This is a genomic window from Ensifer adhaerens (assembly GCF_002940685.1).
Lineage (GTDB): Bacteria > Pseudomonadota > Alphaproteobacteria > Rhizobiales > Rhizobiaceae > Ensifer > Ensifer adhaerens_E.
Genome location: NZ_PNFP01000010.1, coordinates 113,111 through 228,453, shown reverse-complemented (window position 1 = coordinate 228,453; position 115,343 = coordinate 113,111). Strand labels below are relative to the sequence as shown.

At 64.1% G+C, this 115,343-nt stretch carries 92 protein-coding genes (2 of these 92 running past the window's edge); 46 read left to right on the top strand and 46 right to left on the bottom strand.

Features of this window, described 5'->3' with window-relative positions; translation table 11 throughout:
* A protein-coding gene (locus C1A35_RS20535) for a DUF930 domain-containing protein (protein WP_104666185.1) crosses the window boundary here: on the bottom strand, window positions 1-185 show its beginning. It extends 928 nt beyond the left edge of the window; 185 of the gene's 1,113 nt are visible here — the first part of the coding sequence; its start codon is at window positions 183-185; its stop codon lies off the left edge, out of view.
* A 346-nt stretch (window positions 186-531) separates the two neighbouring features.
* On the opposite strand from C1A35_RS20535, the gene C1A35_RS20530 reads away from it, so the two are divergent.
* From C1A35_RS20530 to C1A35_RS20515, 4 genes are all read left to right on the top strand, one after another.
* Window positions 532-1,575 (top strand): amino acid ABC transporter substrate-binding protein, encoded by a 1,044-nt coding sequence (locus tag C1A35_RS20530; protein ID WP_104666091.1) that lies wholly within the window; start codon window positions 532-534, stop codon window positions 1,573-1,575.
* A gap of 20 nt (window positions 1,576-1,595) precedes the next feature.
* Window positions 1,596-2,786 (top strand): amino acid ABC transporter permease, encoded by a 1,191-nt coding sequence (locus tag C1A35_RS20525; protein WP_104666184.1) that lies wholly within the window; start codon window positions 1,596-1,598, stop codon window positions 2,784-2,786.
* Window positions 2,783-3,856 (top strand): amino acid ABC transporter permease, encoded by a 1,074-nt coding sequence (locus C1A35_RS20520; RefSeq protein ID WP_104666090.1) that lies wholly within the window; start codon window positions 2,783-2,785, stop codon window positions 3,854-3,856. The genes C1A35_RS20525 and C1A35_RS20520 overlap by 4 nt, the downstream gene beginning before the upstream one ends.
* A 77-nt stretch (window positions 3,857-3,933) precedes the next feature.
* Window positions 3,934-5,148: a TIGR03862 family flavoprotein gene (locus tag C1A35_RS20515; protein WP_104666089.1), complete on the top strand. Its 1,215-nt coding sequence runs from the start codon at window positions 3,934-3,936 to the stop codon at window positions 5,146-5,148.
* Between the two features lie 59 nt (window positions 5,149-5,207).
* Here the strand turns inward: C1A35_RS20515 and C1A35_RS20510 are convergent, their stop codons facing one another.
* Window positions 5,208-7,022 carry an ABC transporter ATP-binding protein gene (locus tag C1A35_RS20510; RefSeq protein ID WP_104666088.1) on the bottom strand — a complete coding sequence of 605 codons (1,815 nt, stop codon included), beginning with the start codon at window positions 7,020-7,022 and terminating at the stop codon, window positions 5,208-5,210.
* Between the two features lie 513 nt (window positions 7,023-7,535).
* Here C1A35_RS20510 and C1A35_RS20505 point away from each other — a divergent pair.
* The 7 genes from C1A35_RS20505 to C1A35_RS20475 all read left to right on the top strand — a co-directional run bounded on the left by C1A35_RS20505 (window position 7,536) and on the right by C1A35_RS20475 (window position 17,287).
* On the top strand, window positions 7,536-8,891 hold the full coding sequence (locus tag C1A35_RS20505; protein ID WP_158665109.1) for an ABC transporter substrate-binding protein: 1,356 nt from the start codon (window positions 7,536-7,538) through the stop codon (window positions 8,889-8,891).
* Window positions 8,888-10,795, top strand: a complete 1,908-nt coding sequence (locus C1A35_RS20500) for an ATP-binding protein (RefSeq protein WP_234822923.1) — start codon at window positions 8,888-8,890, stop codon at window positions 10,793-10,795. The genes C1A35_RS20505 and C1A35_RS20500 overlap by 4 nt, the downstream gene beginning before the upstream one ends.
* Entirely contained in the window at window positions 10,792-12,132 is a 1,341-nt protein-coding gene (locus tag C1A35_RS20495; protein ID WP_104666085.1) for a sigma-54-dependent transcriptional regulator, read from the top strand. Before C1A35_RS20500 ends, C1A35_RS20495 begins: the two co-directional genes overlap by 4 nt.
* A 158-nt stretch (window positions 12,133-12,290) precedes the next feature.
* Entirely contained in the window at window positions 12,291-13,610 is a 1,320-nt protein-coding gene (locus C1A35_RS20490) for an ABC transporter substrate-binding protein (protein ID WP_104666084.1), read from the top strand.
* A 120-nt stretch (window positions 13,611-13,730) separates the two neighbouring features.
* On the top strand, window positions 13,731-15,440 hold the full coding sequence (locus tag C1A35_RS20485) for an ABC transporter permease (protein WP_104666083.1): 1,710 nt from the start codon (window positions 13,731-13,733) through the stop codon (window positions 15,438-15,440).
* Between the two features lie 14 nt (window positions 15,441-15,454).
* Window positions 15,455-16,555, top strand: coding sequence for an ABC transporter ATP-binding protein (locus tag C1A35_RS20480; RefSeq protein WP_104666082.1), 1,101 nt, complete (start codon window positions 15,455-15,457; stop codon window positions 16,553-16,555).
* Window positions 16,556-16,627: 72 nt separating this feature from the next.
* Window positions 16,628-17,287, top strand: coding sequence for a histidine phosphatase family protein (locus C1A35_RS20475; protein ID WP_104666081.1), 660 nt, complete (start codon window positions 16,628-16,630; stop codon window positions 17,285-17,287).
* A gap of 103 nt (window positions 17,288-17,390) precedes the next feature.
* Here C1A35_RS20475 and C1A35_RS20470 read toward each other — a convergent pair whose 3' ends face one another.
* On the bottom strand, window positions 17,391-20,690 hold the full coding sequence (locus tag C1A35_RS20470; RefSeq protein WP_104666080.1) for an autotransporter domain-containing protein: 3,300 nt from the start codon (window positions 20,688-20,690) through the stop codon (window positions 17,391-17,393).
* Between the two features lie 236 nt (window positions 20,691-20,926).
* Here C1A35_RS20470 and C1A35_RS20465 point away from each other — a divergent pair, with 236 nt between their 5' ends.
* Window positions 20,927-21,721: a DeoR/GlpR family DNA-binding transcription regulator gene (locus C1A35_RS20465; RefSeq protein WP_440271546.1), complete on the top strand. Its 795-nt coding sequence runs from the start codon at window positions 20,927-20,929 to the stop codon at window positions 21,719-21,721.
* A 243-nt stretch (window positions 21,722-21,964) separates the two neighbouring features.
* Here the strand turns inward: C1A35_RS20465 and C1A35_RS20460 are convergent, their stop codons facing one another.
* Together C1A35_RS20460 and C1A35_RS20455 are read right to left on the bottom strand one after the other, a co-directional pair.
* The gene (locus C1A35_RS20460; protein WP_104666078.1) at window positions 21,965-22,603 is read right to left on the bottom strand and encodes an NrsF family protein; all 639 of its coding nucleotides are present in this window, start codon (window positions 22,601-22,603) and stop codon (window positions 21,965-21,967) included.
* Window position 22,604: 1 nt separating this feature from the next.
* Window positions 22,605-23,141, bottom strand: a complete 537-nt coding sequence (locus tag C1A35_RS20455; RefSeq protein WP_104666077.1) for a sigma-70 family RNA polymerase sigma factor — start codon at window positions 23,139-23,141, stop codon at window positions 22,605-22,607.
* Between the two features lie 208 nt (window positions 23,142-23,349).
* Between C1A35_RS20455 and C1A35_RS20450 the strand changes: the two genes are divergently transcribed.
* The 4 genes from C1A35_RS20450 to C1A35_RS20435 all read left to right on the top strand — a co-directional run bounded on the left by C1A35_RS20450 (window position 23,350) and on the right by C1A35_RS20435 (window position 26,027).
* Entirely contained in the window at window positions 23,350-23,673 is a 324-nt protein-coding gene (locus tag C1A35_RS20450) for a BufA1 family periplasmic bufferin-type metallophore (protein WP_104666183.1), read from the top strand.
* 123 nt (window positions 23,674-23,796) lie between these two features.
* Complete coding sequence (gene bufB, locus C1A35_RS20445; protein WP_104666076.1) at window positions 23,797-24,723, top strand: MNIO family bufferin maturase; 927 nt, start codon at window positions 23,797-23,799, stop codon at window positions 24,721-24,723.
* A gap of 13 nt (window positions 24,724-24,736) precedes the next feature.
* A complete protein-coding gene (locus C1A35_RS20440) occupies window positions 24,737-25,513 on the top strand; it encodes an HvfC/BufC family peptide modification chaperone (protein WP_440271547.1) in 777 nt (258 codons plus the stop codon).
* Between the two features lie 7 nt (window positions 25,514-25,520).
* Window positions 25,521-26,027, top strand: coding sequence for a DoxX family protein (locus C1A35_RS20435; RefSeq protein WP_104666182.1), 507 nt, complete (start codon window positions 25,521-25,523; stop codon window positions 26,025-26,027).
* Window positions 26,028-26,071: 44 nt separating this feature from the next.
* Here C1A35_RS20435 and C1A35_RS20430 read toward each other — a convergent pair whose 3' ends face one another.
* From C1A35_RS20430 to C1A35_RS20420, 3 genes are read right to left on the bottom strand one after another with little or no spacing between them, the layout of a single operon-like run.
* Window positions 26,072-27,178: an ABC transporter substrate-binding protein gene (locus tag C1A35_RS20430; RefSeq protein WP_234822922.1), complete on the bottom strand. Its 1,107-nt coding sequence runs from the start codon at window positions 27,176-27,178 to the stop codon at window positions 26,072-26,074.
* On the bottom strand, window positions 27,175-28,560 hold the full coding sequence (locus C1A35_RS20425) for a sensor histidine kinase (protein ID WP_104666073.1): 1,386 nt from the start codon (window positions 28,558-28,560) through the stop codon (window positions 27,175-27,177). The genes C1A35_RS20430 and C1A35_RS20425 overlap by 4 nt, the downstream gene beginning before the upstream one ends.
* Window positions 28,547-29,221 carry a response regulator transcription factor gene (locus C1A35_RS20420; protein ID WP_104666072.1) on the bottom strand — a complete coding sequence of 225 codons (675 nt, stop codon included), beginning with the start codon at window positions 29,219-29,221 and terminating at the stop codon, window positions 28,547-28,549. The genes C1A35_RS20425 and C1A35_RS20420 overlap by 14 nt, the downstream gene beginning before the upstream one ends.
* Window positions 29,222-29,499: 278 nt before the next feature.
* Between C1A35_RS20420 and C1A35_RS20415 the strand changes: the two genes are divergently transcribed.
* The 6 genes from C1A35_RS20415 (at window position 29,500) to C1A35_RS20390 (ending at window position 35,294) form a co-directional block, all read left to right on the top strand.
* Window positions 29,500-30,471, top strand: coding sequence for a Bug family tripartite tricarboxylate transporter substrate binding protein (locus C1A35_RS20415; RefSeq protein ID WP_104666071.1), 972 nt, complete (start codon window positions 29,500-29,502; stop codon window positions 30,469-30,471).
* A 129-nt stretch (window positions 30,472-30,600) separates the two neighbouring features.
* Window positions 30,601-31,059, top strand: coding sequence for a tripartite tricarboxylate transporter TctB family protein (locus tag C1A35_RS20410; protein WP_104666070.1), 459 nt, complete (start codon window positions 30,601-30,603; stop codon window positions 31,057-31,059).
* A 21-nt stretch (window positions 31,060-31,080) separates the two neighbouring features.
* Window positions 31,081-32,586 carry a tripartite tricarboxylate transporter permease gene (locus tag C1A35_RS20405; RefSeq protein ID WP_104666069.1) on the top strand — a complete coding sequence of 502 codons (1,506 nt, stop codon included), beginning with the start codon at window positions 31,081-31,083 and terminating at the stop codon, window positions 32,584-32,586.
* Window positions 32,587-32,749: 163 nt separating this feature from the next.
* Complete coding sequence (locus tag C1A35_RS20400; RefSeq protein WP_234822921.1) at window positions 32,750-33,361, top strand: helix-turn-helix transcriptional regulator; 612 nt, start codon at window positions 32,750-32,752, stop codon at window positions 33,359-33,361.
* Complete coding sequence (locus C1A35_RS20395) at window positions 33,358-34,335, top strand: ornithine cyclodeaminase family protein (RefSeq protein ID WP_104666067.1); 978 nt, start codon at window positions 33,358-33,360, stop codon at window positions 34,333-34,335. Before C1A35_RS20400 ends, C1A35_RS20395 begins: the two co-directional genes overlap by 4 nt.
* The gene (locus C1A35_RS20390) at window positions 34,332-35,294 is read left to right on the top strand and encodes a pyridoxal-phosphate dependent enzyme (RefSeq protein WP_104666066.1); all 963 of its coding nucleotides are present in this window, start codon (window positions 34,332-34,334) and stop codon (window positions 35,292-35,294) included. The genes C1A35_RS20395 and C1A35_RS20390 overlap by 4 nt, the downstream gene beginning before the upstream one ends.
* 40 nt (window positions 35,295-35,334) lie before the next feature.
* On the opposite strand, the gene C1A35_RS20385 is transcribed toward C1A35_RS20390, so the two are convergent.
* Window positions 35,335-36,276: a LysR family transcriptional regulator gene (locus tag C1A35_RS20385; protein ID WP_104666065.1), complete on the bottom strand. Its 942-nt coding sequence runs from the start codon at window positions 36,274-36,276 to the stop codon at window positions 35,335-35,337.
* 111 nt (window positions 36,277-36,387) lie between these two features.
* Between C1A35_RS20385 and C1A35_RS20380 the strand changes: the two genes are divergently transcribed.
* From C1A35_RS20380 to C1A35_RS20330, 11 genes are all read left to right on the top strand, one after another.
* Window positions 36,388-38,187 (top strand): adenine deaminase, encoded by a 1,800-nt coding sequence (locus C1A35_RS20380; protein ID WP_104666064.1) that lies wholly within the window; start codon window positions 36,388-36,390, stop codon window positions 38,185-38,187.
* Between the two features lie 60 nt (window positions 38,188-38,247).
* Entirely contained in the window at window positions 38,248-39,648 is a 1,401-nt protein-coding gene (locus C1A35_RS20375) for an NCS2 family permease (protein WP_104666063.1), read from the top strand.
* Window positions 39,649-39,715: 67 nt separating this feature from the next.
* Window positions 39,716-41,518, top strand: a complete 1,803-nt coding sequence (ade, locus tag C1A35_RS20370; protein WP_104666062.1) for an adenine deaminase — start codon at window positions 39,716-39,718, stop codon at window positions 41,516-41,518.
* A 523-nt stretch (window positions 41,519-42,041) separates the two neighbouring features.
* Entirely contained in the window at window positions 42,042-43,715 is a 1,674-nt protein-coding gene (locus C1A35_RS20365) for a putative bifunctional diguanylate cyclase/phosphodiesterase (RefSeq protein ID WP_104666061.1), read from the top strand.
* A 147-nt stretch (window positions 43,716-43,862) separates the two neighbouring features.
* A complete protein-coding gene (locus tag C1A35_RS20360; RefSeq protein WP_104666060.1) occupies window positions 43,863-44,381 on the top strand; it encodes a ubiquinone biosynthesis methyltransferase UbiE in 519 nt (172 codons plus the stop codon).
* The gene (locus tag C1A35_RS20355; protein WP_104666059.1) at window positions 44,378-45,553 is read left to right on the top strand and encodes a class I SAM-dependent methyltransferase; all 1,176 of its coding nucleotides are present in this window, start codon (window positions 44,378-44,380) and stop codon (window positions 45,551-45,553) included. The genes C1A35_RS20360 and C1A35_RS20355 overlap by 4 nt, the downstream gene beginning before the upstream one ends.
* Window positions 45,550-47,910, top strand: coding sequence for a SpoIIE family protein phosphatase (locus tag C1A35_RS20350; protein WP_104666058.1), 2,361 nt, complete (start codon window positions 45,550-45,552; stop codon window positions 47,908-47,910). Before C1A35_RS20355 ends, C1A35_RS20350 begins: the two co-directional genes overlap by 4 nt.
* 4 nt (window positions 47,911-47,914) lie before the next feature.
* The gene (locus tag C1A35_RS20345; protein WP_104666057.1) at window positions 47,915-48,475 is read left to right on the top strand and encodes a slr1658 superfamily regulator; all 561 of its coding nucleotides are present in this window, start codon (window positions 47,915-47,917) and stop codon (window positions 48,473-48,475) included.
* Window positions 48,476-48,488: 13 nt separating this feature from the next.
* Window positions 48,489-48,830, top strand: coding sequence for a slr1659 superfamily regulator (locus C1A35_RS20340; RefSeq protein WP_077963808.1), 342 nt, complete (start codon window positions 48,489-48,491; stop codon window positions 48,828-48,830).
* 341 nt (window positions 48,831-49,171) lie between these two features.
* The gene (locus C1A35_RS20335) at window positions 49,172-49,849 is read left to right on the top strand and encodes a FadR/GntR family transcriptional regulator (RefSeq protein ID WP_104666181.1); all 678 of its coding nucleotides are present in this window, start codon (window positions 49,172-49,174) and stop codon (window positions 49,847-49,849) included.
* Window positions 49,846-51,150 carry a CynX/NimT family MFS transporter gene (locus C1A35_RS20330; RefSeq protein WP_104666056.1) on the top strand — a complete coding sequence of 435 codons (1,305 nt, stop codon included), beginning with the start codon at window positions 49,846-49,848 and terminating at the stop codon, window positions 51,148-51,150. Before C1A35_RS20335 ends, C1A35_RS20330 begins: the two co-directional genes overlap by 4 nt.
* An 89-nt stretch (window positions 51,151-51,239) precedes the next feature.
* Here the strand turns inward: C1A35_RS20330 and C1A35_RS20325 are convergent, their stop codons facing one another.
* The gene (locus tag C1A35_RS20325) at window positions 51,240-52,454 is read right to left on the bottom strand and encodes an MFS transporter (RefSeq protein ID WP_104666055.1); all 1,215 of its coding nucleotides are present in this window, start codon (window positions 52,452-52,454) and stop codon (window positions 51,240-51,242) included.
* Window positions 52,455-52,773: 319 nt separating this feature from the next.
* On the opposite strand from C1A35_RS20325, the gene C1A35_RS20320 reads away from it, so the two are divergent.
* Both C1A35_RS20320 and C1A35_RS20315 read left to right on the top strand, forming a co-directional pair.
* Window positions 52,774-53,994, top strand: a complete 1,221-nt coding sequence (locus tag C1A35_RS20320; RefSeq protein ID WP_104666054.1) for a helix-turn-helix domain-containing protein — start codon at window positions 52,774-52,776, stop codon at window positions 53,992-53,994.
* A gap of 10 nt (window positions 53,995-54,004) precedes the next feature.
* Window positions 54,005-54,646, top strand: coding sequence for a Vgb family protein (locus C1A35_RS20315; RefSeq protein WP_104666053.1), 642 nt, complete (start codon window positions 54,005-54,007; stop codon window positions 54,644-54,646).
* 225 nt (window positions 54,647-54,871) lie between these two features.
* On the opposite strand, the gene C1A35_RS20310 is transcribed toward C1A35_RS20315, so the two are convergent.
* The 10 genes from C1A35_RS20310 to C1A35_RS20265 form a co-directional block, all read right to left on the bottom strand.
* Window positions 54,872-55,702 (bottom strand): alpha/beta fold hydrolase, encoded by an 831-nt coding sequence (locus C1A35_RS20310; protein WP_104666052.1) that lies wholly within the window; start codon window positions 55,700-55,702, stop codon window positions 54,872-54,874.
* Window positions 55,703-55,787: 85 nt separating this feature from the next.
* The gene (locus tag C1A35_RS20305) at window positions 55,788-57,389 is read right to left on the bottom strand and encodes an MFS transporter (protein ID WP_104666051.1); all 1,602 of its coding nucleotides are present in this window, start codon (window positions 57,387-57,389) and stop codon (window positions 55,788-55,790) included.
* A complete protein-coding gene (locus C1A35_RS20300; protein ID WP_104666180.1) occupies window positions 57,386-57,772 on the bottom strand; it encodes a DoxX family protein in 387 nt (128 codons plus the stop codon). Before C1A35_RS20300 ends, C1A35_RS20305 begins: the two co-directional genes overlap by 4 nt.
* 258 nt (window positions 57,773-58,030) lie before the next feature.
* On the bottom strand, window positions 58,031-60,004 hold the full coding sequence (locus C1A35_RS20295) for an amidohydrolase (protein ID WP_104666050.1): 1,974 nt from the start codon (window positions 60,002-60,004) through the stop codon (window positions 58,031-58,033).
* Window positions 60,005-60,006: 2 nt separating this feature from the next.
* The gene (locus C1A35_RS20290; protein ID WP_104666049.1) at window positions 60,007-60,285 is read right to left on the bottom strand and encodes a XapX domain-containing protein; all 279 of its coding nucleotides are present in this window, start codon (window positions 60,283-60,285) and stop codon (window positions 60,007-60,009) included.
* An 84-nt stretch (window positions 60,286-60,369) separates the two neighbouring features.
* Window positions 60,370-61,020, bottom strand: a complete 651-nt coding sequence (locus C1A35_RS20285; RefSeq protein WP_104666048.1) for a hydrolase — start codon at window positions 61,018-61,020, stop codon at window positions 60,370-60,372.
* A gap of 175 nt (window positions 61,021-61,195) precedes the next feature.
* Window positions 61,196-62,101, bottom strand: a complete 906-nt coding sequence (locus C1A35_RS20280) for an AraC family transcriptional regulator (protein ID WP_104666047.1) — start codon at window positions 62,099-62,101, stop codon at window positions 61,196-61,198.
* A gap of 239 nt (window positions 62,102-62,340) precedes the next feature.
* Window positions 62,341-63,249 (bottom strand): helix-turn-helix domain-containing protein, encoded by a 909-nt coding sequence (locus C1A35_RS20275; RefSeq protein WP_104666046.1) that lies wholly within the window; start codon window positions 63,247-63,249, stop codon window positions 62,341-62,343.
* Window positions 63,250-63,369: 120 nt separating this feature from the next.
* Window positions 63,370-64,260, bottom strand: coding sequence for a helix-turn-helix domain-containing protein (locus tag C1A35_RS20270; RefSeq protein ID WP_104666045.1), 891 nt, complete (start codon window positions 64,258-64,260; stop codon window positions 63,370-63,372).
* 254 nt (window positions 64,261-64,514) lie between these two features.
* Window positions 64,515-66,821 carry a hypothetical protein gene (locus C1A35_RS20265; protein WP_104666044.1) on the bottom strand — a complete coding sequence of 769 codons (2,307 nt, stop codon included), beginning with the start codon at window positions 66,819-66,821 and terminating at the stop codon, window positions 64,515-64,517.
* Window positions 66,822-67,259: 438 nt separating this feature from the next.
* On the opposite strand from C1A35_RS20265, the gene katG reads away from it, so the two are divergent.
* From katG to C1A35_RS20250, 3 genes are all read left to right on the top strand, one after another.
* Window positions 67,260-69,467 carry a catalase/peroxidase HPI gene (gene katG / locus C1A35_RS20260; protein WP_104666043.1) on the top strand — a complete coding sequence of 736 codons (2,208 nt, stop codon included), beginning with the start codon at window positions 67,260-67,262 and terminating at the stop codon, window positions 69,465-69,467.
* 404 nt (window positions 69,468-69,871) lie between these two features.
* Window positions 69,872-70,981, top strand: coding sequence for an efflux RND transporter periplasmic adaptor subunit (locus tag C1A35_RS20255; protein WP_104666042.1), 1,110 nt, complete (start codon window positions 69,872-69,874; stop codon window positions 70,979-70,981).
* Window positions 70,982-70,984: 3 nt separating this feature from the next.
* Complete coding sequence (locus tag C1A35_RS20250; protein WP_104666041.1) at window positions 70,985-74,173, top strand: efflux RND transporter permease subunit; 3,189 nt, start codon at window positions 70,985-70,987, stop codon at window positions 74,171-74,173.
* A gap of 104 nt (window positions 74,174-74,277) precedes the next feature.
* Here C1A35_RS20250 and C1A35_RS20245 read toward each other — a convergent pair whose 3' ends face one another.
* The 7 genes from C1A35_RS20245 to C1A35_RS20215 all read right to left on the bottom strand — a co-directional run bounded on the left by C1A35_RS20245 (window position 74,278) and on the right by C1A35_RS20215 (window position 82,388).
* On the bottom strand, window positions 74,278-75,807 hold the full coding sequence (locus C1A35_RS20245; protein WP_104666040.1) for an FAD-dependent monooxygenase: 1,530 nt from the start codon (window positions 75,805-75,807) through the stop codon (window positions 74,278-74,280).
* Window positions 75,808-75,930: 123 nt separating this feature from the next.
* Window positions 75,931-76,659 (bottom strand): FadR/GntR family transcriptional regulator, encoded by a 729-nt coding sequence (locus C1A35_RS20240; RefSeq protein WP_104666039.1) that lies wholly within the window; start codon window positions 76,657-76,659, stop codon window positions 75,931-75,933.
* A gap of 15 nt (window positions 76,660-76,674) precedes the next feature.
* A complete protein-coding gene (yjfF, locus tag C1A35_RS20235; RefSeq protein ID WP_104666038.1) occupies window positions 76,675-77,643 on the bottom strand; it encodes a galactofuranose ABC transporter, permease protein YjfF in 969 nt (322 codons plus the stop codon).
* Entirely contained in the window at window positions 77,640-78,665 is a 1,026-nt protein-coding gene (locus C1A35_RS20230) for an ABC transporter permease (RefSeq protein WP_234822920.1), read from the bottom strand. Before C1A35_RS20230 ends, yjfF begins: the two co-directional genes overlap by 4 nt.
* Window positions 78,662-80,176 carry a galactofuranose ABC transporter, ATP-binding protein YtfR gene (gene ytfR / locus C1A35_RS20225; RefSeq protein ID WP_104666037.1) on the bottom strand — a complete coding sequence of 505 codons (1,515 nt, stop codon included), beginning with the start codon at window positions 80,174-80,176 and terminating at the stop codon, window positions 78,662-78,664. Before ytfR ends, C1A35_RS20230 begins: the two co-directional genes overlap by 4 nt.
* Window positions 80,177-80,309: 133 nt before the next feature.
* Window positions 80,310-81,272, bottom strand: a complete 963-nt coding sequence (gene ytfQ / locus C1A35_RS20220; RefSeq protein WP_104666036.1) for a galactofuranose ABC transporter, galactofuranose-binding protein YtfQ — start codon at window positions 81,270-81,272, stop codon at window positions 80,310-80,312.
* A gap of 216 nt (window positions 81,273-81,488) precedes the next feature.
* Window positions 81,489-82,388, bottom strand: a complete 900-nt coding sequence (locus C1A35_RS20215; protein ID WP_104666035.1) for an EamA family transporter — start codon at window positions 82,386-82,388, stop codon at window positions 81,489-81,491.
* A gap of 91 nt (window positions 82,389-82,479) precedes the next feature.
* On the opposite strand from C1A35_RS20215, the gene C1A35_RS20210 reads away from it, so the two are divergent.
* The 7 genes from C1A35_RS20210 (at window position 82,480) to C1A35_RS20180 (ending at window position 91,055) form a co-directional block, all read left to right on the top strand.
* Complete coding sequence (locus C1A35_RS20210) at window positions 82,480-83,367, top strand: LysR family transcriptional regulator (RefSeq protein WP_158665108.1); 888 nt, start codon at window positions 82,480-82,482, stop codon at window positions 83,365-83,367.
* A gap of 136 nt (window positions 83,368-83,503) precedes the next feature.
* Window positions 83,504-84,532 carry a LacI family DNA-binding transcriptional regulator gene (locus tag C1A35_RS20205; protein WP_104666033.1) on the top strand — a complete coding sequence of 343 codons (1,029 nt, stop codon included), beginning with the start codon at window positions 83,504-83,506 and terminating at the stop codon, window positions 84,530-84,532.
* 122 nt (window positions 84,533-84,654) lie between these two features.
* Window positions 84,655-85,923 (top strand): ABC transporter substrate-binding protein, encoded by a 1,269-nt coding sequence (locus tag C1A35_RS20200; RefSeq protein ID WP_104666032.1) that lies wholly within the window; start codon window positions 84,655-84,657, stop codon window positions 85,921-85,923.
* Between the two features lie 77 nt (window positions 85,924-86,000).
* Window positions 86,001-86,900, top strand: a complete 900-nt coding sequence (locus C1A35_RS20195; RefSeq protein WP_104666031.1) for a carbohydrate ABC transporter permease — start codon at window positions 86,001-86,003, stop codon at window positions 86,898-86,900.
* The gene (locus C1A35_RS20190; RefSeq protein ID WP_104666030.1) at window positions 86,897-87,718 is read left to right on the top strand and encodes a carbohydrate ABC transporter permease; all 822 of its coding nucleotides are present in this window, start codon (window positions 86,897-86,899) and stop codon (window positions 87,716-87,718) included. The genes C1A35_RS20195 and C1A35_RS20190 overlap by 4 nt, the downstream gene beginning before the upstream one ends.
* 8 nt (window positions 87,719-87,726) lie before the next feature.
* Complete coding sequence (locus C1A35_RS20185; protein WP_104666178.1) at window positions 87,727-89,991, top strand: glycoside hydrolase family 2 protein; 2,265 nt, start codon at window positions 87,727-87,729, stop codon at window positions 89,989-89,991.
* The gene (locus C1A35_RS20180) at window positions 89,988-91,055 is read left to right on the top strand and encodes an ABC transporter ATP-binding protein (RefSeq protein ID WP_104666029.1); all 1,068 of its coding nucleotides are present in this window, start codon (window positions 89,988-89,990) and stop codon (window positions 91,053-91,055) included. Before C1A35_RS20185 ends, C1A35_RS20180 begins: the two co-directional genes overlap by 4 nt.
* Window positions 91,056-91,109: 54 nt before the next feature.
* On the opposite strand, the gene C1A35_RS20175 is transcribed toward C1A35_RS20180, so the two are convergent.
* The 18 genes from C1A35_RS20175 to C1A35_RS20095 form a co-directional block, all read right to left on the bottom strand.
* Window positions 91,110-91,973, bottom strand: a complete 864-nt coding sequence (locus tag C1A35_RS20175; RefSeq protein WP_104666028.1) for an alpha/beta fold hydrolase — start codon at window positions 91,971-91,973, stop codon at window positions 91,110-91,112.
* Between the two features lie 235 nt (window positions 91,974-92,208).
* The gene (locus C1A35_RS20170; RefSeq protein WP_104666027.1) at window positions 92,209-92,559 is read right to left on the bottom strand and encodes a DUF488 domain-containing protein; all 351 of its coding nucleotides are present in this window, start codon (window positions 92,557-92,559) and stop codon (window positions 92,209-92,211) included.
* Between the two features lie 89 nt (window positions 92,560-92,648).
* Window positions 92,649-93,386 carry a 7-carboxy-7-deazaguanine synthase QueE gene (gene queE / locus C1A35_RS20165; RefSeq protein ID WP_104666026.1) on the bottom strand — a complete coding sequence of 246 codons (738 nt, stop codon included), beginning with the start codon at window positions 93,384-93,386 and terminating at the stop codon, window positions 92,649-92,651.
* Entirely contained in the window at window positions 93,383-93,739 is a 357-nt protein-coding gene (gene queD / locus C1A35_RS20160; protein ID WP_104666025.1) for a 6-carboxytetrahydropterin synthase QueD, read from the bottom strand. Before queD ends, queE begins: the two co-directional genes overlap by 4 nt.
* Window positions 93,739-94,449: a 7-cyano-7-deazaguanine synthase QueC gene (queC, locus tag C1A35_RS20155; protein ID WP_104666024.1), complete on the bottom strand. Its 711-nt coding sequence runs from the start codon at window positions 94,447-94,449 to the stop codon at window positions 93,739-93,741. The genes queD and queC overlap by 1 nt, the downstream gene beginning before the upstream one ends.
* Before the next feature lie 233 nt (window positions 94,450-94,682).
* Window positions 94,683-95,819: a YdcF family protein gene (locus tag C1A35_RS20150; RefSeq protein WP_104666023.1), complete on the bottom strand. Its 1,137-nt coding sequence runs from the start codon at window positions 95,817-95,819 to the stop codon at window positions 94,683-94,685.
* A gap of 647 nt (window positions 95,820-96,466) precedes the next feature.
* Window positions 96,467-96,823 carry an SPW repeat protein gene (locus tag C1A35_RS20145; protein WP_104666022.1) on the bottom strand — a complete coding sequence of 119 codons (357 nt, stop codon included), beginning with the start codon at window positions 96,821-96,823 and terminating at the stop codon, window positions 96,467-96,469.
* 207 nt (window positions 96,824-97,030) lie between these two features.
* Window positions 97,031-98,773 (bottom strand): gamma-glutamyltransferase, encoded by a 1,743-nt coding sequence (gene ggt, locus C1A35_RS20140; RefSeq protein WP_104666021.1) that lies wholly within the window; start codon window positions 98,771-98,773, stop codon window positions 97,031-97,033.
* 257 nt (window positions 98,774-99,030) lie between these two features.
* A complete protein-coding gene (locus C1A35_RS20135; protein WP_104666177.1) occupies window positions 99,031-100,644 on the bottom strand; it encodes a GMC family oxidoreductase in 1,614 nt (537 codons plus the stop codon).
* Window positions 100,645-100,666: 22 nt separating this feature from the next.
* A complete protein-coding gene (locus tag C1A35_RS20130) occupies window positions 100,667-101,884 on the bottom strand; it encodes a mandelate racemase/muconate lactonizing enzyme family protein (protein WP_104666020.1) in 1,218 nt (405 codons plus the stop codon).
* Window positions 101,885-101,889: 5 nt separating this feature from the next.
* The gene (locus tag C1A35_RS20125) at window positions 101,890-103,167 is read right to left on the bottom strand and encodes an MFS transporter (RefSeq protein WP_199772983.1); all 1,278 of its coding nucleotides are present in this window, start codon (window positions 103,165-103,167) and stop codon (window positions 101,890-101,892) included.
* Between the two features lie 107 nt (window positions 103,168-103,274).
* The gene (gene aldA, locus C1A35_RS20120) at window positions 103,275-104,699 is read right to left on the bottom strand and encodes an aldehyde dehydrogenase (RefSeq protein WP_104666018.1); all 1,425 of its coding nucleotides are present in this window, start codon (window positions 104,697-104,699) and stop codon (window positions 103,275-103,277) included.
* Window positions 104,700-104,893: 194 nt separating this feature from the next.
* Entirely contained in the window at window positions 104,894-105,772 is an 879-nt protein-coding gene (locus C1A35_RS20115; protein ID WP_104666017.1) for a LysR substrate-binding domain-containing protein, read from the bottom strand.
* Window positions 105,773-106,023: 251 nt separating this feature from the next.
* Entirely contained in the window at window positions 106,024-108,048 is a 2,025-nt protein-coding gene (locus C1A35_RS20110) for a beta-N-acetylhexosaminidase (RefSeq protein ID WP_104666016.1), read from the bottom strand.
* Between the two features lie 86 nt (window positions 108,049-108,134).
* Window positions 108,135-108,278 (bottom strand): hypothetical protein, encoded by a 144-nt coding sequence (locus C1A35_RS36010; protein ID WP_158665107.1) that lies wholly within the window; start codon window positions 108,276-108,278, stop codon window positions 108,135-108,137.
* A 317-nt stretch (window positions 108,279-108,595) separates the two neighbouring features.
* Window positions 108,596-110,593 (bottom strand): glycosyltransferase, encoded by a 1,998-nt coding sequence (locus C1A35_RS20105; protein WP_104666015.1) that lies wholly within the window; start codon window positions 110,591-110,593, stop codon window positions 108,596-108,598.
* On the bottom strand, window positions 110,575-111,807 hold the full coding sequence (locus C1A35_RS20100) for an HlyD family secretion protein (protein ID WP_104666014.1): 1,233 nt from the start codon (window positions 111,805-111,807) through the stop codon (window positions 110,575-110,577). Before C1A35_RS20100 ends, C1A35_RS20105 begins: the two co-directional genes overlap by 19 nt.
* A gap of 553 nt (window positions 111,808-112,360) precedes the next feature.
* Complete coding sequence (locus C1A35_RS20095) at window positions 112,361-113,290, bottom strand: sugar ABC transporter substrate-binding protein (protein ID WP_104666013.1); 930 nt, start codon at window positions 113,288-113,290, stop codon at window positions 112,361-112,363.
* A gap of 148 nt (window positions 113,291-113,438) precedes the next feature.
* Between C1A35_RS20095 and C1A35_RS20090 the strand changes: the two genes are divergently transcribed.
* Window positions 113,439-113,669, top strand: coding sequence for a hypothetical protein (locus C1A35_RS20090; protein WP_104666012.1), 231 nt, complete (start codon window positions 113,439-113,441; stop codon window positions 113,667-113,669).
* 53 nt (window positions 113,670-113,722) lie between these two features.
* Here C1A35_RS20090 and C1A35_RS20085 read toward each other — a convergent pair whose 3' ends face one another.
* Window positions 113,723-115,343, bottom strand: the 3' portion of a protein-coding gene (locus tag C1A35_RS20085) for an efflux RND transporter permease subunit (RefSeq protein ID WP_104666011.1). The gene runs 1,535 nt beyond the window's last position; only the last 1,621 of its 3,156 coding nucleotides appear in the window; its start codon lies beyond the right edge, outside the window; it ends in the stop codon at window positions 113,723-113,725.

Sequence of the window (115,343 nt, the reverse complement as noted above, 5' to 3'; positions counted from 1 at the left end):
TTCGGCTCCTTCGCTTCGGCTGGCGGCGGAACGAGCTCGACGTTGACCGTCTGCTCCTTCGGCGGCTTCGGAAGTTCCAGCGGCAGATCGAACAGCAGGAAGAAGGCAACGACGAGGTGCAGCGCGACCGACACCGGCGCGCCCCATCCCAACCGTTCCCGCCATTTTCCCGCAAAGAGCTGCATCGCCAAGGAGATAAACCAACAGACGGCCGGAACCTAGGAACTTCCGCCGAACTCAACAAGAGACAAGTCGTCAAGCGCGAACGGCTCTCGCAGAACCACCTGTGGCTTTTCGGTCAGGACCATAGCAACGCGGCGGGCCGTTGGGTCGCCGTGCGTCGGACCAACCACCTGCTTGTCAAAAACGTTCCCGGCAAAAACGAGGCGGCGAAATCTGTTTCGGGCCGCGCGCCAATTTCGCACAAAAATACCTATTATATAATTTCTATAGATTTAATTATTCCAACACGCCTCGAACGGCTCTGCCGGTGATGCGCAATGACATTCTTTCTTGGCTTTGGGGGCCTTCATGCAGCGAAATTCCAATCACCGAAAATTCTTCACAAGGGCCTTTGCCGCAACGGCGGCGCTGGCGGCGAGCCTGATTGCAACCTCGGCGCTTGCCGGCGAAACGCTCGACAAGATCAAGGCGCGCGGCGTCATCAAGGTTGGTGTCGGCACCACGCCGGGCTTCTTCTCGCCCGACAGCAACGGCCGCTGGCAGGGCTTCTTCGTCGATTTCGGTCGCGCCATCGCCATCACCGTCTTCAACGACGCCGAAAAGGTCGAGTTCACCAACTCCTCGCCGCAGCAGCGCCTGCCTGCACTGCAATCGGGCGAGTTCGATATCCTGCTTTCCGGCGTCACGCAGACGGTGAGCCGCGCCTTCAAGCTCGGCTTCCACTTCGGTCCCGTGGTCTTCTATGACGGCCAGGGCCTCCTGGTGCGCAAGGATCTCGGCGTCACCAAGGGCGAGGAGCTGGACGGCGCGACGATCGGCGTCCAGAGCGGCACCACTGGCGAGCTCAACATCGCCGACTTCTTCCGCAAGACCGGCAAGGCCTTCACGCCCGTCACCATCGAGGAGACCGGCGAGTTCCTGAAGGCGCTCGACTCAGGCCGTGTCGATGCGCTGACGCAGGACGCGACCGACCTTGCCGCCAAGCGTACCCAGCTTTCGAAACCCGACGACTATGTGCTCTTGCCGGAGCGGCTGTCGAAGGAGCCGTTGGCGCCGGCAATTCGCGCCGGTGACGACCAGTGGCTCGAAATCGTCAACTGGACCGTCTATGCGACGATCCAGGCCGAAGAGTTCGGCATCACCAAGGAGAACGTCGACACCTTCTTGAAAAGCGAGGATCCGGCGATCAAGCGCTTCCTCGGCGTCGATCCGTCGCTCGGGGAAGCGATCGGCCTTGATCCGAAGTTCGCCTACAACATCGTCAAGGTCGTCGGCAATTATGGCGAGATCTTCGAGCGCAACGTCGGCAAGGGCACGCCGCTCAACTTCGAACGCGGCTACAACCAGCCCTGGACCGCGGGCGGCCTGCTCTATTCGCCGCCGTTCCGTTGAGCCGGTTCATGGTCTTTCCCATGACACGCCAACGCCAACCGGGCCCTTCGGGGCCCGGACCTGTCTCGCGCCTCAGGTCGTGGATCGGGCCGCTGCCTTTGCAGCAGGGCCTGCTTTTTATCGGCGTGCTCCTGCTCTTTGCCTTCCTCGGCCAAAACACCGCCGAGAGCATGCACCGCATGGGACTGACGCCCGGCTTCGCCTTCCTCTCTCATCAGGCAAACTTCGAGATCGGCGAGAGCGTGCTTTCCTATTCCGCCGGTGACAGCTACGCCCGGGCGCTCGGCGCCGGCATCGCCAACACCGTCAAGGTGGCGGTCGTCGGCTGCCTGCTTGCAACCGTGCTCGGCGTCGCGCTCGGCATCATCAGGCTCTCAGGCAACCTGCTACTGGCAAGTTTCGTCCACGGCTATGTCGAGCTTCTGCGCAACACGCCGCTGTTGCTGCAACTGTTCCTCTGGAGCGCGATCATTCACGCGCTGCCGCCGCCACGCGGCGCTTACACGTTGCTGGGCAGCGTCTATCTCAGCAACCGCGGCGTCTTTCTCCCCTCGCTCTCGATCGAGGGATTGCCGGCAATCGTCTGGCTTTCGGCGGTGGTGCTGGTTGTCCTTGCCGCGCTGTTCCTCGCCCGCCGGCTCTTTACAGGCTCTGCCTTCTATCTGCCGAAGTCGGCAGCTGCTGCCGTCGGTGCCCTTGCCCTCTGCTACCTCACCCTCACATCTCTTGGCTTCGCGGCCTCTGTCGAGATACCGGCCAAGGGCGGCTTCAACATTCGCGGCGGCCTGTCGCTGACGCCGGAATTCGCGGCATTGCTGATCGGCCTCGTCGTCAACGCCTCCGCCTCGATCTCCGAGATCGTGCGCAGCGGCATCCAGTCGGTGAAATCTGGCCAATGGGAAGCGGCCCGGGCGCTGGGCTTGAAGCCTGCGCAGATCATGCGTCTCGTTGTGTTGCCGCAGGCGCTCAGGGTGATCACGCCGCTGATGATCTCCAGCTTTCTCGATCTGACCAAGAATTCGAGCCTCGCCGTCGCGATCGGCTATCCCGATCTCGTCAGCGTCGCCAACACCACGGCCAACACCACGGGCCAGGCGCTGGAGGCGATCATCATCATCGGCGCCGTCTACCTGACGATCAGCCTTGCGGTTTCGGCCCTCATGAACCTCTACAACCGACGCGTGGTTCTGCGCGGAGAAGGAAAGCGATGAGCCAGATCGAACTTGCGCCGCCGGTAGCACCCGACTGGCATCGCTGGCGCGAGGGCCTCTTCAGCAGCTGGGCGAATGGTCTCGTCACGCTTGTCACGCTTGCGGCGATCCTCTGGCTCGCACTTCCCTTTTTTCGCTGGGCTTTCATCGATGCCGTCTGGACCGGCACGGCGGCCGATTGCGCCGGGGAGACGGCCGGCGCCTGCTGGGCCTTCGTCGGCGCCAAATTTCGGTTCATGCTCTTCGCCTTCTTCCCGCCGCAGCTGCAATGGCGCCCGGCGCTGGTTCTCGCCCTCATTGCAGCGCTGCTGACGATCTCCGCCCTTCCCCGCTTCTGGAGTTTCCGCCTGGTGCCCGTCTGGCTGCTGGCGCTGGTCGGCATCTGGCTGCTGATGGCGGGGACATCGGGCCTGGAACCGGTGTCGACCAATCACTGGGGCGGGCTGCCGATCACCCTCACCGTGTCGATCGCCGGCCTCGCCTTCGCCTTCCCGATCGCGCTCGCCTTGGCGCTTGCCCGCCAATCCGACATGGGCATCGTGCGGTACCTGGCGGTCGCCTTCATCGAGGTGCTGCGCGGCGTGCCGATGATCGCCGTTCTCTATGTGGCCATGCTGATCGTGCCGATGGCGCTGCCGAGCGGGGCTGCGATCGACAAGCTGCTGCGCGCCCAGATCGGCGTCACCCTGTTCTTTTCCGCCTATCTCGCCGAAGTCATCCGCGCCGGTCTGCAGGTGATCCCGGCTGGCCAGAAGGAGGCAGCGCTGTCGCTTGGCCTCAGCCGTATCCAAATGCTGAGGCTGGTCGTGCTGCCGCAGGCGCTCACCGCCGTCATCCCGGCAATCGTCAATCTGTCGATCGGCATCGTGCTCAACACCTCACTGCTCGCCGTCATCGGCATCCACGATCTCCTGAATGCCGCCAAGACGTCCGCGACCGACCCGACCTGGCTGGGCTTCTACAGCGAGGCCTATATCTTCGCGGCCCTGGTCTATTTTGCCATCTGCTTTACCGGCTCGCGCTACAGCCTGTGGCTGGAGAGAAAACTCAAGGCCTCCGATCGGCACTAGCGCACCGGGCGGGGTTGCGCGCCGCTCGTCGCCGGGCCAAGAGTGCGGCGACGTGAAAACTGTGACCGGGCAAACGCATGGGACAAAACAACATCGCCATCATCGGCGGCGGGCCAAGCGGCCTGATGGCGGCCGAAGTCCTGTCGGAGCGCGGCCACGCCGTCACCGTCTATGACGGCATGCCGACGGTCGCGCGCAAATTCCTGCTCGCCGGCAAATCGGGCCTGAACATCACCCATTCCGAAGACTACGCCGCCTTTGCCGAGCGCTTCGGCGACGCCTCTCCGCGACTGCGTGCGGCCCTCGACGCCTTCACGCCCGAGGATGTCAGGCAATGGGCGGCGGCTCTCGGCACCGAAACCTTCGTCGGCTCGTCGGGCCGCGTCTTTCCCAAGGCGATGAAGGCGTCGCCGCTGCTGCGCGCCTGGTTGAAATCGCTGGAAGGCCGCGGCGTCAAGATCCTGACCCGGCACCGCTGGACAGGGTTTCAGGGCAAGGAACTCGTCTTCGATACACCCGATGGCCAAATGCGGATCAGCGCCGATGCGGCCCTGCTCGCGCTCGGCGGGGCCAGTTATCCGCGCCTCGGCTCCGATGCGGCCTGGGCCCCCTGGCTGGACGAGAAGGGCGTCGCCGTCACGGGCCTTGAGCCCGCCAATTGCGGCTTCGACGTCGACTGGAGCGAAACGTTTCGCGAGCGCTTCGCCGGCGCCGCACTCAAGGCCGTTACCGCGGCCTCAGAGACCGGCATCGTCCCGGGCGAATTCGTCGTCAGCAAGAGCGGTATCGAAGGCAGCCTGGTCTACGCCCATACGAGCGTGCTCAGGGACCGGCTTTTGCGCGGCGAGCGGGCCGACCTGCTGATCGACCTCGCCCCCGCGCGAACCGTTGAAAAGCTGGCAAGGGATCTTGGCCGCTTCGACAGCAAGACCAGCTTTTCCAATCGTCTGCGCAAGGGGGCCGGGCTCGAAGGGGTGAAGGCTGCCGTGCTACGCGAGGTTTCGCCTGGTGCTGCGCGCATGCCGCCCCGGGAACTTGCCGCCTTGATCAAGGCTCTGCCGATCCCGCTCAAGCGCCCCCGCCCTATCGCCGAGGCCATATCGTCTGCCGGCGGCGTCGACTGGGACGCGATCGATGATGACTACATGTTGAGGGCGCTACCGGGCACCTTCGTTGCCGGCGAGATGATCGACTGGGAGGCGCCGACCGGCGGCTATCTGCTGACCGCCTGCTTTGCCACCGGCCGTGCGGCCGCACGCGGCATCGATCGCTGGCTTACGCGACGAGCATAAGAACCGTCGCGCCCCGTGTCGGGGCGCGACGACTGGTTTTAGAAGGTGCGCCTCGGCGCTCACTGGTCGTTCAGCACCAGCCCCTTGGTCAGTTCCAGCGCCTGGCGCTCGAAGAGGCCGCGGTAGATGCCGCCGTCGAGGCGGATCAGCGCGTCGTGCGTGCCCTCCTCGGCGATCCGGCCGTGGTCGAACACCAGCAGCCGGTCGAGTGCCCTGACGGTCGAGAGCCGATGCGCAATCACCAGCGTCGTGCGCCCGAGCATCAGCCGCTCCATCGCCTGCTGGATCAACACCTCCGATTCCGAATCGAGGCTGGATGTCGCCTCGTCGAGGATCAGGATCGGCGCGTCCGCAAGGAAGGCGCGCGCGATCGCGATGCGCTGGCGCTCGCCGCCGGAAAGCTTGACACCGCGTTCGCCAACCAGCGTGCCGTAGCCTTTCGGCAGCGCCGTGATGAAGTCGTGGGCGCTCGCAAGCTTTGCCGCCTTTTCGATCTCGCTCTGCGTCGCATCCGGCCGCGCATAGGCGATATTTTCCGAAAGCGACCGATGGAACAGGATCGGCTCCTGCTGGACGATCGCGATCTGCTGGCGCAGGGACGTCTGCCCCACCGAGGCGATGTCCTGCCCGTCGATCCGGATCTCGCCGGCCTTCAGGTCGTGCAGGCGCTGGATCAGCTTGACGAAGGTCGTCTTGCCCGAGCCGGAATGTCCGACGAGACCGACGCGTTCTCCCTCGCGGATCGTCACCGAGAACCGGTCATAGAGCGGCTTGCGGTGCGCACCGTAGTGGAAGGTCACGTCCTTGAACTCGATGCGGCCGTCGGTGATCCGGATCGGCTTGGCATCCGCCCTGTCCTCGATGCCGAGCGACTGGCCATGGATGTCGACGAGCTCTTCCATGTCGTTGATCGAACGCTGCAGGTTGCGGATGTGCTGTCCGACTTCGCGCAGGTAACCCTGCAGGATGAAGAACGAGGTGAGCACGAAGGTGATGTCACCCGCCGTGGCCTGGCCGCGCGCCCAAAGCAGCAGTGCAAAGCCGATCACCGCCGCCCTGAGGACGAGCAGCATCGCGCCCTGCGTCGTGCCGTTGGTCGTGCCGCGGATCCAGGTGCGACGCGTGCGGTCGCGCCACTTGCCAAGAACCTTGGCAAGCCGCGCATCCTCGCGCCTCTCCGCACCGAAGCCCTTGACCACGATGTTGCAGCTCACCGCATCGGCAAGCGCGCCGCCGAGCTTGGTGTCCCAACGGTTGGCAAGGCTCGCCATCGGCGCGACGTATCCGAGCGACAGGAGGATCGTCACCACAATGAAGACGATCGAACCGATACCGATGATGACACCCATCATCGGCCAGTAGAGCGCCATCAGCACTGTGGAACCGACGAGCATCACAACGGACGGAAACAGCGCCACGAGCAGCGTGTCGTTCAACAGGTCGAGCGCCCACATGCCGCGCGTCACCTTGCGCACTGTCGAACCGGCAAAGCTGTTGGCGTGCCAGTCGGTCGAGAAGCGCTGGATGCGGTAGAAGGCGGCCGACGCGATGTCAGCCATCATCTTGAGCGTCAGGTCGGTGACCCCCAGGAAGGTGAAGTGCCGCAAGATGATCGCGCCGAGCGAGAGCGCCATCAGCATCCAGAAGGCGGCAATCGCCGCATCCCAGGCAAGCTGATCGGCGGCCGCGCCGGAGACGACGGCATCGACCAGCCGGCCGGAGTAGAGCGGCGTCAAAACGTCGGCCAGCGTCGACACGAGGACCATGCCGAGGATGACGCTGATCCGGAGCGGCTGCGCTTTCCAATGGGACCAAGTAAAACCGAGGACGCTGCGGAAAGCCCCGCCGCGCAGGTCGATACGAGTAAAAGCCATAATATCTGCCCGATGCGCGTGCATCGGCCTCAAAACGATTTCAGAACGGATTATGCCGAAAAAAGGAACCCAGCTTCCGATGCGGCATCATGGATTTGGCAGCATCCTGCGAAGAGGACGGGCCAAGGTCAGCGAGAAGAACCCCGACCTGGAAAAGACGGAAAGGCGAAAACGCCCTTCTGCGTCCAGCTCAGAACTGTACGCCGCCCCGTAGGGAGAAAGAAAAAGCTGGCATCTTTTGAAACCTCCCTGATTGGTTGCCGGAAGACGACCTATAGGCGAATCGCGCGCAACCGCCAAGTGCAGAAATCTTGCCATGGCGCCAATCGTCGCGGCTGCGACCTGTTTGCAACAGTCACGGCAAGCACCTCCCGGGGTTTACGGCAGCCTCCTGTTCGTAGCAGAGTGCGCATCGATCGCCGACCGTGCCATGGCACAAAACGGCGGCATCTGGGGAGGTCCGCGGCAACCGGCACCGGCAATGACCGGGCGGCGATGCGCGGTGGGAGTGAATTGACAAGATTCCGATTCGAAATCGCCGCGGCCCTGCTGCCGCTGATCACGCTTTGCCTCCTGGCGCTCGCCGGCCCGGCGCGCGCCGCCGAAAAGCAGGACCTCGTGGTGGTCACCTCCTATCCACCGTCGTTCTTCGAACCGTTCCGCGCGGCCTTCGAACGCGCCAATGCCGACGTTCGCGTATCGATCGTCCAGCGCAACACGGCAAGCGCCAGTCGCTTTGTCATCGAAAAGGCCGATGTGCCGGCCGACATCTTCTGGGCATCGGCGGCGGACGCCTTCGAACTCTTGAAACGCAACGGCAGCCTGCGGCCGATCGCTCCACGCGACACCGGCGCAGCCGACAGGGTTTTCGGTTATCCGGTCAACGACCCGGAAGGTTATTACCTCGGCTTCGCACTGTCGGGCTATGGCTTCGTCTACAACCCCGCCCACCTCGCGAAAAACAACCTGCCGGCGCCGCGCAACTGGCAGGATCTGCTGAACCCCGTCTACTCCGGCCAGATCGGCATCACCACGCCGTCGCGTTCCGGCACGACGCATCTGATCGTCGAAGCCCTGTTGCAGACCTATGGCTGGGAAGAAGGCTGGGCGATGCTGTCGAAGCTTGGCGGCAATCTCTCGACGGTCACCGCCCGCAGCTTCGGCGTTGCCTCCGGGGTGGCGCAGCGCCGCTTCAGCATCGGCATCACCATCGATTTCCTCGCCACCACGCCGGATTTTGCCGGTGCCGGCAATGTCTTCGTACTGCCGCCCGACACCGTGTTCGTGCCGGCAAGCATCGCCATCCTGTCGCGGGCGCGCAACGTCCCGGCCGCGGAGCGCTTCGTCGATTTCGTGCTTTCACAGGCCGGTCAAAAACTCCTGCTGTCGCCGGCGATCGCCCGGATCCCCGTCGACCCGACACTCAACAGCAACCTTTTGCCGCGTGAAGACGGCGAACCTCTGCTGAAATCCGGTGGCTTCGATGCAGCGCTGTCCGCCCGCCGATATGGCCTCGTCAATCTGATCTTCGACGACTACATCGTGCGCCGCCGCGCCACGCTCGCCCGGCTGTGGAAGAGGGTCGCCGAGCTGGAGATAGTGGAGATAGACGGCGCGCAGCGGCTGAGCATGCTCGCAAGGGCCCGGCGCCTGTTGGCAACACCGCCTCTTTCCGCAAGCGAAATCGCGCGTGTTGCCGCGCCGCTCCAGGGCGAATGGCCGCGCGGCGTGGCCCGCTCGCCGGCCCACGCGGAACTGGCGAGCCGGCTGCGCGCAAGGATCGAGCAGAACCTCGCGGAAGCGGAAGGGCTTCTCTCCTCCGCCTCCCGCCCCGGCGGCAGCATCAACCTTCACCCGTGGCGGCAATGATGGACAGGACGCTGGAAACGACGGGATCGTCGCCGCGCTGGCGGTTCGGCATCGGCGCCCGCCTCGTGCTCGCCTTCGTCGCGATCGTCGGCTTTGCGGTCGTCGCCTGTATCGTCGGCTGGCTTTCCTACAAGCGGCTGTCCGGCGAATTGTCGCGCATGACGGACGAGCAGATGCCGCAACTCGCCTTCGCCTCGCGCCTGTCGAAGGCCGGCGCCGATATCGGCGCCGTGACAGCCGTTCTTGCCGGCGCCGAGAGCCGCACCGAGTACACCGAGATCCGCAACACCTACACCATGCGGCTCGCGACGCTGCGGGCGCTGCTCGAAGAGAACGCCGCCCAGTCCGGCACCACGGCGCTGCTGCCGCTTTCCGAGGCGATCGCGGCGAACCTGAACAGAATGGACCTTGCGGCCGGCAAGCGTTTCACGCTGCGCGAGGCGATGCGCTCCGACATCGACGAGTTGCGCTGGGTGCAGGCCGACCTTCTCGAGGAGGCTGACCCGCTCGTCGACGATATCCGCTTCAACATCGAAACGGAAACACGCAACGGACAGGGCTCGGCCGCCCTTGCCGAACAGCAGAAAAGCGAGGCGCTCCTGACGGTCGTGTCCCAGGCGAACCTAGCGACGGGACTGATCGGCCGGCTCGTCAACGCCACGACCGAGGAGGAAATGCAGGAGACCAACGCCTTCCTCGGCGACAGCGCCGACGAACTGGCAAGCCGTATCCACTCTCTCGACGGATGGCCCGACAGCATCACCGTCCGGCAACTCGCCCGGCGCATTCTCGACCAGTCGAGCGCCGCAACCGGCATACCCAACCGCAAACGCTCGGAAATGCTGCAGGCTGGAACGCTTGGCCAGCTCGCCGGCGAAAACGCCCGGCTGGTCGAAGAGCTTGGCCGCAGGATCGAAGCGGAGGTGGTCGCGATCGAGGCGAGCGCCGGCGAGGCGGCGCGGCGCGCTGCCGCGGCAATCGAAACCGGGCGCAGCCTGCTGGTGGCGATCGCCGTCCTCTCGGTGCTTGTCGCAACCGCGATCGGCTACTTCTACGTCCAGCGGAACCTCGTTGCCCGCATCCGTCTGCTGGCTTCCGCCGCCGGCGCCATCAGCGGCGGCCGCCCGGCCGCCCCGATCCCGCCGGCACAGGCCGACGAACTCGGCGACCTCTCCCGCGCGCTCACCCTCTTCCGCCAGACCCGCGACGAGTTGGTGCAGTCCGCCAAGCTTGCCGCACTCGGCCAGATGGCGGCCGGCATCGGTCACGAACTCAACCAGCCGCTGGCAGCCCTTCGCGCCCATATCCACAGCGCTGCCACCCTGATCGGCCGCGGCAAGGGCGACCAGGCCGCCAACAACCTCGACAAGATGAAGGGGCTGACGGGGCGCATGGCCGACCAGATCAGCCATATCCGCCGCTTTGCCCGGCGCCCGGACGCGCAATTGCGACCGGTCGATCTCGTTGCCGCCGTCAGCGACGCGCTCAGCCTGCTCGAACACCGTTTCGAGGAAGAGGCCGTCGAACTCGAACTCAGCCTGCCACAGAACAGTCCGGTGATGGTGATGGCCGAGCCGGTGCGGCTCGAGCAGGTCGCCGTCAACCTGATCGGCAATGCGCTCGATGCCGTCACCGAGCGCGCCGAGCGCCGTGTCAGCGTTGCGGTCGATGCGACGGACCGCAAAGCGCAGCTGGTCGTCGGTGACACCGGGCATGGCATCGCCTCGGCGAACCTGAGCAGCGTGTTCGACCCGTTCTTCACCACCAAGCCTGTGGGTTCCGGCCTCGGTCTGGGCCTGTCGATCTCCTACAACATCGTCAAGGACTTCGGCGGCGACATCGCGATCCTCGACACCGGCCCGACCGGCACACGATTCCTCATATCCCTGAAAGGACCGGAATGAGACCGGAAGCGGACATCATCCTGATCGACGACGACGCCAGCGTGCTTGAGGCCTGCTGCCAGGTGCTCGAACTGGAGGACTTCGGCGTGGCCCCGCACGGCTCCGTCGCCTCGGCGCTGGCAAACCTTCGCGCCGACAGCGGGACGGTCATCGTTTCGGACGTGCGCATGCCCGATCACGACGGCTTCGATCTGGTCGCCGCCGTCCGCAGGATCGATCCGGAGATCCCCATCATCCTGATGTCCGGTCACGGCGACATCCCGATGGCGCTCAGGGCCATGCGCGAGGGCGCCTGGGATTTTCTCGAAAAGCCGGCCGATCCGGTGCACCTGATCGAGACGGTTCGCCGCGCCCGCGAACACCGGCGCCTGCTGCTCGAAAATCGCCGCCTGCGGCTCTCCGTCGACAAGGACGGCTGGGAGACGCGGCTGATCGGACACTCGGCGCCGATGGTGGCACTGCGCGAGAAGCTGCAGCGCATCGCCACCGCCTCCGCCGACGTGCTCATCATCGGCGATACCGGCACCGGCAAGGAAGTCACCGCAAGGGCGCTGCACGATTTCAGCGGCCGCAAGGGTCGCTTCGTCGCCGTCAACTGCGGCGCCATTCCCGAGACCATGCTCGAATCCGAACTGTTCGGCCACGAGGCCGGCGCCTTTACCGGCGCGCGCGAAAAGCGCATCGGCAAGATAGAATATGCCGATGGCGGCACGCTGTTTCTCGACGAGATCGAATCGATGCCGCTTGCGGCACAGGTGCGACTGCTGCGCGTCCTGCAGGAGCGCGTCATCGAACGGCTCGGCTCGAACGTCGAATTGCCGGTCAACATCTGCGTCGTGGCAGCAACGAAGGCCGACCTGCACGACGCCGCACGGCGGGGCGAGTTCCGCGAGGACCTCGCCTATCGCCTCGACATCGCCCGGGTCGAACTGCCGCCGCTCGCGCGCCGCAAGGGCGATGTCGGCCTCTTGTTCCAGCATTTCCTCGGTCTTGCCGCCAAGCGCCAGGGACGAACCCCGCCGCCGGTCGACGCGGATCATCTCGCCGACCTCAACGCCCGCCTCTGGCCCGGCAACGTGCGCGAGCTGCGCAACGTCGCCGAGCGCTTCGTGCTCGGGCTCGAAGAGCGCGTCGGCACTGATCCCGCAACCACGGATGACGAGACACTGGAAGCGCAGATGGACCGACTGGAACGGACCATCCTCGTCAACAGCCTTGCCAGGTATGACGGTCGCGTCGGGGCCACCGCCGACGCGCTCGGCATCTCCAGAAAGACGCTTTATCTGAAGATGCGCAAGTTCGACATCGACGCCCGCAGCGACGGCGACGAGGGGTGATGTTACCCTTTTGACCCCACGCCGCCGGCCCCGATGTTACCTTTCTTTCCCATCCCGGCGCGAAAACGCCCGGTTTTACGGGATTTCAGATCTGGCACGGGCCTTGCTCTCCATAGGTCAGCCGCCAAGCACCGGCGGCCTATTGGGAGGAGATACCTATGTTGAAAACCATCGCGGCAGCGATGCTGATGTCGGCTGCGTTCATCGTGACGGCCCATGCCCAGGACGGCGGCAAGGTGACGATCGTCACCTCGTTCTCCAAGGACGTGACCGATCCGTTCAAGGCGGGCTTCGAAGCCGCCAATCCCGGCTTCACCCTCGACGTCCAGAACAAGAGCACAAGCTCGGGCGTGAAGTATATCGACGAGACCAAGGTCAACAACCAGGTCGATCTGTTCTGGGCGTCGGCCCCTGACGCCTTCGACAGCCTGAAGAGCAGGGAGCTTCTGGCGAAGTTCACCCCGTCGGTGACGGGCCTGCCGGAAAAGGTCGGCTCCTATCCGGTCAACGATCCGGACGGCTTCTATTTCGGCTTTGCGGCGTCGGGCTACGGCATCATGTCGAACGACCGTTATCTCGAGGCCAACAACCTGCCGAAGCCGGCCGAGTGGGGCGACCTCGCCAAGCCGGAATACTATGACCACGTGGCCATCGCCGCGCCCTCGCGTTCCGGCACCACCCACCTGACGATCGAAACGATCCTGCAGGGCGAGGGCTGGGACAAGGGCTGGGGGACGCTGAAGGGTATCGGGGGCAACCTGCAACAGGTGACCGAGCGCTCGTTCGGCGTTCCGGATGCTGTCAATTCCGGCCAGACCGGTATCGGTATCGTCATCGACTTCTTTGCCTTCTCGGCCCAGGCAAGCGGCTTCCCGGTCAGCTTCGCCTATCCGTCGGTCACCACGGTCGTGCCGGCCAATATCGGCATCGTCGCCAATGCGCCGAACCAGGCGGGCGCCGAGGCCTTCGTCAATTACATCCTGTCGGAGAAAGGCCAGGAAGTCCTGCTCGAGCCGGCGATCCGTCGCCTGCCGATCAACCCGGCGCTCTACGCCAAGGCACCGGAAGGTTTCCCGAACCCCTTCAAGGATCCGCGCTTCCAGTCGATGATCACCTTTGACAGCGACGTTTCAAAGAAGCGCACCGACGTCGTCGACACGCTGTTCGACCAACTGATTTCCTTCCAGCTCGAAAACCTCAAGGGCGCCACCCAGGCGGTTCACGCGGCAGAAAAGGCGCTTGCCGCCAACGAACAGCCAGCTGCACGCGCCCTGCTCGACGAAGCCAAGGCCCTGATCGCCGCCATGCCGATCACGTCAGAGGAAGCGGCGAGCAAGGAGACCCGCGACGCCTTTACAGGCGGCGAGGAGAAGACCGCGCGCCAGGCGGAACTGGAGCAGAAGTGGGCCGCCTTCGCGACGGAAAAATATGCCGCTGCCAAGGCCAAGGCTGAAGAAGCCCTGAACCTCGTCGACTAACCGGCGACAGCGACCGCCCGCCCTGCCGGCGGGCGGTCAAGCTCCCCAAACATTCAAGCTTCGCCGACCGTGGCGCGCCTTTCGCGCCGGGCTGGCCGAACTCACTCCGGAGTCTGCCCCATGGCGCTCGTCGCTTCCGTTCCCATCAGGCCCGCCGCGGCCAGGCCAGGCCAGATCCTGGCGGTCTCGGTCATCGCCCTGTTCCTCGCGATTTTCCTGGTCATCCCCGCCGGCACGGTGATCTACACCGCCTTCACCGAGAAGGGCACCGGTGCGCTGACCATCGTCAACTTCATCGACTTCTTCAACACCGACCTCTTCCGCCGGTCGTTCTTCAACTCGGTCTACGTCTCCGGCATGTCGGTCGTCTGGGCGAGCGCCATCGCGCTGCCGCTCGCGGTGCTCACCACCCGCTTCGATTTCCGCGGTTCGCTCATCATCCAGACGCTCGGCTTCGTACCGCTGATCATGCCGCCCTTCGTCGGCGCGGTTGCGATGCAGCTTCTGTTCGGCCGCAACGGCACGGTGAACCTGCTTCTGAACGACTGGTTCGGCATCCGCGTCCCGTTCATGGAGGGGCTGAACGGCGTCATCTTCGTGCAGTCGCTGCACTACTTCCCCTTCATTCTCATCAACCTGTCGACCAGCCTTCGCAACATCGACCGGTCGATGGAGGAAGCCGCTCAGAACCTCGGCTCCTCCGGCTTTCGCCTGTTCCGTCGCATCGTCTTTCCGCTTGCCATGCCCGGCTATCTCGCCGGAGCCTCACTGGTCTTCGTCAAGGTCTTCGACGACCTGGCGACGCCGCTGCTGCTCAACGTCAAGGACATGCTGGCGCCGCAGGCCTATCTGCGCGTCACCTCGGTCGGCCTCACCGATCCGATGGGCTATGTCATCTCGGTCATCCTGATCGCCGTCTCGATCTTTGCCATGTGGCTCTCGGCGGTCGCCATGCGCGGCAAGGACTATTCGACCGTCCAGCGCGGCGGTGGCGGTCTCTCCAGGCGCAAGCTCAGCCGCGGCGAGAGCGTCATTGCCTATGGCGTGGTGGCACTGATCCTGCTGCTCGTGCTGTCACCGCATATCGGCCTGCTGCTGCTCTCCTTCGCAACCGTCTGGTCGTTCAGCCCGCTGCCCGATGCCTACACGGTCGCCCATTACGGCCGCGTCTTCGGCGAGAGCTCGCTCTACATCAAGAACACGCTGATCTATGCGAGCCTTGCCGGCCTGATCGACGTGGTCATCGGCGGCGCCATCGCCTACCTGGTGCTGCGCACCAAGGTCGTCGGCCGTCGCTGGCTCGACTGGGCGGCGACGGCAGCGCTCGCCATCCCCGGCGTCGTGCTCGGCATCGGCTATCTCAGAACCTTCTACGGCATCACGCTGCCCGACGGCACGCCGCTGGCCACGCTCTGGGTGACGGTGGTTCTGGCGCTTGCCATCCGCCGCCTGCCCTATGCGCTGCGCGCCTGCTACGCAGCCCTGCAGCAGGTCTCCGAATCGCTCGAAGAGGCGGCCGAAAACCTCGGTGCGACCAAGCAGCGGACCATCCGCCGCATCGTCCTGCCACTGATGACCGGCGGCCTGCTCGCCGGCTTCGTCACCAGCTTCTCGACCGCCGCCGTCGAACTCTCGGCGACGCTGATGCTGATCCAGAGCAATTCGGACGCGCCGATCGCCTACGGTCTCTACGTCTTCATGCAATCGCCGGCCGGTCGCGGTCCGGGTGCGGCTCTCGGCGTCATCGCCGTGATCATGGTCGCGCTCTGCACGCTTCTGTCCCACTACGTCATCGAGCGCCGCCAGAAGGCGCTTGGGACGGCAAAATAATTCGGGAGGAAACAATGACAGTGAACATCAACAGCGCCGCACTCGCCGCCGGCCCCGCCAAGGCGATCAGCATCAGCGACGTCAATCTCTACTACGGCGCGCTGCACGTGCTGAAGGACATCAACCTTGAAATCCAGCCGGGCGAGTTCTTCGCCTTCCTCGGTCCGTCGGGCTGCGGCAAGACCACGCTGCTCAGGCTGATCGCCGGCTTCAACAATGCCCGCCAGGGCAAGGTGGTGATCGGCGGCCAGGACGTGCTCGACATGCCGCCGTGGAAACGCGACATCGGCATGGTCTTCCAGTCCTACGCGCTCTGGCCGCACATGACGGTCGCCGCCAATGTCGCCTTCGGCCTCGAAGAACGGCGCCTGCCGCGCGCCGAGGTCGAACGCCGGGTCAAGGCTGCACTGGAACTCGTCGGGCTCAAGCACCTCGCCGACCGCCGGCCGTCGCAGCTTTCCGGCGGCCAGCAGCAGCGCGTGGCGCTCGCCCGCACCATCGCCATCGAACCGAAGGTGCTCCTGCTCGACGAGCCGCTTTCCAACCTCGACGCCAAGATGCGGGTCGACGTCAGGCGCGAACTGCGCGAACTGCAGCAGCGGCTGCAGCTGACGACGATCTTCGTCACCCATGACCAGGAGGAGGCAAACACCGTCTGCGACCGGATCGCCGTCTTCAACGAGGGCAGCATCCAGCAGGTGGGAACGCCGATGGGGCTCTACGAGAAGCCGGCCAATCTGTTCGTCGCCAACTTCCTCGGCACGGCCAACATCCTCGGCGGCAAGATCGCAGGATCGGGCGCTAACAGAAGCTTCGAGGTGGTAGGCGGCGGCTCGATCCCGATCCCCTCGGGAACCGACGTGCCCGCCGGCGCCAAGCTCGTCTTCCGGCCGCAATATGCGACGATCGGCAGCCTCGAGCCTGGCGCCGTCGCGCTCGAAGGCATCATTGCGCACCGCGAATTCCTCGGCGCGACGGTGCGCTACGGGGTGAGGATCGGAGCGTCGACGGTGCTGATCGACGCACCCTTCCATTCCGGCGACGCGCTTCTCGAACCCGGCGCGGCAACGACGCTCGGTCTCAAGCCGTCATCGGCGCAATGGCTCGCCCATTGAGGACACAACGCGTCCGCCGGCTTTGCCGGCGGACGTCAATTTTCCCCCTTCAAGCTGCCTTTCGAGTTCCGCATGACAAAAAATCTTCCCAGCCTCATCCTCATCCGCCATGGCGAAACCCAATGGAACGTCGCCGGCCGCCTGCAGGGCCGCAGGGACACGCCGCTCACCGCCAATGGCGTGCGCCAGGCGCTCGCCGTCGGCCTGAGGCTTGCCGACCGGATTGCCGAAGACGAAACGCTTGACTTCTGGGTGAGCCCGCTCGGCCGGGCCCGCCAGACCGCATCGATCCTCGCCGACACCTGGTCCGTCCCGTTCGATCGCTTTACCGAGGCGCCCCTTCTCGCCGAGCGCGCCTATGGCGCCTGGGAGGGCCTTGCCCATGACGAGATCGAACGCGACCATGCCGCTCAGTACGTGGCGCACAGCGCGGACCCCTTCGACTATTCGATACCCGGAGGCGAAAGCCGGACGGCGCTTTCAGCGCGCCTTGAAGTCTGGCTCGAAACGCTCGACCGGAACCGGACCCATGTGGTCGTTACCCATAGCGGCTGCCTCAGGGCGCTGCGCGGCATCTACACCGACGCCTCGCGTGATGAGATCCTCGCCTATCGCGAACCGCAGACGGCCTCGTTTCTTCTGACCGCAGGCCGCGAAACCATGCTCGACGTTCCCCTCAATATCCTGCGCGCGCTCGGCTGCGACGGCGCGGGCCGGACCGTCTGGATCTGATCGACCGGGCGGCAGCAACCGCCCGCAAGAGAACGCCGCGCATGGAAGCCATGCGCGGCGTTCGATCTTTCGAACAAGGGCGTTGCCGCCCATGCTCCTGGCTTTAGAAGCTCACCTTCAGCTTGGCATTGACGCCGTGCTCGGAAACACCGGAGGCGATCTGGCCGGTATAGTTGACGCCGAAGGTGGCGGTCGGGGCGATCTTGAAGTCGATGCCCGCTTCCACAAGCGCTGCATCCCTTGCGATCGGGGCACCTGCGACCGTGAAGTCCTGACCGCCGGCAAAGGCAAGCGTCGAGGTCGGAACCACATCGCCGAAGGCATGGCGCCAGCCGACGGTGCCGCTGAGCACCGCCGCGGTTTCTCCGAAGGAAACGTCGGTCGACGTCCGCACGCCGATCGTCGTGAACGTCGTGTCGGTATTGCCCGAGCGACCCGAGAGGGCCGCCGCCCCGCCTTTTTCACGGAAGCCGTCGGTGTCGAGGTTGAGATAGGCAAGGTTGGCGAAGCCTTCGAAGTCGAAACGACTGGCGCTCGTGGCATAGCTCGCCTCGCCGAAGATCTGGGCGGTGCGGGCATCATAGGCCGCCGTCAGGCTGTCGTCGAACCCGCCGAACGCGACGCTCCGCGACGTCTCGATGCGGTGCCAGCTATAGGTGGCGCCCGCCGTCAGAGACAGCGCGCCGAGCCCGGTCCCGGCATAGGCGCCGATGTGGTAGTTGTCGCTGTCACCGGACGAGCGGCGGTCGACGACATCGAAGGACGAACGGCTGTAGCCGCCGAGGATACCGACACGCCAGGCGTCGCCGACAAGACCGTCGCCGCCCATGAGGAACCCGCCGGTGTTGCGCTGGAACCCGGCTGCATTGCCGTTACCGTCGGTATCGCCCCAAGTGCCGAAGGCCTGGCTCCAGAAGGCGAAGCGGTCGGTATCGGCCGCAACGCTTTCGATGCCGCCCTCGCCATAGGCAAGCACCGGCACCGCCTTGGTGCTGGCGTCGCCGAAGGCAGCGCGGATGCGGTTTGTTGCCGCGGCGTTCAAAAGCAGCCCATCCTGCAGCAGCATGCCCTTGGTCGAGGCGTGGATTTCGCCGGAGAGCTGATCGAAGGCAAAGCGCGCCTGATCGCGATCGAGGTTGGTGAGCGCGGCATAGGCGGCATTGGAGAAGCCGAGGTTTTCGGCTCCGATCGCCGCGGCCCGCTGGTTGGCGGTCGCCGTGACATCAGCGAAGCGGATGTTATTGCGGCTGAGCGTCAACGTCACGCTGTTGGGGTCGTAGCCAAGTGTCGGGTCGAGGAAAACGAGGCTCGACGTAACGTCGCCAAAGGTGCCGGTCACGCCGCCGGCAGCCGTCAGGATCGTGTAGCGGGTCTGCGGCGCGTAGCTGCCATTGGCGGCCAGCGCCAGGACCGAACCGCCGTTGAGCGTCGCCTTGCCTGACGCGACGATCTTGTCGCTCTCGCCCTTGTCGTTGACTTCGACCTCATAGGTCGAACCAGCCGCAAGATTGATATCGCCGGCGACGTTGAGGGTTCCGATCGAATTGCCGGGCGCAACCACGCCGCCGTCGGCGATCGTGATGCTGCCAAAGGTACCGATGCCGCCGATGGCGCCATCCTTTTCGATTGACAGCCCCGAGGACGAGGCAATCGAGCCCTGGACCGAAAGCAGGCCGGACTTGACGACGGTCGCGCCGGTATAGGTGTTCTGGCCGTTGAGCACCAGGGCGCCGGCGCCGAGCTTGGTGAGCCCACCGCTGCCGCTGATCACCTTGTTGACGGCGACGATGTTGCCGACATCGGCCACGTCGAGCGCACCACCGCCCGCCTCAAGCACGATGTCGCGGTTGATCTGGTGCATGTCACGACCGGCGATCCTGAGCGCGCCGCCGTCGAGGCGGAGCTTTGCCGCAGCGCTGCCGAGCGCCGCGTCCTCTTCGACCACCACCGTGCCGCCATCGGTCACCAGCGTTTCGCCGATGAAGGAGTGATCGTCGATGCAATAGTCGCGGATGGCCTGCTGGAAGCGGCCGTCCGTGCTCTTGCAGTCGAGCAGCGTCTTCTTCTCCTGGTCCGTGAGGCCGGAAAGGATCGGCAGACCGTTCTCGTCGGCGATCTGGCCGAGATAGACGTCATTGCGCATGTTGTTGCGGCTGAGATTGAACACCCCGCCCTTCTCGGCGAAGGTCGATGCCTCGTCGCCCCAGACGACCCTGGTCTTGGCAGCCGCCGTCGCCGGATCGGTATAGTTCTGCAGCACCGGACCGACCCAGCGCACCGTGTGGGCAACCGGCTCGTGGTCCGAAAGCGGTGTCTTCGATCCATCCGGATTGGTCACGTAGCCGGCATCGGCGATCACGCCGGAATAGGGATCCTTCGGATCGTCGGCGAGCGTCCACCACTTGCCGAAGGGGCGCGACGCCAGGAAATGGTCGATCTTCACCCGGTGCCAGCTCGCCCAGGTGTTGGTGGCGTCCTCGCCATGCGACGGCCAGGTGACGCTGCCGTCGTTCAAGCCATGCGGCGAGAACTGCTCGCGCTCGCTCGGAAGCTGCAGGAGCTGGAACTGCTTCTTCAGGATGTTCATCGTCTGCGGCAGGTTGCCGGCAACCGGGTACATCTCGTCGGCAAAGAGGCCCGAAGGCACCGTCGAGGCGTTGATCGCCGAAGCACTCTTGCCCTTCCACTCGGCGATGTAGGCGTCCAGCTTCTGCTGGTCCTTCGCATAATCGCGCAACAGGCTCATGTAGAAGCTGTTGGTCGGGTTCTTGACGTAGGTTTTCAGCAGCAGTTCCTGCTGGCTGACCGAATGCAGGCCGCGCTCCGAAACGTCGCCGGCGTTGAAGTCACCGGTGAGGATGATCGGCCGCATCTCCGACTTCGCCCATTGATTGATGCCCTTGGCCTCGCTGATGCGGGTCGTCGGCGGGTCGTAGTAGTTGAGGTGGGTGGTTCCGACGACCACCTGCGGCTTGCTGACGGTCGGGTCGACCACCGTATAGGTCACGATATCGCCGAGCGTGCTGGCGCCGAAGGTGCCGGGCAGGCGCGAGAACACGCCGGTATCACCATCCTGACGCGTGCCATAGGTCCCAAGACCGGCATTTTGAAGAATGCCCGGAATATCGCGCGCGTAGGTGCTGTTGGCGCGGAACTCCTGGAAGGTCAGGATGTCGTAGTTCCCCTTGATGAAGAAGTCCGACATGACGCTCGGGTTGGCCTTGAAGCGGTCGAGCCAGGTGTTGAGCGTCAGGATCTTCATGCTGTCGTCGGCGGCGCGCGCCTCAGCCGCCGAGAGCGTCAGGCTCGTTCCGCACAGAAGGATCGCCGTCGCCAGCCGCAACGGTTGCTTGAGGCGCGCAAAGCTCCGCACCCCGCGGAGGTCGTGTCCACGTTGTTTCATTATCTGCTCCAATGTCGCGATGCGAACACGCTCCGTCACAAGACCTTCACGGCGATGGTGTTGATGAGCGGAAGAGTTCGATGAAATGTACGATTACGGACATTAGGCGAGTCAAATGTCAGTTTTACAACATTTGATCGGACATCATAAAATTTCGCGCGGCGGATCGGTGCGACGGCGATTTCCTTGGAGATTGGCCGAAGCCCTGTGTTAGCAAGGCGTGCCTGGGGGATGAGATGAGGGCAATGGACGGCGATCGGGATGCTGCAACGGGAGACAAGAAGGCGCGCCGGCAGGCGCAGCTTCTGCGCCATCTCGAAAAGAACCACTATATCTCGATCGAGGAGATTACCGGCCTGTTCGGCGTCACGACGCAGACAGCGCGGCGCGATATCATGGCGCTTGAACAGGAGGGCAAGGTAAGGCGTCTGCATGGCGGCGCGACGATTGCGACCCCGGTGGATCCCAACATCTATCGCCAGCGGCGTATCGACAACGCAGCGCTGAAGGAGCGCATCGGACAGTTGACGGCCGATCTCGTGACCGATGGCGCAGCCGTATTTCTCGACACCGGCACGACCTGCGAGGCGGTGGCGCGCGGTCTCTTGAAGCGCCGCGACCTGCGCGTCGTCACCTACAGCCTGCGCGTGGCGACGACGCTCAGCGAAAGCAGCAGCTTTGCCGTTGCCGTCCCCGGCGGCTTCGTGCGGCAGGTGGATGCAGGCGTCTTCCGCGAGGAGACCGCCGACTATATCCGCAAGTTCAAGTTCGACGTTGCCGTCATCTCCGTCAGCGGCATCGACCAGGACGGCGATATCGGCGACGACGACCATGCCGAAGTTGCCGCCGTCTCGGCGGCGATGCGTCAGGCCGAACGGGTGATCCTCGCCGTCGACAGCAGCAAGTTCGGCCGGCGCGCCCTTGTACGTCTGGCCTCGCTCGCCGATATCGACGCACTGGTCACCGACCGGCTGCCCGACGAGAACATTGTCGCCCTTCTGCGCGAACACGGCGTCAGCATTCATTGCTAGCGCAAGGGTCAGTATCGCCGGTGGCGATCTCTGACGCGGGCTTGAAATCCCTGACGTGGCACCACACATAGGCATCAACGAATTGCCCGTGGAGCCCGCCGGATCTGATCAACCGAAGGCTCCGGGCGTAGTTCGCGCGCAGACGCTGACCACGGATGTACTGGCAGTGTGACGCAGCGAGCGGGAAAAGGTCGGCATTGCCGGCCTTTTTTGTTTTCAGTGCCGGCAATCGCTATCGCCAGCCTACCAGCGAATGGCCCAGCGGCCGCCCAACGCCCCAAGCACCGTTAGGATGAGGACCGCGATCGTGTACCAGGTCGCGACGAAGAGCGGCGAATCGTCCGGGCAGTGCGCCGCATAGAAGGTCGCAGCGATGCCGCCGGCAGCAAGCCCTGCAAACGCGCCGGAGAGTTCCGGACGGGACGGCGCGCCATGGCGCAACGCCAGCAGGAACAGCGCCAGCGGCGCGAGCCCGATCAGCGGTATGAACGTCAGGCAGACGAGGCTGTTCGTGCCGATCAACCTCGTTGCCCATGTATCGGAAGGCGCGACGAAGAGTTCGAGCACGACGCTTGCCGCCACCATGACCGGCGCAGTGGCGAGATAGGGCAGCAGCCTGCGCAGGTCCGCCTCGGGCCTGGCCGCGGCGCGTACGGCCGCAAAGGCGGTCGCCGCCAGCGCAATGGCGACCACGAACTTGAACAGGAAGCGCAGCGTTTCGGCGGCGGCGGCAATGTCCGGCCGCGGCCCGAGAAGAACCGAGAATACGAACCCGGCGAGAACGAGCGCGCCGATGCCGGCCCCCGCCCAGGCAGCAGACATCGACAATCCGGGACGCCTTGTATCGGCGGCAAGTGCCTTGATGAGGTCGTTCGTGTCCATCTCAGTTTCGTCCAAATCGCCGTGCGATTGCGGCCAGGCCACGGTGAAGCGCCACGCGAACCGCCGTTTCGTTCATGTCCAGTCTTTGCGCCGTTTCAGCCACCGTGCATCCCTCGATCGAAATCGCATTGACGACGGAACGCTGGCCCGGAGCGAGCCCGTCCAGCGCCCGGCCGATCTCCCAGTCGCGGACCTTTTCGGTTTCCGCGCTCGCAAGTGTTTCCTCGAACTCCTCGATGCCCACCGTCGGGCGGCGGGCCTGACGACGCACGGCATCGACGTATTTGTGCCTGGCGATCGCATGCAGCCAGGGAATGACAGGCGCGTCCTCCCGCCAGGTATGGCGCTTGACGTGCGCCGCGAGCAGCGCCTCCTGCACGACATCCTCCGCATCGACACCGCCGCTGACAGTCCAGCGGCGAGCCCAGCCACGGATCACCAGTGCTGCGTCCCGCAGGAAGTCGGCATAGGCCTTTTCGTCACCGGCCACGGCAGCGCGAAGGAGCCTTGCAAGATGTTCGTCGTCCGCGCCGCTCACCCGGGCCCTTCCTCCCCATTCGCCGATTCCCGGCTTTTGTTACACGGCTATCCCAAATTCGCGGCCGCTGTCTGCTTGGACAGACCTCGCGAACCCATCACGAAAGCGTGTTGCCGACGTTATGTAACGCCCGACACCTCCGCGGCGAAAGACCCGATGTGCGCCTCAGACAGGCCGCACGGGAACAGTTCAACACGGAGATAGAATGATGTCCATGAAGTCCACCATCAGCAGCGCCATGCTGGCAAGTGCAGTGGCCGCCGCCCTGTCGTCGCTCGCCGTAGCGGCCCCGCTCACCGAAGCGCAGGTCAAGACCGCGATGGATGCGGGCAAGGAAAAATGCTTCGGCGTTGCGCTGAAGGGCCAGAACGATTGCGCAGCCGGACCGGGCACGACCTGCCAGGCGACCTCGACGGTCGACTACCAGGGCAATGCCTGGAAATTCGTCGATGGCGGCACCTGCACCACGATGAAGCTGCCCGATGGTCGCATGGGTTCGCCCGAGCCGCTGTCCCGCGACATGCCGTCCTGATCCGTCGCAGGCGGAATGGGGCGCGGGCAATCGCGTCCCGTTCCGCATCCAGATCTCGCGAAACGGTGGCGGGCGGAGGATCGTTCGCCACCGACACCACACGAATGGAAACGGGATTGGGCGATGAGCGCTTCAGCAGATAACGGCAGCCGGCTTGCATTGGTCAGCCAGTGCTTCGCGAAACATGAGATCGCCGGCCTTGCCGGCACCAGCTTCAAGCACCAGCATTTGTCGGCTATCCTTGCCGACGATAGACCCGGCGGTTTCTTCGAGGTTCACGCGGAAAACTATATGGGCGCCGGCGGACCGCCGCATGCCGCGCTCTCCCGGATCCGCGAGGATTTTCCGGTCTCCCTGCATGGCGTGTGCATGTCGATCGGCGGGCCGCAGCCGCTCGACAAGGGGCATCTCGCCCGGTTCAAGGATCTGGTCGAGCGCTACGAACCGGCGCTCGTCTCCGAGCATCTTGCCTGGTCGACCCACGAGACCACCTTTTACAACGACCTCTTGCCGCTGCCCTATACCGAGGCCACACTTGCCCGTGTCGCCGCGCATATCGACGAGGTCCAGGAAACGATCAGCCGCCGGCTGCTGCTCGAAAATCCCTCGACCTATGTCGCCTTCATCGAATCTACGATGAGCGAGACGGCGTTCATTCGCGAATTGGCGAGACGCACCGGCTGCGGGCTGCTGCTCGACATCAACAATGTCTTCGTTTCCGCCACCAACCAGGGCTATTCGGCACTTGCCTATCTCGCCGACTTCCCGCTGGAACATGTCGGAGAAATCCACCTTGCCGGGCACGCCGAGCAGGAGGACGACGAGGGTGACCTGCTCCTGATCGACAGCCATGACGGCCCGGTCGGCGACGCCGTCTGGAAACTCTATGAGATCGTCATCGGCAGGATCGGCGCCATCCCGACGCTGATCGAATGGGACAGCGCCATTCCGGATTGGCCGGTGCTGAAGCGTGAGGCCACGGCGGCGCAGGCAATCCTCGATGCTCACGGACAGCGCACGTCGCGGGAGAAGATCCGTGTCCGCGCCTGACGGGATGCTCCCCATGCCGGCCGGCGGCACGGGCAGCTACGCCGCCGGTTTCGTGCCGCCATTGCTTGCGCCCGACCAGCCGACGCCGGCACTGGTCACCGGCCCGAACGGCAAGGCGGCGGTCAAACGCTTCAACGTCTACCGCAACAACGTCACCGTCAGCCTGATCGAAGCGCTGGCAGCGACCTTCCCGGCGACGGAGCGCATCACCGGCGAGACCTTCTTTCGCGCGATGGCGCGCTTTCATGTGCGCGAAACGCCGCCGGTCTCGCCGCTGCTCTTCGAATATGGCCGCGACTTTCCCGATTTCATCGCTCGCTACGAGTACGCCCGAGCCATGCCCTGGCTTGCCGACGTGGCCAGGATCGAGCGGGCCTGGCTCGACGCCTATCACGCCGCCGATGCCGCCGCGCTTCCACCTGCTGCACTTTCGCTGATTGCGCCCGAGCGGCTCGGCGACGTGGTCTTCGAAGCGCATCCGGCAGCCAGGCTCGTCCGGTCCGCCTATCCGGCCGCGACGATCTTTGCCGTCAACCGCGCGCGTGGGCCGGTCGGGCGCATCGAAACGTCCGCGCCGGAGAGCGCGCTGATCACCCGGCCCGACCTGGAGGTCATGCTTCGCATGCTTACTCCCGGTGCCGATCTCCTGCTTTTGCGGCTGCTTGCGGGCGTTCCCCTCGCCGCGGCTGCCGCGGAAGCTGCAATACAATCGCCCACGCTTGATCTCGCCGCCGCCATTGCCACCGCGCTCGAGGCCGGTGCCTTTACGGCCATTCATCTCGGAGGATGAAACCATGATGTCCGCTTCCAGATTTTCACGGAACGGCGATCCCGCCGACCTGTCGCAATGGGGCCGCCGGGCGAACCGCGTCGTCGGCGCGCTCGCGCCGCTCTGGCTCTCCCAGCTTGTCCTGCGCTTCGGCCTTGCCGTTCCGTTCTTCCGGTCCGGAATGAGCAAGTGGGACGGCTTCCTGCAATTGAACGACGTGGCGGTGCTGCTCTTCAGTTCGGAGTTCCGGCTGCATCTGCCGGGCGGTCCCTATCCCTACCCCGCTCCCGCCGTGATGGCTTTTGCAGCCGGTTCGGCGGAAATCGTTCTGCCCATGCTGCTTGTCTTCGGCCTGGGAACGCGCTTTGCCGCCCTCGGCCTGCTCGTCATGACGATCGTCGTGCAACTGACCGTACCTGACGGCTGGCCGATCCACATTACCTGGGCCGCCATGGCGCTCGCGCTGATGGCCTCCGGCCCGGGCAGGCTGTCGCTCGACCACATGCTGTGCGCCTGGCGCAGCGGCGGGCGATAGGGTCGCCCGATCCCGGCGCCTGCATTGACCGCGGGCGCCGTCTCTCAATTCGGGCGCAGCCGGACCGGGGTATCGACGATCAGCTTGGTCCAGTCGTCGATGAACCGGGAGCGCTGCAGCCGATCCTGCGCGGCAAGCAGCGCCGGGCCGATCCGGATCGGCCGGCCGATGCCCGATTCCACCAGTTTCGCCGGCCCGTCGACCTCGGCCGGCAAGGCGCCGCTGCGCGAAAAGAAGAAGGCCTCCCGCCGTGCCGCGTCCTGACCTCGTTCCGACAGCAGATAATCGAGAAAACGGCCGGCAAGATCGCGGCGTTTCGCGCCGACCGGGACCAGCGCGCCGCGGCTGAGGATCAGCGTGTAGTCGCGCGGCAGCACGATCCTGAGCTTGTCGTTGCGCCGCGCCGCGGCATAGGCGTAGGAGCCGAGGATGTTGTAGCCGATATAGACATTGCCACTGTCGAGTTCCGACAGTACGGCATTGTTGCAGCAGCGCAGCACGGCTTCAGCGCGGCTGAGACTTTCGAGCAGGCGGCCATAGGTGGTCGAGGCCTGCTGCGCATCGAGAAAGGCGAGCAGATACCCGATGCCGGACTGGCGCAGATCATAGGTGCCGATGCGGCCGCGATAGTAATCCGGCTTGAAGCGCAAGAGATCGGTCAGCTCGCCGTGGGTGTGCGGCACGTCCTCGGGCGGGACGAAATCCTTGTGGTAGACTAGGACAGAGGGCTCGAAGGTGAAGCCGAAGACCTCGTCGCGCCAGTTCGCCCAGGCCGGCACGTCGCGGGTTTCCGCCGAGACATGCGACAAGGCACAGCCGTCGTTCGCAAGCTTGACCAGCTGGTCGACAGAGGAGGACAGCAGCAGATCGCCGAACGGTTGGCTTAGTCGGCAGGCGATGTCGGCGTCCCGATAGAGATCGTTGGTCACGTAGTCCGTATAATCGATGGCGACATCCCGCGCCGTCTCCTGAAAATCGCGGATCAGCGGCTCCATCGCCTCGATATCGGTCGCGCCGTTGATGACGAGCCGGCCGCGCTCGGCCTCGAGCGCCGGAAAGAAGGCCCGCGTTCCCTCCACCGCACCGGCCGGGCTGGCAAGGCCAAGGGCCGCGCCGAGCGCCAGTGACCCGAATTGCCGCCACATGCTCATGTCCCCTCCTGATAGAGCGGAATATCGAGAATGACGGTGAAGTCGCGCTCGCCTTTTTCCAGAAACCGGACCGTGCCGCGATGCGCCAACGCCACTTCGGCCGCGATTGCAAAACCGAGCCCCATGCTTCCCTCCCCCGTCTTGGAACTGACGAACCGCGCCGTGACCGCGGACCATTCGTCCGGTGGAATGCCCGGGCCGTCGTCGGCGACCTCCACCAGGCCCCGGTCGTCCTCGCGTCTCACCCGGACCGCCAGCCGTTGCTCGACACCGTGCTGAAGCGCGTTGTCGATGATGTTGGCGATCGCCTCGCGCAGGCTCACCGCATCGCCGCGCACGAAGACGGGCTCGGCACTGTCCTCGAAGGAAACGACGACATCCGGGTCGACGGTGATCGGCACCGTCGAGCGGAACGCCTTCCTTGCGATATCGCCAAGGTCGACCCGCTTGAAGCGTACGGAATCGGACCGGTGGATGACCATGGCATGGCTGAGCAGCTGGTTGGTCAGGCGTGCCAACTGGCTGACGCGGTCCCGCACACGCCCAAGATGCCGTTTGCGGTTGGCGTCGAGGTCGTCGTCGTCGAGCATGTCGACCTGCGCCGAAAGAGCCGTGAGCGGCGTGCGGATCTGGTGTGCCGCATCGGCGATGAAACGCTGAAGCAGGGTGACGCGCTCATCGAGACGGCCCATGAAATGGTTGATCGACCCGACGAAGGGTTTGAGTTCCCGGGGCATGTCGGCATCGACGGGCGTCAGATCCTGAGGATCGCGGGCACGCAGCGCCGCGGCAAGCGCGTCGACGGGCAGCAGCGAATATCGGATGGCAAGCACGGTGCCGGCAAGCGCAAGCAGGCTCATGATGCCGACCAGGATCATGGCGCGGCTCGTCAGTTCGCCTGCAAGCGCGCGCCGCGCCTCGGTCGTCTGCGCCATGACCACATAGGCCCAGCCGGAAAAGGACGGATCCGAAAGCGCCCGCGAGACCACGGCCACGCGGACCGGAACGTTGCGGTACTCCGTTGTCAGGAACACCGGACCCGCCCGCGCCGCGGTAACGTCGACGCCGATGTCGAGATCGTCGTAGCCGGTCAAGGTTCCACCATCCGGGCCGACCACGCGATAGAAAATGCGGTCGCGCTCGGCAAGGCCAAGCAGTTCGAAGGCCGACGACGGCAGCGTCACGCCCAGATTGCCGGCGTCCACGGTCATGTTCGCGGTGATCTGGATCGCCGCGCCGAGCAGCAGCCGGTCATAGGCATCGTCGGCGGCGGCACGGGCGTAGTACCAGGCGGCAGCGGAAAGCAGCGCCGCACCACCGCACAGCACCAGCGCCACGCGTAGCACGAGCCGCCAGAAGAGGGACGTTTCACGCCGCTTCATCGGCCACCAGTTGATAGCCGAGACCACGGATGGTGACGATGCGCACCGACGAGCCCTCGATCTTCTTGCGCAGCCTTCCGACATAGAGTTCGACGGCGTTGGGGTTGACGTTCTCGTCGAAGCCGAAGAGCCGGTCGAGCAGCTCGTCCTTGCTGAAGACCCGGCCAGGCCGCGCAGCCAGCACTTCGAGAAGCGTGATCTCGCGACGCTTGAGCTGGACCTCGCGGTTGCCGACCCGCACCGAGCGGCTGTTGCGGTCAAGAACCAGATCGCCGCACTCGATCACATTGGTCGGATCGCCCTGGCGACGGCGCAGGAGCACGCGCGTGCGGGCTTCGAGTTCCCGGAAATCAAACGGTTTGACGAGATAGTCGTCGGCGCCGAGATCGAGCGCGCCGACCCGATCCTCGATCTCCGAGCGCGCCGTCAGCACCAGCACCGGCGTCGTCTTTTTCCGGGCGCGCAGATGGCGCAGGATCTCGAACCCGTCGAGCCCCGGCAACATGACGTCGAGGATCACGAGATCATAGTCGGTAAATTCGAGTATGTCGGCGGCGGCTTGACCGTCCGTCTGCCAATCGACGGTGTGCCCGACCTTTTCCAGTCGACGGCTGATGGCCTCCCCGACATCCCTCGTGTCCTCCACCAGAAAGATGCGCATGGGCAAGCAGTGACACGGAAGATTTCACCGATCAACCCGGCGGATCTGACCGCTTTCGTGACAGCGTGGTGACAGGTTCGGGGAGGAAAGAAGGCTGCCTGATCGCGACAACGGGAGATGCGGCCAGGGTCTGGAGGACAATCATCGCCGAGGCATTTTCAGGCGGCCGCCACGCGGTCCGTCGATGCCGCTCGATGCCATCAGGATCCTGGATGTCACGCTCGGGCAGAAGCGCGAAAGCGCCTTCAAGAGAACAACTCATGGATGGGAGAGAGACCATGACCCGAACCTTTGTGAAGACCCTTCTGGCGGCCGGCCTTTTCGCCGCCGTGGCATCGCCGGCCGGTGCCGAACCTTCCAAGCCCGAGTGCCTCGCCGGCGCCAAGCCCGGCGGCGGCTTCGACCTGACTTGCCGGCTTGCCGCCAATGCGCTGCTCGAAGCCAAGATCATCGGCAAGCCGATGGCCGTCACCTACATGGAAGGGGGCGTCGGTGCGGTTGCCTACAACCATGTCATCGGCAAGCGCGGCTCAGACGGCAACCTGATCACCGCCGCCTCGTCCGGCTCGGCGCTTTTGATCGCCCAGGGCAAGTTCGGCCAATATGACGAGACCGCCGTGCGCTGGCTCGGCGCGCTCGGCGCCGACTATGGCGTGCTCGTCGTTGCCGCCGATTCGCCCTACAAGAGCCTCAGCGAACTGATCGCCGCCTACAAGGCAAGTCCGACCGACTTCTCGGTCGCCGGCGGCGGCGCCGTCGGCTCGCAGGACTGGATGAAGGGCTCGCTGCTCGCAAAGGCGGCCGGACAGGAGCCGAAGGAGATGCGCTATGTCGCGCTCGAAGGCGGAGGTGCTGTGCTGACGGCGCTCGAAGGCGGCCACGTCAAGGTCGGCGCCGGCGATGCGGCGGAAATGTCCAAGCACCATGCGGCCGGCAAGGTCCGGGTGCTCGCGGTCATGGCGCCCGAACGCCTGCCGGGTGAACTCGCCGAAGTGCCGACCGCCAAGGAACAGGGCGTCGACATCGAATGGCCGGTCTGGCGCGGCTACTATGTCGGCAAGGATGTCTCCGACGCCGACTACAAATGGTGGGCCGATGCCTTCACCAAGCTCGTCGCAACGCCGGAATTCGTGAAGGAGCGCGAGGCGCGCGGTCTCTACGAATATACCCAAGTGGGCGATGCCTTCGACCAGCAGGTCAAGGCCGATGTGGCACGCTTCAAGATCATCGCCAAGGAAGCCGGCATGTAACATACCGGCCGGAGCGGGACGAAGCGCCCGCTCCGCTTGTTTGCCACCACTCTACGGGCTCCCCTGCCGGTCGTCTTATCCGGCCGGATTGAAGACCCGTTCCCTGACGTAAACATCGGGAACCGAACCATGTCAGACACCACATTCTCATCCTCCCGCATCGGCAGGATCGGCGGGCTCTTGATGCTCGCGCTGGCAATTGCCTATGGCATCGGCGGCAGCCAGATCGACTATGCCTTCGCGTCCGATCCGCTCGGCCCACGCGTCGTGCCGGTGCTGCTCGCCATCATCCTTGCCGTGCTCTGCCTCTTCTACCTGAAAAACCCCGGGACGGCCGAAGCCTTCCCGACGGGCCAGCTTCTGGTGAAGATCGTTGCGGTACCGCTCCTGCTTCTCGCATCGGCGTTGCTTCTGGAGCCCGCCGGCTTCGCCGCCTCGATCTTTCTGCTGACGTTTGGCGTCGGCTGGATCTTCGGGGCGCCGCTGCGTCTCGCGCTGATTGGCGGCGTCGGACAGGCGGCCCTCTGGTGGTTCGTCTTTTCCTACCTGCTCGACGTCTATCTGCCCGTCGGCCAGCTGTTCGGCTGACCCGGTTATGGAGTGACCTCAATGAATCTCGATTATCTCTGGAACGGTTTTACCGTCGCCCTGACGATGCAGAACCTGCTGATCGGTCTTGCGGGCTGCTTCATCGGCACCCTGGTCGGCGCGCTCCCGGCAATCGGACCGATCAACGGCATCGCGCTGCTGATCCCGATCGCCTATACGATGGGGCTGCCGGCTGAAAGCACCATGATCCTGCTCGCCGCCGTTTATTGCGGGGCCGAATATGGTGGCCGCATTTCGTCGATCCTTCTGAACGTGCCGGGCGATGCCGGCGCCGTGATGACGGCGCTCGACGGCAACCCGATGGCCCGCCAGGGCCGCGCCGGCGAAGCGTTGATGCTCTCCGGCCTCTCCTCCTTCGTCGGCGGCGTCTTCGGCGCCGTCGGGCTGGCGCTGTTCGCGCCGCTGCTTGCCGGCCTCGCCATCGGCTTCGGCCCGGCCGAATACTTCGTGCTGATGGTGTTCGCCTTCGCAACGCTCGGCTCGATGGTCGGTAGCCAGCCGGTAAAGACGTTGATCGGCTGCACGCTCGGCCTGATGCTTGCGACCGTCGGCCTCGATGCGACCTCGGGCGCCTATCGCTTCACCTTTAACGAGCCGGAACTCGGCGACGGCATCGAATTCGTCGTGCTGGTCATCGGCCTGTTCTCGGTGTCCGAGGCACTGCTGATCCTTGAACACCAGGCAAGCGGCGTCACGGTCATCCGCGAACTCGGCCGCATGACCGCCCGTCTCGACGACATCCGCAAGTCGATCGGCGCGACGCTGCGCGGCTCCGTCATCGGCTTCATCGTCGGCGTGTTGCCTGGCACCGGCGCATCGGTTTCGAGCGCGGTTTCCTATACGACGGAAAAGCGCATCTCCGACACCGAAGGCACCTTCGGCAAGGGCGACGTACGGGGCCTCACGGCCCCCGAGGCTGCCAACAACGCCACCGCCTGCGGCGCCTTCGTGCCGATGCTGACGCTCGGCGTGCCCGGCTCCGGCACGACCGCCGTCATGCTCGGCGCACTGATGCTCTACAACATTCAGCCGGGCCCGATGCTGATCACCGAGCGGCCGGAAGTTGTCGGCGGCCTCGTCGCCTCGCTGTTCATCGGCAACGTGCTCTTGCTTCTCCTCAACCTACCGCTCGTCAACATCTTCGCCCGCGTCTTGACGGTGCCGAACTGGCTGCTGGTTCCGGGCATCCTCGTGCTCTCGGTCGTCGGCGTCTATTCCACCCACGCCTCGGTGTTCTCGATCCTGCTGATGCTCGGCATCGGCATCATCGGCTGGCTGCTTCGAAAGGCCGGCTTCGACATGGCGCCGATCATCCTCGGCTTCGTGCTCGGCCATGTCATGGAGGTGAATCTGCGCAATGCGCTGGCGATCAGCGGCGGCGATATCTCGATCCTGTTCCAGAGCAAGATCTCGATCATTCTCTGGATCCTCGCGGGCGCCATGGCAGTGATGCCGCTCATTGCCGGCTGGAGGAAGGCGAAGCGCATGAAGACCGCCACGAGCTAGCTGATCCCCTCCCTATCGGCTGCTTGGACAGCGGCGTGCGGGTTCATCGCGCGCCGCTGTTGTTGTTTTGGATGCTATAAAGAGAAACGAGATTTAAAATCCATAATAGACTTTTCAGTCCACGCATGATCTAAGGATGGTAATCCAAAGGAAGAGGAAGGTCGTGAACTCGGAACTCCACCCCTATCGCCTGGTCTGCGACGCGATCGCCCTCTTGTTCCAGCCCTATGCCGAAGTCGTGCTGCACGACCTCGGCACCGAAACCGTTGTCCATATTGCCGGCAACTTCTCCAAGCGCGAGATCGGCGAACCCTCGCTGCTCAGCGAAATCGGTTTCGACGAAGGCGACGCGATCATCGGTCCCTACGAGAAGGTCAACTGGGACGGCCGCTCGATCAAGGCGATCAGCGCCGTGCTGCGAAACGAGGCCGGCAAGGCGGTCGGCGTGCTCTGCATCAATGCCGACGTCTCGGACTTTCAAGCGGCGCTGAGGACGCTCAACGCGCTCGTCCGCGTGCCGACCGCCGGCGACAAGCCCGAAAGCCTGTTCAAGGAGGACTGGCATGAGCGCGTCAACGAATATGTCCAGCAATGGACAACGGTGCGCGGGCTGACGATCTCGACCATGAGCCGCACCGACAAGCAGGCGCTGGTGATCGCCCTTTCCGCTGATGGCGCCTTCGGCGGCAAGAACGCCGCTTCCTACATCTCGCGCATCCTCGGCATGGGCCGGGCGACCGTCTACAAATATCTGAGCCAGACGGGCGCACCATGATTGTCGTCAGCCGCGAACAGCTTGCAGCCCTGCCTCTGCTGACGCTCGCAGCACCTGCCGTCCGCGACGCCTATGTCGCCCTCACCGACGGCCGCGCCAGCCTGCCGCCGGTCGGTTACCTGCCGCTTCCCGGCCGCAACGCCGATTGCCACATCAAGTATGGCTATATCGAGGGCGACCCGATCTTCGTGGTAAAGATCGCTTCCGGCTTCTACGACAATCCGGCCAAGGGACTGCCGTCGAGCAACGGCATGATGGTCGCCGTCTCGGCCGAAACCGGAGGCGTTGTCGCGGTGCTCGACGACAAGGGCTTGCTGACCGATCTGCGCACCGGCATCGGCGGCGCGATTGCGACCATGCCGCTCTGGCGCAAGGACGCCCGCAAGATCGGGATCGTCGGTACAGGCACGCAGGCTCGCGTTCAGATCCGCGCCCTTGCCTCTCTCTCGGATCGTCCGTTGCGGTTCACGGTCTGGGGGCGGTCCCTGGAAAGGGCGAATGCCGTGCTTGCGGACCTTGCAGACCTCGATCTTCCCGTCGCGGCAACAACCGATCTCGAAACGTTGTGCCGCCAGTCCGACGCAATCGTGACGACGACGCCCTCGAAAGAGCCGCTGATCCGGTCGGACTGGATCGCACCCGGCACCCACATCACCGCCATGGGCGCGGACGCGCCCGGCAAGCAGGAACTCGACACCGCCCTCGTTGCCCGCGCCGACCGCCTCGTCGTCGATCTTGCCGAGCAATGCCTCGACCATGGCGAATTCTCCGTTGCCGCGCGCGCCGGGCTGATCGATGAGAACCGCTGCATTGCCCTCGGGGCTGTCCTCTCCGGCGCCACCGAGGGTCGGCGTTCGGATCGGGACATTACCATCGCCGATCTGACGGGGATCGCGACGCAGGATATCGCCATCGCCCGCACGGCGCTTGACGAACTCGGCCTGCTTCACGGCACGCAAGGAACAACGTCATGATCAAAGACGTCCTCGAAACCGCCGCGCGCTCCGTCAGGGCACGCCAGCGCATCCGCCCCTTCATCTACGAGACGCCGCTGATCCCGTCGCGCACGATCGGGCGGCAGACATCCTCGACGGTGCTGTTCAAGGCGGAGAACCTGCAGCTGACCGGCTCCTTCAAGATCCGGGGCGCTGCCAGCAAGATGACGTCGTTGCCGCGGGACCAGCAGGTGATCACCGCCTCTTCGGGCAATCACGGCATTGGCGCTGCCCATGCGGCAAGCGCGATCGGCCAGAGATTGACGGTCGTGCTGCCGGAGATCGTCAAGCCGGCGAAACTCGATCGCATCCGCGCCTACGGCGTCGACGTCGTTCTCCACGGCTCCGAGACCGGGCTTGCCGAACAGCACGCGCAAAAACTGGCCGAAATGGAAAAGCGCGTTTACGTCTCGCCCTACAACGACCCTGATATCATCGCCGGACAGGGCACGATCGCGCTCGAACTTCTGGAGCAGGCCGAACGCATTGACAATGTCTTCATCGCCATGGGCGGCGGCGGACTGATCAGCGGCATCGGCTCGGTGCTGAAGAGTTTCAGCCCCCATACCCGCATCGTCGGCGTTTCCGCCGCAAACTCGGCAGCACTGGCCGCTTCGATGAAAGCCGGCCGGGTGGTCGAGACCGAACACCTGGACACGCTCGCCGAGGCCGTCGCCGGCGGTCTGGGCGAAGGCAGCGTGACGCTCGGGCTTTCGACGGCCGTGATCGATGAGGTCGTGACCTGCACGGAAGCGGAGATCGCGGCCTCGATGCGCGACCTGCTTCTCGACGAGCACATGCTGGTGGAGGGTGCGGCGGCGCTGGCGCTTGCCGGCTTCCGGCAGATGGCGGAAAAATGTGCCGGCCAGACCAACGTTATCCTGCTTTGCGGCGGCAATGTCGACGGTACGAGCGTGCTGCCTTCGTTGCTTGGCTAGAGACGCCGAGATACAGCGCAAGGGCAACAGCGCTTCACGTTCAAAGACTGACGCGCTCGACGTAGTAACGCGGGATCTTCACCCGATCCCGGTCGCGGTAGAAGTCGATGCAGAAATCGACGAAGGCCTTGAAGCGCTTCGAGACGTGCCGGCGACGGGAATAGATGAGGTTGATCGCCGTCTGCGGCGAGCGCCAGTCCGATAGCACCGGTTCCAGCAGTCCCGCCTGCCGCTCGGTCTCGACGAAGAAATCCGGCAGATAGGCGATGCCTTCGCCCGCGACCGCGAAATACTTGATCGTCCAGTAGTCGTTGGTGGTGCAGGTCGCCGCCGGCAGCAGGTCCACCTCGTCCTCGCCTGACTGCGTCAGATACCAGGATTGCAGCCGTGTCGGCTGGCGAAAGACGAGGCCGCGATGACCGGCAAGCGCGTCCGGGTTTTCCGGTTGCCCGTGGCGCGCGATGTATTGGGGGCTGGCGAAGAGGCCGTAGGACGAGACCGAAAGCCTGCGGCTGATATAGTCGACATCCGACGGCTCGCCCCAATGGAAGATGCCGTCGAGCGCCTGCTCGGTGACATCGGAAAAAGGCTGGCGCGAGGTGAGAAAGACGACGTCGAGATTGACCTGCGGATATTGCTGGCGAAAGGCGTAAAGCAGTTCGGAGGTGATCGTCGTGCCGAACTCACCTGTGGACCCGACCCTCAGCGTGCCCGCCACCTCCTGGCGCATCTCCGCCATCGCCGTTGCCGCATCGTCGCAGTTCGACTGGATAAGCCGTGCATAGCGCAGGAATTCCGCGCCCGCATCGGTGACGTGCAGCTGATGCCCCTCGCGCACGAAGAGCTCGATGCCGAACTCGTCCTCCAATTGCCGGATCTTGTGGCTGAGCGTCGACTTCGGCAGCCGATGGCGACGCGAAGCCGCTGAAATCGAACGGGAATCGGCGACTTTTACGAAGCAGTCGATAAGGGAGAGATCCATCTTTCGTCCAAAATCTTGCACGATATGTCCATGGATTAGCCTGTTTCGGCCCATTGTGCAAACAGTCGGGAATTGGGAATATTCACTGGAGCTAAGGGAGAAGAGGTTCCAGTGAGCGATATCAGAGACTTCATTCGCGCCGCATCGGGCACCGGCGGCAAGGCAACACTGGCGATCCGCGGCGGTCGCCTGGTCAATGTGGTCTCCGAAGAGATCTATCAGGCCGACGTCGCCATCTATGGCGAACGCATCATCGCCGTCGGCGATATCGCCGACTATATCGGCCCTGAGACCAGGATCGTCGACGCCACCGGCAAGTATCTGGCTCCGGGCATGATCGACGGGCACCTGCATGTCGAATGCTCGAAGATGTCGCTCACGAGCTTCGCCAAGGCCGTCGTGCCGCTCGGCACGACCTCGATCGTCACCGGCCTCGACCAGATCATCGTCGTCGGCGGCCCGGCTGCGGCGCGCGAGTTCCTCGATGAAGCCAAACAGACGCCGCTCAAGGTCTTCTGGGGCGCGCCGTGCAAGACGCCCTACACCATGCCGCGCTCGACCGTCGGCCACTATTTCAGCCCGGCCGACCACGAGGCGACGCACCACTGGCCGGAATGCGTCGGTATCTGGGAAACCGTGCGCGAATTCATCCAGGAGGAAGACGCCGACGTGCTGGCGGCGCTGGAACTTGCCGAAAAGAGCCGCCTGCCGGTGCTCGGCTGCTGCCCGATGACGCGCGGCGCGCGGCTCAACGGCTACCAGCAGTCGGGCGTGCGCGCCGACCATGAGAGCTACACGCCGGAGGAAATGCTCGAAAAGCTGCGGGCCGGCATGCATGTGGTCGTGCGTGAATCCTCGATCTCGCACTTCCTTTCCGACAACCTGCGCATCGTCACGGAAATGGGCGCCAAGGCGCTGCGCCGCATCAGCTTCTGCACCGACGACGTGGTGGCGAGCGACATCCTGAAGCGGGGGCATCTCGACAACATGGTGCGCATGGCGATCGCCATGGGCGTCTCGCCGATGGCGGCGATCCAGATGGCGACGATCAACGGAGCCGATGCACTGCGCATCGACGACAAGGTGGGCTCGATCTCGCCCGGCCGTGCCGCCGACATCCTGCTCGTTGACGACCTGCGCAACTTCAGCATCGAAACCGTCGTCGCCAAGGGCGAAGTCGTCGCCCGTGACGGCCGGATGGCAATCGAGCTGATCCCGCCGCAGCGCAGCGTCGCCCTTCTCAATTCAGTGAAGGTCGAGCCGCTTCAGCCCGGCGATCTCAAGGTCGCCTATGCCGGCGCCGGCGACACGGCAGAAGCAATGGCGATCGCCGTCACCCCGGAGAAGATCTTCGTGCGCACCCGCCGCGACGTGACGCTTGCGGTCAAGGACGGCCAGGTGCTCGCCGATCCCGCCAAGGACGTGCAGTACGTCACCGTCGTCGAGCGCTACGGCAAGACAAGCAACCGCCCGGTCGCCTTCACCTCCGGCTTCGGCCTCAAGGAAGGCGCGATCGCCAGCTCCACCGCACCCGACGATAACAACATCATCTGCATCGGCGCCGATCTCGAGGACATGCGCATCGCCATCAACCACCTGATCGCCAACAATGGCGGCCAGGTGGTGGTCAGGAACGGCAAGATCGAAGCCTTCCTGCACCTGCCGATCGGCGGCATCGTCTCGGACATCGAACCGGCCGAGATGGCGGCGCTGGAGGATCAGCTCGACGATGCGGCCCGCGCGCTCGGCTGCCCGCTGCCCTGGCCCTTCATGTACATGTTCGTGTTGCAGATCACCGCGATCCCGGAATATGCGATCACCGATCTCGGTGTCGTCGACTGCGTGGGCTTGAAGGTGATCTCGCCGTTCTCGCCCGCAGGCGGAAACGAGCGCGCCGAAGCTGCGGAATAGCACTCAAGGAGGGGGCCGGTCATGCCGGCCCCCTCTGCCGTTTCAAAAAAGGGGAACAAAATGAACATCCAGAACAAGACCGTGGAGGCGGCATCGGGCCCGGAGAGATCCTGGTTCGCAGCGCTGCTTGACCGCTACTTCCAGATTTCGCGGCTCGGCTCGACCGTCCGCACCGAGATCCTCGCAGGCCTCACCACCTTTCTCGCCGCCTCCTATGTCATCGTCGTCAATCCCTCGATCCTTTCGCATGCGGGTATTCCGTTTTCGGCGGGCGTGACGGCGACGGTGCTCGTCAGCTTCATCGGCAGCTGCGCCATGGGGCTCTATGCGCGCAGCCCCATCCTGGTCGCGCCCGGCATGGGCATCAACGCGCTCTTTGCCTATACGATGGTGGTCGGCGCCAAGGTGCCGCTCGAAGTCGCGCTCGGCTGCGTCTTCTGGGCCGGCGTGCTCTTCACCATCATGGCGTTCTTCAACCTGCGCCAGACGATCATCGAGGCGATTCCGGTCGATCTGCGCTACGGCATCGCCAGCGGCATCGGCCTCTTCATCGCGCTGATCGGCCTGGAAAACGCCAAGTTCATCGTCGCCAACCCCGACACGATCGTCGGTCTCACGCAGTTCAACCCGGTCACCCTCACCTTCATCGCCGGCTTCATACTGACGGTCGCTCTCGTGGTGCGCCGCGTTCCCGGCGCGATGATGGCCGGCATGATCCTGACGACGATCCTTGCGGTCCCGATCGGCCGCTGGTGGGGCGACGGCAGCGCCTTCTGGCCGGAAACGCCTGATGTACACACGCTCGTCAACTGGAGCGGTTTTACCGCTGCACCGGACTTCAGCTTCGTCGGCCAGATCGATCTCCTGGGCGCGCTGAACCTGATCTACCTGCCCTTCATTTTCGTCTTCCTGTTCACCAACTTCATCGAGGCGCTCTCGACCTTCCTCGGCCTTGCGGAAGCGGCCGACCTCAAAGACGAGACCGGCATGCCGCGCAACATTCGCGAATCCATGCATGTCGATGCGATCGCCGCGCTGATCTCGGCCCCGCTCGGCACCAGCCCGGCGACCGTCTATCTCGAATCCGGCGCCGGCATCCAGCAGGGCGGCCGCACCGGCCTCGTCGCGCTCATTGCGGGTCTTCTGTTCGTGCCCTTCCTGTTCCTGTCGCCGCTGCTTTCGCTGGTGCCGGCGATTGCGACGGCACCCGTCCTGATCCTCACCGGCCTCTTCATATCCGAGCCGATCAGCAACATCCGCTGGAACGCGCTTGACGAGGCGATCCCGGCGTTCCTCGCGATCGTCTTGATCCCGCTCACCTTCTCGATCACGCTCGGCCTGTCGCTTGCGATCATCGCCTATGTGCTGATCAAGCTGGTCTGCGGCCGCGCCGGCGATGTAAGACCGGTCATGTGGTTCGTGGCCCTGCTTGCCGCAGCGCTCGTCGCCCAGACCCAGTAACCGCCAGAAAATCCGACGGCGCCCTTAATGCAAGGGCGTCGACATCGCCCATCCGAAGGAAACCGTCATGCTTCAATCCTGGTCGAAGACCGCACCCGAACTGGTCGACGTCGCCATGGGCCGCAAGCCCGCCGATCTCGTGATCCGCAACGGCAAATGGGTCAACGTCTATTCCGGCGAGATCATTCCCGGCACCGATATCGCCGTCAAAGCCGGCCGCTTCGCCTATGTCGGCCCGAATGCCAGCCACACCATCGGCGAAGGCACCAGGGTCGTCGACGCTGGCGGCCGCTATCTCGTGCCCGGTCTCTGCGACGCCCACATGCATGTCGAAAGCGGCCTCGTCACCGTTACCGAATTTGCCCGCGCCGTCATCCCGCACGGCACCACCACCATGTTCATCGACCCGCACGAGATCGCAAACGTGCTCGGCCTTGCCGGCGTCCGGCTGATGAACGAGGAGGCCCAGAGCCTGCCGGTCAACGTGCTCGTCCAGGTGCCGAGCTGCGTGCCGAGCGCACCGGGGCTCGAGACCGCGGGCGCCGAGCTTTCGGCTGAGGACGTTGCCGAGGCGCTCGCCTGGCCGAACGTCATCGGCCTTGGCGAAATGATGAATTTCCCGGGTGTTGCCGGAAACGATCCGAAGATGATGGCCGAGATCGCCGCCACCCAGGACGCGCGGCTGACCGTCGGCGGGCACTATGCCTCACCGCATCTCGGCCGCGAGTTCCACGCCTATGCCGCCGGCGGTCCGGCCGACGACCACGAAGGCACGACGGTCGACGACGCAATTGCCCGCGTGCGTCAGGGCATGCGCGCCATGCTGCGCCTCGGCTCCGCCTGGTACGATGTCGCGGCACAGATCAAGGCCGTCACCGAATCCGGCCTCGATCCGCGCAACTTCCTGCTCTGCACCGACGACAGCCATTCCGGCACGCTGGTTCACGACGGACACATGAACCGCGTCGTGCGCCATGCCATCGCACAAGGCCTGAAGCCCGTGACCGCGATCCAGATGGCGACGCTCAACACCGCCCAGCATTTCGGCCTGGAGCGCGAAATCGGCTCGATCGCACCGGGTCGCCGCGCAGACCTGATCGTCACCTCGGACCTCGCCGCGCTGCCGATCGAGATGGTCTTTGCCCGCGGCGAGTTGATGGCCGAGAACGGCACACTCGCGCGCGATATCCCGGCCTATGTCTACCCGGAAAGCGCCCGCAACACCGTCCACCTTGGCCGGTTACTGGCCGCCGCGGATTTCGACATCCCATCCAACGCACGGGCGACGCGCGCGCGGGTCAATGTCATCGGCGTCGTCGAGAACCAGGCGCCGACGCGGGCGCTTCAGGCCGAGGTCGCAATCGAGAACGGCCTTGTGCAGATGGACCGGGCCAACGACGTCTGCCAGATCGCGCTCGTCGAGCGCCACCGCGGCACCGGCGACGTGGTCAATGCCTTCGTCTCCGGCTTCGGGTATGACAGCGATTGCGCCATGGCGAGCACGGTCGCCCATGACAGCCACCATATGATCGTCGTCGGCACGAACAAGGCGGACATGGCCAAGGCTGCCAACCGCCTGCATGAGGTCGGCGGCGGCATCGTCGTCATAAAGGAAGGCCGCGAACTGGCCCTGGTCGAGCTGCCCGTCGCCGGCCTGATGTCGGATCAGCGCGCGGAGATCGTCGCCGAGAAAGCGGCCGCCATCGTCGAGGCCATGCGCGCCTGTGGCTGCCGGCTGAACAACGCCTATATGCAGCACTCGCTGCTGGCGCTCGTCGTCATTCCGGAACTGCGGATTTCCGACAAGGGCCTGATCGACGTCCGGACCTTCCAGAAGACCGACGTGATTCTGAGCACGCACTCAGCATAACAGCGATTGGCCACCGGCAACCCGGTGGCCAACTCGCCCGTGGTTCTTAATTCCGGGTGATCGCGGGATGGGTGGAGCCACATAATCCCCTGAAAACTTCCTTTATGGTTAACCGATACTTAAACGGAGCCCAAGGGCCCGTTGCCCGGGCGTACCTGCCGTTTGCTTAACCGCGAGCGGCCGCAGTGGACGCCCGAAACCCCTGCTGATATGGCGTCCCACAATGGGACATGCGTGCAGGCGGAGCGGAAACGCCTACAGCTGTTCCGCCCCAAATTGCATGCAATGATGGCAAATGATACAAGAGGAAGCTTATATACAACCGTGTGGAGCAAAGGATATCGAGCAGCGCTCGCCATGCTCCGAAGCGAGGTTTCCACAGGTAAGATCGCAGGCAGCCTATTGGCATTGACCCGGGCGGGCGACGCGGTAGCTTTGCAGAAGGACGAGCCGAACCGGAGCGCCGTTGGAGCGGGCTTTTAGATTCTTCCGGCGCGTTCGAAACAGAAAGGGAAAGGCAAGCATGCCGGACACTGATGCAACCTTGTCTGCTTCAGCTTCAGTGCAGGACGTTGCGGCTCATATGGACGAAGTTCTGTCGTTCTATGACGAGGCCTTTCATCTGACCAGCGCCTCGCCGGCGCTGCAGGAAACCTACGAAGTCGGCACGCTTGTCGACGCCACCCTGTGGCATCTCTATCCCGAATTGCTTGCGCCCGTTTCCAAGGCGGCGGTGGAATCCGTCATAGCCTATGGCGTGCCGCGCAGCATTGAGGTGGTCGACGCCGCCACCAAGTCACGGCGCACGCTGCTCGTCTTTCGCGCCATGCGCGGCATCGGCGTGCTCGAAACGAGCGGCCGCGCGACCCGCCGCGAGATCGGCAGCCATGGCGAAAGCGAACGCGCGCTGCTGTTGCACCAGGCGACCCACGACGTGCTGACGGGCCTGCCCAACCGGCGGCAGTTCAGCGACGACCTGCAGAGCATCCTGCCGACATCCGGCGAGAAGCTGGCGCTGATGCAGATCGACCTCGACGATTTCAAGCCGGTCAACGACACGCTGGGCCACGGCGCCGGCGACGCCGTCCTCAAGATGGCGGCCGAGCGCATTCGCGGCGCCCTTCGCGACGGCGAAGTCGCGTATCGCCTGGCAGGCGACGAATTCGCCGTCATCCAGCGTCAAAGCGACCAGCCGGCGGACGCCGAGTATCTCGCCGAGGCACTGATCGAGGCGTTCAGCGAACCTTTCACCATCGACGGCATCTCCGTCTTCGTCGGCGCCAGCATCGGCATTGCCATTGCGCCGAATGACGGAAACGACATCGAGCAACTGATGAAGGCGGCGGACATTGCGCTTTATGCTGCCAAGAAGGACGGACGGGGTCGGGCAAAGACCTTCAGCCGTTCCATGCTGATCGTGCTCGAGCAGCGCGAAATGCTGCGCCGCAGCCTGCGCACGGCACTGCAGGACAACCAGTTTTCGATCGAATACCAGCCGCTGGTCGAGCCACCGTTCTCGATCGTCGGCTTCGAGGCGCTGGTGCGCTGGCACCACCCGCTCGTTGGAAGCATCCCACCCAATGTCTTCATTCCGATGGCGGAAGCCGACGGCCTGATGAACGAGATCGGCCAATGGGTGCTGGAGGAGGCCTGCCGCCAGGCGGCCACCTGGCCGTCGCATTTCACCGTCGCCGTCAACCTGTCGCCGGCGGAGTTCCTGCGCGAGGGCCTGACGGACCGGATCGCCCAGGCGATCGACATGGCCGGCCTCAGAGCCGACCGGCTGGAGCTCGAAGTCACGGAATCGGTCCTGCTCGAACGCACGACCAACAATCTCGACACGTTGAACACGCTCAACGTGCTCGGCATCCAGATCTCGCTCGACGATTTCGGCACCTTCTATTCGTCGCTCAGCTACCTCAAGAACTTCCCCTTCGATACGATCAAGATCGACCGCTACTTCATCAAGGATCTGGAGAGCGACGAAAAGAGCCAGACGATCGTCCGGTCGATCATCGGCCTTGCCCACGGTCTTGGCATGCGCGTAACCGCCGAAGGGGTCGAGACGATCGGGCAGGCCATCTGGCTTCGAAAAGAGGGTTGCGACCGTCTGCAGGGTTATTTCCTGGGCATGCCCATGCCTGCGGACGCGATTGGCGCCTACCTTCGCCGCTCATCGGCAATGGCGACGCTGTAGCCCTCGCATCTGTGCGTTGCACCACATGCGGCGCGGGGTAAAACCTGGGTTGTTTTCTTGCAAGATCCGGTGGGTGCGTGGTTAGAAATCATTATAGAAAGTGGTTTATGGCCGTGGCAGAGTTCGGGGCGCGGAGGACATTGCTGCATGGGTGCTAGTGTCGACAAGACCACGGAGACGGCTTTCGAGCCCTTGCTTCAGTTCGATATGGAGATGGAAGATTTTCTCTCGGACTGGCACCATTGCGATCATGTTTCGAGTTACCTCGCCCGCATGATCAGCCACAACCGGACCGATCCGGTACGGCATTCGAACTTCTTTTCCTCCGCGCTCAACGAGCTTCTCGAGGTTTCATTTCGCGGCGGCACCACCGACGGCAAGATCGGGTTGTCGATCTATCGCCAGGGCACCACGGAGCGGGTTCAGCTGAGCTTCCCCTGCCCGCCTGGCCAGGCGCGCTTCTATCGTGAAGCGGTATCGAAAACCCGTGACAGCGATGCCCAGGCCCGCTATCTCGACGCCATTTCGAACGACCTTGCCCCCAGCCGGGAATCGGTGCTTCTGGACCTCGCTGTCAACTATGACGCCCGCCTGCGGCTTGACGAGGATGCGGCTCCGGCCATCACCCTGATCGTGGATCTTCCTCTCGAAGGAATGGTGAGTTGATCGCGGCGGGCCTTCCTCAGCGTTTCAAGGTCGACTTCGATCCGAACAGCCAGATCTTCTCGCTTGCCGGGACGATACGGCCGCGGTCGATCGACGAGATCGCCGAGAGCATTCACGCGCTGAGGGAAGCGATCAATGCGGTGCGCGGCGTTCTCTATATCGATGTGAAGCGCCTCATCCAGATTAACAACACTGCCTTCCAGGCCTTCATCCGGGTCGCCCTCGACGCCTGCCGGGAGCGGTCGGACCTGCGCCTGATCGTCGTCACGTCAAGCGTCGTCAGTTGGACGACGCGTATGTTCCGGCACCTGAGCACCATCGAGCCGCAGATCTCCGTAGAGGTCTATGATTCGATGTTCTATCCCGGCCAGGACTACTTCGAGGATACGAGCTTCATTCCAATTCTGCGCGCGCAGACGAAATTGACCTGGCGCCACGAGCGCACCCTCCTGCCGCGCCACGGCATGCGGCCCGGCATCGCCGTGGCCGACATCTGCTGCGGCATCGGCGATTTTGCCGTGCTCGCGCAGAAGGAGTTCCAGCCGTCGCGGATCGTCGCCCTCGACCACTCCAAGCCGAGCCTCGCCTATGCCCGAAAGGTGGCCGCCGAGTTCGGCGTGACGGGTATCGAATACACCTACGGCGACGCGTCGGAGATGCTGCTCGAGGACAACCAGTTCGACTTCGTGAGCTGCCGCCACTCGCTGCAGGTCTTCAATCAGCCGGAGCTTCTTCTCAAGGAACTCTATCGGATCGTGAAGCCGGGCGGCCGCGTCTACATCACCAACGAGAAGAACTCGCACTGCCTCGGCGAGCCGCGGGCGCAAAGCATCCAGTGGACCTACAATGAGCTCGCGCGGCTTTTGAGCAGTTTCGAGATAGATGTGGAGTTCGGGCCGAAGAGCCGGCGCTATCTTGCCGACACGGGCTTCGACGACATCCTGGTCGAATCCTTCATGGTCACCAATCTCGACGGTGACCCACAGGATTTCGCCGATATCATCGCCGGCTGGGAGAAGATGTTCGCGGACATGGCGGTGAGACACGGCGAAGCACCCGAATTCATCGAACGGTTCCGCCAGGGCTTCCAGGATCACATCTTCGCTGCACTGCATCCGAAAGGCTATGCGGGCTGGCCAATCTGGGCAGCGTCCGGGCGCAAACCACTATGACCGCAAGCAATATCCAACGTCCCCGGTTCGGTTTGAGATCCTTTCGCGCCAAGTTCGTGCTGGTCGTCGGCGGCGCCGTGCTCTTCGACCTCCTGCTAACAGGCGGGCTGGCGCTCTGGAACGTGCAAAGACTGTCGCGCGATGCGACGACGGAGGTCGGACAGGGCCTGCAAAGGGCCAACGAAGACTACATGCTCACCTACGCGGAATCGACGGCCGCGCGGGTCAATCTTCTGCTCGGCCAGGTTCACGCCGACGTCGCCACGCTCGCGGGCGTGCTCCAGGCGCAGATCGACCGCCCCGTGCGCCGCTCCGATGTCGGTGAGGCACTTGCGCGGCACGCACCGGAATCCGTTACCGTCACCTACGATGCCAGGGGTGGGTGGGCGCAGAACCTTCCAGGATCGCTGTCGAGCGTAAGCGTCTGGAGCTACCTCCTTGGCCCCGACCACCGGCCGCTGCCCGAGGTGCAGGCCGATATCGAGAACAGCGCCGTTCTCGATCTGGTTGCTCCCGCTCTGCTTGCGCACGGTCGCTCCAAACTGCAGATGTACTACGTCGGCCCAAAAGAGCGGCCGATCTTGCGCATGGCGCCCTATGCCGATCAGGCGCAGACGTTCGACCGTCTCTACCCCGGTCACAACGAGGCCAACTTCTGGAACTTCTTCTTCCCCGGCCTCTACGAGTCCTGGGAGGAGTGGGCGAAGCAACCGAGCCTCAGGCCCGTTGCGGCCGATACCACGCAAACCGCACCTTACACCGATGCCGCCTCGGGCAAACTGATCGTCAGCTTCTTCCAGCCGCTCTGGACGCCCGACCGAAAAGGTGTCGCCGGAGCGACCGGAACCGATATCACGCTCGACCAGCTGGCCGAGGTTGTCGAAAGCGTCAAGGTCGGCGCCAGCGGCTTCGGATTTCTGGTGACGTCCGACGGCAACGTGCTTGCCATCAATCCAGTCGGCGAAAAGGTGATCGGCCTCAGGCGGTCGAGCGACACCGGTGGACAAGGCGTCACCGGATTGGAGCGCTCACTGCTCCGCAGCGCGCAGCCCGCGATCGCAGAGCTGCCGCTTGGCACCGATGGCGCCATTCAGCGGGTGCTGCTCGACGAGAGTGGTGAGAAGGTCCCCTATCTCATTCTCCTGAAGCAGCTCGAGCCGGAGAACCTCTGGGTGTCCGGCCCGGTGCGCCGCGAGACCATGTCGATTGGCATCGTCGTGCCGGAGCGGGAAATCTACGCCTCACTGTTTGCAGCACAGGCGAGTATCTCCAACGCGACGAACCGCATCCTCATCTATCAGATCCTGGCCCTGCTCGCTTCGCTGCTGTTCGTCACGCTTGCCGTCTTCGGCATTTCCAAGCGGGTCACCCGTGGCATCAGCGCGCTTGCTGGGGCGGCCACGCGCATCGAGGCGAAGGACTATTCGGTCCGCGTGCCGATTTCGACGCGCGACGAGGTGGGCGAGGCGGGCATCGCCTTCAACCGCATGGCCGAAGAGATCAGCTACCACACCGAAAACCTCGAAAACCTGGTGACCGAGCGCACCAAGCAGCTCGAAGACGCCAACCACCAGATCTCGACGCTGAACACGCAACTGCGCAGCGAGAACCTCAGGCTTGGTGCCGAACTTGCTGTTGCCAAGCAGATCCAGATGATGGTCCTGCCCAAAGCAGGCGAGCTCGCAGAAATCGCCGATCTCGAAATCGCCGCCTATATGCGACCGGCCGACGAGGTGGGAGGCGACTACTACGACGTGCTGCGCGACGGCGAGCGGCTTAAGATCGGCATCGGCGACGTGACCGGGCATGGCCTTGAAAGCGGTGTGCTGATGCTGATGGTGCAGTCGGTCGCCCGCGCCCTGCAGGAAGCCGGCGACATGGACCCGGAGCAGTTCCTCAACCGCCTCAACCGCGCCATCTACAAGAACATCGTGCGCACCAACACCGACAAGCATCTGTCGCTGGCCTTCCTCGACTATGACCACGGCCGCCTGACGCTGTCGGGGCAGCACGAGGAACTGATCGTGGTGCGCAAGGGTGCCGAAATCGAGCGGATTGACACGCTGGACCTCGGCCTGCCGATCGGTCTCGAATCGGATATTTCGCGCTTCGTCGCCACCCGCGAGATATCCTTCGGCCGCGGCGACATGATCGTGCTACACACGGACGGCGTGACCGAGGCGGCGAACGCCAAGGGCGAACTGTTCGGCATCGAGCGGCTGTGCGCAAGCGCCGGAAAGTTTTACGGACAAAGCGCCGAGGACGTCAAAGCGGGCATCATCGACGACCTGATGGCGCATATCGGCAAGCAGAAGATATATGACGACATCACGCTCGTCGTCATGAGACACAGGTGATCAGATGACCACGCTCTACGGACTGGCGGACCTGACGATCGGTGCCCACCAGAAGATGACCCGGCTGCGTCTATACGACGGGCCGCTGGATCTCAGCTGGAAGCATTGCGCCATGGCGTCGGATTTCGTCGCCGAACTGGCGGCGCTACGTTACCGCGCTTCCCGCAACACCTATCGCGAAGTGCGCCACAATATCGGCTACCTGACCAACGAGCTGGTCGAGAATGCCGTGAAGTTCCGCGCCTCCGGTTCTGTCGTCGTCGAGGCTGTCCTCGAAGCCCACAGCTTCCGCACGAAGGTGTCAAACGTGATCGACAACGAAGCGGCCGCCCGCTTCCAGGAACTGCTCTCCGAGATCGCCGACGGCGACCCCGGCGACCTGCTCATCGAGCGCATCGAGGCCAACGCAACCGGGCTCGGCAAGAGCGGCTCGGGGCTTGGTCTTTTGACGCTGATGAGCGATTATGGTGTTCGTTTCGCCTGGGTTTTTGGCGCCCAGGGCGACGACGGAGAAACCTCCTTGGAGACCTATGCCTCCATTGCGGTCCCAGACCTCTCGAACTGATGAGCCGGTGAACATGGAAAATAAGGACGAAGAAGAGTATCGCGTTTGGTCCGAAGGCAACGATATTCATTTCGAAGGCACCATGCGGCTGCCGGGTACGGAAGCCTATGCCCCGATCTTCTCGACGGTCATGGGCGTACTGGAAACCGAGCCTGAGCACGTCACGATCGACCTGACCGAACTGCAGTTCCTGAATTCGTCCGGGATCAACCTGCTCGCCAAGCTGACGATCGAGGCGCGCAACCGCCCGAACGTGCAATTGACGGTGCGCGGGACCTCGGAAATTCCGTGGCAGTCGAAATCGCTGCCAAATCTCAAGAAGCTGCACCCCGGACTCGATCTCAAGCTGAACTGAGTTCGACCCGGCTCGGGCAACCAATCCCTCGGTGAAATCCTGAAGACCTTGCGCGCCGCTGGCCGGCGCGCTGGCTGTCGCAGCTTGCACCAGGCATGCCCGCGCTCCGGCGCTAAAGCGCATCGCGATTTTTAAGTTCGCTCCGTGCGCGTTACGTTTTTGATTTGGCGCATGTCGTTATCGCCAAACCGCTGCGCACTTTTGTACAACATGCTCTGCGCCAGCCTCCAAGGGGATGCGTTTCGGGGGGCGTGGTTCGCTTCGGCAAGTCATGTGCCGGCTTGACTTCCGCATCGCGCACGCCTATCCATCAAATCATCTGATGACTTGATGAGCAGATGATGCAGCCAATCAATCGCACCAATCTCACCGAGAGCGCAGCCGAAAGCCTCAGGGCGGAAATCTTAAGCGGCCGCTGGGCCATCGGCGAACGCATCCCCAACGAAACGGCGCTGACCGAGCTTTTGGCCGTGAGCCGCGGCACTGTGCGCGAGGCCGTCCGGGTGCTGATCTCGAAAGGATTGCTCGACGCCCGTCAGGGCTCAGGCACCTATGTCCGCTCGACGGTCGATACCTCGGGCGCGCTCGACCGCGTCAAGCGATCGGGCTTGCGCGACCAGTGGGAGGCGCGCGCGGCCCTTGACGTCGAAGCCGCACGCCTGGCGGCGCTGCGGCACACGCCCGGGGATCTTGACCGCATGCGCGGCCTTCTCAAGGCCCGTGGCACGGTTGCCGATGACGGACGCGAAGCCTTCGGCCGGCGCGACATCGCCTTCCACCGGTCAATCGTCGAGGCCTCCGGCAACAGGGCCATCGTCGAGCTCTATGATTTCTTCACCTCAGCCATCCTCGAAACCATCCACTCGACGCTCAATGGCGACCTGCCCGAGCCCGACGACCGGGCGCATGCGGCGATCGTCGACGCCATCGCGACCGGCGATGCCGACAAGGCCGCAGCCGCCGTCCGATCCTTCATGGCCCCTGTCCTAAGAGAACTCGAACGGCTTCTTTCCCAATGAACCAGAGCTTCCGTGAACCGCACAAGGCCGAGGCCGCCGAAGGGCTAGAGCTTGAAAACCAGCTCATCGACGCCGAGGCCGACAGCCTGCCAGCGCCGCAGCCGCCGGCCTTGAGCCGCAGCGCCCGCATCCTGCTCGGCGTCAGCCTCGTCCTCATCGCCTTCAACCTCAGGCCGCTGTTTTCCAGCCTCTCGGTGCTGCTGCCCGAGGTGATGCAGGCGACGGGCCTCTCCACTGCCAGCGCCAGCGTGCTCACCACGCTACCGGTGCTTTGCCTCGGGCTCTTCGCCCCGCTTGCGCCAAAGCTTGCCCAGCGTTTCGGCGCCGAGCGAACCCTCCTCGGCGTGCTCGTCCTCCTGACGCTCGGCACGGGCCTGCGCGGCGTGCAGTCCGTGCCGCTTCTCTTCCTTTCGACATTTGCGGCGGGCGCCGCGATCGCGATCGGCAACGTGCTGCTCCCCGGCCTCGTCAAGCGCGACTTCCCCGACCGGGCGGCGATGATGACGGGCCTCTACACCATGGCGCTCTGCGCCGGTGCCGCCAGCGCCGCCGGCCTGACGCTGACGATCGAACACCATGTCGTCGGCTCCTGGTCCGCAGCGCTCGCGGCCTGGGCGGTACCCGCACTCATTGTGCTGATGATCTGGGCACCGCAGGCGCTGCGCGGCAAGGCGCAGGCCCGCCACAGCGGCTTCCGCGTCGTCGGCCTCTGGCGCGATCGGCTCGCCTGGCAGGTGACGCTGTTCATGGGTCTGCAATCCGCACTCGCCTATTGCGTCTTCGGCTGGATGGCGCCGATCCTAAGGGAGCGCGGTCTCGATGCCGCCACCGCCGGCGCGGTCGTCTCGGCCTCGATCATGATGCAGGTCGTCACCTGCCTTGCCGTGCCCTCCTTCGCCGTTCGCCGCCGGGATCAACGCGCCGTCTGCGTGGCGCTGGTGGCAGCCGCTGTCATCGCGCTGATCGGCATCCTCTTTGCGCCACTATCGACGGTGCTCGTCTGGGCCGTGCTGCAAGGGATCGGCCAGGGCGGCCTGATCGCCGCAGCAATGACGCTGATCGTGCTGCGCTCGCCCGATTCCCACGTGGCGGCCCACCTCTCCGGCATGGCCCAAGGCGTCGGCTACGTGCTCGCCGCCATCGGCCCGCTGCTCGTCGGCTTCATCCGCAGCTGGACCGGCAGCTTTTCTGCCAGCGCCGTTCTCTTCGTCGCCCTTGGGATCGGCGTGGCGATCATGGGCCTCGGTGCCGGCCGGGCGCTGCATGTCGGCGCACGGACGATCCGGATCGACGACCGCTAGCCGACCGCAGGTGTCCAAGCGAACATTCAACTCGAAAGGGCTCCACGCCTCCGGTGGAGCCCTTTGCTCTCGTGCTCGGCGTGATCGCCTCACGCGGCGGCAACCGCCGGCTGGTAGCGCGGCGCCGGCCGGAACATCAGCGCGATCAGGAACGCACCGAGGCCGATGCCCCAGGAGCCGACATAGAGCCAGGTGTAGCTCGCCAGCGCATCGTAGATCAGACCGCCGGCAACCGGCCCCGTCGCCATGCCGAGGCTGCCGGCCATGGCCGTTCCACCGATCACCGTCCCCATCATCCGCAAGGGGAAATTCTCGCGGGCAAGCACCGCGTAAAGCGGCATGACGCCCGCATAGATGAAGCCGAACAGGGCAGCGACCGCGTAGAACGAGCCGAGCCCGGCGGCAAAGACATAGGCGAGTGCCCCGAAGGCCTGGGCGAGCAGTCCGAGAACCAGAACGCGCTTGGCCCCGAAGCGGTCCCCGAGCAGGCCGAAGACGACACGGCCGCCCATGCCGGCGAGCCCCTCGACGCTGTAGATCGAGACCGCCGCCATCACAGGGATGCCGCAGGTGATCGCATAGCTCACCGTGTGGAAGATCGGACCCGAGTGGGTCGCACAGCAGAAAAAGTTGGTGAGAAGCAGGATGATGAAGAGCGGCGATTTCAGCACCTGGCTGGTCGTCATCGACGAATGCGGCTCGTCCTCGGCAACGGCCGCGGCAGCGCCGCCGGCAAGCGCCGGCGCCTGTCGGACAAGAAACGAGACCGGGATCATGACGACGGCGACGACGAGCGCGATGATCTGCAGCGCAGTTCTCCAGTCATAGCCCGAAACCAGCCAGGCGGCGAAAGGCGACATCGTCATCGGCGCCATGCCCATGCCGGCCGAGACGAGGGAAACGGCGAGACTGCGATGCGTGTCGAACCAGCCGGTGACGCAGGCCATCATCGGCGCGAAGATCGCCGCCGTTGCTGTGCCGACGACGACACCGAAGAGGATCTGGAAGGCGATCAGCGAGGTCGCCCAGCTTGCCGCCATCAGGCTGACGGCCAAGAGCACCGATCCGATAAGCACGATCGGGCGCGCGCCCCAACGGTCGGAAAGACTGCCCCAGGCGATGCTGGCAAACGCCATGGCCAGGAAGCCGATGGTCATGGCGCTCGATACGCCTGTCACCGACCACCCGGTGTCGCGCGAGATTGGCAGCAGGAACACCGGAAGCGAAAACATGGCGCCGATCGCCAGGCAGCCGAGCAGACCGCCCGCCGCCACGATGACCCAACGGTATTGCGAATTGGTCATTGCAATCTCCTTTAAGCCGCCCGGCCGGACGTCCGGCCACGCCGATAAATGTGCAACCTGATCGCGGCGGAGTGCGTCAGGGATCTCTAGCCTTATCCGCCCGATTGAAAGACGCTCGCGCCGTCGCCAACCCGACAGTGAGCTTGGAAAGAATTTCATGATAATTGCAGACTACCCGTCGACGCAGCCTTCGAAACGCGCACCTGACTGTTTCCGCTTGATTGTGCGACAAAGCTTCTTTCTGTTGTCCGTTGCCACCGGAGCGATAGATAAAGCCTGGAACACGGCTTGCGGGAGTGACAAGTGTGACGGGATTTCGATGGATTCGTTGATCACCGCCGCAGCGCGGGCGCTGGCGGCAGGCGATCCGCTCGGCGCGCTGAAGCGGGTGGCGTTGCGCGACGATCCGTCGGCACTGGCGCTGCGCGGCATCGCCATGGCCCAGCTTGGAGACTTTATCCGCGCCAAGGCGCTGTTGAAGAGCGCCGCGCGCGGCTTCGGCCCACGGCAGGCCGTGGCCCGGGCGCGGTGCATCGTCGCCGAGGCGGAGATCGCCATCGTCTCCCGCGATCTTTCCTGGCCGATGAAAGCGCTCGACGCCGCCCGTTTGACGCTTGAAACCCACGGCGACCACCTCAACGCTGCCCACGCCCGCAATCTCGGCGCACGGCGGCTGCTGCTCATCGGGCGGCTGGACGAGGCCGAGCACCTGCTTGACGGTATCGAACCGGGCCAACTGACACCGTCACCGAGAGCCGCCCACGAATTGGCGCTCGCCGGCATCGCCGTGCGCCGGTTGCGGACCGAGGCCGCTGCCGCCGCATTCGAGCGGGCGATGGAAGCCGCGCGGGCAAGCGGCATCCCGGCCCTGATCCTGGAGGTCGAGAACGCGGCTGCCGTCCTGCATGCGCCGGCTGCCCGCCTCCTGACGGATGGGGAAGAACGCGCGCTGCGGCTCAATGAGGTTGAACGACTGCTTGCGTCCGGCGCCCTCGTCATCGATGCCTGCCGGAACCTCGTCCGTCGGGAAGCGACCGTGTGTTCGCTTGCCACCCGACCGGTGCTCTTTGCGCTGGCGCGCGCCCTCGGCGAGGCCTGGCCGGGTGACGTCTCAAGGCAGGCCTTGCTCGCCCGGGCCTTCGGCGCACGGCATGTCGATGAATCCCACCGGGCAAGGCTGCGCGTCGAAATCGGCCGGCTGCGCGAGGAACTGCGCCCGCTTGCGGATATCAAGGCGACGAGCGACGGCTTCCGGCTGGCGCCGCACGGCAAGCACAAGGTCGCAGTCCTTGCACCTCCGGTCGATGAGCGGCATGCGACGATGCAGGCCTTGCTGGCCGACGGCGAGGCCTGGTCGAGTTCGGCGCTTGCAATCGCGCTCGACGCCAGCGCACGCACCGTACAACGGGCACTTGAAGAGCTCGCCGCGCAAGGCAAGGTTCTGCCGATCGGGCGCGGGCGGGCGCGGCGCTGGGTGGTGCCGCCCGTTGCTGCTTTCCCGACAGTCTTGTTACTCCCCGGCCCTTTGCCAAACGAATAGGATCAGCCCCATGAAACGATCCGACGCAGAAATCCTCAAAGAATATGGCCCGTTCCCCGGGGCAGATCAGGTCCATGGCGTCACCTTCGACGGACGCACCGTGTGGTACGGCGCCGGCGACACCATCAACGCCTTCGATCCGGAAAATGGCACACTCGTCCGCTCGCTCGATGTCGCGGCGCACGCGGGCACCGCCTTCGACGGCAAGCACCTGTTCCAGATCGCCGAGGATCGCATCCAGAAGATCGATCCCGAAACCGGCAGCGTCCTGGCGACAATCCCCGCGCCTGGCCGAGGCGGCGATTCCGGCCTTGCCTGGGCCGAAGGCACGCTCTGGGTGGGGCAGTACCGGGACCGAAAGATTCACCAGATCGATCCCGAGACCGGCGCGATCCTGCGCACGATCGAATCCAAGCGGGTCGTGACCGGCGTGACCTGGGTCGACGGCGAACTGTGGCACGGCACCTGGGAAGGCGACGAGAGCGACATCAGGCGTATCGACCCGGAAACCGGAGCGGTGCTGGAAACGCTCGTCATGCCACCGGGAACGGGGGTTTCGGGGCTGGAGTCAGACGGCGGCGACCGCTTCTTTTGCGGCGGCGGTCCGACCGGCGTGATCCGGGCCGTTCGCCGGCCGAAACGCGCGCGCTGAAGAACACTCACGACGATTTCCTGGCGACCGGCGCGGCAGCGTGCAGCTGTCGATGCGGCGCCGGCACTACAGCGCCGCACGCCGTCTCAGGCGCATAAAGGCGCTGTAGCGCTTCGAAGCGCTGCATGTTCCATCCGCAGAACCGGCGACGATCAAGGGAACCATGCAGTAGCGTTGTCAGAGCACGGTCCGCAATGCCCGGACATCGCGGACCGTGCCCGAGCTTTAGGCCTTAATGAAGGCGAGAAGGTCGGGATTGATGACATCGGCATGGGTTGTCAACATGCCATGTGCATAACCCTCATAGACCTTGAGCGTGCCGTTCTTCAGGAGCTTGACCGCCAACCGCGCGCTGTCGTCGATCGGCACGATCTGGTCGTCGTCGCCGTGCATGACCAGCGTCGGAACCTCGATCGCCTTCAAGTCCTCGGTGAAGTCGGTCTCGGAGAAGGCCTTGATGCCCTCGTAGTGCGCCTTGGCGCTGCCCATCATGCCCTGACGCCACCAGTTGCGGATGACGCCCTCGGATGCCTCGGCACCGGGGCGATTGTAGCCGTAGAACGGACCGCTCGGAACGTCGAGGAAGAACTGGGCGCGATTGGCGGCAAGGGCTGCCCGGAAGCCGTCGAACACCTCGATCGGCAAACCGCCCGGGTTGTTTTCGGTCTTGACCATGATCGGCGGCACGGCGCCGACGATGATCAGCTTGGAAACCCGGCCGCCGCCGTGGCGCGCCACGTAGGCCACCGCTTCGCCGCCACCGGTGGAGTGGCCGATATGGATGGCGTCGCTGAGACCGAGCTTGGTGGTCAGTGCTGCGACGTCCTTGGCGTAGTGGGCGATATCGTGGCCCTCGCTCACCTGCGTCGAGCGGCCATGGCCGCGGCGGTCGTGGGCAATGACGCGGTAGCCCTTGCTGACGAAATAGAGCATCTGCGCGTCCCAGTCGTCCGCCGACAGCGGCCAGCCGTGGTGAAAGACGATTGGCTGGCCCGAGCCCCAATCCTTGTAGAAGATGTCGACGCCGTCTTCAGTCCTGACGAAGTTCTCGGTCATGGGAACGGTTCCTTTGCTTGGGTTTAAGATATGTCTTGCGGGTATGGTCCCCGGCGCAGACCTGCGCCGGGGAAGGCGATTCGCGTCAGCCGAGATGCGGGCGGTTGATCGCGAGATAGTGGTTGACGAGCGGCGCCGCCGGACCCTTGTGATAACGGCGAACGTCTTCCTGGATGTCGGCATCGGCCTTCGACACGCGCTTGTGCTGGCGCAGATGCTCCGCCCAGGATTCGACCATGAACCATTCGACCAGCCGTCCGGGGTCGGCAGCGTCCTCGGTCACGCCCCAGCCATAGGCGCCGTCGCGGCGACGCTCGTGAGAAAGGCGGGCCAGCGCCTTCAGGAAATCGGAGCGATCCGCCTTGTCGACCGTGTACTCGATCAGCACGAGAACCGGCCCACGGTCGTGTTCCACGGGCTCGCTGGTCAAGGGCTCCGGCCAATGGTTGGAAGGCACCAGATCCGCTTCGCCTTTCGGCAATTTTAGGGCGTGGAAGGCAAGGCCGACGCAGAGAAGGCCGATGGCCGCCACGGCCAGCGTGAAGGGCACGCCGATCGCCTCGGCGACGGCGCCCCAGGCAAGACTGCCGCCGGTCATCGCGCCGTTGAAGACGGTCAGATAGACGGCAAGCGTGCGGCCGCGCACCCAGTTGGGCAGGATCGATTGCGCGGTGCTGTTCAGCGTCGTCAGCGCCGTGATCCAGGCTGCACCACAGACGATGAGCGCCGCCACTGCCACCCATTGCGCCGGCGCGAAGGAGAGCACGCCCATGACGGCGGCGGTCAGGACCGCGGACAGGAGCAATAGCCCGTCGGCATTCATCCGGGCCCGCAAGCGCGGCATCACCAGCGCGCCGCCGATCGCGCCCGCACCGACGGCACCGAGCAGGATGCCGTAGAAACTGGCGCCACCGCCGAGAAGCTGGCGGGCGATCAGCGGCAGCAGAGCCCAGATTGCGCTCGAAAAGGCGAAGAACACCGCCGCGCGCAGCAGCACCACATGCAGCTCGCGGCTGGCGCGCGCATAACGCAAGCCGGCGCGGAAGGCGCCGAGGAAGCGCTCGGCGAGCACGTCGTCCTCGGGCACCTGCCGCCGCCACCAGACAAGAGCGGCGATGACGAAGACATAGCTGATGACATCGACGCCGTAGGTCACGGCCGCGCCGAACCAGGCAAGCAGCAGGCCGCCAAGCGCCGGGCCGATCGCGCGGGCGATGTTGATGCCGAGCGAATTCAGCGCAACCGCGCCCTTGACGTCCTGCCGCGATACGAGTTCCGGTACGATCGCCTGCCAGGTGGGAGCAACGAGCGCTGCACCGATGCCGCCGACGAAGGTGAGCGCAATCAGCGAGGTTACGGTTTGCAGCCCGGTTACCGAGAGGAACAAGAGGCAGAGGCTCGCAGATGCGAGCAGGAACTGCACGACGATCAGGAACTTGCGCCGGTCGAGAATGTCGGAGAGCACGCCGGCCGGGATGGCGAGCAGGAAGATCGGCAGCGTCGCTGCCGCCTGGATCATCGACACGGCGGCGGGCGTTGCCGACAGGTCCGTGACGAGCCAGGAGCTCGCGACATCGCGAATGAAGCTGCCGGTATTGCCGATGATCGTCGCCACCCAGAGGACGGCAAAGACCTTCTGGCGCAGGGGCGCGAAAGTGCCGGCGTTGTTGGCCATCGCCTGCGTCATTGGCCACCCCTCCCAACGGATGCGCGTTCGCGCAGATCATAGAGCGCGACGAGCACGAAGGCGCCGGCAAGGCCGATATGCTCGAAAAAGCCGTTTGTCGCCATCGCACGCTCCATGCCGGGCGGCAGCTCCCAGAAGCGGAAGGCGAGGAAGGTCGCCGCGAGCGTGAAGGCGGCAAGCGCGCTTGCCGCCGCCCAGCGATAAACCCCTGAGAGAATGAGCGCCGACATGGAAAGCTCGAAAACGATGACCCCGACGGCAAAGAACGGCGCCGGATGCAGGCCGAAGTGGTCCATCTCCGCCAGCGCACCCGGGAAGTCGAAAATCTTGGTCAGCGGTCCCTGGATGTAGGCGGAGCAGAGCGCCAGCAGCCCGAGAAACATGACAGGGTTGCCGGAAAGGCCCGGTCGGAGGCGAGCGACGAGACGGTTTTCGATGGAGGACAGGCTCAATGTTGTATTTCCTTGATCTTGTTTTCGTGTCGGCGGTCTTCAGTTAACGGCGGCCGAGCCGCCCTCGTCGTTTGCCGCCGAGCGAAGGGGTGGTCGCTGCGCCCTTTTCGTAGGCCGATCGGGATGGAGACCGCCGCCGCGGCGCCGGCCCCGTTTCGGTTTTGCTCGCAAGCCTCCCTTGCATGGCCATCACACCGCCCAGCAGGAGCATCCGAGCGCGCCGAAGAAGCCCTTGAGATCGGCGATCGGCAGCTTCGACGTCCAGGCTCCGGCGTGGTCGTGGCCGTGCAGACCGCAATTGCTGGCGCAGCCGCAGGTCGTGATCGCCGTGCGCCGCAGCGAGTTCCTGCCCGCGCCATCAGGTTCTCCCCAGGCGGCGTAACCGCCGAAGGTGCGGACCGGCGACCAGTCGGGCATCGCCGGCGGCACCGGGTTCTCGTCCTGGGCGGCAAAGTCGCCGGCGGCATAGACGATCCTGCCGCCGACAACCGTCAGCTCCGAGGTCAGGAACGCGATCTCGTCCTCGGCACAGTTAAAATAATCCTTGTTCGGCACGATCAGGTCGGCGAACTGCCCCTTCTCGATCCGGCCCTTCTTGCCTTCCTCGTTTGAAAACCACTGCACCTTCTCGGTCCACATCCGCAGCGCGGTCTCGCGGTCGAGGCAGTTGGCGCGCGGGTAGAGCTGCAGGCCGCCAACGGTCTTGCCGGTCACCATCCACGACAAGGAGACCCAGGGGTTGTAGGAGGCGACGCGGGTGGCATCGGTGCCAGCCGACACGTTGACGCCCCTGGCCAGCATCTTGGCGACCGGCGGGGTGGCTTCAGCAACGCCATGGCCATAACGCTCGACGAAATATTCGCCCTGATAGGCCATGCGGTGCTGCACGGCGATGCCGCCGCCAAGGGCGGCGATCCGGTCGATCGAGCGGTCGGAAATCGTCTCGGCATGGTCGAAGAACCAGTTGATGCCTGAAAGCGGGATATCCCGGTTGACCTTCTCGAACACGTCGAGCGCACGGGTGATCGTCTCGTCATAGGTGGCATGCAGTCGCCAGGGCCAGCGGTTCTCGGCCAGGATGCGCACGACCTCTTCGAGTTCGCCCTCCATCTCCGGCGGCATGTCCGGACGCGGCTCGCGGAAGTCCTCGAAGTCGGCGGCGGAAAACACCAGCATCTCGCCGGCGCCGTTGTGGCGGAAATAGTCGGTGCCCTGCTTGTATTTGACCGACGACGTCCACTTCAAAAAGTCGTCCTTCTCCTCCTTCGGCTTCTGAGTGAAGAGGTTGTAGGCAAGCCTGACCGTCATCTGGCCCTCGTCGGCGAGCTTCTGGATGACGGCATAGTCATCCGGATAGTTCTGGAAGCCGCCGCCGGCGTCGATGACGCTGGTGACGCCCAGGCGATTGAGCTCGCGCATGAAGTGGCGGGTGGAGTTGACCTGGTAGTCGAAGGGCAGCTTCGGTCCCTTGGCAAGCGTCGAATAGAGGATGCCGGCATTGGGCTTGGCCAAGAGCAGCCCGGTCGGGTTGCCGTTGGCGTCACGGGTGATCTCGCCGCCCGGCGGATTGGGCGTGTCCCTGCCATACCCGACGGCGCGCAGCGCCGCGCCGTTCAAAAGCGCCCGGTCATAGAGATGCAGCAGGAACACCGGCGTATCCGGCGCCACCGCATTGATCTCCTCGATCGTCGGCAGGCGCTTCTCGACAAATTGGTGTTCGGTGAAGCCGCCGACGACGCGCACCCATTGCGGCGCCGGCGTGATCGCCACCTGCCGCTTCAGCATGTCCATCGCATCGGCGAGCGAGCGCACGCCGTCCCAGCGCAGTTCCATGTTGAAGTTCAGCCCGCCGCGCACGACGTGCGTGTGGTTGTCGTTCAGGCCCGGCAGCACGCGCTTGCCCTTGAGGTCGATGGTCCTGGTGCCCGAGCCGGCCAGCGCCATGATCGTCCTGTCGTCACCGACGGCGACAATCAGGCCGTCCTTGACGGCAATCGCGGTGGCTGCCGGATTGGCGCGATCGAGCGTCGTCACGAGGCCGTTGGCAAGGATCAGGTCGGGCGTCATCAGGGTGTCTCCGGTATGTTGGGCATTGGCGGCGCCTGTTCTGCTCAAAGCGAGGGCGGCTGCAGTTGCGCCGAGAAAATTGCGTCGCGTCGGCATCGTCAGGCCCTTTCATCCTTGGCAGTCTCGTCGATCGCCTTGCCGGGCCCGCCGGGCAGATGGCCGAAGACATGCGGCATGCACTGCCGATTGAACCAGGAAAGATTGACCGGCTCGCCCGACAAGGCGCGTTTGACCAGCGGAACGGATTGCTCGCCGATGAGGATGCCAAGCAATCCTATCAGCGCGATGACCGGCGGCGCCGGCGAGCGAACGTTGAGCAGCGCGTAGATGACGCCGACAAGCAGCCCGGCGCCGAGCGAGAGAAGGTACATCTTCATCGCCAACTCCTTCACGGGATAGAGGTGCCGCCGAGGCCGCATCGAGGCGGCCAGAGCGTTAATCTAGAGCGCGGAAACGTTCTGTCAGTGGCCTTCGGACGCGCCGAACATCGACTTGGCGTAGATGATGCCGAGGCCGTAGGCACCGCCGAACTTCTTGGCGATGCCGGTGGTCATGTCGTAGGTCTCGGTGCGCGCCCAGTCGCGCTGCAGTTCGAGCATGTATTGCAGCGCGGTCATCGGCCGCACGCCGGCCTGCACCATGCGATCCATGGCACGCTCGTGCGCCTCGTCGGAAACGTCGCCGCAGGCGTCGGCGATGACATAGACCTCGAAGCCCTGGTCGAGCGCCGAGAGCGTCGGGCCGACGATGCAGACCGAGGTCCACAGGCCGCACATGACGAGCCGCTTCTTGCCGATGCGGTTGACCTCGTCGATCACGGCTGCGTCTTCCCAGGTGTTCATCGATGTCCGGTCGAGAAGCTTCTGACCCGGGAAGGCGTCGGTGATCTCGGAAAACATCGGGCCGGAGAAAGTCTTCTCGGCAACGGTGGTGAGGATCGTCGAAACGCCGAAGCCGGCCGCCGCATGGGCAACCAGCGCCGCGTTGTTGCGCAGGAGAACCGCATCGATCGACTTGGTCGCAAAGGACATCTGCGACTGGAAGTCGATCATGATCAGGGTGTGGTCCCTGGGTGAGACGAGGAGTTTGCCGGGGGTCGCTGTGGCGGACATGGTCGTGACCTCTTGCTGTTGAAATTAAACTCCTTCTGGAGGGCTCCAACTATGCCGCCGACCGGCGACCGGTTCTTGTCGCCAAAGACGGATTTTTGAAAATTTCGCTCGCCATGCCGGAGACAGGCAATCTGATCCGAGCCGCTTGGCCGCACAACCATACTGGCTGGCAGGCCTATGATTGCCGGCTGCGGCGCCACAGGCGGGGCGTGGCCCCCGCTGCCTGCACGAAGGCGCGGGTAAAATGGCTCTGGTCCGAAAAGCCGCAGCTCGTGGCGATTTCGCTGAGCGGCGTCTGGGTGAACTGCAACAGATCCTTGGCCTTCTCGATCCTCTGGTTCAGCAGCCAGCGATAGGGCGTGCTCCCGAGCGTCTCGCGGAACGCCCTGAGGAACGTCGCCTGCGACAGGTTGCAGGTCGCAGCCAGTTCCTCGACGGTCAGCTCGCCGTCGAGGCGATCGCGCACGAGATCGCGGATCTTCGCCTGGCAGCGCTGCGACAATCGCCGGCCGCCGGCAGCCGCATCGCCGCGACCGTTGCCGTACTGGCGCACCACATGCATGCCGATCGCCACCGAGAGCTGATCAACGAAGAGCGCGCTGCGGTCCGTGCGTCCGTCGACACGCGCAAACAGGGCGCACAACAAGCCGCCAAGGACCGGGTCGGCGGGGCCGGCAAGCGAGCGCAATTCGCTGACACCTGCCAGATTTGCGGCATCGGCAATGCGGTCGAGCCCGCCACGACCGATCTCGAGCAAGGCGAAGTCAAAGGATCCGCTCAGGTCCGCCTTGTAGTCGTCGGCGAAATTTCTGACATAGATGGAACTGGACGCAAACTCCTGGATCGTCGAATGATGCGCGCCATGAACGCGACGCTTGTGCCCTCCGGCAAGCGACAGTCCGATCAGGTATCCGCGTCCATTGGCGGGCGTGGCGACCCTGTCGGGCGGCCCAAGAGCTGACCGCTTGCGATAGAAGACCATGTCGCGGCCTTCGATCATCCGGTCGTCGTCGAGACGATCGAGCGAGCATCCGAGACTGTCGCGTGGCTGCGTTCCAACCGGGGCAGCGGAGGCATCCATGTTCGTCTTCGCTCCTTGATGTCGAAACCAACCTGCCGTCGCCGGTGTCCCCGTCAAACCGCACGCGTCGGGAAAGACGAGCGGAATGCGGTGCGCATGCGAAGCCTCGGCGTCGTTCACTCTGACCCGCCGGATCGTCTGCTGCGAGCACCCGTATCATCGCCCGGGCGACCGCATCTTTCTTGCACGTTCGTCAGGTGTTTTGAAGAATTTGACGGAGGGCGCGCCCTCTCCACACCCTATTGCGGCGGTCGATCGGCGGCGACGCCAAGGGGCCGGCTTCTGCGCCTGAAGCGCGCGGGCGTCTCGCCCGTGTGGCTCGTGAAAACCCGGGTCATGTGGCTCTGGTCGGCAAAGCCGCAGCTGATCGCGATTTCGGCAAGCGAGACGTCCTGCGACAGGCACTCCTTGACGCGAGCGACACGATACCCGGTGAGCCACTTCGAAGGCGTGCACCCAAAACTTTCCTTGAACGCCTTGTTGAAGTAGCTGCGCGACAGCTGGCATCGGGCAGCCAGGTCGCCGACGGAAAAGGCGGTGTTGAAGGATGCGACCAGAAACTCGGTCGCCAGCTTTTCCTGCCAGGGCGCGAGTGTGCCCTTTCTGTCGACGGGAAAATGCAGCCCGCCATAGGTCTGGCTGAGATGGGCGAGCGCGGCCAGATTGATCTGCTCGATGAAGAGCCGGTTGGCGTTCTCGGGCTCGTCGAGCGATGGCAGCAATGCCTGGGCTAGGCCGAACATGACGGGGTCGGCTCGCCCCCTGACCGGCGACAGCGACACGTATTCGCCCCGCCCCGTCCCCTCGGCAAAGGCGCGCATCGAGGCGAAAGGGATCTCGAAGCGGACATTGTCGAAGGGAGAGAGATGGTGGCATCGCCATTGGTCGCGAAGATCGGTGATCGCGATCGAGGCCTTCGAGTCTCCGCCCTCGAAGACGAGTTCTCCACGGCGCCACAGCCGATGCGCCTCGAAGTCACGCATCTCGACGACAACGTTGAAGGCGTCCGAAACCGGCATCTCCGGCGCGACCTCCAGGTCGAAACGATCGGAAAAGGTCCGTGTGACCGTTATGTCGCCGGCGCTGATCGACCGGACCGTGGGGCCTGGCGTACGATCGACTGTGTTCAATGCATCAAGCAAGGCCATCGGACGCCATCTCCCGCTTTGCTGCACCGGCTGGAACAGTGCCGCGGATGCTACAACGGCCGGCCGTCGTGAAACAGCGGCAATTCGTTGACGTTGCGTCAAGGACAAGAGCCGCATCCATCATTGCAGCCAGCGCGCCCGCCAAGCGGAAGGCGAGACGCCAGCTACCGCACGAAACGCGTCCGCGAAGCGCTCCTCGTCCGCAAAGCCGCATCGGCGCGCGATATCGGCGAGCGTTCCATCGCCCGCGATAAGATAGCGCTTGGCGCGCCCGATCCGATACCGCATCAGCCATTGCTGCGGCGTCCCGCCGGCGACCGCCTGGAATCCCGCAATGAAATCGTCCTGCGGCACGCCGGCGGCGGCCGCCGCAGCGGCGGACGGGAAATCCTCGTTCCAATGATCGATCATGAAGTCCTTCGCAGCCTTCTCCTGCCACACGGACAGAGCGCTTTCGCCCGAGCCAGTCGGCCTTTGCGGATAGGCATGCAGGAGATGCGCGCAGATGGCGATGGCGATATGGCGCATTACAGGATCGGCGTCACCGTTGTCTGCTGCAAAGAGCGGCAGCAGAGCCTGCGCCAGGTTCAGCATCACCTCGTCGATTTCACCACGGCGGCAGCGCAGGCTGGTCAGCGTCGGGGCGTTCGAATACCCGGCCACTTCGCGAAACAGCGCCCGCGGCAGACGAAAGCCAAGCGAATCGAGATCGCTGACGAGCCGCACGCTGGCGCCTTGCGCCAGATCGACAAGGCAGATCGACCCCTGCCTGTAGCGCCGCACTTCCCCGCTGCCGCCGTCGGGCAACACGTCGCAATGCGCGGCGTCGTCAAAATAGAACATCAGGAAATAGGCATCGTCGGCAGGCAAGGACACCAGGCGACCCGGCGCCCCGTTCAGCCGGCACTGCAGCCGCGTTACCGAAAAGCGGGCGTCGCGGACGGGGTGCGCGACGAGAAACGGAGCGCTCGGCTCGCCGAAGCATGCTCCAACACCGTTTGGCTCTGTCATTGTCTTTCCACCCTCGCCTTCGGGCGATGGAGCACGTTGTTGCGGCGGACCGCTTCGACACAGGGGCGAAAGCCGCCCCGTCTACCGCGCAGGCTGCCGTTGATCGAGAGGAAACATGCCGACAGCGGCCGTCGATTTCTTGTACCTTTTGCTCACATTTGGCCCGAAACGACTGCGTCGACGAAAACGCATGCCGGCGTGGCAGAGCCTGAAATGCCGCGGGCCGCGTCGTTGACGCGGCCCGCGATCGGTTTTTACTGCGCCGTCGCTTCGAGATCGACCTTGTCGAGCAGAAGCGCCGGGTTCTCCGCCGCCCCCATCAATTCGAGGGCTCCGATACCGGCCGGCTCCTTGGCCTTGACCGTCAGCGTGAAGGTGCCGGGCTTGCTGATGAACTGGGTCAGCGCGGTCGCCGCTTCCTGCAGCTTCGGCTGGGTCGCCGCGAAATGCTGCACGCCGGCGCTGGTCATCAGCACGAGCAGGCCGCGAACGCTGTCCTCGGTCATGTGGTTTTCCTCAGCGTAGAGCTTGATGCCCTTGGCGAGGATGCCCTTGTCTTCCAGCGTGAGTTTCGCCTCCCGCGCGGTCAGGCCAAAGAGCCCGATCTGCGCGGCGTTCAGATCGCCGGAGAAGAAGTCCTTCGAAACGCCACCCATCAGGCCTGCGAAGGAGAAGCTGCCCATGTCCTTGCCAGCAAGCGAGATCTCCTTGATGACAAGGTTCTCGTTGGGCTCATCCCACGACAGTTCGACGTTGGAGGAGAAGACCAGCTTGTCGAGACCGATCTTGCGCAGCGTCTTGAAGCCCTCTTCCTGCGTGTCCGCGGGGATCGGAACGCTGAGGTCGCGATAGCTGACGCGGACATCGGTCGGAATGCCGTTGCGCGGCTTCGTCAGCGCGATTTCGTAGGTGTCGAGCGTGAAACGAACGCGTTCCGGAACGGCCGGAACGGCCGACTGCTCTACCGGCGCCTCGGCCATGGGGTCTTCCGCAACTTCACCGGCGATCTCCGCGTCGCTGGCGGCGTCGCCGTCGGTCGCTTCATCCGCTGACTGCTCTGCAGGCGCCTCGGCCATCGGCTCTGTCGCATTGCCGGGGACCGCCGCGTCGCTGGCGGCTTCGCCGTCAGTCGCCTCACCCGGCACCTGTTCGGCTTCCGGCACCTGCTCGGCTTCCGGCGCCTGTTCGGCGCTGACCGACGGGTCGGCTTCGGTTTCGGTCGTGCTCTGGTCGTCCTCGACGGTTTCGCTGTCCGTCACGGCCGCCGGGTCGGTGCCGGGCATGTCCACGTCGAGCCCGGCGATCCGGATCGTGCCGAATTCCGGCATCAGCGTTGTGTAGGGGAAGGTTTCGAATTCCTCCTCCTTCAGGCCCGCAAGCTTCGTCAGTGCTTCCATGGTCGGAGCCCAGGAGAAGCCCTTGATGCTGGCTTCGGCAAACTTGAAGTAATCGGTCCCCTCGCCCGCGGTGACACCGTTCATCGTGCCGTCGAAGCTGCGGCCGTTAAGCTGGAACGACATCTTGTCGACGGCGAGCTTCACGAGCTTGCCCTCGGCGCTGTCCTGCTCCGGCACTTCCATCTTCAGGCCGAGCAGTTCCATGTCGCCCTTTGCCAGCATGTCGGCCAACGAAAGGATGCGCTTGAAGAATGCCTGGCGTTCCGCCGGCGGCAGGGCTTCCGGATCGCTGACCGCCTGGAGCTGCTCGAGCGTTTCGAGAAGCGGCTCGGTCGGCATGCGGACGCTGAGGCCGCTGCTGCGCACTTCGTCATAGCCGAAGCGCGACTTGCTATCGGAGAAGGCGAGATTCTTCACCGAGATCGGGCCGTAGAGCAGCTTCGGCTCCTTGTCTTCAGGACCGGCCTTCTGCGTGTAGATGCGGGCCATGTAGGCGACATCGAAGCGCTCGCCTGAGACGGCGCCCATGGTGCCGTCCATCTTTTCCCGCTTCGTCGCGCCTTCGCCATCGGGAACGTCCATGGAAAAAGCGAAAGTGGCAGCGCTCGCCGAGTAGCGTGCCACCTGACCGCCGGCGATATCCTCGAGCCGGACATCCTTGTAGACCGTCTTCTGCTCGGAGCCGGCAACGTTCTGAACAACGGCAACCTCGGGCGCGGAGACCTGTTTTGCCGCGAAGCGCTCGATGCGCTTCAAAAGGTCCGTCTTTTCGCCGCTCGCCGTCAGGCCGGCTGCGAAAAAGTCGGGATCTTCCAGCGTCGCCGCAGGCACGGACAGCTTGGCCGCCTTCAGGTCGAGCTCGAGGCCCTTCACGTCGAGCTTGCCGCTCAGCGAGAAGATCTTCGGGCGCCCGTCGATCGCCGCGATGCGCGCACTGACGCCGTCGGCGAAGGGCAGCGTGACGTCGCGCAGGTGGATGCGTCCGAAGAAATCCGCCTCGACCGAGCCGGCCTTGCCGCCGCGTTCGGCGATGAAGGTTCCGACCGCCTTTTCAAGCATGAACTTGCCGCCGACCACACCGGCGGCTGCGATCGCGATCACCGCGACTGCAGCCCAGAGCGCCTTGCGGCGGCCACTGCCGGTTTTCGTATCTGTCTCAGCCACGATATCTGTCCTTTCGTCACACGAAAAATGAAACGCTCTTGAGTCGTTGCGGTGTGACTAACCATTGGCGCTTTCTTCCGCAAGTTTGACGTGAGTGCAGTGCAACAATTTTCTTGTATCGGCTGCAATCGGGAAACGCTCGCGCGTCATCAAAGATGCATGGATGGCTGCAAGCATGCGCCTGCGGGACCGCGTCCATTAGCGATAGGATCGCCTTATCGCCGCAATCAGGAAATCCAACTTAAATTAATGGAACCACTTTGATAGAGTCCGCGGCACAATGAGGGAGACGCAGCCAGTGGCGATACCGCTTCGCGGAACGACAACCACCGACGGCACAAGAGATGCCGGGCCGTGGGCTTGGCTGGGCGCCTGCGCGCGCCTCGCGCTTTTCCTCTGATCCGCCCCGAATTCACGCCATCTTGAAGGGAGATAAAAATGGACGCGAAAGCCGAAAAAACGGGCAAATGTCCCGTCATGCACGGAGCCCAGACGAGTGCTCAGTCGCCCGGCACCTCAAACCGCGACTGGTGGCCGAACCAGCTCAACCTGAAGATCCTGCACCAGAACTCCTCGCTGTCCGATCCGATGGGCGAAGCCTTCGACTACACCGAGGCGTTCAAGAAGCTCGACCTTGAGGCGCTGAAGAACGACCTCACTGCGCTGATGACCGATTCGCAGGACTGGTGGCCGGCCGACTTCGGACATTACGGCCCGCTCTTCATCCGCATGGCCTGGCATAGCGCCGGCACCTACCGCACCGGTGACGGCCGCGGCGGCGCAGGTGCCGGACAGCAGCGCTTTGCGCCGCTCAACAGCTGGCCGGACAATGTCAATCTCGACAAGGCGCGCCGCCTCCTCTGGCCGATCAAGCAGAAATACGGCAACAGCATTTCCTGGGCCGACCTGATGATCCTCACCGGAAACGTCGCGCTCGAATCGATGGGCTTCAAGACCTTTGGCTTTGCCGGCGGACGCCCTGACGTCTGGGAGCCGGAAGAAGACATCTACTGGGGCACCGAGAAGACCTGGCTCGACGACAAGCGCTATTCCGGCGATCGGGATCTCGAAAACCCGCTCGCTGCCGTGCAGATGGGCCTGATCTACGTCAACCCGGAAGGCCCGAACGGCAATCCGGATCCGCTCGCCGCCGCCCGCGACATCCGCGAGACCTTCGCGCGCATGGCGATGAACGACGAGGAAACCGTGGCGCTGATCGCCGGTGGCCACACCTTCGGCAAGACCCACGGCGCCGGTGATGCCGCCAATGTCGGCCGCGAGCCGGAAGGTGCCGGCATCGAGGAACAGGGCCTCGGCTGGGCGAGCACCTACGGCAGCGGCCGTGGCGGCGACACCATCAGCAGCGGCCTCGAAGTCACCTGGACGACCACGCCGACCAGGTGGAGCAACAACTTCTTCTGGAACCTCTTCGGCTACGAATGGGAGCTGACGAAGAGCCCGGCCGGCGCGCATCAGTGGACCCCGAAGCACGGCATGGGTGCCGGCACCGTGCCGGATGCGCATGACAAGTCCAAGCGCCACGCGCCGTCCATGCTGACGACGGACCTGGCGCTGCGCGTCGACCCGGCCTACGAGAAGATCGCACGGCACTTCTACGAGAACCCGGACGCCTTCGCCGACGCGTTTGCCCGCGCCTGGTACAAGCTCACCCACCGCGACATGGGGCCGCGCGCCCGCTATCTCGGCCCGGAAGTACCGGCCGAAGAACTGATCTGGCAGGATCCGATCCCGGCCGTCGATCATCCCCTCGTCGACGCCAAGGATATCGCCGACCTCAAGGCAAAGATCCTTGCCTCGGGCCTTTCGGTTTCCGAGCTGGTCTCGACCGCCTGGGCGTCGGCCTCGACCTTCCGTGGTTCGGACAAGCGCGGCGGCGCCAACGGCGCGCGCATCCGCCTTTCCCCGCAGAAGGATTGGCAGGTCAACCAGCCGGCGCAGCTTGCGAAGGTTCTGGAGACGCTTGAAGGCATCCAGCGCGCCTTCAACGACGCGCAGTCCGGCGGCAAGAAAGTGTCGCTTGCCGACCTGATCGTGCTTGGCGGCGGCGCCGCCGTCGAAAAGGCGGCGAAAGCGGCCGGCCACGACATCGAGGTTGCCTTCGCGCCGGGCCGCATGGATGCCTCGCAGGAGCAGACCGATGTCGAGTCCTTCGCGGTCCTCGAGCCGATCACCGACGGTTTCCGCAACTACCAGCGGGCCCAGTACGCCGTCTCGCCGGAAGAGCTGCTGATCGACAGGGCGCAGCTCCTGACGCTGACTGCGCCGGAAATGACCGTGCTCGTCGGGGGTCTGCGCGTCCTCGGCGCGAACCACGGCCAGACCGCGCACGGCGTCTTCACCGATCGCCCGGAAACGCTCAGCAACGACTTCTTCGTCAACCTGCTCGACATGGGCACGGCCTGGACGGCGACCTCGGAGGCGAAGGATGTCTTTGAAGGGCGCGACCGCAAGACCGGCGACGTCAAGCGGACTGCCACCCGAGTCGATCTCGTCTTCGGTTCGAACTCGCAGCTTCGCGCGATCGCCGAAGTCTACGGCCAGTCGGATGCCAAGGCGAAGTTCGTGCGTGACTTCGTCGCCGCCTGGAACAAGGTGATGAACGCCGACCGTTTCGATCTCGTTTGACGGGGCCGATCCACTCGTAATACCGATTCGGGTCCCGGCATCGCACCGGGGCCCGTCTGCCCGACGCTCCAAGCCGTCACCTAAGGTTGCAGAACCGACCTGCCAATTGTGACGGCTCGGCACACGTAAAACGTTCGCCCGCAGGCGACCCCTTCAACCGGAATCCGGCAGAATCAGGCTATCGCCTCCCTCTGGCTTGAGCGGGCGATGTTTCGGCAAATCATTGCTTTTGTAACAAGTTCTCCTTGAAACCGCCATCAGCCGGCGTTTGCGTTATCTTTTCAAGCCTTCGCTGAAATCAACCAATGATTGCGTGACTTGGCAGGGATAACATGTTCTGATTTCAACGCACTGCCAAGGCGACTGAAGTCATCTCCGGCTGTTTCGTTCAGGGGAAACGTTGCATGCGTTCGAGAATTCCTGCCCTCTCACTCTCATCAGCATTGCTTGTCGCGATCGGGCTTTCCGCGCAAACGGCATTCGCGCAACAGGCGCCGGCCGTGGTCGTGGCTCCAGCCACGATCATGGACCTGCGCGAAAGCGTGGATCTGACAGGCAAGGTCACGGCAATCCAGAAGGTCGACATTCGCGCCCGCGTCTCGGGTTTCCTCGAAGCGGTCAACTTCACCGAAGGGCAGAAGGTCACGGCCGGGACGGAACTCTACCGGGTCGAAGACGGCGCCTACCGCGCCGCCGTGCAGGAGATCGAAGGGCAGATCGAGGCGGCCGAAGCCGCCAAGGAATTCGCGATCCTCGAGCGCGACCGCGCCGAGCAGCTCCTCACCAGCAGGACGATCAGCCAAGCCAAGGTCGACGAAGCGCACGCGCAGGTCAGGAAAACCGAAGGCGACCTGATCCGACTGAAGGGCAGCAAGGACAACGCCGACCTCAACCTCTCCTATACCAAGATCACCGCGCCCTTCGACGGCATCGTCGGCCTGACGGCGGCCGATGTCGGCGCCCTCGTCGGCCCGGATAGCGGCTCGCTCGTGACGCTGACCCGGCTCGACCCGATCTATGTCCAGTTTCCGGTCGCCACCGCGCTCTATCTCGACTATCGCGAGCGGGTGCTGAAGGGCGAGATCAGCGGCGGCGCCAATGTCGCGCTGGGCTTGCCGAACGGCACGGAGTACAAGCAGAAGGGCACGATCAACTTCGTCGCCAGCAACGTTTCGCAAGGGACGGACACGGTGACCGTGCGCGCCGAGTTTCCCAATCCGGACAGCATCCTGCTCGACGGCGCGCTCGTGCGCGTCATGCTCGAACAATCCGACAAGCAGGACGTGCTCGCCATACCGCAACAGGCGGTCCAGCGCGACCAGCAGGGCGCCTTCGTCCTGGTTGTCGATGCCGGTTCCAAGGTGGAGCTTCGCCGTGTCGACGTGGCGCGCAACGCCCGCGGCCAGGCGGTGATCAGCAAGGGCCTCAAGGAAGGCGAGAACGTCATCACCGAGGGCGCCGGCAAGGTTCGCCCGGGCATCACCGTCGATGCCGCCACGGCAGCGGGTGGCTAAGCGATGATTTCAGAGATCTTTATCGATCGCCCGCGCTTCGCGACGGTCATTTCCATCGTGCTGACGCTGGCGGGCCTGCTTGCGCTCACCCGTCTGCCGATTGCCCAGTTTCCCGACATCGTGCCGCCGCAGGTCAGCGTCACGGCCAGCTATCCCGGCGCCGGCGCCGATGTGGTCGAAACCACCGTTGCCCAGCCGATCGAGAGCAAGGTCGTCGGTGTCGACGACATGCTCTACATGAAGTCGACCAGCGGCGCCGATGGCTCCTATACGCTGACCGTCACCTTCGCCGTCGGCACCGATCCTGACATCGCCACCGTCAACGTGCAGAACCGGGTGTCGCTCGCCGAAGCGGGCCTTCCCTCCGAGGTCAAGCAGAGCGGCGTCAGCGTGCGCAAGAAGTCCTCGGCGCTGATGCAGGTGGTCACCATCTATGCCGCCGACGAGAAGCAGGACTTCGACAGCCTGTTTCTCTCCAACTACGCCACGATCAACGTGCTCGACACGATCAAGCGCGTGCCCGGCGTCGGCGACGCCCAGCTCTTCGGCGCGCAGGATTATTCCATGCGCGTCGTGCTCGACATCGACCGGATGACCAGCCTCGACCTGACGCCGACCGATGTGATCAACGCGCTGAAGGCCCAGAACGTCCAGGCCGCCATCGGCCGCATCGGCGCCCAGCCGATGACCGACGACCCGCTGTTCCAATTGAACCTGCAGACGCAAGGGCGCCTTACCGATCCCAAGCAGTTCGAGGACGTGGTCCTGCGTGCACGGCCCGACGGCTCCTTTGTGCGCATCCGCGATGTCGCGCGTGTAGACCTCGGCGCCGCAAGCTCGGACAGCAACGCCCGGATCAACGGCAAGCCGGTCGCCATGATCGGCACCTACCAGGCGCCCGGCGCCAACGCCCTTGCCGCCGCCAGGGGCGTGCAGGAGGCGATGGAGCGATTGTCGAAATCCTTCCCGCCGGGCCTGACCTATTCGGTCGCCTACGACACCGCACAGTTCGTCGAAGCCAGCGTCGACAACGTCGAAGAGACGCTGCTTGAAGCCTTCGTCCTCGTCATCATCATCGTCTTCCTGTTCCTCGGGAACTGGCGGGCGACGCTGATCCCGCTCGTCGCCGTTCCCGTCGCGCTCATCGGCACCTTCGCCGTGCTGCTCGCCATGGGCTTCTCGCTCAACACCGTGTCGCTGCTCGCCATGGTGCTGGCGATCGGCATCGTCGTCGACGACGCGATCGTGGTGGTCGAGAATGTCGAGCGTGTGATGGAGGAAAATCCCGGTCTCTCGGCTGCGGAAGCGGCAAGACGCGCCATGGGTGAAATCACCGGCGCCATCGTCGCCATCACGCTCGTGCTGCTCTCCGTTTTCGTGCCCGTCGCCTTCATCCCGGGTCTTAGCGGCCAGCTTTTCCAGCAGTTCGCCGTCGCCGTTTCGGTGTCGATGGTGATCTCGGCAATCAACGCACTGACGCTGAGCCCGGCGCTCTGCGCGGTGCTCTTGAAACCCCATCACGGACCCAAGCGCGGCATCCTCGGCTATATCTCGCGGACCATCGACAAGGGGCGCGACGGCTATGCCTTCGTCGCCGGGCACATCGCCCGCCGCGCGATCATCGGCCTGGCATTGCTCGCCGTCGCCTTCGTCGCCACGGGCTTCCTCTTCAAGGTCGTGCCGACCGGCTTCCTGCCGGCGGAAGACCAGGGCGCATTCTTCACCGAAATCCGCCTGCCGGAAGGCGCCTCCTACAACCGCACCGACGAAGTCGTGAAACAGGTCGAGACGATGCTGGGCGGCATCGAGGGCGTTGCCAACGTCATCACCGTCACCGGCTACTCCTTCCTCGACGGCCTTTCCAAGTCCAACTCGGCCTTCGCCATCGTCACGATGAAACCCTTTGCGGAGCGCCTGAGCGATGCGGCCGGCGTCGAAGCGGCAATCCGCACCGCCATGGTCAAGGGTCAAGCGATCCGCGGCGCGCAGATCTTCGCCTTCAACCTGCCACCGATCATGGGCCTCGGCACCGGCTCGGGCTTCGAGTACCAGTTGCTCGACCTGCAGGGCCGTTCGGTCGCCGACCTTTCGGCAACGGCGGGCGGGCTGATCATCGCCGCCAACCAGAACCCGGCGCTGGGGCCGACCTTCACCACCTATTCGGCGAGTTCCCCGCAGCTCTATCTCGACATCGACCGTGACCGCCTGCAGGCACTCGGCGTTTCGGTGAGCGACCTCTTTACCACGCTGCAGGGCACGCTCGGCAGCTATTACGTCAACGACTTCAACCTGTTCGGCCGCACCTGGAAAGTGACGATGCAGGCGGCGCAAGCCGACCGCAACGCGGTGGACGACATCCAGCGCCTCCACGTACGCAATACGAACGGCGACATGGTGCCGGTCGCCTCGGTCGCCAAGGTCGATTACATCGTCGGTCCGCAATCGATCGTGCGCTACAACAACTATCGCTCGATCACGCTGAACGGCCAGCCGGCCGCCGGCCATTCCTCGGGCGAGGCGCTTGCCGCGATGGAAGCGCTGTCTGCCTCGACCCTGCCACCCGGCTATAGCTACGAATGGACGGGCACGGCGCTGCAGGAACTGGAGGCGGCCGGCAAGACCACCGCGATCCTGGCGATGGCCGTGCTCTTCGCCTACCTCTTCCTCGTGGCGCTCTACGAAAGCTGGACGATCCCCGTGCCGGTGCTCTTGTCGGTCGCCTTCGGGGTGTCGGGCGCGCTGCTTTCGGTGCTTGTCGCCGGGCTTTCCTTCGACATCTACGCCCAGATCGGCCTCGTCGTGCTGATCGCGCTCGCCTCCAAGAACGCGATCCTGATCGTCGAGTTCGCCAAGGCGCACCGCGAGGCCGGCGCAAGCATCGTCGATGCGGCGATCGAAGGCGCACGCGCCCGTTTCCGCGCCGTGATGATGACGAGCTTCGCCTTCATCGTCGGCCTGGTGCCGCTGGTGATCGCCAAGGGCGCCGGCGAACTCAGCCGCCGTGCGGTCGGCACCGGCGTTGCCGGCGGCATGCTTGCCGCAGCGCTCGTCGGCATCTTCGTCATCCCGGCGCTCTACGTCGCCTTCCAGTGGCTGCGCGAACGCGGCCACAAGCTCGCCGGCATCTCCCGGCATCCGGCCGTCGAGAGCGATGCGGTTGAAGGCAAGGTCGAGACGCCGGCCGGGCACTGACGGCCGGTCGCTTTCAACGCGAGAGGGAGAGACCTGCTCGTCGCGGTTCCGGCTGGTCCGCGACGAGGCACCGGCGGCGGACGGCGCCGCTCCTGCGGCGACCTTCAGGCAGGAACGGGCGACAGGCGGATCCCGTGCTCGGCGAAGTACGTTTCCACGGTTTCGGGCATCGCCGGTTCGGCAACCAGCGCCACATAGGTGTCCGGGCGCAGCAGATAGGCGGCGTCCCGCGCCAGGCCGGCGGCCGCCTGCTGCTCGCCCCACGGGAAGACGTGAAGCGGCATGTGCTTGGCCGCGCACCACGCTCTTATGTCGTTGCGCACTTCGCCATAGACATGCACCTGCCAGGCAATGGCTGCAAGCGAAGCGTAGTTGTCGAGGCCATTGACGCGTAGCCAGGGCAGCCGATCGCCGCCCTGCACCCGGCCATGCGCACCCCGGCTCAAGGGGCCGCCGCGATAATTGAGCTGCGTCTGCGACAGAATGCGGAACAGGAATTCTCTGACACCGCCGACGCGGTAGGCGATGCCTGCCAGACCGGGCGCGACATGGACGCGCAGAAAATCTGCGACGCCGCCTTCCGCCGTCACGAACGTGAACAGCCGGTCGGTGGTTTCGACGAGCTGGCGGGCAAACGCGATCCGTTCGCTTTCATAGCTGTCGAGCAGGCCGTCCGGCGCCTGCCCCTTCAGCACGGCTGCGAGCTTCCACGCAAGATTGACCGCGTCACCGATGCCGGTGTTCATGCCCTGACCGCCGACCGGACTGTGCACATGCGCGGCGTCGCCGAGCAGAAACACACGCCCGGACCTGAAGCGACCGGCAACGCGATGGTGGACCCGGTAGGTGGAGAACCAGTTGACCTTGTCGACAGTGAGCCGCAGGCTTTCGATGGCGCGATGGCTCACATCCGCGAAGCTGAGCCCCTCTGCATCCTCCCGCTTCTCCCGCACGAGACCGATGAGGCGGCCCCGGCCCTCGGCGTAGGCAAGCAGGGCGACGAAATCGCCTGTTTCGAGCGAGATATGGACTTCCCCATTGGCCGCCGGGCCACGCGCTTCAACGTCCGCGACGTAGAAGGTCTGGTCGTAGGTTCCCCCGGAAAAATCGACCTCCAGACCGTGCCGGACCGGCGAGCGCGCACCGTCGCATCCGGCGAGATACTGCGCCGCACACACTTGCGACCTGCCGTCGGGCAATCGCAGGTGCGCACTCACCCCGGCGCCGTCGTGCTCGAAATCAACAAGCTCGGTCTGTCGCTCGACCTTGACGCCCAGGGCCTCCAGTCGGGCCTCGAGCAGCCGTTCGTGATGGTCCTGCGGGTAGACAAGAACGAAGGGGTAGGGCGTAAACTTAGCGCCGGTCGGGCTGAAGGAAATTCGCGCCCTGACCCTGCCCTTTGCCCAGAGGTTGACCGAGGGGTTGCGGCGGCCCGCTTCGACCACGGCGTCGGCCAGATCAAGCTGCCGGTAAAGCTCGAGCGTTCGCGCATGCACCACCATCGCCCGCGAGGTCGGGCCGGGAGCCGCATTTTTGTCGATGATACGGACCCTCACACCCTGGGCCGTCAGCCAGAGACCAAGCACAAGGCCGGTCGGTCCCGCCCCGACGATCAGAACGTCCTGTTCCGACACCTGCCCTCTCCGCTCGCTCCGGCTCCAACCTCGCCGCATCGCCCTTTGGCTTCCTCGCCAGCCTACGCCCACATGACCGGTGAAGCCAAGCAGCACGTGCCGCCTGATGCACTCGTCGGCGGGTCAGCCATGCTTCTTCAGGTTTGCGATCAATTGCTGCTGGCCGACACGGATCACATGCTCCATCGCAGTTCGCGCACCCTCCTCGTTGCGAAGCCGGATTTCTTCGACGATGCGGATATGCGCGACGGCGACGCGATCGATCTCGGCGCCATCTGTGGCCGCATTGCTCAATCGGAAGATCCCCATCAGCGCCGCCTCGATCAGGCTGCCGACGGTCTGCATGAACGGATTGAGCGACGCCTCGAGCAGGCGGAGATGGAACTCGAGATCGGCACGCGCCAGCGTCTGCGCGCTATGGCCGGCATCGCCCATGGCGACGGCCAGCCGCATCATCTGGGAAATGTCGGCGTCGGTGGCGCGCCGGGCCGCCAGGCCGGCCGCATAGGGTTCGAGCGCCAGGCGAACCTCGCTGACATGGCGAAGAAACGCCTCATCGACACCGGCCCGGAAATGCCAGGAAAGCACGTCGCCATCAAACAGGTTCCAGTTCGCCTGCGGCATCACACGGGTGCCGATGCGGGCGCGGGCAACGACAAGCCCCTTGGCAGCGAGCGTCTTCATCGCCTCGCGCAGGACCGTGCGGGAAACGTTGAAGCGCGCCGCGAGCTCGACATCGCCGGGCAGGATGTCTCCGACCGCGAACTCGCCTCCGACCACCGCCTGGCCGAGCTCCTCGACGACGAGCCGGTGGCTCGTGCGTTTGCGCGGCTGTTGGAGGGATGGCCACATCGCGCGACCCTTGCCTCACGCCCGCTGCTGGCGGTGGCGCGAAACGAAGATGATGCCTTTCTGCAGCAGGATGAAAGCAAAGAGCAAAAGGCCGATCAGGATCTTCGTCCACCAGCTCGACAGCGATCCGTCGAAGGTGATGTAGGTCTGGATCAGGCCCTGGATGAGGATGCCGACCAGGGTGCCGGCGACAAAGCCTGAGCCTCCGGTCAGAAGCGTGCCCCCGATGACAACCGCGGTGATCGCGTCCAGCTCGACGCCAACGGCGGCAAGCGAATAGCCCGCCGAGGTGTAGAGCGAGAAGACGATGCCGGACAGTCCCGCAAGCAGGCCCGAAAGGGCGTAGATGCGGATCGTCGTCGCCGCCACCGGAACACCCATCAGCCGCGCCGTCGCCGCACCGCCGCCGAGCGCATAGACGTTGGTGCCGAAGCGCGTGCGGTGCGCGATCAGGATACCGACCGCGAAGACGAGCAGCATCAGCCCGCCGATCAGCGTGATGCGCCCTGCACCCGGCAGCTTGAAGTAGAGACCTTTCAAGGTCGCGTAGAAGGGATGCTTGATCGGAATGCTGTCGATCGACAGCACGAAGGCCATGCCGCGTGCGAGAAACATGCCGGCAAGCGTGACGATGAAAGCCGGCATCTCCAGATAGTGGATGATCGCGCCCATCGCGGCGCCGAAAAGCGTCGCGATCGCAAGAACCATCGCGAAGGCAATCAGCGGGTGGATGCTTGTGTGTTCCAGCACCACGGCCAGAAACACGCCGGTGAAGGCGATGACCGAACCGATCGAAAGATCGATGCCACCGGAGAAGATGACGAAGGTCATGCCGACCGCCGCGATGCCGAGGAAGGCGTTGTCGGTCAAAAGGTTGCCGATCACGCGCGTCGACAGCATGTTCGGATATTGCGCCACACAAAGCGCGTAGCCGAGCAGGAAGATCACGAGCGTTGCAGTGAGCGGAAGATATTTCGGCTTCATTTTGCGGCTCGCTCGCTCGGGTTTCTCGCGCCGCGCGCCGGCACGAGGAAGGCAAAGGCGGTGCGGACGCGCGGCGACTGAAGCACCAGGATGAAGACGATGATCGCGGCCTTGATGATCAGGTTGAACTCCGGCGGGAAGCCGGAGAGCAGAATGCCGGTGTTGATCGCCTGGATGATGATGGCTCCGAGCACCGATGCGGCGATGCTGAAGCGACCGCCGAGCAGCGACGTGCCGCCGACGACGACGGCGAGAATGGCATCGAGCTCCAGCCACAGACCGGCATTGTTGGCGTCGGCACCGCGAATATCGGCCGCGGCGATGATGCCGGCGATGGCGGCACAAAGGCCGCAAAGGACATAGGCCGCGTTCAAGAGCACTGGCGTCAGCACGCCGGAGAGCGTGCTCGCCTGGCGATTGACGCCGATCGCCTCGATCAGCATGCCGAGCGCGGTTCGCCGGACGAGCACCGCGATCAGCATGCCGAAGACCAGCCAGATCACCACCGGCATCGGCAGTCCGGCAAAGGAACCACTGCCGATGAAGATGAGGCCGGGGTCATTGAAGGTCAGGATCGCCCCCTCGGTGATGAGCTGGGCGATACCGCGCCCGGCGACCATCAGCACCAGCGTCGCGATGATCGGCTGGATGTCGAGTACCGCCACCAGCACCCCGTTCCAGAGACCGCAGAGAATACCGACGCCAAGTGTGATCAACAGCGTTGCGGGAACTGAGTGGCCCGAGGTAATCGCAGCGGCTGCAGTCGCGCCGCAGATCGCCATGACCGCGCCGACGGAGAGGTCGATACCCTTGGTGGCGATGACGATGGTCATGCCGATTGCCAGAAGCACGACAGGCGCACCGCGGTTGAGGATGTCGATAAGACTGCCGTAAAGACGGCCATTCTGGATCTCGATGTTGAGGAAGCCGGGAAACACCAGCGATACCGCCATGATGATGAGACCAAGCGCGATCAGTTGCGGCAGCAACCGGTTGAAATAGAGCTTGAAGAACGACGTCAAGACGTCCTCCTTTCATCGGTTGCGGCGATCGCTTCAACGATCTGATCTGCCGTGATCCGGTTCCCGTCGAGTTCGGCGACATGAGCCCGGTCGCGAAGCACGATGACCCGGGTGCTGTAGGCGACCAGTTCTTCGATCTCCGAGGAAACGACGATCAGCGACAGGCCTTTTTCGCGCAGCGCCTCGATCAGTTTGACGATTTCCGCATGGGCGCCGACGTCGATGCCGCGCGTCGGCTCGTCGAGAATCAGGAATTCGGGCTCGGTCGCAAGCCAGCGCGCGAGGATCGCCTTCTGCTGGTTGCCGCCGGACAAGAGCTTGATCGGTTTCTCGCGATCGGCCGTGCGGATATCGAGCGCGCGGATATAGTGGTCTGCCAGCCGGTTCTGCTCCGCCCGCGAGATCGGCCGCGTCCAGCCGCGGCGCGCCTGCAGCGCCAGCACGATGTTTTCGCGCACCGAGAGATCGCCGATAATGCCCGAAGTCTTGCGATCCTCCGGGCAGAAGCCGAAGCGATGGCGGATGGCAGCCCGCGGCGACGCAAGGTCGACCGCACGACCGTCGATCTCGGCCTCGCCGCTGTCGGCACGATGGGCGCCGAAGAGAAGCTCCGCGGTTTCCGTCCGTCCGGAGCCGAGCAGGCCCGCCATGCCGACCACCTCGCCGGCGCGCACATCGAGGTCGAAGGGGCGGACGCGGCCCTTGCGGCCGTAATTGCGGAACCGGTAGCGCAGCGGTCCTTCCTGAACTTCCGCGCGCGGCGCGTGGATTTCCGCCGCCAGTTCACGGCCGATCATCATCGCGATCAGCTCGCGGCGATCGAGACTGCTGGTTTCACGCGTTCCGACGAGCTGCCCGTTCCTGAGCACGGTAATCCGGTCGGAAATCTCATAGACCTGTTCGAGAAAGTGGGTGACGAAGATGATGCCGAGGCCCTTCGCCTTGAGCCGGCGCACGATGCGAAACAGCATCGCCACCTCATGCGCATCGAGGCTCGCCGTCGGCTCGTCGAGGATCAGTACCTTGCCGGAGAGATCGACGGCGCGCGCAATGGCGATGACCTGCTGGATCGCTACCGAATAGCTCGCCAGATCGCGGGTGACGTCCAGGTCGAGTTCGTAGTCTGCAAGCAGATCCCGTGCCCGCCGGTTCATCGCGCGCGCATCGACCATGCCGAAACGGCGCGGCTGGCGCCCGAGGAAAAGGTTCTCGGCGACCGTCAGGTTCGGCAGCAGGTTGACCTCCTGATAGACCGTGCCGATGCCGAGCGCTTGGGCTTCGAACGTGTCGCGCGGATCGACGGGCACGTCATCGAGCAGGATCGTGCCGCCGTCGCGGCGGTAGGCGCCGGTCAGGCATTTGATCAGGGTCGACTTGCCGGCGCCGTTTTCGCCGAGCAGCGCATGAACCTCCCCGCGCCTGAGGTGAAAATCAACCTTGTCGAGGGCTCTGGTTCCCGGGAAGGTCTTTTCGATCCGGACCGCCTGAAGGATGTCGTTACTGGTCTGCATCGATACCGTCTCCGCGATGCTGGTATCTGCCGGACGGGGAAGCACAGCGCCTGCCGCGGCAAGCTGCGTTCTTCGGCCGGAAACTGAAAGAGAGCGTGGCCCGCGCGAGAAGCAGCGCGGGCCACGGCCGACATCAGTAGCCGAGGCCCTTCTTTTCTTCGTAGACCTTCAGCGGTTCGTCGGCCTGAGTGTAAAGTTTCGATTCCGTCTGGATCCACTTCGGTGGCGCCGTGCCATCCTTCTGGTACGCGGCAAGCGCATCGAAAGCGGGACCGGCCATGTTCGGCGTCAACTCGACCGTGGCATTGGCTTCTCCGGCGGCCATCGCCTGGAAGATGTCCGGAACGGCATCGATCGACACGACAAGGATGTCCTTGCCCGGCTTCAGGCCGGCTTCCTTGATCGCCTGGATGGCGCCGACCGCCATGTCGTCGTTATGGGCATAGAGCGCGCAGATGTTCTTGCCGCCGTCCTCGGCCTTGAGGAAGCTTTCCATCACTTCCTTGCCCTTGGTGCGGGTGAAGTCGCCGGTCTGGCTACGGATGATCTTCAGGTTGTCGTGGCCGGATAGCGCCTGTTCGAAGCCCTTCTTGCGGTCGATCGCCGGCGAAGAGCCGGTCGTGCCCTGAAGCTCGACGACGTTGCAGGGCTTGCCCGCCGTCGTGTCGACCAGCCACTTGCCGGCAACATTGCCCTCGTGCACGAGGTCGGAGGTCACCGCCGTCAGGTAAAGGTCCTTCGAGGAATCCACCGTGCGGTCGAGCAGGATGACCGGAATTTCAGCATCCTTGGCTTCCTGCAGCACCTCGTCCCAGCCGGTGGCGACGACCGGCGCCACGAGAATGGCATTCACCCCTTGCGCGATGAACGAGCGGATCGCCTTGATCTGGTTTTCCTGCTTCTGCTGCGCATCAGCGAATTTGAGATCGATCCCGCGCTGTTCGGCCTGCTGCTTGGTCAGCGTCGTCTCGGCAGCGCGCCAGCCGGACTCCGATCCGATCTGCGAAAAGCCGACGACGAGATCGGCCGCCGATGCGCTGCCGAAGGTGCAGGCAGCAAGGATCGTTGCACTCGCAAGTGCCTTGGCGATTTTCATGATTTCCTCCCAAAGAAAGCTGCCTCCACGCAGCCAAGGATCAAAAAATCATATAATATTACTTTTGTAAACGGGCACATTTTATCAGTCGCGCACAAAGGCGCCGAATTTGATCGGAGATCGCGAGGGCCGGGCGCCAGTCCGCCACCGCGCCGCTAACGCAGACCCGGACCTTCAAGAAACCGGCGGCGGAGAAAGTCGACTTGCGCTACGGCGCTAGGCTTTCGCCAGCAGAGTGCCGGCAACGCTCGCGATCATCACGAGGACGACACCGAAGATCTGATTGAGAGCGAGCGCCTGCCCCAGCACGATGAAGCCGGCGCCGGCGCCGATCGCCGGTTCCAGGCTCATCAGGATACCGAAGGCCGACGGCTGCATGCGCCTCAGCGCCATGAATTCGAGCGCGTAGGGAAGCAGCGGCACCAGCATGGCAAGCCCCGCCGTCATCAAGAGCATATCGAAGGAGAAACCGGATTGCACCTGGTGCAGGCCGAACGGCGTTGCGAACAGCGCGGCAAAGAGCAACGAAACGGCAAGCCCCTCCAATCCCTTGAAGCGCTGGCCGGCCTGCTTCATGAGCACGATGTAACCACCCCAGCCGATCGCCGCGCCGAGGGCGAACAGAAGCCCTGGCGTATCCGCCACCCAGGCCGAACCGTCCCAGGAAAGGCAGAGCACGCCGGCAGCGGCGATGACAGGGCAAAGCAGGCGCCAGCCACGACCGCCGAAAACAGCGGCGACAGTCAGGGGACCGAGAAACTCGATCGCCACGGCAAGGCCGAGCGGGATGCGCGCGATCGCCGCAAAGAAACAAAGCGTCATCACCGCCATCGTCGCGCCAAGGGAAAGCGCCGAAAGCCACTGTGCCCGGCTGTATCTGAGGAAAGGAGGCCGGACGAGCAGCAACAGGAAGGCCGCCGCCCAGGAAAGCCGCAACCAGGTCGCGCCGAAGGCTCCGAGGCTTTCCATGGCGGGCTTGGAGAGTGCCGCGCCAAACTGCACGCTCGACATCGAGAGCAGGCAGAAGACGACGGCGAGCGTGACGCGCCCGCTGGCGTCGTCTGTCGCGCCCGGCCCGCTCCACCCGCGATCCGCTGTCGTCTCCGTTTCCGCCATGTCCGTTCTCCTCTTGGGCTTGAACAGACATAGCAATCCCGGCACAATAAAGAACGCTAATAATTGTGATGCTTCCATAAAGGATCATTATATGCATGACCTCGACATCGGCCTTTTGCGCGCCTTCGTCGTGACCGCCGAATGCGGCAGCGTCAGCGGCGCTGCGCAGCGGCTGGCAAGAACGCAAGCGGCCGTCAGCATGCAGTTGCGCCGGTTGGAGGACGACCTCGGCGCCAGGCTCATGAACCGCAATTCACGAGGCATGGACCTGACGGAAGCCGGACATGTGCTGCTGCCCTATGCGCAGAAGATGCTGGGACTGAGCGCCGGCGCGCGCCGCGCGCTTGCCGGGCAGGCTGTCCAGGGACCGATCCGCTTCGGCATGATCGAGGACATCGCCGTCGGCTCGCTGCCGAGGGCGTTGCAACGGTTTGCCGAATGCCATCCGAATGTAGCGCTCGAACTGACCGTGACCGAAAGCACCGTGTTGTCGGAAAAGCTGTCGCAGGGCCAGCTCGACGTCGCGATCGGCGACCCGGCCCTGATCCATGGCGAGCCGATCCTCACCTGGCGGCTGCCGCTCCGGTGGGTTGCGGCGCGCGGTTTCGAACTGCCGGCGGAAGCGCCTCTGCCGCTCGTCACCTTCGACGGGGTCTGCACCTGGCGCCAGAAGATGATCGAGGCGCTGAAGGACGGCGACCGGCCGTGGCGCACCGTGCTGACGAGCGCCAGCCTCTCCTCCATCCAGTCGATGATCGAGGCGGGTCTCGGCATCGCCGTCCTCCTGGATCTCAACATCCGTCCCAACACGATGCGGGTGCTCGGCGCCGATGAGGGCCTGCCGCCCGCCCCGGTGATCGAGCTCGGGCTGTTCGCAGCCGACGATCAGGGTCTTTCATCCCGCCCGATCTCGGCGCTCTGGGCCTTTCTTTGCGACGAACTTCAGGCCCAGGCACTGGCAATCGGCCGCGTAGCCTGACCCCGCGCACGGTTGTGTCGCGCTCGATGAACGAAATAAGTCGCCCAGAGATTGAAAAACCCCAGGCAAAATTTTACTAAATAAAGATTGCGCCGCGCCCGAAACGAGGGCCGCGGCGGCGGGCAGGACGTTGGACATGGTCACAATCAAGGAAATCGCTTCGGCTGTCGGGGTCTCTTCGGCGACGGTCTCTCGGGTACTGAATTACGATCCGACGCTTTCGATCTCCACCAAGAAGCGGCAGGCGATCATCGAGACGGCCGAGGCGCTGAACTATGCGACGCCCCGCAACCGCGGCCGCGGCGCCGGCCCCCTGCAGGGCCTGAAGTTCGCGCTCGTCCATTTCCTCCAACCCGCGCAGGAACTGATCGACCCCTATTATGTCGGCGTCCGGCTCGGCATCGAAAACCGATGCCAGGCGCTGAAGATCGAGGTGGTCAAGGTCTTCCACAACGGCAATCTGCCGGAGGCGGCGATCCTGCAGGGCGCGAACGGCGTCGTTGCCGTCGGCCATCATTACGGCGAGGAAGTCCACTGGCTGCGGCGGCACAGCCGCCACCTGGTGTTCGCGGATTTCGCCCCCGACGACGATGTCGACGACAGCGTGATGAGTGACGTCGCCATAGCGATGAACCGCCTGCTGCAAGGGGTTTACGACAGGGGCTACCGCCGCATCGGCTTCCTCGGCTGGATCGACGCCTTTCGCGACAAGGACGACATCCACTCCGAACGTCGCTGCCGCGCCTTCATCCGCTTCATGACCAAGGCCGGCCTCTACGACCCGGATCTCTGCATGGTCGAGAAGCTGACGCCGGACAGCGGTTACACACTCGCCAAGGCGATGCTGTCGAAACCGAACCCGCCGGAAATCCTCGTCACCTGCAACGACAACATGGCGATTGGCGCCTATCGCGCCATTCACGAGATGGGCCTGCGGATCCCCGACGATGTCGCCGTCGCAAGCTTCAACGATATCCCCGTCGCGCAGTTTCTCGGGCCGCCGCTTTCGACCGTCAAGATCCCTGCAGAGATCATCGGCGAGACCGCCGTCGACCTGCTTGTCGAGCGCCTGACCGGCCGCGACGTCGCCAAGAAGGTGATCCTTGGGACCGAGATGGTCTGGCGCGGCAGCACCGCCAATGAAGGCTCCGCGAGCGCCCCCTGAGCGGGCTGTGAAAATGCCGAAGTAAAAATTTACTGAAATATTGCCTTCTTCAGAATTTTGCGAAATACTCGGCGCCGAGACCAGGAGGAATGTCTCGGGGAACGAGTTCGAGGGAGGAACCAATGAACGTGCGTACCTATCTACCGCGTCTGACAAGCGTCGCACTTGCCGGCGCAAGCCTGTTGGCCGTTTCGGCCGCGGAGGCCAAGGAAATCACCGTCTGGTGCTGGGATCCGAACTTCAACGTCGCCATCATGAAGGAAGCCGGCGCGCGCTATACCAAGTCGCACCCTGATATCACCTTCAACATCGTCGACTTCGCCAAGGCCGACGTCGAGCAGAAGCTGCAGACCGGCCTTTCGTCGGGCACCGCCGATGCGCTTCCCGACATTGTGCTCATCGAGGACTACGGCGCGCAGAAGTATCTGCAGTCCTTCCCCGGCGCCTTCGCGCCGCTCTCGGGTAGCGTCGATTATTCGGGATTTGCTCCCTACAAGGTCGAGCTGATGACGCTGGACGGCCAGGTCTACGGCATGCCGTTCGATTCCGGCGTCACTGGCCTCTATTATCGCAAGGACTATCTGGAGCAGGCGGGCTTCAAGCCCGAGGACATGCAGGGCATCACCTGGGACCGCTTCATCGAGATCGGTCAGCAGGTGGAAGCCAAGACCGGCAAGAAGATGATGGGCCTCGACCCGACCGATGCCGGGCTGGTGCGCATCATCATGCAGTCGGCCGGGCAATGGTATTTCGACAAGGACGGCAAGCCCAACATCACCGGCAACGCAGCGCTGAAGGCGTCGCTGGAGACGATCAACAAGATCATGGCCGCCAACATCTATAAGCCCGCCGCCGGCTGGTCCGACTGGGTCGGCACCTTCACGTCGGGCGATGTGGCGAGCGTCATCACCGGTGTCTGGATCACCGGCACCGTCAAGGCGCAGCCGGACCAGTCGGGCAAATGGGGCGTGGCGCCGATCCCGGCGCTCTCGATCGAGGGTGCGACGCACGCTTCGAACCTCGGCGGATCGAGCTGGTACGTGCTTGAAAGCTCGGCCGAAAAGGCCGAGGCGATCGACTTCCTGAACGCGGTCTACGCCAAGGACGTCGATTTCTACCAGACGATCCTCACCGACCGCGGCGCCGTCGGCTCGCTGCTCGCCGCGCGCGGCGGGGCTGCCTATGGCGAGGCCGATGCCTTCTTCGGCGGCGAAAAGGTCTGGCAGAACTTCTCCGACTGGCTCGCGAAGGTGCCTTCGGTCAACTACGGCGTCTTCACCAACGAGGCGGACACCGCCGTCACCGCGCAATTGCCGGCGCTCACGCAAGGCACCCCGGTTGACGAGGTGCTGAAGGCAATCGACGCCGAAGTCAGCGCCCAGATCCAGTAATCGCTCCCGCGACTGACCGCACCTGGCCGTGGCGACAAAGCCACGGCCAATGGCACCGGCTACCCATGAGGATGATGATGGCTCTCGCACGCCGCGGCGGCATCGGCCGATACTACAACGTCAACGGCTGGCTCTTCGTCGCGCCGGCACTCGGGCTGATCGCGCTATTCATGATCTACCCGATCCTCTGGTCGCTCTGGATGTCGTTCCAGTCCGGCCGCGGCATGATGCTGAAATTTGCCGGCTTTTCCAACATCGTCCGTCTGTGGAACGATCCGGTTTTCATCAAGGCCCTGACCAACACGCTGACCTATTTCGTCGTGCAGGTGCCGATCATGATCCTGTTGGCGCTGATCCTGGCGTCGCTGCTCAACAATCCGAAGCTCGTCGGCCGTGGCTTCTTCCGCACCGCCATCTTCCTGCCCTGCGTGACCTCGCTGGTTGCCTATTCGGTGCTGTTCAAGGGCATGTTCGCCCATGACGGCATCGTCAATGCGACGCTTGAAGCGATCGGCATCATCGGCGAGCCGATCCCGTGGCTGACGCATCCCTTCTGGGCGAAGGTGCTCGTCATCCTCGCCATCACCTGGCGCTGGACCGGCTACAACATGATCTTCTACCTCGCGGCGATGCAGAACATCGACAAGTCGATCTACGAGGTGGCCCGCATCGACGGCGTTCCCGCCTGGGCGCGGTTCACCCACATCACCATCCCGTTGCTGAAGCCCGTCATCCTGTTCACGACGATCATTTCGACGATCGGCACGATCCAGCTCTTCGACGAGGTCTACAACCTGACCGAGGGCAAGGGCGGCCCCTCCAACGCGACGCTGACCTTGTCGCTCTACATCTACAACCTCACCTTCCGCTTCATGCCGAACTTCGGCTACGCGGCGACGGTCTCCTATGTCATCGTCGTGCTCGTCGCCCTGCTCGCATGCCTGCAGTTCTTCGCCGCCCGGGAGCGCGACCGATGAACAAGGGATCCACACGTATCGCCGCCACCATCGTCACCTACGGCTTCGTCGGGCTGATGGCCTTCCTCTCGATCTTTCCCTTCGTCTGGATGCTGTTCGGCGCCACCAATTCATCGATCGACATCATCAAGGGCAGGATGATGCCGGGCGGCGCGCTCGCCACCAATGTCAGCACCTTCTTCACCCAGGTGAACGCGCCGCTGGTCTTCTGGAATTCGGCCAAGATCGCCATTCTCGCGACGATCCTGACGCTCGCCGTCTCGTCGCTGGCCGGCTACGGCTTCGAGATGTTCCGCTCGCGCCACCGCGACCGGATCTACAGCGCTCTTCTGTTGACGATGATGATCCCGTTTGCGGCGCTGATGATCCCGCTCTTCATCATGATGGGCAAGGCCGGCCTCATCAACACGCACCTGGCCGTCGTTCTGCCGACGATCGGCTCGGCCTTCATCGTCTTCTATTTCCGCCAGACCACCAAGGCGTTCCCATCCGAGCTGCGTGATGCCGCCAAGGTCGACGGGCTGAAGGAGTGGCAGATCTTCCTGTTCATCTACGTGCCGGTCATGCGCTCGACCTATGCGGCGGCCTTCATCATCGTCTTCATGACCGCGTGGAACAACTATCTCTGGCCGCTGATCGTGCTGCAGTCGAACGAACAGAAGACGATCACGCTCGTCATCTCCTCGCTCGCGTCCGCCTACTACCCCGACTACGGCGTCGTCATGGTCGGCACCATTCTCGCGACGCTTCCAACGCTCGCCGTCTTCTTCTTCATGCAACGCCAGTTCGTCCAGGGAATGCTGGGCTCAGTCAAATAGGAATGATCATGCGTTCTGTTACTCCATTCAACGACACCTGGGTCTTCTCGGAAGGCTTCGATGCGGCGAGCGCCGGCCGCCGGCAGGCGGGCAAAACCGTCAGTCTGCCGCACAATGCGGTGGAACTGCCGTTCAACTATTTCGACGAAACGTCCTATCAGCGCGCCTTCACCTATCAGAAGGTGCTTGCGTGGCGCCGCGAGTTCCATGGTCGCGAAGTCTCGCTTGTCTTCGACGCCGCCATGGCCGACGCCGTCGTCTATCTCAACGGCGAAGAAATCATCGGCCACAAGGACGGCTACACGCCCTTCGAGGCGCGGCTGACGGACAGGCTGCGCGAGGGCGACAACCTCATCACCGTCAAGATCGACGGCAGCGAAAACCCGGAGATCCCGCCCTTCGGCGGCCGCATCGACTATTTGACCTATGCCGGCATCTATCGCGACGTCTGGCTGAAGATCACCGACGCGGTCTCGATCGCCAATCTCAAGATCGAGACCCGCGACACGCTGAGCGACACCAAGTCCGTTGCAATCCGCTGCGATCTCGCCAATCCACAGGGGCTCGCCTTTTCCGGCGCAGTCACCGCCGTCCTCAAGGACGGCAAAGGCAAGGTTTTGGCGGAAGTGACCGGCGAGACGCGTGGCAAGAGCGTCACGCTAGAGATGCCCGGCCTCACCGGACTTTCGCTCTGGGATATCGACAATCCGGTTCTCTACGAGATCGAAGCCCAACTGCGCTCGGACCGCGGCAGCGACCGGCTCTCGTCCCGTTTCGGCTTCCGCACCGCGGAGTTCACCACGGAAGGTTTCAAGCTCAACGGCCGGCCGCTCAAGATCCGCGGCCTCAACCGCCACCAGGCCTTCCCCTATGTCGGTTACGCCATGGGCCGCGCCGCACAGGAGCGTGACGCCGAGATCCTGAAGAACACGCTGCACTGCAATCTCGTGCGCACCTCGCACTATCCGCAGTCCAAGTGGTTCCTCGAGCATTGCGACCGCATCGGCCTCCTGGTCTTCGAGGAAATCCCCGGCTGGCAGCATATCGGCGGCGACGCCTGGAAACAGGAGGCGATCGAAAACGTCCGCCGCATGATCGAGCGCGACTGGAACCATCCGTCGATCATCATCTGGGGCGTGCGCATCAACGAGTCGCAGGACTCACACGATTTCTACGTCGAAACCAACCGCCTGGCGCGCGAACTCGACCCGACGCGCCAGACCGGCGGCGTGCGCTACATAACCGACAGCGAGCTGCTTGAAGACGTCTACACCATGAACGACTTCATCCTCGGCAACGAGGAACTGCCGGGCGCAAACCGTCCGCGCACGGCTCTGCGTCCCCAGCAGGAGTGCACCGGCCTCAAGCGCAAGGTGCCGTACATGATTACCGAATTCGGCGGCCACATGTATCCGACGAAGATCTACGACCAGGAGCAGCGCCAGGCCGAACATGTGCGCCGGCACCTCGAAGTGCTGAACGCGGCCTATGGCGACTCGAGCATTTCCGGCGCCGTCGGCTGGTGCATGTTCGACTACAACACCCACAAGGACTTCGGCTCCGGCGACCGGATCTGCTATCACGGCGTCATGGATATGTTCCGTCAGCCGAAATTTGCCGCCTATGTCTATGCCAGCCAGTGCGAACCGTCGGAGGCGGTGGTGATGAAGCCGGTCACCTTCTGGGCCCGCGGCGAGCGCAATATCGGCGGCGTGCTGCCGCTGATCGTGCTTACCAACTGCGACGAGGTCGAGCTGAAATACGGTTCGCTCGTCAAGCGCGTCGGCCCGGACCGCCAGAACTTTCCGCATCTGCCGCATCCGCCCGTCGTCATCGACCACCGCCACTTCACCAAGGACGAGCTCGGCGTCTGGGGCATGAAGTGGGAAGATGCCGAATTCACCGGCTTCATCGACGGCAAGCCTGTCGCGAGCCTCCACATGGTCGCCGATCCGGTGCCGACGACACTCGACGTCGTCGCCGACAGCACGACGCTTCGCGCCGAGGGCCGCGACAGCGTGCGCGTGATCGTGCGCGCGCTCGACCAGGCCGGCAACATCCTGCCGTTCCTCAACGATGCGGTCGACGTCACGGTCACCGGCCCTGCCCGCCTGCTCGGACCCGAGCGCCTGATTTTCCAGGGCGGTTCGACCGGCTTCTGGCTGGAATCAACGGGTGCTGCCGGCGGCATCGCCGTCGCGGTGACGTCGACACGGCTTGGGACCGTGCGACTGGAGCTTTCGGCGCTGGCGGACGAGGCGGAGGCTGCATGAGCGAACTGCAACTGAACGACGTCAGAAAGTCCTATGGCAACTTCGAGGTCATCAAAGGGGTCGACCTCGACATCAAGACCGGTGAGTTCGTCGTCTTCGTCGGCCCCTCCGGCTGCGGCAAGTCGACCCTGCTCAGAATGATCGCCGGGCTCGAGGAGATCACGTCGGGCGATCTGACGATCGACGGCGAACGGATGAACGATGTCGATCCATCGAAACGCGGCATCGCCATGGTGTTCCAGTCCTATGCGCTCTATCCGCATATGACGGTCCGGGAAAACATGGGCTTTGCGCTGCGCTTTGCCGGCGTGCCGAAGGCAGAGATCGAGAGCCGCGTCGGCGAGGCCGCCAACATCCTGGAGCTCGGACCGCTGCTCGATCGCAAGCCGAAGCAGCTCTCAGGTGGCCAGCGGCAACGCGTGGCGATCGGAAGGGCGATCGTGCGGCATCCGAAGATCTTTCTCTTCGACGAGCCTCTCTCCAACCTCGATGCGGAACTGCGCGTGCACATGCGCATCGAGATCGCCCGGCTGCACAAGAAGCTCGCGACCACGATCATCTACGTCACCCACGACCAGGTCGAGGCGATGACGCTCGCCGACAAGATCGTCGTCATGCGCGGCGGCGTGGTCGAGCAGGTCGGCTCGCCGCTCGATCTCTACGACGACCCTGCCAATCTCTTCGTCGCCGGCTTCATCGGTTCGCCGAAGATGAATTTTCTCAAAGGGATCGTCGAGGCCGGTGGAACGCACGTCCGCCTGCCCGATCTGGGCAACGCGATCATTCCGGTCAGGGTCAAGGATGCAACGCCCGGAAGCGCAGTGACGATCGGCATTCGCCCGGAGCATTTCGGCGAGACCGGTTCGGCAAGCCTCGATCTGACGATCGACATGCTGGAGCATCTCGGCGGAGAGACGTTCGCCTATGCCCGGCACGGAGATGGCGAACTGATCATCATCGAAACGAAAAACGGCCGCGGACTGAAGTCCGGCGACAGCATTGCCGCCCGCTTCGATCCCGCAGCCGCTCTGGTGTTCGACGCCGATGGCCGGCGCCTACGCTGAAAGCTTCTGACAGAAAGACGGCGCCATCCGCGAGGTGGCGCCGTTAGGTATTCGTTACGGGAACATGCCCTTCGGCGTCTCGCCCTTCAGGAAGGGCTCGATAAACGCCTCCAGCAGGTCCGTCTGGTTGATGACGGCGGTGTGCGACGTCGCCGGCAGGATAGCGAGACGCGACGGAGACAGCGGCTTGCCCATGTCGCCCATGGCGCCGCCACCGAGCAGGCGGAAGAGCGCGACATTGTGCTCGAGCGTCGCCACATCCGCGTCACCGGCAATGATCAGCACCGGCGTCTTCAGCGCCTTGACATCGGCCTCCCAGGCCATCGGCTCCTTTTCGAGCGCAATCAGCTTGCGGGCCAGTTCCGGAAAGCCGTCCGGGTTGGCGGCGAGCTTGCGATAGTCCTCGGCAAAGGGCAGGCCGACGATCATCTCGACCGTCATCTGCGGAACGACCGCCTTGAACTCCGGCTGCCAGCCTTCGGCGTCATAGGCGACGGATGCGGCCGCAAGCTTGTTCACCTTCTCCGGATGGCGGACCGCCAGCTGCAGGCCGGCGGCCGCACCCATCGAGTAGCCGAAAACGTCCGCCTTCTTGAGATCAACGGCGTCCATGAAGGCGGCGACATCGTCGGCGAGGTTCGGATAGGTGATCGGGCGGTCGATATCGGTGGTGCGGCCATGGCCCTGCAGCTCGACCGCATAGACCTTATGGGTCTCCGCCAGCTTCGGGATGATCGCACCCATCGACGGAATGTTCATGTAGGCACCGTGCAGAACGACCAGCGGCTCACCCTCGCCCGAGACCTCGTAGTACATCTTCATGCCGTTGACGTCGACGCGATTGCCCACCAGCTCGGCCCCTGCAAATGCGGTGCCGGAAAGCAGCAGGGCGCCTGCGATCAGAGCGGTACGAAACATTCTCAATCTCCTTGTGGTCTCCGGTCCAATACCGGCTTCGAGATTAAGACGCGCGGCGAATGCGCATCCCGACACCGCGGATAAAAAACTCGCGCTTTCGTTGATTTTCCATCTGCGGCGATGCCCGCCGGCGTTGCAGATTGCGCTAAATTGGCCATTGGCCGCAACTTGATTGCTGCCGGGGAAAGCGCCGGCGGCGCGAAAATTGGAGCGGGATGCTGCGGACGATGGACGCCTATCGGCGCTGCAGCACATAGGCCTTGAGAAGTTCCGCGTGGTTGTGGATCTCGTCCTTCACGCTGTAGAGCAAGGTCACGGGTCCCGCGGCGATCCGCTGCCTGAGCAGGTCCACGGCCGCCGGGTTGCCCTCGAGCTCAGTCCTATAGCGTTCGCGGAAACCGGCCCAGTCGCCCTGATCTCCGTGAAACCAACGGCGCAACTCCGTCGAGGGAGCGATCTCCTTCAGCCACACGTCGACCGCGGCTTCCGCCTTGGTCATCCCGCGCGGCCACAGACGATCGACGAGAATGCGCGTGCCGTCGCCGTCAGCCTTCGGTTCGTAGACGCGTTTTGTCTTCAGCTGCATGAACGCCCCCCCTCGCGCCGTCACATTGCCGGACCATAGCCGCCCGCCCGTGTCCGACCAAGTGCCAAAGGTCCGCGGGTGTACGCCGTCTACACGCCGCGCCTGTTGCCCCAGAGCAGCACATGCAGCTGCGGCAGGACCCGCGCTTCGAACCAGCGATCTTCCGTCACCTTGCCGACGAGCCAGAGCATTCGATCGATGATGCCGTCGATATCCACCTTGGCGTCGTCATCGTCGGGCGGCGGCGGCGTGTGATTGCCCGGCTGCAGGTAGAGCGGCAAATGCGGGTATCGGCTCGCTGCATCGCGGGCATAGGCGTAGTCGCGTTCGTCGAAGACGACGATCTTCAGCGCCACCTGCGGCCCATCGGCCGCCATGCTCAGACAGTCATCGAAGGCCCGCCAGTCCGTTTCCATGCCGCTCGACGGCGGCTTCGGGCTCAGGACCAGCACATCGAGATCGGCAAACCAGCCTTTGGCCATGCTGCCCTGCGTTTCCAGCGCGAAACGGTAACCCTCGGCTCTTCCGCGCGCGATCAGGGGAGCGAGCGGCTGGATCGCCGGATTGCCGCCGGAGAGCGATACCGTCAACGGCTTGCCGCTGGAAAGCCTGACGACATCCTGCCAGATCTCTTCGACGCCCATCGGCAGCCATTGGTCGCGATATTCACTGTCGACCGCATGCAGCGTGTCGCACCAGCTGCAGCGATAGTCACAGCCGCCGGTGCGCACGAACACGGTCGGAAGCCCGATCAGGATGCCCTCGCCCTGGATCGTCGGTCCGAAAATCTCGCTGACACGGATGCGCGTTTCTGCCGGCCCGGTCATGGCCGGTATTCCGCCCAGGTCTTCGGCGTCTCGCTGACGCGCACGGCCGATGTTTCCGGCAGCCTCGCCTTGCACCAGTCGTAAAAGTGCTTCGCCAGACATTCGGCCGTCACCTTGTCATGGCCGAGAACGTCGTTCAGATGGCGGTGATCGAAACTCTCGTCGATGTAGCGCTTGAGCGGCGAAAGCTCGTGATAGTCGCGCACGAAGCCGTGCTCGTTGAGTTCCGCTCCAGTCAGTTCGACTTCGACGACGTAGTTGTGGCCGTGCAGCCGGGCGCATTGATGATCGGCCGGCAAGCTCTTCAGCTGGTGGGAGGCGGAGAAATGGAATTCCTTGGTGATCCGGAACATCACTTCACCTCCTCGGCGGCGAAGGCCGATGTCGCCGCCACCCAGAAATCCGGGTCCTCATAGTCGGTCGGGTCCGCGATACCGGCCAGATGGAAGGCCTCGCGCCGCTCGACACAGGTACCGCAGCGGCCGCAATGGCGCACACCGCCCTTGTAGCAGGACCACGTCTCGGCAAAGGGCGTCGCGTGGCTTGCGCCGTCCGTGACGATCTCCGCCTTCGAGACCGTCACATAGGGCGCATGGAGTGTGACATTGGCATAGCCGTCGAGCGCCTGGTTCTGCATCGCCTGGAACGCATCGATAAAACCGGGGCGGCAATCGGGATAGATGAAATGGTCGCCGCCATGCACGGCGACCGCAACCGCGTCCGCCTTTTGCGCGGCAGCGAGCCCGAAGGCAATCGCGAGCATGATGGCATTGCGGTTCGGAACCACCGTTGCCTTCATCGTCTCCTCGGCATAGTGGCCATCGGGCACGTCGACATCGTCGGTCAGCGCCGATCCCGTCAGGTGCGCACCGATCGCGCGGATGTCGATGATCTGATGCGGAACGCCGAGCCGCCTCGCACAGGCGGCGGCAAAGTCCAGTTCCTTGCGGTGTCGCTGGCCATAATCGAAGGAGAGCAGGCCAATGAGTTCGTGTTCGGCCGCCGCCTTGTGGGCAAGCGATACCGAGTCCAATCCGCCGGAGCAGATGACAATCGTCTTCATGATAGGTGTCCTTGTTTTGACCGGGTAGGCTGCGACCGGATTACGGCGCGCCTTCTAGGCCAAACGAAGGGCGATGGGAAGCGTTATGTTGAAGAGCGAGAAACACAGCATCGTCGCCAACGGCGACACACGCGACCGGCGCGCTCCCGGACGGGGCCGGAAAACGCACGCGTCCCACCCCTGAAATCCAGAGTGGGACGCGCAATCGTCAAGCATTTCAGATGTTTCGATGACTACTGCTGCAGTCCCGGATAGGCCCATACGCCCGAAACGCGCATCAGATCCCGGTAGATGACCAACCGCTCGTCAGCCCCGACCTTTGCGGCTTCGTCCTGGGTCGGCGCGTCCAAGGCATTCAGCGGCACCACCGCCGTCGGCAGATCGCGCTGCTTCAAGGCATCCTCCATGACCGTGCGCGCACGGCGCATGTGGCTGGAACTCGTTACCAGGATCACCGTATCCGCCTGATGCCGCACCAGCAGATTGGCGGCATTGATCACATTGCCGATCGTGTCTTTCGACTTGTCTTCGATGATGATGCGATCGCGGCTGATGCCCTTGCCGACCAGCCACTTGGACATCACGTCGCCTTCGGTTACGCCGTTCTTCGGCACGCCGCCGCTCACCATCACCAGGGCTGTCGGATTGGCCTCGGCCGCCTTCAACGTCACTTCGAGGCGGTCAAGCAAAGTCTGCTGCGCCGTGCCGTCATCGGCCAGCGCGTATCCCAAGGCGACCACCACGACCTTGCCGGGCGCCGTCGGAACGTCGAAGTTCGGCTTTTCCGCCATGATCTGTTCCGCGCGAACAAAGCGCTTCCGGTACTCCTCGGCGCGCTCCCGGTCGAGCCCTGCGAGAGCCTGATGGGCGAGCGTCGCGCCGGTCTCATCGCCACGGATACGGGCAATTGCCTCCAGCCAGCTTTGCGCGTCGAATGCCGTCGGCTCCTTCTCAAGGATGCCCTGGAACGTGGTCTGCGCCTCGTCGAGCTTCTTCTGGATGATCTGGGTTGACGCGACGGCATACTGAAAGTCCAGCCGCTCCGGCGCCAATGTCGACGCCTCCTTGAAGGCGGCTTCCACGACATCGTACTTGCCGTGCAGCGTGATGCCCTTGAAGACTTCGGCTTCCGCCTTTTTGACGTCGCCTCCCGACCAGTAATACTGCATGCCGGTGTCGACCAGCTGCTTGATACGGGCAGCATCGGTCTGATCGAAAGCGCCGGCCGGAGCGACAGAGACAAGACATGCCGTTGCGGTCAGAACTGCGATGAGACGACGTCGGGCGCTGCCCGCCTTTGCCGAGCGCGGCGCGCTCGAAGCAGACACGGTCGACCCCAGCAAAAGGGCAAGAATGCTACTCGGTTTCATTTGATATCTCCCAGTTTTCCGGTTGCCCGAAGGCTTGCTCACCCGCGGGCCGATAAGCGTTCCGTAATCACTTCCGATTTGGCCCATCTCCTTGCGGCCAACATTAGCAATACCAAAAGAAAACCACCTGTCCAGTGCAGGATGGCGGATCCACCCGCAGCAAAGGCCAAGACTGGAATAAATCATGTTACATTTCTTACAGATAGCGCATAGAAGTTGCGCGACACTGCGAGACAGCTAGAGATTGGCTCTATATTGGTATTATCCAATTGTGCTTCGGCACGGGCGCACCTGGCGGCGCACGGCGTTTCAAGGATCGGGGATGTCATGAACGGCCGCTTTTACCCGCAGGAATTTCCGTGGCGCGGCGGAAAGCAAAGCCTCTTTCAATGACTTCGACGGCGAAGGGAAGCATGCCCAATCGGGGAGCTTCGAACGGCCGCAGTACTCCGTCCCCGTAGGGCGGCATCGGCTGATGCGCTGGCCCCGCGCGGGCGCGTTCAAAGAGATCCGGTCCGTAGAACTCACGCCAATCTGAAGACGATCGATCTACATGTCTTCAGACCTTGCTCTCAGCCCGGGTGAGTAACGCAAACGGTTCGCGGCCCGGTGCTGCGGCGCCGGGCCGCGACTTCTTTCACTCATCGTCATGCATGCGCATGCGGATGCTGCCGTTCGTCCCAGACCGACCAGATCGCGAGCGCAGTCACCAGTGCCCCGAGGACGACATGCGTCCACATGGGATTGGGACTGATCGAGAATCCAAGCAGCCAGGGGGAAGCGATCAGCCAGAGCCCGACGATGAGGCTTGCCCATTCTTCCCATTCCGCGAACATGGCAAGCGTTGCGATCGCCAACAGACCGAGCACGACGGCAGCGGCCCATGCGTTCCAGGCCGGAACGCTTTCGACAACGAAACCCATGATCCAGGGGGAGACGAAGAGGCAGAGGGCAAGAACCAGATTGATCCAGTCCTGTGCTTTCTTTCCTTCCATCAGTGCCATGACAACCTCCACGAATGAAGCTTGACCAAAGCGTACGATCGCGTGCGACCGCACGCTCTGAAAACATAATAAATTCAATCGAAACCGCTTTCAATTCTTTTTCGCGCGAGCGCGCGGTGATCGCGCATGCGAAAGTGAGCGGCGAACCAGCGATCCGCTGCCTTGGAAGAGTGTCGGGCGCCGTTTGTGCGCCGTTTCGCGCGGGGTCTAGTAGCCGCGCGCAGCACCTGCGCCGATGCGGCTGTCGACGGCGCCGTTATAGCGGGCGCCGCCGCCGGCCTCGATGTCAGAGAGGCTCTCGCCACCAACAAGGATCCCGGTCGCCTGCCCCCAGATCGTCCAGCTTTCATCGATCTGGACCTCATGACCCATTGCCGCAAGCAGCTTGCGGGTATCGGGCGACAACGCATAGGGCTCCATGAATACCCTGTCCGGCAGCCACTGGTGATGGATGCGCGGGGCGTCGACCGCCTCCTGGATGTTCATGCCGTGATCGATGACGTTGAGGATCGCTTCAAGCGTGATGGTGATGATGCGCGCGCCGCCGGGGCTGCCGATTACCATGAAGGGCTTGCCATCCTTGGAGACGATCGTCGGGCTCATCGACGACAGCGGCGTCTTGCCGGGCGCGATCGCATTGGCCTCGCCCTGGATCAGCCCGTAGAGATTGGGCACGCCGGGCTTCGACGTAAAATCGTCCATCTCGTTGTTGAGCAGGATACCGGTGCCCGGCGCCACGACGCCGGCGCCGAAGGAGCCGTTCAGCGTATAGGTGACGGCAACCGCATTGCCCTCGTCGTCGATGATCGAATAATGCGTCGTTTCCTTGCTTTCGCCGAAGCCCTTGGGCATCAGCGCCGCAGAGACGCCGGCGCGGAACGGATCGATCTTGCCGCGGATTTCCTTGGCATAGGCCTTGTCGGTGAGTTTCGCGACCGGGTTCTCGACGAAATCCGGATCGCCGAGCGAGGTGTTGCGATCGACATAGGCGTGTCGCATCGCCTCGATCATGACATGAACCGCTTCAGCGGAACCGTAGCCCATGTAGGATAGCGGATAGCCTTCGAGAACATTGAGGATTTCGCAGATGATGACGCCACCAGACGAGGGCGGTGGCGAGGAAACGATATCATAGCCACGGTAGTTGCACTTCACCGGCTCCAGCTCACGCACGGCATAGCGTTCGAAATCGGCCTTGGCCAGGATCCCGCCCTTCTCCGTGCTCGCCTTGACGATCTGGTCCGCGATCGCGCCCTTGTAGAAGGCATCGGGACCTTTCTCGGCGATGCTCGAAAGCGACTTCGCGAGATCTGCCTGGACCAGCTTTTCGCCGACAGCAAAGGTCTTGCCGTCGGGTTTCAGAAAGATCGCGGCTGCGGCTGGGTCGCGGGCCAGCCTTTCGGCCCCACCTTCGAGCGAGTCGACATCGCCCTGTTCCAGCGCGAAACCATCCTTCGCAAGCGCAATCGCCGGCGCAATCAGGTCGGCAAGCGGCTTCGTGCCATAGCGGCTGCGGGCATATTCGAACCCCAGGACGGGGCCTGGGACGCCAACCGCGAGATAGCCCTGGGTGCTTGCCCCTTTGACAATATTGCCCTTGTCATCGAGGTACATGGTCTTGGTGGCCGCCTGCGGCGCGCGTTCGCGGAAATCGAGGAAGGTCGTCGTGCCGTCCTTGAAGCGGATGGTCATGAAGCCGCCGCCGCCGATGTTGCCGGCAGTCGGATAGGTGACGGCGAGCGCATAGCCGACGGCAACGGCGGCATCCACCGCGTTGCCGCCGCTCTTTAAGACCGCAACGCCAACATCGGACGCCAGGTGTTGCGCCGTCACCACCATGCCGTGTTCGGCCTTCACCGGTTCCGGAGAGGCGGCATGCGCCGTCGGGGCGGTCAGGCTCGATGCAACGAGCACCGTAATCGACAGGATCTTCAAGCGGGAACTCGGCATGCGTCTCTCCCTCGCAGGCTCGCGATGCTCTGCCACATGCTTGGACGCCGCAGCTTTGCCGCGACGAGCACGGCGGCAACGATCGTTCGGGAGGGGCAAGCACCAGATATGGGCGGCTATGAAGTGCGGGAAGTATAGCCATGCCCGACCGGCGATGGCAATTCACGTGTGCTGTCACGCACAGAGGACAATTCCCCCTGTGTCCGTGATCCGCCGCAACGATACTCCAGCCCGTTTGGCCCGGAGCATCGTTCAGCCTAAGCGGCGTCCGCAAGGATCAGGTCGGCGCCCTTTTCGGCAACCATCATCGTCGGCGCGTTGATGTTGCCGGCGGTGATGTTGGGGAAGATCGACGCGTCGACGACGCGCAAGCCGGGCACGCCGTGGACCCGCAGACGGCTGTCGACGACAGCGCTCGTCTCGTCCGGCCCCATCGTGCATGTGCCGCACAAATGATAGATCGATCCGGAGTTTTCGCGGAAATAGTCCATCAGCGCTTCGTCGCTCTGAACCACGGGCGCCGGCGAGATTTCTTCGGCGGTCAGCGAAGAAAGGGCGGAAGCGGACGCGATCCGCCGCACCAGCCGGCTTCCCTGCAGCACCTCGTCGATATCGCGATCGGTCGTGAGGTAGTTCGGCCGGATCAGCGGCTTTTGCGCCGCATCGGGCGATGCGATCGAAATGCTGCCGCGGCTGGTCGGCCGGCAGGAGTTGAAGCAGATCAGGTAACCCGGATAGGGTTCCGGCTTCAGCCCCGCCTTCGGATCCTTGGGGATGCGGTAGGACAGCGGGTTGAAGTAGAGCTGAATGTTCGGCCGCTCTTCGTCGGGCCTGCCGCGGAAGAAGCCGCCCGCCTGGTTGACGCTCATCGAGAACGGGCCCTTGCCGGTCAGCAGATACTGCAGGCCGAGCCGCATCTGGCCGAACAGGCTGCCGAACTCGTCGTTCAACGTCGGGATGGTGGCGCGATAATAGAAGCTCGCACAGAGGTGGTCCTGCAAGTTCTGGCCGACGGCCGGCAGGTGCCGCCGTGTCTCGATGCCGAGCGCCGACAGCGCCTTGCCATCGCCGATGCCCGAGACCTGCAGCAGTTGCGGACTGCCGACGGCGCCGGCAGCGACGATGACTTCACGTCCGGCGGTGAAGCGGCGGCGCGTGCCGTTCTGGATAACGTCGACACCGGTGACGCGCCCATCATCGCCAAAGACCAGCTTTTCCGCCTGGGCATGGCGCTCGATCGTGAGATTGGGGCGCTTCAGCGCCGGCCTCAGATATTCCGCGCTCGAATGCGAGCGGCGGCCATTGTTGGTGTTGACGTCGTAGACGCCCGCACCTTCGATCGAGGCGCCGTTGAAATCCTCGTTGAGCGGCAGTTGCAGCGAACCGCAGCTTTCGAGGAAGGCATCGGTGATCGGATGCGTCATGCCGCGCATCGGGGTGATGTGGATCGGCCCCTCGCCGCCATGCCATTTTGACGAGCCGCGGGCGTGGGTCTCGAGCCTGCGGAAATAGGGCAGCACATCGTCATAGCCCCAGCCGGCATTGCCGGCGCTTTTCCAGTCGTCGAAATCGTCGCGGGCACCGCGCACATAGATCATCGCATTGATCGATCCGGAGCCGCCCTGGACCTTGCCGCGCGGCACATAGATGCTGCGGTCCTGAAGCGCGGCTTCCGGCTCGCTCGAATACATCCAGTTGACCTGAGGATTGTAGTAGCTGCGGGCGTAGCCGACCGGGATCTTGAACCAGAAGGAGTTGTCGTTGCCGCCCGCCTCGAGCAGCAGGACGCGGTGGCGGCCGCTTTCGCTGAGGCGGCTCGCAAGGATGCAGCCGGCCGAGCCGGCGCCGACGATGATGTAATCGTAGATCATCTCGTGTCCCTGTCGTCCGAGTTCAGCCGCGCGCCGGCGCAAAGGCCTTCACGTCCGCCGGCCGGCTGTCCATCTGCAGGTGCAGGCGCTCGCCGGTATAGGGCGTGTGCTTTTCGACCACGTCCATGTCGAGCTCGATGCCAAGGCCGGGCTCGCGTGACGGGATGATGTAGCCGTCCTCAACCACGAGCTTGGTCTTCAGCACGTCCGCATGGAAACCGGAGAAGTCGAGGATCGCTTCATGGATCAGGAAGTTCGGCGTGGCGGCCGAAAGCTGGATGCTGGCGGCCGCACCCACCGGGCCGTTATAGAGATGCGGCGCGATCTGGGCGTAGTGGGCCTCGGCCATGCCGGCGATCTTCTTGGCTTCAAGCAGCCCGCCGACGCGCGCCACGTTCATCTGCAGGATCGAGGCGGCCTTCAGCTCAAGCACACGCTGGAACTCGTACTTGGTCGTCAGGCGCTCTCCGGTCGAAATCGGAATGGAGGTCGCGCGCGCCACCTCTGCCATCGCTGCTTCCTGTCCCGGAGGAACCGGTTCTTCGAACCAGAGCGGGTCGTATTTTTCGAGACGCCGGGCCAGCCGGATCGCCGAGGATGGCACCATCTGGCCATGGGTGCCGAAGAGCAGGTCGGCGCTGCTTCCGACCGCCTCGCGGATCTTGCGGCAGAACTCCTCTGAGCGGTCCATCACGCCGAGCGAGAGCTGATGCCCGGAATAGTTGGTGTAGGGACCGGCCGGGTCGAACTTGACGGCGGTGAAGCCCATCTCGACCATTTCGACGGCGCATTCGGCAGCGAGATCCGGATCGTTGAAATCGAATTCGCCGGCTGCATTCTTCGGGTAGAGATAGGTATAGGCCCGGAGCTTCTCGTGCACCGTGCCGCCCAAGAGGTCTGCGACCGGCCTCCCGGCCGCCTTGCCGATGATATCCCAGCAGGCGATTTCGAGACCCGAGACGATGCCCATCATCGTCGGGTCGGGGCGCTGGGTGAAGCCGCTCGAATAGGCCGAGCGCCAGAAGCGCTCGATCTGGTGCGGATCATGGCCGAGCAGGTGCCGCTCGAACACGTCCTCGATCAGCGGCGTCATCGCGCGCGGATGGAACGACGTCGCGTAGATTTCGCCGATGCCCTCGATGCCGCAGGCGGTCGTGAGGCGCACGAAGATCCAGTACATGCCGCCCACATGCGGCGGCGGGACGGCGACGGCATAGGTCTTGAGAGACTCGATCTTCATGTGTGTCATCCCTTTTTCTTGAGGCGGGCCATCAGCGCCAGGGTGGCGATGGCGCCGAGGACGCAGATGGTGGCGATGTAGCCGAAATAGAGCTGGTAGCCGGCGATGCCCGGATAGCGGTCCGAGAGGTATCCGTTGACGAGCGGCAGGTAGGTGTCGGGCGCGTAGCCGACGAGCGAGATGATGCCGATGGCAAGGCCGGTGATGTTGGCCGGGACATGGCAATCGTCGAGGATCGCCCAATAGAGGCCACGGATCGTGTAGGTGATCAGACCGACCAGCAGCACCAGCCCGACGAAAAGGACCGTGGAACCGATGCCCGGCAGGGCGATCATTGCCACCAGGCTGGCGGCCGCGACAACGAAGCTCAGGAGCAGAATGCCGGTCTTGCCGTAGCGGTCGCCGAGGAGCCCGCCGCCGATGCCGCCGACCGGCCGCAGCCACAGCTTGATGGTGACGATCAGGCCGGCCATCGCGGCGGAAATTCCGAAGCCGCCTTCCTGCAGATAGGCCGAGAAGCTGTAAGTCGCGAGAAAGACGTGGTAGCCGCAGAAGATGATCGCAGCGACGAGCCAGACCTCCGGAATGCGGAGCAGCGTCTTGATGTCGGCAAGCAGGCTACCCTCACGCTTGCGCGCAGACCTGTCCGTCTTGACCGGCTGCGACACGGCAAAATAGGCAATGCCGACGACGATGCAGAAGATGGCATAGAGCAGCACGACGTCGCGGAAACCCGTGGCAAGCCCGGCGCCGCGCGTTTCTGTCGCAAAGACGAAGAGCGCGATCGCGACGCTCGCGAGCAGCGCCTCGACCAGGCCGCGGCCACCATCGAGAATGCCGAAAAAGCGTCCCTGCTCATTGGCGCCGGCAATCAGGTTCACCTGCTTCAGCGTGGCGGCCCAGAATGTCAGGCCCGTCGTGACGCCGAAGCCGCAATAGATGACGAGCAGCGCCGAATAGCCGGGCAGCGTCGCGTACCAGAGGCCGAGCAAACCGGTGCCGACCATGGAGACGAGGATCAGGATGCGCGGCTGGACGCGGTCGGCGAGCCAGCCGCTCGGCAGGTAGCCGAGTAGGAAGCTCGTGCCGAGAATGGAATAGAGCACGCCGAGCTCGGTGTTCGAAAGCTTCAGCACCTCCAGCATCGTCGTCTGGTAGGACTGGCGCAGATAGAGGATCGGATAGATCGCGCCGGCGGCGATCACGATCAGCGCCAGCTGCAGGTAGCGGCTACGGGCCGGTACGGACGGCGCGGCGATTTCGGTTTCAGCAGTCAAGCTCACAGGCAGTCTCCTCCCCGACCGATGGCGGGAGCATGCCATCGGCCCGGTCTTGATGTTGATGTCCGAACAATTCCGGTTCCCGTCCGGAATTGTGTCATTTCAAATGATCAGTGTTTCAAGACGACCAGGCGCGTCTGGGTGAACTCCAGCATGCCGTGCTTGCCGTCGTCGCCGCCGAGGCCCGAACGTTTCCAGCCGGCATGGAAGCCCTGATAGGGGTCAGCCGGGAAGCGGTTGACGTAGAGCTCACCCGCCTCGATCGCGTCGCTCGCGCGCATGACGGTGCGATAGTTCTCGGTGAAGAGCACCGAGCTCAGGCCGAACTGATGGTCGCTCGCCTTCGCCAGCGCCTCCTCGAAGCTGGAATAGCGGATCACCGCGAGAACTGGGCCGAAGACCTCTTCGCGCACGATCTCCATCTCTTGGGCGCAGCCGGAAATCAGCGTCGGCGGATAGAAGTAACCCGGACCGTCAGGCAGATAGCCACCGATTTCAACGATGCCGCCTTCAGCCTTCGCCTGCTCGACCATTTCATGCACGCGCTTCTGCGCCGCGGCATTGGCGAGCGGGCCCATGCGGGTCGCATCCTCGGCGCGGTCGCCGAAGCCGCGGGCGGCAAAGCCTTCACGCAGCTTGGCGACCAGCTTGTCATGCACGCTTTCTTGCACATAGAGCCGCTCGGCACTGGTGCAGACCTGGCCGCAATGGGCGGTCTTGGCGGCGATGATCGCCTGTGCCACAGCATCGAGATCCGCATCCGGCTCGACGATGACGGGGGTCTTGCCGCCGAGTTCGAGAGAGGGCTTGGCGATGTTTTCCTTGCAGTAGTCGAGCACGATGCGCCCGGCCGAAACGCTGCCGGTCAGCGTGATCATGCCGATGCCGGGATGGGTGCAGAGCGTTTTTGCAACGTCATGCGACATGGTCAGTATGTTGACGAGCCCCTCCGGCAGGCCGGCCTCGACGATCGCTTCAGCCACCGCGAAGGCGGACGTCGGCGTGTTGTTGCTCGGCCGCACGACGACGGCGTTGCCGGATATCAGCGCCGGGGCGATCTTCCGCACCAGCGTGTAGATCGGATAGTTGAACGGGATCAGGCAGGCGGCGACGCCGATCGGAACACGCTTCAGGAGAAGCGTCTCGCCCGGATTGTCGCTCTCGATCACTTCGCCTTCGATGCGCCGCGCCCATTCGGCATGATAGCGCATCAGTTCGGCGCCGTAGATGACTTCGGCAGTCGCGTCGGCAAGGCTCTTGCCCGACTCCTTCGCAAGGGCCGCGCCGATGCCCTCGGCCCGGCTTTCGAGCACTGACGCCAGCCGGCGCAGCGCATCACCACGCTGGATCGCCGGCAGGGCGGCCCAGCCGCGCTGCGCTTTCACGGCTGCCTCGACAGCCGCCCTTGCCTCGTCGTCCGTGGCTGCCGGCACCGATGTAAAGACCTGGCCGGTTGCCGGATTGCGGACGTCGATCGTCATCGCAGACATGCTTTCGATGAAACGACCGCCGGAAAAGTTGCGATAGGGGCTCATGGCATCTCGGATGTGTTTGCGGCCGATCCTGGCACCAGGAGCGCGCGGGGATACGGATGAAGCGGGAGAGGGCGCAACGAGCGACGGCCCGTCTCTCTCCCCGACCGAGACCGTCACGAAACTGTTGCGACGATAGGTCCGCAGGCACAAGCGAGTATTTTTCAGTGAGAGCATTCCAAAATGGAATGCTTGGCTCAGGCGACCCGGTCGGCGGCGACTTCTGCGAGCAGCCAGGTACGGAAAGCATCCACCTTGCGGTCGTTTACGGCCTGGGGCCGCGTCACGAACCAGTAGGATTCGTGACCCTCGACCTCGACATCGAAAAGCTGCACCAATTGGCCGGTCTGCAACTGGTTGCGGACCATTGAGCGGTCGGCGACGGTGACGCCCAGCCCCGCACAGGCCGCCTCGATTGCGAGATCGAGCAAATCGAACTCGAGGCCCCCGCGGGTATCGACATCCTGGAAACCGGCCGCGTCCAGCCAGTGACGCCAGGTCAGATACCGCCGGTCGGGCGAGGCGAGCACATGCAGGAAGGTAAAACGCTGCAGGTCGGATGGGCCTTCGATTTTCAGCCCTTCGAGCAGCGATGGCGCGCAGACGACGACGTGCCGCTCCGTCATCAGGATGCTGGCGTCCAGCATCGGCCATTCGCCGTCGCCGAAGCGGATGGCGCAGTCGAGAAGTCCGCGCTCGGCCAGCGTATCCGCGGCTTCGGTACCGAGGCTGATATCGACATCGGGTAAGGCCTCACGCAGCCGCGGCAGACGCGGCAGCAGCCAGCGCTTGGCAAAGGTCGGCGGGACGTTGATCCGCAAACGGTTCTGGTTGCTCTTCTCGGTGATGCTGCGCAGCGACACCTCGATGCTGTGAAACGCCTCCTGGATCGTCGCCAGCAGCTCGGCGCCGGCCGGCGTCAATTCGAGATGGTGGTGGCGGCGGATCAGCAGGTCTTCGCCAAGCTCATCCTCGAGGTTGCGGACCTGCCGGCTGACAGCGCTCTGCGTCAGGTTGAGGCGCTCGGCCGCGCGCGTGAAGCTACGGGTCTGGCCGACCACTTCGAAGACCTTCATCGCCGACAATCCAGGAAGTCTTCGCATCGATATCTTGGCCTCAGGGCTCAGCAAACTCACATTTCCGCGGCCGTCGTCGTCGGAAACGATGCGCACTTTTGCGTGCCACGCGCCAACGTACAAGCAGGAAAATCCAAATCACGGCAATGACGCTCGGGCCAACTCCGAGTGACAAACGGCGGCTTGCGCCGCCGTTCACCCATCCAATCAATCGTCCGGCCAAGTCCAGACGAAAACTGGAAACTCACGCCCTACTCCGCAGCATAAAAGCCGTAGAGCACCGGCATCAGCCCGACCAGCGCCTCGAAGCGCTTGAAGGACTTGCGTTCGGGTCGCGTCCAGCCGGTTTCCGCCAGCGCCGAAAGCCGCGGGAAGACGAGCCGGTCGAAGACAGCGCGATCGGTCATCGGCTCGGACCAGATGCAGCATTGCACACCGAGCAGATGCTTCTTCTGCGCATCCGTCCAGCCTTCCACGGGGTCAAATGTGTAGAGCTTTTCCGGGTCCGACCAGCCGGCCCAGCTGCCGCCTGGCTCCGACCAGGCGGGGCTGTTGGCCATGTCGAGATAATAGACCTGGCCCGGGCAGACGACGATGTCGTAGCCTTCCTCGGCAAGCGCTGCGGATGCCTCCACCGTGCGCCAGCCAAAGAGCAGCGATTTCGCCTTGTCGATGACGTTGCCGTGGGCGGCCTCCTGCCAGCCACCGGTGACGCAATTTCGGCTCGCCAGGAACGCCTGGACGCGTGCCAGGAACTCGCCCTGCAGCACCGCGGCACCCGAACCGTCGATCTCGTCGGCGCCATGGGTGTTGGTGACGACGTTCAGGCGCTTGGCGTGGGTATCGGCCACCTCATCGCCGGCAACGGCCCGAAGCCGCGACAGCGCCTCGGGCGAACCGGACCAGGCGCCGAGCGGCACCTCGTCGGCGCCGACATGGATGGCGCGCATCGGAAAGAGTTCGATCAATTCGTCGAAGATGACTTCCAGCACACGATAGGTCTCTTCGCGCGCCGGGTTGAGGCAATTGTCCGGGAAGCCCTGAACCGAATGATAGCTGCCCTTCTCCTCGGGATCGCGCAGTTCCGGGATCGCCTGCAGCATCGCGTAGGAGTGACCGGGGATATCGATCTCCGGCATCACCTCGATTCCGAGACTGGCGGCAAGCGCCACGATCTGGCGAACCGCCGCCTTGGTGTAGTAGCCGCCCGTCGGTTCAGGCCCGGAACCGAGCAGTGGCGGGATCTTGCGCCCGTGGCCGCGCCAGGCGCCGATTTCGGTGAGCGCCGGATAGGCGTCAATCTCGATGCGCCAGGCCTCGTCGTCGGTCAGGTGCCAGTGGAAACGGTTGAGCTTGTTCCAGGCCATAAGCCGCAGGAAGCGCTCGACCTCGGCGGTGCTATAGAACTGCCGGGCGACGTCGAGATGGGTGCCGCGCCAGGCGAGCGCCGGCTCGTCCTTGATCTCGCCACCCGTCGGAAACACGAAGGTGCCCGGATGCGACCGTGCGCCGCGCAGGACCTGGCCGAGCGTGATCAGGCCGTAGAGGATACCCGTCTGGCTACCGCCCGAAATGGCAACGCCGGCTGGCGAGAAGCGGATCGTGTAGGCCTCCGGACCAAGGTCCGACGCCTTTGACAATTCGACCGGGAAACCGCCCTCCGCCGCCGGCCGGACAATACCCTCGACCGGAAACAGACTTGCGGTGAGATCGGCAAAGGCCTTGGCGGCGCCGGAAGCCTCGCTGCCTTCGGCCTTCAGATCGAGGCCCGGAGGCGCCAATAGCTGACCGGAGACCGCAACCGCCTGCGGCCACGGCACGATCGAGACCGGCACCGGCGCCACCTTCGGCACCGGATAGACGGCGGCGCCACGCTTCAGCTCGGCATTGTCGCCATGGGCGCGCGAGGCAAGCACCGCGACCGGCGCGTTCGTGCCGTCGGCAAGCACCAGAAAGGCGGCGTTGGCGCCGTCGGTCCAGTGGCGCGGCTCGAAGCTCATGCCATGGGCCTTGAGCGTCCAGGTCGCGCCAGGCTTAAGCTCGAAGCCTTCCGGCGGCGCGAACTCCGCATAGTTGGAGAGCCGGACCAGAAGCTGTCCGCCCTCGACCTCGGCGGCGGGATCGATGCGCGCCGGCCCGGACACACCAAGGCGAAAGCCCTTGAGCGGCCGGTCCGAATTGTTGGTGAGCGTCAGCGCATAGACCGACCTGTCGGCGGTGCCAACCGGCACCCAGAGCGTTTCCAGCAGGAATTCAGATTTGGCGGCAAACGTCATCGAATGGCTCCGTGAAAGGTTGATCTCTGCGTCGGCTCGAGCGGCCGGTAGAATGGGTGGGAAGGGCTGTCCCTGATTTACATAGCTCACGTCGAGGTTTGGCCAAGGGCTGGCTTGAAGCGCTGCGTTCGACTCGTCTGCTCGTGTGCGGCGAGCAATGCTTCGGCGCGGAACTCGGTCGCGCCGAACCTCATCGGCGCGGTAACAACCGCCGCAAAAGGCTGTGCCATTCACTCCTCCCGTCCCGCGACGCACGGCGCAAAGGCCGCATCTCCTCGACTGCCGTCATGACGAACTCCCCTCCAGGTTTCGTACTGAACTATTAAGTCAAGCAGCTTGACTTAACGATAGGTCCGGCAAAGACGCACTGTCAATCGAGGTCCGCTGCGCTGGCGAAAGATATGATCCGATCCCTCAAGTGGTATTTCGAAGTTAAATATCGTCGCGGAACGCCTGGTTAAGTGGTGGAAAATGCGAATCGCTGAGCGGCCTGTCGGACTTTGATGGCAACCAGCGTTGAAACATGCGGGCGCGCAACGGCCCCATGTCAGGAGACGGTGCGCGTGCGACCGAAGGCACGCAGCAACAGGTTCACGGAGACCGCGACCTTGTCGATATCAGGAACGTCCTGGGAGTAGCGGCCGGTATAGAGCTTGACGATCATTCTGTCGCGCTCCTCGCCATCGAGTTCGTAGTGGAGGTGGAGATAGTAGCGTCGCTTGTCTCCGGACCGGGTGATGTCACCGCCGCGCTGCGTGACCTGTCGGAGTTCGGCCTGTAAAGGCACGAAACCGTCGAGCCTGAGCGTCACCGCCGCCGAATCGAAGCGTGTCTCGGCCGGAACGGCGACCACCGCCTTGTCGAGCGAGAGGCTGACGACGCGGCCGGGCGTGCCTTCGACGCTGGCGGGCTCATCGAGCTTGAAGGCCTGGAAGAGGCGGCGAGGCTTTTCGAAACAGATGAGCGAGGCGATGACCAGCACGACGATGTTGATGCCGGCCCAAACAGCGCCGATCGCCGAAAACGAGCCTCGAACCTGCGAGGTCTCGGGAACGAGATTGATCAGGAGACCCAGGGCCGTGAGGACGATGAAGCCGGCGATCCAGGCAAACGTGTAGGCGTCGAAAGCGTTAGTCTCGTTGCCCGTCCCTTTGGGGGTGACCTTGAACGGCTTGCCGAACGGTCTGATCAGACTGGAAACCACTGTCGGCAGCATGCGGAACGTCGCGAAAGTCCCGACGGCGCTGGAAACCACAGGCAGGTAGCGCGTCGGCGTGATCCACAGCATCAACAGGAAATAGGCTGCGAGAACGGGGATCTGGTTCGATACATAGTCGGCAACGCCGGTGAAGTGCAGCGGCAGGGCGCCGAACCAGAGATAGGCGATCGGCACCAGCAGGACGACCAGGCGAACGAGATATTGAACAAGCCAGGACATGGGGAGAAACATGATCCGCTGAAACAGCGACAGACCCGGCCCGCGCAGGGGGCCGTTGTGCAGGTAGAGCGTCTGGATGCCGCCCTGGCACCAGCGTTCGCGCTGGACGAAGTAGCCTGTCAGGTTCTCGGCGGCCAAGCCCATGGAAAGGCGCTCGTTCAGGTAGCGCGTCTTGTAGCCCTTGTTGAGCATCGACAGTGTCGTCAGCAGGTCTTCGGTGATCGACTCCGTGGGGAACTCGCCGATGGCATCAACCGCCTTGCGACGGGCGATCGAGCAGGAGCCGCAACAGAAGCTGACGTCCCAGACGTCGCGGCTGGGCGCGATCTCGTCGAAGAACAGGCGTTGTTCGTCCGGCCAGATGTTTTCCAGGCCGAGATTGGATTGCACCGGATCGACGTTGAAAAAATGCTGCGGTGTCTGGACGATGCCGATTGTCTCATCCGAAAAGAACGGTAATGTGCGCCTGAGAAAGTGGCGATAGGGCACGAAGTCCGCGTCGAAAATGGCAATGAAGTCGCCCGAACTCGCCCGCAGGCCGCTGTTCATGTTGCCGGCCTTCGCGTGGGCATTGTCCGGTCGCGTGACATGGACCGCTCCGCGCTCTTCGCAAAACGCCTTCAACCACGCGCGCCGGCCGTCATCCAGCACGTAGACCCTGAACTTGTCCTTCGGATAGTCGAGCGCCAATGCCCCGACGATGGTGCGCTCGAGAACGTCGATCGGCTCGTTGTAGGTCGGGATGAAAACGTCGACGGTCGGCAGATCCTGGTGTTTGCGGGTGAAGAATGTCTTCCCGAGGCGATCGGCCTCGGCGCTGCGATCCACGTAGCGGCTCATCAGGATAAGGAAGAGCACCACTTCGGTGAAAGCCAGGAGCTCGACGATAAAGACGAACCAGACCCAGTAGACGTTCGCGCCACCGGCCGGATAGGGAAGAACGGTTTCGGTAAGGCGCCAGATCATGTAGCGCAGCGCAACGACGCCAACGACAAGGCAAGTGATGGTTCGCGCCCAGCTTTGATGCCGCGACCAGTTGGACGGTCCAAGCAGGAAGAAGGCGATGACCAGCAATGTGGGCGCCAGCGCTAGAACAGGTTGAACCACAGGCCTTTGATCCACTGCGTCAGTTGCAGGTTGTGCTTGGAGATGCGCACCTGGGCGGTCCGTCCCACCTGGCAGAAATTGCCGAAATCGCTGTTGAGTGCGGACGGGGCGAGCTGGATGCGGATGCGCGCGTCGCGTTCATCCGTCTCCGGTTCCTTGGCGGCGAGGTTGTCCTTTTCGACGACGGCAGACGAACCCTTGACCGCCTGCACCTTGCCTTTGAAGACCTCGCTTCGCCCGAGGAGCCGGACCTCGGCCTCCCGCCCCGGATAGATCTCGTCGTAGTCGACCTCGGGCACGAGAATATCGACGAAGAGTTCGCGGCAATCGAGGATGCGCATCAGTTCGTTGTTCAGGATGACGTTGGAGCCATTGACGACATTGCGGCTCCAGACAACGCCGCTGAAGGGCGAGGCAATGGCCGCGAGTTCGAGACTGCGAACCCGCTTCTCCTCCTCGACCAACTGACGTTCGATCTGGTCGGCGCGCGTGCTGTTTTCCACGATGCGGGTGTTGAGGTCGCTGATGCGCACGACGACTTCATCCTGACGCTGGTGCGAATAGGGCACGTCGTTCTGGCCGTCGCCAACGACGAAAATCCCCTGGCGAACCGCAGCCAGACGTTGTTCCAGCAACTCCAGCGACATATTGCTGATCTCGACCTCGCCGCCTGTGGCAGCGCCCGCCGCCTTGGCCGCCTCCACCATCTTGCGCGTGAAGATGCCCTTCGATTCCAGTTCCTGACGCCGGTCGAGGTCGACCTTGGCAACGAAGTCCTGCGCCTGCGACACCTCCACCCGCTTCTGCAGGATGCGAAGCTCCCGCTCCAGGCTGGCGATGGTCGCGTTCTTGAAAATCTCCAGTCGGCTCGCTAGCTGGTCGCGAAGGCCCACAAGTTCGTTCCGCTCCCGCTCCAGCGCCGTGACCCGATCGAGAGCCGTCTTTCCTTCCGCGTGCAAGGACGCAAGGATCGCCCGGTTGACCCGTTCATTGCGGATGGTCAGCAGCGTCTCGTTTTCGGCAACCGGCGTGCCGATGCGTGGCGGCGCCTGTCCGATCTCGCCATCGATCGGCGCGTTGATGACGGCAAAGCGTGCGTTCACCGTGCCGTCGAGGCTGGTAAAGCCCGTCAAACCGGGCAGGAGGACCACGATTGCAAGCGTTAGCAACAAGATGCCGACGGTGATCCGTGTGATGCGATGGTTCAGGAGCATGCCAACCGTTCCCACTCACGATCTCGCCGTGCGTGGCAGACACCTGGGTGTGATCCCGTGCCTATCCGCCGTTCCGGCCAGGAAAGAAGATCGTGCGCAAATGCGCCGTGGGCAACCCTTAGAAGTTGGTGCTTTTGTCATTCGGTTAACCAGGTGCGAACAATCGGCGGCCGGCTGGCACACGAAAGCGCGGCCCCCGATCGCGTTGCGCGCGTGAGAGACCTTCAGTCGGCCGGTTTCGACGGCGCACCTGGCGGATCATCGCGAGGAAGGCGACGGCACAACCCGGGATCAGGGAAAGGTTCGGGTGTCCCAACTCGGCAGGGACGCGGATCGAAAACAGCCACCGGCCACAAGGCCGCGATCGCGATCTGCACGTCGGCAATCGGTTGGGACGCATGCTGGGCGGAGCGATCGGAGGACATCTGCCGGACACGAGAGGGAATCGGCAGGCCGCAGCACGCGGCCTGCCGGCTTTCGGCGTCAATTGAAGCCGAGATCCACCCCCGACCGTCTCTCGCCGATGGCGATCCGACGATAGTGCCGCGCAGGTCTATTGGTTCGCCTTGGCATAGTCCTTCATGTTTTCGGGCGTCACCAGTTCGAACGGAACCCAGATCTGCCGTTCGGTCTTTTCCTCTCGCGCCAGGGCGACCGCCGCATCCATCGCCGTTGCGCCCTGCGCGATAGCGTTCTGGAAAACGGTGACGTCGAGATCGCCTGAAGCCATGGCGGCAAGCCCGTCCGGCGTGGCGTCGATACCGCCGACCACCACCTTCGACATGTCGGTGCCCGCCGCCTTCATGGCCTGAATCGCGCCGATCGCCATCTCGTCATTGTTGGCGATGACGGCATCGAATGCGCGCCCGGTCGACAGCCAGTTGGTCATGATGTTGCTGGCCTCGAGGCGATCCCAGTTGGCGCTCTGCTCCTCGATCACGCTCATGCCCTTGCAGGCGTCCGTGGCGATGACGTCGTGGATATCCTTCGTGCGGGTCAGGGACGAATGATTGTTGAGTGGCCCCATCAGGACGTAGACGGCGCCCTTGCCGCCAAGCAGCCGGCACACTTCCTTCGTTTCCAGCGTGCCGGAATCGATCTCGTTCGAGCCGACGAAGGCGGCGGTCGGCGGAAGCGTATCGACATCGGCCGGCGGGTGGTTGGCGTAGACGATCGGAATGCCGGCGGCACTTGCCAGTTTCGTCAACGCCGGGGTGCTGTCACCATCGACGGCGACCACGACGATCGCATCAACGCCGGAGGAAATGAAGTTCTGCACCTGATCCAGCTGCTTGCTCGGATCGTTCTGGGCGTCCTCGACCTGAACCGACACGCCGTCGAGCTTGGCGGCCCGGTCTTCCATGCCCTGACGCAGGATCGTCAGGAACGCGCTGTCGGAACGGGCGATGGTGATACCGATGTTCTCGGCGTGCGCCGTGCCGGCGAGCAGGGTCGCCACTGCGGCGAACAACAACTTCCTCATTCGAAACCTCCCTGGAAACAGATGATCAATGGGCGGCAAACGGAATGGATGATCCACAAAGAGTCAATAGTGAAACACACATTTCATTATTGCCGGAACACCGGACGATCAAAACCCCGGCAAACTCAAGTCACTGAACGGCGGCTTCATGGAATATGAGGGGCCGGAGCCGCTGACAGGGCCCCTCGAAAAGTTGCCGAACACCGGCCATTGCATGTTGATCATCGGCTATGGCGACGAGCAGCAGGCCATGCTCATCCAGAACAGCTTCAGTGAGACCCGGGGATACGAATGGAATGGACGCCGCGGCTATATCTGGCTGGGATATGAACTTTTCCAGTGCCTCGCCCAGGGTCAGGCGATGTACATCACCGCCTGACATCGGGCGGCATGGTCGCCGCCCGGTCGACACCCCCGAAAGCCACCGCGGCGCTACTCCGCCGCCACGGCTGCGGGATAAGGAACAGTCTTTGCATCGTCGGCTGCGGCTTCTTCCGCCGTTTCCGGTTCGACGGGCCCCTTCTTCGGTTCGCGCCCGAAGAAGAGCGCATAGCCCGCCGGCAGCACCAGAATGGTCAGCACGGTCGCGACCAGAATGCCGCCCATCATGGCGTAGGCAAGCGGCCCCCAGAAGACACCGCGCGAGATCGGGATCAGCGCCAGCACGGCCGTCAGGGCGGTGAGCGTGATCGGCCGGAAACGCCGGACGGCGGAGCCGATGATCGCCTCGGCGCGGTCCATGCCCGCCGCGATATCCTGGTCGATCTGGTCGACCAGGATGATCGAGTTGCGCATGATGATGCCGAGCAGCGCGATGACGCCGAGGATCGCGACGAAGCCGAAGGGCGCGCCACTGATCAGAAGCGCGGCCGCAGCGCCGATGATGCCGAGGGGACCGGTCGCGAGAACCAGCATCGCCTTGCCGAAATGCTGGAGCTGGATCATCAGCAGGATGACGATGACGCCGAGCATGATCGGTGCCTTGGCGGCGATCGAGGCCTGGCTTTCCGCCGAATCTTCAGCCCCGCCCTGGATGGCGATCGAATAGCCGGCGGGCAGGCTGTCGCGCAGCGACTGCATCTCGCCGAACATCTTCATCGCCACGTCGTTCGGCTGCACGCCATCGGGCAGCGTGCCGCGCACGGTGATCGTCGGCAGGCGATCGCGGCGCCACTCGATGCCCTGCTCGAGTACGGGCACGACCTTGGCCACCTGCGAGAGCGGCACGAAACCACCGAAGTCGGTCGGGATGTAGATGGAGTCGACCGAGCTGAGGAGCTTGCGGCTCTCCGCCGGCTCGCGAGCGACGATCGCCACCGTCTCCTCGCCGTCGCGGAAGTTATCGAGCGGCGCACCGGTGACGCTCGCCTGCAGCATCTGACGGATGCGCTGGGACGTGACGCCAAGCGCGCGGGCGCGGTCCTGGTCGATCACCAGCTTCATGCCCGGCACCGGCTCCAGCCAGTCGTCGTGCACGGCGCCGAGCAGCGGGTTCTCGTGGAACTTCGCCTTCACCCGGTCGGCTATGCGCCTGACTTCCTCGCGGTCCGGCCCCATGACGCGCATCTGCACCGGCCAGCCGGTCGGCGGGCCGAGGAACAGGCGATCGACCTTGGCGCGGATCGACGGGAAGTCGGAAGCCAGGATCGCGCGCATCTTGGCGATCAGCCGTTCGCGCGCCGGTTCGTCCTTGGCCATCACGAGAAGCTGGGCGAAGTTCGGATTGCGCAGCTGCTGGTCGAGCGGCAGGAAGAAGCGCGGCGCACCTTCGCCGATATAGGTGGCGATGAAGCGCTTGTCCTCGTCGTCCATCATGCGGGCCTCGAGGGCCTTGGCCTGCTTTTCGACTTCCTTGATGCTCGTGCCTTCGGGCAGCCAGAGGTCGACGAGGATTTCCGGTCGCGACGATTGCGGGAAGAAGTTCTTCGGGATGAACTGGAAGGCCCAGAGGCTGACGAAGAAAAGGACGAGCGTCGTCGAAAGCACGATGATGCGATGGCGCACGGCCCAGGTGACGGTCGTGCGCAGGCGACGGTAGAAGCGCGTGTCGAAG

Coding starts and splice junctions, on each gene's coding strand:
- C1A35_RS20530 (WP_104666091.1), top strand. CDS start 532: ATGCAGCGAAATTCCAATCACCGAAAATTCTTCACAAGGGCCTTTGCC.
- C1A35_RS20525 (WP_104666184.1), top strand. CDS start 1,596: ATGACACGCCAACGCCAACCGGGCCCTTCGGGGCCCGGACCTGTCTCG.
- C1A35_RS20520 (WP_104666090.1), top strand. CDS start 2,783: ATGAGCCAGATCGAACTTGCGCCGCCGGTAGCACCCGACTGGCATCGC.
- C1A35_RS20515 (WP_104666089.1), top strand. CDS start 3,934: ATGGGACAAAACAACATCGCCATCATCGGCGGCGGGCCAAGCGGCCTG.
- C1A35_RS20510 (WP_104666088.1), bottom strand. CDS start 7,022: ATGGCTTTTACTCGTATCGACCTGCGCGGCGGGGCTTTCCGCAGCGTC.
- C1A35_RS20500 (WP_234822923.1), top strand. CDS start 8,888: ATGATGGACAGGACGCTGGAAACGACGGGATCGTCGCCGCGCTGGCGG.
- C1A35_RS20495 (WP_104666085.1), top strand. CDS start 10,792: ATGAGACCGGAAGCGGACATCATCCTGATCGACGACGACGCCAGCGTG.
- C1A35_RS20490 (WP_104666084.1), top strand. CDS start 12,291: ATGTTGAAAACCATCGCGGCAGCGATGCTGATGTCGGCTGCGTTCATC.
- C1A35_RS20485 (WP_104666083.1), top strand. CDS start 13,731: ATGGCGCTCGTCGCTTCCGTTCCCATCAGGCCCGCCGCGGCCAGGCCA.
- C1A35_RS20480 (WP_104666082.1), top strand. CDS start 15,455: ATGACAGTGAACATCAACAGCGCCGCACTCGCCGCCGGCCCCGCCAAG.
- C1A35_RS20475 (WP_104666081.1), top strand. CDS start 16,628: ATGACAAAAAATCTTCCCAGCCTCATCCTCATCCGCCATGGCGAAACC.
- C1A35_RS20470 (WP_104666080.1), bottom strand. CDS start 20,690: ATGAAACAACGTGGACACGACCTCCGCGGGGTGCGGAGCTTTGCGCGC.
- C1A35_RS20465 (WP_440271546.1), top strand. CDS start 20,927: ATGAGGGCAATGGACGGCGATCGGGATGCTGCAACGGGAGACAAGAAG.
- C1A35_RS20460 (WP_104666078.1), bottom strand. CDS start 22,603: ATGGACACGAACGACCTCATCAAGGCACTTGCCGCCGATACAAGGCGT.
- C1A35_RS20450 (WP_104666183.1), top strand. CDS start 23,350: ATGTCCATGAAGTCCACCATCAGCAGCGCCATGCTGGCAAGTGCAGTG.
- bufB (WP_104666076.1), top strand. CDS start 23,797: ATGAGCGCTTCAGCAGATAACGGCAGCCGGCTTGCATTGGTCAGCCAG.
- C1A35_RS20440 (WP_440271547.1), top strand. CDS start 24,737: ATGCCGGCCGGCGGCACGGGCAGCTACGCCGCCGGTTTCGTGCCGCCA.
- C1A35_RS20435 (WP_104666182.1), top strand. CDS start 25,521: ATGTCCGCTTCCAGATTTTCACGGAACGGCGATCCCGCCGACCTGTCG.
- C1A35_RS20430 (WP_234822922.1), bottom strand. CDS start 27,178: ATGAGCATGTGGCGGCAATTCGGGTCACTGGCGCTCGGCGCGGCCCTT.
- C1A35_RS20425 (WP_104666073.1), bottom strand. CDS start 28,560: ATGAAGCGGCGTGAAACGTCCCTCTTCTGGCGGCTCGTGCTACGCGTG.
- C1A35_RS20420 (WP_104666072.1), bottom strand. CDS start 29,221: ATGCGCATCTTTCTGGTGGAGGACACGAGGGATGTCGGGGAGGCCATC.
- C1A35_RS20415 (WP_104666071.1), top strand. CDS start 29,500: ATGACCCGAACCTTTGTGAAGACCCTTCTGGCGGCCGGCCTTTTCGCC.
- C1A35_RS20410 (WP_104666070.1), top strand. CDS start 30,601: ATGTCAGACACCACATTCTCATCCTCCCGCATCGGCAGGATCGGCGGG.
- C1A35_RS20405 (WP_104666069.1), top strand. CDS start 31,081: ATGAATCTCGATTATCTCTGGAACGGTTTTACCGTCGCCCTGACGATG.
- C1A35_RS20395 (WP_104666067.1), top strand. CDS start 33,358: ATGATTGTCGTCAGCCGCGAACAGCTTGCAGCCCTGCCTCTGCTGACG.
- C1A35_RS20390 (WP_104666066.1), top strand. CDS start 34,332: ATGATCAAAGACGTCCTCGAAACCGCCGCGCGCTCCGTCAGGGCACGC.
- C1A35_RS20385 (WP_104666065.1), bottom strand. CDS start 36,276: ATGGATCTCTCCCTTATCGACTGCTTCGTAAAAGTCGCCGATTCCCGT.
- C1A35_RS20375 (WP_104666063.1), top strand. CDS start 38,248: ATGAACATCCAGAACAAGACCGTGGAGGCGGCATCGGGCCCGGAGAGA.
- ade (WP_104666062.1), top strand. CDS start 39,716: ATGCTTCAATCCTGGTCGAAGACCGCACCCGAACTGGTCGACGTCGCC.
- C1A35_RS20365 (WP_104666061.1), top strand. CDS start 42,042: ATGCCGGACACTGATGCAACCTTGTCTGCTTCAGCTTCAGTGCAGGAC.
- C1A35_RS20360 (WP_104666060.1), top strand. CDS start 43,863: ATGGGTGCTAGTGTCGACAAGACCACGGAGACGGCTTTCGAGCCCTTG.
- C1A35_RS20350 (WP_104666058.1), top strand. CDS start 45,550: ATGACCGCAAGCAATATCCAACGTCCCCGGTTCGGTTTGAGATCCTTT.
- C1A35_RS20345 (WP_104666057.1), top strand. CDS start 47,915: ATGACCACGCTCTACGGACTGGCGGACCTGACGATCGGTGCCCACCAG.
- C1A35_RS20340 (WP_077963808.1), top strand. CDS start 48,489: ATGGAAAATAAGGACGAAGAAGAGTATCGCGTTTGGTCCGAAGGCAAC.
- C1A35_RS20335 (WP_104666181.1), top strand. CDS start 49,172: ATGCAGCCAATCAATCGCACCAATCTCACCGAGAGCGCAGCCGAAAGC.
- C1A35_RS20330 (WP_104666056.1), top strand. CDS start 49,846: ATGAACCAGAGCTTCCGTGAACCGCACAAGGCCGAGGCCGCCGAAGGG.
- C1A35_RS20325 (WP_104666055.1), bottom strand. CDS start 52,454: ATGACCAATTCGCAATACCGTTGGGTCATCGTGGCGGCGGGCGGTCTG.
- C1A35_RS20320 (WP_104666054.1), top strand. CDS start 52,774: ATGGATTCGTTGATCACCGCCGCAGCGCGGGCGCTGGCGGCAGGCGAT.
- C1A35_RS20315 (WP_104666053.1), top strand. CDS start 54,005: ATGAAACGATCCGACGCAGAAATCCTCAAAGAATATGGCCCGTTCCCC.
- C1A35_RS20310 (WP_104666052.1), bottom strand. CDS start 55,702: ATGACCGAGAACTTCGTCAGGACTGAAGACGGCGTCGACATCTTCTAC.
- C1A35_RS20305 (WP_104666051.1), bottom strand. CDS start 57,389: ATGACGCAGGCGATGGCCAACAACGCCGGCACTTTCGCGCCCCTGCGC.
- C1A35_RS20300 (WP_104666180.1), bottom strand. CDS start 57,772: ATGTTTCTCGGGCTGCTGGCGCTCTGCTCCGCCTACATCCAGGGACCG.
- C1A35_RS20295 (WP_104666050.1), bottom strand. CDS start 60,004: ATGCCGACGCGACGCAATTTTCTCGGCGCAACTGCAGCCGCCCTCGCT.
- C1A35_RS20290 (WP_104666049.1), bottom strand. CDS start 60,285: ATGAAGATGTACCTTCTCTCGCTCGGCGCCGGGCTGCTTGTCGGCGTC.
- C1A35_RS20285 (WP_104666048.1), bottom strand. CDS start 61,020: ATGTCCGCCACAGCGACCCCCGGCAAACTCCTCGTCTCACCCAGGGAC.
- C1A35_RS20280 (WP_104666047.1), bottom strand. CDS start 62,101: ATGGATGCCTCCGCTGCCCCGGTTGGAACGCAGCCACGCGACAGTCTC.
- C1A35_RS20275 (WP_104666046.1), bottom strand. CDS start 63,249: ATGGCCTTGCTTGATGCATTGAACACAGTCGATCGTACGCCAGGCCCC.
- C1A35_RS20270 (WP_104666045.1), bottom strand. CDS start 64,260: ATGACAGAGCCAAACGGTGTTGGAGCATGCTTCGGCGAGCCGAGCGCT.
- katG (WP_104666043.1), top strand. CDS start 67,260: ATGGACGCGAAAGCCGAAAAAACGGGCAAATGTCCCGTCATGCACGGA.
- C1A35_RS20255 (WP_104666042.1), top strand. CDS start 69,872: ATGCGTTCGAGAATTCCTGCCCTCTCACTCTCATCAGCATTGCTTGTC.
- C1A35_RS20250 (WP_104666041.1), top strand. CDS start 70,985: ATGATTTCAGAGATCTTTATCGATCGCCCGCGCTTCGCGACGGTCATT.
- C1A35_RS20240 (WP_104666039.1), bottom strand. CDS start 76,659: ATGTGGCCATCCCTCCAACAGCCGCGCAAACGCACGAGCCACCGGCTC.
- yjfF (WP_104666038.1), bottom strand. CDS start 77,643: ATGAAGCCGAAATATCTTCCGCTCACTGCAACGCTCGTGATCTTCCTG.
- ytfR (WP_104666037.1), bottom strand. CDS start 80,176: ATGCAGACCAGTAACGACATCCTTCAGGCGGTCCGGATCGAAAAGACC.
- ytfQ (WP_104666036.1), bottom strand. CDS start 81,272: ATGAAAATCGCCAAGGCACTTGCGAGTGCAACGATCCTTGCTGCCTGC.
- C1A35_RS20215 (WP_104666035.1), bottom strand. CDS start 82,388: ATGGCGGAAACGGAGACGACAGCGGATCGCGGGTGGAGCGGGCCGGGC.
- C1A35_RS20210 (WP_158665108.1), top strand. CDS start 82,480: ATGCATGACCTCGACATCGGCCTTTTGCGCGCCTTCGTCGTGACCGCC.
- C1A35_RS20205 (WP_104666033.1), top strand. CDS start 83,504: ATGGTCACAATCAAGGAAATCGCTTCGGCTGTCGGGGTCTCTTCGGCG.
- C1A35_RS20200 (WP_104666032.1), top strand. CDS start 84,655: ATGAACGTGCGTACCTATCTACCGCGTCTGACAAGCGTCGCACTTGCC.
- C1A35_RS20195 (WP_104666031.1), top strand. CDS start 86,001: ATGGCTCTCGCACGCCGCGGCGGCATCGGCCGATACTACAACGTCAAC.
- C1A35_RS20190 (WP_104666030.1), top strand. CDS start 86,897: ATGAACAAGGGATCCACACGTATCGCCGCCACCATCGTCACCTACGGC.
- C1A35_RS20185 (WP_104666178.1), top strand. CDS start 87,727: ATGCGTTCTGTTACTCCATTCAACGACACCTGGGTCTTCTCGGAAGGC.
- C1A35_RS20180 (WP_104666029.1), top strand. CDS start 89,988: ATGAGCGAACTGCAACTGAACGACGTCAGAAAGTCCTATGGCAACTTC.
- C1A35_RS20175 (WP_104666028.1), bottom strand. CDS start 91,973: ATGTTTCGTACCGCTCTGATCGCAGGCGCCCTGCTGCTTTCCGGCACC.
- C1A35_RS20170 (WP_104666027.1), bottom strand. CDS start 92,559: ATGCAGCTGAAGACAAAACGCGTCTACGAACCGAAGGCTGACGGCGAC.
- queE (WP_104666026.1), bottom strand. CDS start 93,386: ATGACCGGGCCGGCAGAAACGCGCATCCGTGTCAGCGAGATTTTCGGA.
- queD (WP_104666025.1), bottom strand. CDS start 93,739: ATGTTCCGGATCACCAAGGAATTCCATTTCTCCGCCTCCCACCAGCTG.
- queC (WP_104666024.1), bottom strand. CDS start 94,449: ATGAAGACGATTGTCATCTGCTCCGGCGGATTGGACTCGGTATCGCTT.
- C1A35_RS20150 (WP_104666023.1), bottom strand. CDS start 95,819: ATGAAACCGAGTAGCATTCTTGCCCTTTTGCTGGGGTCGACCGTGTCT.
- C1A35_RS20145 (WP_104666022.1), bottom strand. CDS start 96,823: ATGGCACTGATGGAAGGAAAGAAAGCACAGGACTGGATCAATCTGGTT.
- ggt (WP_104666021.1), bottom strand. CDS start 98,773: ATGCCGAGTTCCCGCTTGAAGATCCTGTCGATTACGGTGCTCGTTGCA.
- C1A35_RS20135 (WP_104666177.1), bottom strand. CDS start 100,644: ATGATCTACGATTACATCATCGTCGGCGCCGGCTCGGCCGGCTGCATC.
- C1A35_RS20130 (WP_104666020.1), bottom strand. CDS start 101,884: ATGAAGATCGAGTCTCTCAAGACCTATGCCGTCGCCGTCCCGCCGCCG.
- aldA (WP_104666018.1), bottom strand. CDS start 104,699: ATGAGCCCCTATCGCAACTTTTCCGGCGGTCGTTTCATCGAAAGCATG.
- C1A35_RS20115 (WP_104666017.1), bottom strand. CDS start 105,772: ATGAAGGTCTTCGAAGTGGTCGGCCAGACCCGTAGCTTCACGCGCGCG.
- C1A35_RS20110 (WP_104666016.1), bottom strand. CDS start 108,048: ATGACGTTTGCCGCCAAATCTGAATTCCTGCTGGAAACGCTCTGGGTG.
- C1A35_RS36010 (WP_158665107.1), bottom strand. CDS start 108,278: ATGGCACAGCCTTTTGCGGCGGTTGTTACCGCGCCGATGAGGTTCGGC.
- C1A35_RS20100 (WP_104666014.1), bottom strand. CDS start 111,807: ATGCTCCTGAACCATCGCATCACACGGATCACCGTCGGCATCTTGTTG.
- C1A35_RS20095 (WP_104666013.1), bottom strand. CDS start 113,290: ATGAGGAAGTTGTTGTTCGCCGCAGTGGCGACCCTGCTCGCCGGCACG.
- C1A35_RS20090 (WP_104666012.1), top strand. CDS start 113,439: ATGGAATATGAGGGGCCGGAGCCGCTGACAGGGCCCCTCGAAAAGTTG.